General features: G+C 36.3%; 83 protein-coding genes (2 of these 83 running past the window's edge). 31 read left to right on the forward strand and 52 right to left on the reverse strand.

All coding sequences use genetic code 11. The features are described 5' to 3' along the window. Nucleotides 1–1665, reverse strand: partial view of a GMC oxidoreductase gene (locus A3EM_RS0104610; RefSeq protein ID WP_020527002.1) — the 5' portion only. Its footprint begins 12 nt before the window's first position; 1665 of the gene's 1677 nt are visible here — the first part of the coding sequence; it begins with the start codon at nt 1663–1665; its stop codon lies off the left edge, out of view. 321 nt (nt 1666–1986) lie between these two features. Here A3EM_RS0104610 and A3EM_RS0104615 point away from each other — a divergent pair, with 321 nt between their 5' ends. The 4 genes from A3EM_RS0104615 to A3EM_RS0104630 all read left to right on the forward strand — a co-directional run bounded on the left by A3EM_RS0104615 (nt 1987) and on the right by A3EM_RS0104630 (nt 6175). After that, the gene (locus tag A3EM_RS0104615) at nt 1987–3096 is read left to right on the forward strand and encodes a lactonase family protein (protein WP_020527003.1); all 1110 of its coding nucleotides are present in this window, start codon (nt 1987–1989) and stop codon (nt 3094–3096) included. Between the two features lie 56 nt (nt 3097–3152). Next, complete coding sequence (locus A3EM_RS0104620) at nt 3153–4040, forward strand: hypothetical protein (protein ID WP_026210097.1); 888 nt, start codon at nt 3153–3155, stop codon at nt 4038–4040. Between the two features lie 593 nt (nt 4041–4633). After that, the gene (locus A3EM_RS0104625) at nt 4634–5086 is read left to right on the forward strand and encodes a DM13 domain-containing protein (RefSeq protein WP_020527005.1); all 453 of its coding nucleotides are present in this window, start codon (nt 4634–4636) and stop codon (nt 5084–5086) included. Between the two features lie 231 nt (nt 5087–5317). After that, nucleotides 5318–6175: a hypothetical protein gene (locus A3EM_RS0104630; protein ID WP_020527006.1), complete on the forward strand. Its 858-nt coding sequence runs from the start codon at nt 5318–5320 to the stop codon at nt 6173–6175. Nucleotides 6176–6412: 237 nt separating this feature from the next. Here A3EM_RS0104630 and A3EM_RS41545 read toward each other — a convergent pair whose 3' ends face one another. The 7 genes from A3EM_RS41545 to A3EM_RS0104665 form a co-directional block, all read right to left on the reverse strand. Beyond that, a complete protein-coding gene (locus tag A3EM_RS41545; protein ID WP_020527007.1) occupies nt 6413–8221 on the reverse strand; it encodes a DUF3472 domain-containing protein in 1809 nt (602 codons plus the stop codon). 335 nt (nt 8222–8556) lie between these two features. Continuing rightward, nucleotides 8557–10209 (reverse strand): RagB/SusD family nutrient uptake outer membrane protein, encoded by a 1653-nt coding sequence (locus tag A3EM_RS0104640; protein ID WP_245576485.1) that lies wholly within the window; start codon nt 10207–10209, stop codon nt 8557–8559. Nucleotides 10210–10229: 20 nt separating this feature from the next. Next, on the reverse strand, nt 10230–13244 hold the full coding sequence (locus A3EM_RS0104645) for a SusC/RagA family TonB-linked outer membrane protein (protein ID WP_020527009.1): 3015 nt from the start codon (nt 13242–13244) through the stop codon (nt 10230–10232). A 446-nt stretch (nt 13245–13690) separates the two neighbouring features. Next, nucleotides 13691–15019 carry a DUF3472 domain-containing protein gene (locus A3EM_RS41550; protein WP_020527010.1) on the reverse strand — a complete coding sequence of 443 codons (1329 nt, stop codon included), beginning with the start codon at nt 15017–15019 and terminating at the stop codon, nt 13691–13693. Between the two features lie 65 nt (nt 15020–15084). Then, nucleotides 15085–16038, reverse strand: a complete 954-nt coding sequence (locus A3EM_RS0104655) for an NAD-dependent epimerase/dehydratase family protein (RefSeq protein ID WP_020527011.1) — start codon at nt 16036–16038, stop codon at nt 15085–15087. A 90-nt stretch (nt 16039–16128) separates the two neighbouring features. Then, entirely contained in the window at nt 16129–17487 is a 1359-nt protein-coding gene (locus A3EM_RS0104660; RefSeq protein ID WP_020527012.1) for a Gfo/Idh/MocA family oxidoreductase, read from the reverse strand. Between the two features lie 306 nt (nt 17488–17793). Further along, entirely contained in the window at nt 17794–21888 is a 4095-nt protein-coding gene (locus tag A3EM_RS0104665) for a hybrid sensor histidine kinase/response regulator transcription factor (RefSeq protein WP_020527013.1), read from the reverse strand. 318 nt (nt 21889–22206) lie between these two features. On the opposite strand from A3EM_RS0104665, the gene A3EM_RS0104670 reads away from it, so the two are divergent. Further along, nucleotides 22207–23532 (forward strand): sulfatase family protein, encoded by a 1326-nt coding sequence (locus tag A3EM_RS0104670; RefSeq protein WP_044237582.1) that lies wholly within the window; start codon nt 22207–22209, stop codon nt 23530–23532. A gap of 222 nt (nt 23533–23754) precedes the next feature. Here A3EM_RS0104670 and A3EM_RS0104675 read toward each other — a convergent pair whose 3' ends face one another. From A3EM_RS0104675 to arr, 4 genes are all read right to left on the reverse strand, one after another. Next, nucleotides 23755–24615, reverse strand: coding sequence for an HAEPLYID family protein (locus A3EM_RS0104675; protein WP_026210098.1), 861 nt, complete (start codon nt 24613–24615; stop codon nt 23755–23757). An 80-nt stretch (nt 24616–24695) separates the two neighbouring features. Next, on the reverse strand, nt 24696–25082 hold the full coding sequence (locus A3EM_RS0104680; RefSeq protein ID WP_026210099.1) for a hypothetical protein: 387 nt from the start codon (nt 25080–25082) through the stop codon (nt 24696–24698). Nucleotides 25083–25341: 259 nt separating this feature from the next. After that, the gene (locus A3EM_RS0104685; protein WP_020527017.1) at nt 25342–25707 is read right to left on the reverse strand and encodes a VOC family protein; all 366 of its coding nucleotides are present in this window, start codon (nt 25705–25707) and stop codon (nt 25342–25344) included. 196 nt (nt 25708–25903) lie between these two features. Next, a complete protein-coding gene (gene arr / locus A3EM_RS0104690) occupies nt 25904–26350 on the reverse strand; it encodes an NAD(+)--rifampin ADP-ribosyltransferase (protein WP_020527018.1) in 447 nt (148 codons plus the stop codon). A gap of 244 nt (nt 26351–26594) precedes the next feature. On the opposite strand from arr, the gene A3EM_RS0104695 reads away from it, so the two are divergent. Together A3EM_RS0104695 and A3EM_RS0104700 are read left to right on the forward strand one after the other, a co-directional pair. Then, complete coding sequence (locus tag A3EM_RS0104695) at nt 26595–27587, forward strand: aldo/keto reductase (protein ID WP_020527019.1); 993 nt, start codon at nt 26595–26597, stop codon at nt 27585–27587. Nucleotides 27588–27643: 56 nt separating this feature from the next. Beyond that, nucleotides 27644–28564, forward strand: coding sequence for a helix-turn-helix domain-containing protein (locus A3EM_RS0104700; protein WP_020527020.1), 921 nt, complete (start codon nt 27644–27646; stop codon nt 28562–28564). Between the two features lie 154 nt (nt 28565–28718). Here the strand turns inward: A3EM_RS0104700 and A3EM_RS0104710 are convergent, their stop codons facing one another. The 5 genes from A3EM_RS0104710 to A3EM_RS0104735 all read right to left on the reverse strand — a co-directional run bounded on the left by A3EM_RS0104710 (nt 28719) and on the right by A3EM_RS0104735 (nt 34904). Further along, the gene (locus A3EM_RS0104710; protein WP_020527022.1) at nt 28719–29102 is read right to left on the reverse strand and encodes a hypothetical protein; all 384 of its coding nucleotides are present in this window, start codon (nt 29100–29102) and stop codon (nt 28719–28721) included. A gap of 112 nt (nt 29103–29214) precedes the next feature. Next, a complete protein-coding gene (locus A3EM_RS41555; protein WP_063745006.1) occupies nt 29215–30828 on the reverse strand; it encodes a sulfatase family protein in 1614 nt (537 codons plus the stop codon). A gap of 110 nt (nt 30829–30938) precedes the next feature. Further along, complete coding sequence (locus A3EM_RS0104725) at nt 30939–31982, reverse strand: Gfo/Idh/MocA family protein (protein ID WP_020527025.1); 1044 nt, start codon at nt 31980–31982, stop codon at nt 30939–30941. Between the two features lie 17 nt (nt 31983–31999). Continuing rightward, on the reverse strand, nt 32000–33241 hold the full coding sequence (locus A3EM_RS0104730) for an enolase C-terminal domain-like protein (RefSeq protein ID WP_020527026.1): 1242 nt from the start codon (nt 33239–33241) through the stop codon (nt 32000–32002). A gap of 52 nt (nt 33242–33293) precedes the next feature. Next, nucleotides 33294–34904, reverse strand: a complete 1611-nt coding sequence (locus tag A3EM_RS0104735) for a sodium:solute symporter (RefSeq protein WP_020527027.1) — start codon at nt 34902–34904, stop codon at nt 33294–33296. A gap of 380 nt (nt 34905–35284) precedes the next feature. On the opposite strand from A3EM_RS0104735, the gene A3EM_RS0104740 reads away from it, so the two are divergent. From A3EM_RS0104740 to A3EM_RS41560, 6 genes are all read left to right on the forward strand, one after another. Further along, nucleotides 35285–38524, forward strand: a complete 3240-nt coding sequence (locus A3EM_RS0104740; RefSeq protein WP_020527028.1) for a SusC/RagA family TonB-linked outer membrane protein — start codon at nt 35285–35287, stop codon at nt 38522–38524. 25 nt (nt 38525–38549) lie between these two features. Further along, the gene (locus tag A3EM_RS0104745) at nt 38550–40199 is read left to right on the forward strand and encodes a RagB/SusD family nutrient uptake outer membrane protein (protein ID WP_020527029.1); all 1650 of its coding nucleotides are present in this window, start codon (nt 38550–38552) and stop codon (nt 40197–40199) included. Between the two features lie 94 nt (nt 40200–40293). Continuing rightward, nucleotides 40294–40932, forward strand: a complete 639-nt coding sequence (locus tag A3EM_RS0104750; protein ID WP_020527030.1) for a TetR/AcrR family transcriptional regulator — start codon at nt 40294–40296, stop codon at nt 40930–40932. Between the two features lie 32 nt (nt 40933–40964). Continuing rightward, complete coding sequence (locus tag A3EM_RS0104755; RefSeq protein WP_020527031.1) at nt 40965–42461, forward strand: sulfatase family protein; 1497 nt, start codon at nt 40965–40967, stop codon at nt 42459–42461. A 46-nt stretch (nt 42462–42507) separates the two neighbouring features. After that, a complete protein-coding gene (locus A3EM_RS0104760; RefSeq protein ID WP_020527032.1) occupies nt 42508–43734 on the forward strand; it encodes a glycoside hydrolase family protein in 1227 nt (408 codons plus the stop codon). 85 nt (nt 43735–43819) lie between these two features. Then, entirely contained in the window at nt 43820–45187 is a 1368-nt protein-coding gene (locus A3EM_RS41560) for a sulfatase family protein (RefSeq protein ID WP_211211941.1), read from the forward strand. A 171-nt stretch (nt 45188–45358) separates the two neighbouring features. Here the strand turns inward: A3EM_RS41560 and pafA are convergent, their stop codons facing one another. The 3 genes from pafA to A3EM_RS0104785 form a co-directional block, all read right to left on the reverse strand. Then, nucleotides 45359–46996 (reverse strand): alkaline phosphatase PafA, encoded by a 1638-nt coding sequence (pafA, locus tag A3EM_RS0104775; protein ID WP_020527035.1) that lies wholly within the window; start codon nt 46994–46996, stop codon nt 45359–45361. A 103-nt stretch (nt 46997–47099) separates the two neighbouring features. Next, nucleotides 47100–49256: a two-component regulator propeller domain-containing protein gene (locus A3EM_RS0104780; protein WP_020527036.1), complete on the reverse strand. Its 2157-nt coding sequence runs from the start codon at nt 49254–49256 to the stop codon at nt 47100–47102. A 123-nt stretch (nt 49257–49379) separates the two neighbouring features. Beyond that, entirely contained in the window at nt 49380–50918 is a 1539-nt protein-coding gene (locus A3EM_RS0104785) for a sulfatase (RefSeq protein WP_020527037.1), read from the reverse strand. Between the two features lie 475 nt (nt 50919–51393). Between A3EM_RS0104785 and A3EM_RS0104795 the strand changes: the two genes are divergently transcribed. Beyond that, the gene (locus A3EM_RS0104795) at nt 51394–51780 is read left to right on the forward strand and encodes a hypothetical protein (protein WP_020527039.1); all 387 of its coding nucleotides are present in this window, start codon (nt 51394–51396) and stop codon (nt 51778–51780) included. A 300-nt stretch (nt 51781–52080) separates the two neighbouring features. On the opposite strand, the gene A3EM_RS0104805 is transcribed toward A3EM_RS0104795, so the two are convergent. The 6 genes from A3EM_RS0104805 to A3EM_RS0104830 all read right to left on the reverse strand — a co-directional run bounded on the left by A3EM_RS0104805 (nt 52081) and on the right by A3EM_RS0104830 (nt 61000). Continuing rightward, a complete protein-coding gene (locus A3EM_RS0104805; protein ID WP_020527041.1) occupies nt 52081–54363 on the reverse strand; it encodes a cadherin repeat domain-containing protein in 2283 nt (760 codons plus the stop codon). A 331-nt stretch (nt 54364–54694) separates the two neighbouring features. Continuing rightward, nucleotides 54695–55285 carry a leucine-rich repeat domain-containing protein gene (locus A3EM_RS0104810; protein ID WP_020527042.1) on the reverse strand — a complete coding sequence of 197 codons (591 nt, stop codon included), beginning with the start codon at nt 55283–55285 and terminating at the stop codon, nt 54695–54697. Nucleotides 55286–55418: 133 nt separating this feature from the next. Beyond that, complete coding sequence (locus A3EM_RS0104815) at nt 55419–56171, reverse strand: LytR/AlgR family response regulator transcription factor (protein ID WP_020527043.1); 753 nt, start codon at nt 56169–56171, stop codon at nt 55419–55421. A 2-nt stretch (nt 56172–56173) separates the two neighbouring features. Continuing rightward, entirely contained in the window at nt 56174–59083 is a 2910-nt protein-coding gene (locus A3EM_RS0104820) for a sensor histidine kinase (RefSeq protein WP_020527044.1), read from the reverse strand. Nucleotides 59084–59239: 156 nt separating this feature from the next. Further along, nucleotides 59240–59602: a VOC family protein gene (locus A3EM_RS0104825; RefSeq protein WP_020527045.1), complete on the reverse strand. Its 363-nt coding sequence runs from the start codon at nt 59600–59602 to the stop codon at nt 59240–59242. Between the two features lie 129 nt (nt 59603–59731). After that, a complete protein-coding gene (locus A3EM_RS0104830) occupies nt 59732–61000 on the reverse strand; it encodes an alginate lyase family protein (RefSeq protein WP_020527046.1) in 1269 nt (422 codons plus the stop codon). A gap of 59 nt (nt 61001–61059) precedes the next feature. Here A3EM_RS0104830 and A3EM_RS0104835 point away from each other — a divergent pair, with 59 nt between their 5' ends. The 4 genes from A3EM_RS0104835 (at nt 61060) to A3EM_RS0104855 (ending at nt 67907) form a co-directional block, all read left to right on the forward strand. Further along, the gene (locus A3EM_RS0104835) at nt 61060–63000 is read left to right on the forward strand and encodes an alginate lyase family protein (protein WP_083925176.1); all 1941 of its coding nucleotides are present in this window, start codon (nt 61060–61062) and stop codon (nt 62998–63000) included. A gap of 153 nt (nt 63001–63153) precedes the next feature. Continuing rightward, nucleotides 63154–63663, forward strand: a complete 510-nt coding sequence (locus A3EM_RS0104845; protein ID WP_020527049.1) for an endonuclease V — start codon at nt 63154–63156, stop codon at nt 63661–63663. Between the two features lie 118 nt (nt 63664–63781). After that, nucleotides 63782–64663 carry a TraB/GumN family protein gene (locus tag A3EM_RS0104850; RefSeq protein WP_063745007.1) on the forward strand — a complete coding sequence of 294 codons (882 nt, stop codon included), beginning with the start codon at nt 63782–63784 and terminating at the stop codon, nt 64661–64663. Between the two features lie 445 nt (nt 64664–65108). Next, nucleotides 65109–67907 carry an NPCBM/NEW2 domain-containing protein gene (locus A3EM_RS0104855; protein ID WP_020527051.1) on the forward strand — a complete coding sequence of 933 codons (2799 nt, stop codon included), beginning with the start codon at nt 65109–65111 and terminating at the stop codon, nt 67905–67907. Between the two features lie 154 nt (nt 67908–68061). On the opposite strand, the gene A3EM_RS0104860 is transcribed toward A3EM_RS0104855, so the two are convergent. Both A3EM_RS0104860 and A3EM_RS0104865 read right to left on the reverse strand, forming a co-directional pair. Next, a complete protein-coding gene (locus A3EM_RS0104860) occupies nt 68062–68712 on the reverse strand; it encodes a DoxX family membrane protein (protein WP_020527052.1) in 651 nt (216 codons plus the stop codon). Between the two features lie 73 nt (nt 68713–68785). Then, nucleotides 68786–69028, reverse strand: a complete 243-nt coding sequence (locus A3EM_RS0104865; protein WP_020527053.1) for a hypothetical protein — start codon at nt 69026–69028, stop codon at nt 68786–68788. A 184-nt stretch (nt 69029–69212) separates the two neighbouring features. Here A3EM_RS0104865 and A3EM_RS0104870 point away from each other — a divergent pair, with 184 nt between their 5' ends. The 4 genes from A3EM_RS0104870 to A3EM_RS0104885 all read left to right on the forward strand — a co-directional run bounded on the left by A3EM_RS0104870 (nt 69213) and on the right by A3EM_RS0104885 (nt 74217). Continuing rightward, on the forward strand, nt 69213–71057 hold the full coding sequence (locus tag A3EM_RS0104870; protein ID WP_020527054.1) for a MutS-related protein: 1845 nt from the start codon (nt 69213–69215) through the stop codon (nt 71055–71057). Between the two features lie 377 nt (nt 71058–71434). Next, a complete protein-coding gene (locus tag A3EM_RS0104875; RefSeq protein WP_020527055.1) occupies nt 71435–72466 on the forward strand; it encodes an LLM class flavin-dependent oxidoreductase in 1032 nt (343 codons plus the stop codon). 20 nt (nt 72467–72486) lie between these two features. Further along, nucleotides 72487–73176, forward strand: a complete 690-nt coding sequence (locus tag A3EM_RS0104880) for a helix-turn-helix transcriptional regulator (protein WP_020527056.1) — start codon at nt 72487–72489, stop codon at nt 73174–73176. 78 nt (nt 73177–73254) lie between these two features. Next, nucleotides 73255–74217 carry an alpha/beta fold hydrolase gene (locus A3EM_RS0104885; protein ID WP_020527057.1) on the forward strand — a complete coding sequence of 321 codons (963 nt, stop codon included), beginning with the start codon at nt 73255–73257 and terminating at the stop codon, nt 74215–74217. A gap of 460 nt (nt 74218–74677) precedes the next feature. On the opposite strand, the gene A3EM_RS0104890 is transcribed toward A3EM_RS0104885, so the two are convergent. The 3 genes from A3EM_RS0104890 to A3EM_RS0104900 form a co-directional block, all read right to left on the reverse strand. Beyond that, nucleotides 74678–74899, reverse strand: a complete 222-nt coding sequence (locus A3EM_RS0104890; RefSeq protein WP_020527058.1) for a hypothetical protein — start codon at nt 74897–74899, stop codon at nt 74678–74680. 261 nt (nt 74900–75160) lie between these two features. Further along, on the reverse strand, nt 75161–75841 hold the full coding sequence (locus A3EM_RS0104895; protein ID WP_020527059.1) for a HupE/UreJ family protein: 681 nt from the start codon (nt 75839–75841) through the stop codon (nt 75161–75163). Continuing rightward, nucleotides 75841–76932: a DUF4198 domain-containing protein gene (locus A3EM_RS0104900; protein ID WP_211211942.1), complete on the reverse strand. Its 1092-nt coding sequence runs from the start codon at nt 76930–76932 to the stop codon at nt 75841–75843. Before A3EM_RS0104900 ends, A3EM_RS0104895 begins: the two co-directional genes overlap by 1 nt. Before the next feature lie 628 nt (nt 76933–77560). On the opposite strand from A3EM_RS0104900, the gene A3EM_RS45525 reads away from it, so the two are divergent. From A3EM_RS45525 to A3EM_RS0104940, 6 genes are all read left to right on the forward strand, one after another. Then, the gene (locus tag A3EM_RS45525) at nt 77561–80749 is read left to right on the forward strand and encodes a BspA family leucine-rich repeat surface protein (protein ID WP_020527062.1); all 3189 of its coding nucleotides are present in this window, start codon (nt 77561–77563) and stop codon (nt 80747–80749) included. Nucleotides 80750–80885: 136 nt separating this feature from the next. After that, entirely contained in the window at nt 80886–81830 is a 945-nt protein-coding gene (locus A3EM_RS0104915; protein WP_020527063.1) for a Kelch repeat-containing protein, read from the forward strand. Nucleotides 81831–81882: 52 nt separating this feature from the next. After that, on the forward strand, nt 81883–84279 hold the full coding sequence (locus tag A3EM_RS45530) for a BspA family leucine-rich repeat surface protein (protein ID WP_020527064.1): 2397 nt from the start codon (nt 81883–81885) through the stop codon (nt 84277–84279). 259 nt (nt 84280–84538) lie between these two features. Next, nucleotides 84539–85735, forward strand: a complete 1197-nt coding sequence (locus A3EM_RS0104925) for a redoxin domain-containing protein (protein ID WP_020527065.1) — start codon at nt 84539–84541, stop codon at nt 85733–85735. A 147-nt stretch (nt 85736–85882) separates the two neighbouring features. Continuing rightward, complete coding sequence (locus A3EM_RS0104935) at nt 85883–88285, forward strand: ABC transporter permease (RefSeq protein WP_020527067.1); 2403 nt, start codon at nt 85883–85885, stop codon at nt 88283–88285. 287 nt (nt 88286–88572) lie between these two features. Continuing rightward, the gene (locus A3EM_RS0104940) at nt 88573–89685 is read left to right on the forward strand and encodes a TlpA family protein disulfide reductase (RefSeq protein ID WP_044237472.1); all 1113 of its coding nucleotides are present in this window, start codon (nt 88573–88575) and stop codon (nt 89683–89685) included. Between the two features lie 1446 nt (nt 89686–91131). On the opposite strand, the gene A3EM_RS41575 is transcribed toward A3EM_RS0104940, so the two are convergent. The 5 genes from A3EM_RS41575 to A3EM_RS0104970 form a co-directional block, all read right to left on the reverse strand. After that, nucleotides 91132–92955 (reverse strand): erythromycin esterase family protein, encoded by a 1824-nt coding sequence (locus A3EM_RS41575; RefSeq protein ID WP_020527070.1) that lies wholly within the window; start codon nt 92953–92955, stop codon nt 91132–91134. A 193-nt stretch (nt 92956–93148) separates the two neighbouring features. Beyond that, complete coding sequence (locus A3EM_RS41580) at nt 93149–95074, reverse strand: M20/M25/M40 family metallo-hydrolase (protein ID WP_083925177.1); 1926 nt, start codon at nt 95072–95074, stop codon at nt 93149–93151. A 46-nt stretch (nt 95075–95120) separates the two neighbouring features. After that, nucleotides 95121–96596, reverse strand: a complete 1476-nt coding sequence (locus A3EM_RS0104960) for a TlpA family protein disulfide reductase (protein ID WP_020527072.1) — start codon at nt 96594–96596, stop codon at nt 95121–95123. Between the two features lie 77 nt (nt 96597–96673). After that, nucleotides 96674–97936, reverse strand: coding sequence for a peroxiredoxin family protein (locus A3EM_RS0104965; protein WP_020527073.1), 1263 nt, complete (start codon nt 97934–97936; stop codon nt 96674–96676). Between the two features lie 335 nt (nt 97937–98271). Further along, the gene (locus tag A3EM_RS0104970) at nt 98272–98508 is read right to left on the reverse strand and encodes a hypothetical protein (protein ID WP_026210103.1); all 237 of its coding nucleotides are present in this window, start codon (nt 98506–98508) and stop codon (nt 98272–98274) included. 70 nt (nt 98509–98578) lie between these two features. Between A3EM_RS0104970 and A3EM_RS0104975 the strand changes: the two genes are divergently transcribed. Together A3EM_RS0104975 and A3EM_RS41585 are read left to right on the forward strand one after the other, a co-directional pair. Next, nucleotides 98579–99457, forward strand: a complete 879-nt coding sequence (locus A3EM_RS0104975; protein ID WP_020527075.1) for an ArdC family protein — start codon at nt 98579–98581, stop codon at nt 99455–99457. Nucleotides 99458–99643: 186 nt separating this feature from the next. Further along, on the forward strand, nt 99644–100303 hold the full coding sequence (locus tag A3EM_RS41585; RefSeq protein ID WP_020527076.1) for a tetratricopeptide repeat protein: 660 nt from the start codon (nt 99644–99646) through the stop codon (nt 100301–100303). A 3-nt stretch (nt 100304–100306) separates the two neighbouring features. On the opposite strand, the gene A3EM_RS0104985 is transcribed toward A3EM_RS41585, so the two are convergent. The 11 genes from A3EM_RS0104985 to A3EM_RS0105055 all read right to left on the reverse strand — a co-directional run bounded on the left by A3EM_RS0104985 (nt 100307) and on the right by A3EM_RS0105055 (nt 110128). Then, on the reverse strand, nt 100307–101425 hold the full coding sequence (locus tag A3EM_RS0104985) for an ATP-binding protein (protein ID WP_020527077.1): 1119 nt from the start codon (nt 101423–101425) through the stop codon (nt 100307–100309). A 469-nt stretch (nt 101426–101894) separates the two neighbouring features. Further along, the gene (locus tag A3EM_RS0104995; RefSeq protein WP_020527079.1) at nt 101895–103463 is read right to left on the reverse strand and encodes a hypothetical protein; all 1569 of its coding nucleotides are present in this window, start codon (nt 103461–103463) and stop codon (nt 101895–101897) included. Next, nucleotides 103450–103992, reverse strand: coding sequence for a hypothetical protein (locus tag A3EM_RS0105000; protein WP_020527080.1), 543 nt, complete (start codon nt 103990–103992; stop codon nt 103450–103452). The genes A3EM_RS0104995 and A3EM_RS0105000 overlap by 14 nt, the downstream gene beginning before the upstream one ends. Before the next feature lie 27 nt (nt 103993–104019). Further along, nucleotides 104020–104649, reverse strand: coding sequence for a hypothetical protein (locus A3EM_RS0105005; RefSeq protein WP_020527081.1), 630 nt, complete (start codon nt 104647–104649; stop codon nt 104020–104022). Between the two features lie 123 nt (nt 104650–104772). Then, nucleotides 104773–105330: a hypothetical protein gene (locus tag A3EM_RS0105010; RefSeq protein WP_020527082.1), complete on the reverse strand. Its 558-nt coding sequence runs from the start codon at nt 105328–105330 to the stop codon at nt 104773–104775. A gap of 402 nt (nt 105331–105732) precedes the next feature. Then, the gene (locus tag A3EM_RS0105025) at nt 105733–106167 is read right to left on the reverse strand and encodes a hypothetical protein (RefSeq protein ID WP_020527084.1); all 435 of its coding nucleotides are present in this window, start codon (nt 106165–106167) and stop codon (nt 105733–105735) included. Between the two features lie 185 nt (nt 106168–106352). Continuing rightward, a complete protein-coding gene (locus A3EM_RS0105030) occupies nt 106353–106979 on the reverse strand; it encodes a hypothetical protein (protein WP_020527085.1) in 627 nt (208 codons plus the stop codon). A 213-nt stretch (nt 106980–107192) separates the two neighbouring features. Then, a complete protein-coding gene (locus A3EM_RS0105035; RefSeq protein ID WP_157637743.1) occupies nt 107193–107546 on the reverse strand; it encodes a hypothetical protein in 354 nt (117 codons plus the stop codon). An 11-nt stretch (nt 107547–107557) separates the two neighbouring features. Beyond that, nucleotides 107558–108043, reverse strand: coding sequence for a hypothetical protein (locus A3EM_RS0105040; protein WP_157637744.1), 486 nt, complete (start codon nt 108041–108043; stop codon nt 107558–107560). A 160-nt stretch (nt 108044–108203) separates the two neighbouring features. Then, on the reverse strand, nt 108204–109232 hold the full coding sequence (locus A3EM_RS0105050) for a formylglycine-generating enzyme family protein (protein ID WP_020527089.1): 1029 nt from the start codon (nt 109230–109232) through the stop codon (nt 108204–108206). A 242-nt stretch (nt 109233–109474) separates the two neighbouring features. Further along, the gene (locus tag A3EM_RS0105055; RefSeq protein ID WP_020527090.1) at nt 109475–110128 is read right to left on the reverse strand and encodes a hypothetical protein; all 654 of its coding nucleotides are present in this window, start codon (nt 110126–110128) and stop codon (nt 109475–109477) included. Nucleotides 110129–110494: 366 nt separating this feature from the next. On the opposite strand from A3EM_RS0105055, the gene A3EM_RS0105060 reads away from it, so the two are divergent. Next, nucleotides 110495–110959 carry a JAB domain-containing protein gene (locus A3EM_RS0105060; RefSeq protein WP_026210105.1) on the forward strand — a complete coding sequence of 155 codons (465 nt, stop codon included), beginning with the start codon at nt 110495–110497 and terminating at the stop codon, nt 110957–110959. Nucleotides 110960–111068: 109 nt separating this feature from the next. Here A3EM_RS0105060 and A3EM_RS0105065 read toward each other — a convergent pair whose 3' ends face one another. The 5 genes from A3EM_RS0105065 to A3EM_RS0105085 form a co-directional block, all read right to left on the reverse strand. Continuing rightward, nucleotides 111069–111968 (reverse strand): hypothetical protein, encoded by a 900-nt coding sequence (locus tag A3EM_RS0105065; RefSeq protein ID WP_020527092.1) that lies wholly within the window; start codon nt 111966–111968, stop codon nt 111069–111071. Nucleotides 111969–112059: 91 nt separating this feature from the next. Beyond that, a complete protein-coding gene (locus A3EM_RS0105070) occupies nt 112060–112869 on the reverse strand; it encodes a hypothetical protein (RefSeq protein WP_020527093.1) in 810 nt (269 codons plus the stop codon). Next, nucleotides 112866–113258 (reverse strand): hypothetical protein, encoded by a 393-nt coding sequence (locus A3EM_RS0105075; protein ID WP_020527094.1) that lies wholly within the window; start codon nt 113256–113258, stop codon nt 112866–112868. The genes A3EM_RS0105070 and A3EM_RS0105075 overlap by 4 nt, the downstream gene beginning before the upstream one ends. Nucleotides 113259–113266: 8 nt before the next feature. Then, nucleotides 113267–113980: a beta clamp domain-containing protein gene (locus tag A3EM_RS0105080; protein ID WP_020527095.1), complete on the reverse strand. Its 714-nt coding sequence runs from the start codon at nt 113978–113980 to the stop codon at nt 113267–113269. Continuing rightward, nucleotides 113980–115343, reverse strand: partial view of an Ig-like domain-containing protein gene (locus tag A3EM_RS0105085; protein ID WP_020527096.1) — the 3' portion only. It continues 2719 nt past the right edge of the window; the window shows 1364 of its 4083 coding nt (coding positions 2720–4083); its start codon lies beyond the right edge, outside the window — the gene reads right to left on this strand; the stop codon is at nt 113980–113982. Before A3EM_RS0105085 ends, A3EM_RS0105080 begins: the two co-directional genes overlap by 1 nt.

Raw genomic sequence — 115343 nt, forward strand, 5'->3', positions numbered from 1 at the left:
CTTTTTTAATTCACTTACAGCATGGTCTGCAGCTCTTGCAGTAAATGCCATATAAGTCAAAGATGGATTTTGACATCCACCTGAAGTCATGAATGAACCATCAGTAACATAAACATTTTTGGCATCCCATACCTGATTGTGTTTATTCAGGACTGAAGTTTTGGGATCTCTTCCCATTCTTGCAGTACCCATTTCGTGAATTCCTCTTCCGGGAGTGCCATCTCCATCATGACCTTTTACATCTTTTACTCCTGCTGCTTCAAGCATTTCCAAACCATCATTGAGCATATCTTTTCTCATTTTCAGCTCATTTTCCTTCAATTCACAGTCAATAGCCACCACGTTTAGTCCCCACTTATCTGTTTTGGTTTTATCCAAGGTGATTTTATTTTCATGATAGGGTAAAATTTCACCAAATCCTCCCATTCCAAATGTCCATCTTCCAGGCTCGGTAAGTGCTTCTTTAAATTCTGCTCCAATCGTATATTCAGGAACATCTCTTCGCCAGCTTTCCCTTCCTGATCCTCCCTGATAGCCAAATCCTCTTAAATAATCCCTTTTATCACCGAACAAATTTCTAAACCGTGGTAAATAAAAACCTCCAGGCCTTCTACCGTAATAGTATTTATCCTCATATCCTTCAACCCATCCTCCAACGCCAACACCCAGGTGGTGGTCCATTAAATTGTGGCCTAATTCTCCACTGCTACTTCCTAAGCCTCCTTCCCATACATCTGTAGCAGAGTTCATTAGAATCCAGGTTGAATTAATTGTAGAGGCATTTAGAAAAATTACCTTTGCTTTATATACATAAGTTTGGTTGGTTTCTGCATCCAAAACTTCTACGCCTGTTGCTTTTTTTGTATCCTTATCGTACAAAATTTGGGTAACAATAGAGTAGGGTCGGAGAGTAAGGTTTCCGGTTTTGGTAGCCGCTGGTAAGGTAGACGATTGTGTACTAAAATACCCTCCAAATGGACAACCCAGGCTACATTTATTTCTATATTGACATTGATTCCTACCCTCAAGTGGTCCGGTAACGTGTGCAACCCTTCCCATAACTATATGTCTGTTCGGGAATTTTTGATTGATTCTCGCAGCCACATCTTTTTCCACACAAGTCATTGGTAATGCGGGAAGGTATTGACCATCTGGGAGTTGGGGTAAACCATCCCTGTTTCCACTAATCCCTGCAAATTTTTCTACATGATCATACCAGGGCGCAATTTCCTTATATCTAACGGGCCAGTCTACGGCAATTCCATCTTCAGCATTGGCATTAAAATCAAAATCACTAAGCCTGTAACTATGTTTTCCCCACATCAGCGACCTTCCCCCTACATGGTATCCTCTAAACCAGTCAAATCTTTTTACTTCGGTATAAGGACAATCTTTTTCATTAACCCACCACTCCAGGTTTTTTTCACTTAAAGGATAATCTCTTTTAAGGACAGGATAATCTTTGATCATTTGTTGAGTTCGGGTACCTCTGTGAGGGAAATCCCATGGAGCTTTCATTGCATTTGGATAGTCTTTTACGTGCTCCACATTCATCCCTCTTTCTAACATAATCACCTTCAATCCTTTCTCGCACAGTTCTTTGGCTGCCCATCCGCCACTAATTCCTGAGCCAACCACAATCGCATCAAATTCATTTTCTTTCATATTCAGTACTAAAATTTGTTTATGTTAATCATTTCATCTTATAAAGATAGGTGGAAAAACCCTGAATATGGATATTAAAATGAATTTTAGAATGAATGTAAAGAGGCTATTCTTTGATGACTTTCCTGAGGAAACTATAAATTAATTTCTGCCGCTCAAAAAATTACAACAATGGTCAAATTTTAAAACTTATTTCATGCTTGTAAATCAGCCCCTTAATGCAATCAAAAAGAATATTTATTACTGGATGTAAAAATCAACATAAACTTCTATCTTGGAGGTGAATTTCAATTTAATAAAAGAAAAGCTAGACTAAATTAGATGAAAGTAATTTTAAGTATGATGGTATTCGCTTTCACATTTGGAGTGATCGTATTAACACAAAAGCAGGACAATATAACCCAAAAAGATTTCCCTTTTTTTGTGGGAACTTATACAAAAGGGGAAAGTGAAGGGATTTATAAATATATCCTGAAAAATGATGGTGTTTTGGAAAAAGTAGGCCTGGCTGCAAAAATTTCCAATCCCTCTTTTCTAACCATCACAGACGATCGTAAATTTCTTATTTCAGTAGATGAATCGAAGGAAGGAATGGTGGAAGCTTTTCGCATTGAAGGGGATGAGTTAAAATCGATAAATAAACAATCTTCGGGAGGGGAATATCCATGTTTTATTGGGGTCAATAAAAAGGGATTTGTGACTACAGCCAATTACGGAAATGGTACAATCGGTTTATTGAAAATTGATGCTGAAGGAAAACTGGAGGGCCCGTTAGATATATTGCAACATACAGGCTCGGGCACAACTTCCAGACAAAAAGGACCACATGCCCATTCTGTTTGGTTCCGGAATAACGGGAAAGAAATTGTATCGGTTGACTTGGGTACCAATGAAATTTGGTTTTCTAATTTAGATGCAAAAAATGGAAAGCTGGTATCTCAAAATCCTCAAAAGCTGGCAATGTCTGATGGGGCAGGACCAAGGCACATGACTTTCCATCCCACAAAAAAATGGGCTTATGTGCTTAATGAACTTTCATCTACCGTGACATTTATAGAAAACGAGTCTTCCAAAGCATATCAAATTGTAAGTTCCATTTCCACTTTACCAGATAATTTTGATCAGCCAAATTCCTGTGCTGATATCCATATTTCTGAGGATGGAAAGTTTTTGTATGCCTCCAATAGAGGGCATGACAGCATTGTGATTTTCCAAATAAACCAGAAGGATGGAACACTCTCATTAGTCGGGCATGAAAAAACAAGAGGGGAGACCCCAAGGAATTTTAATTTATCGCCTGATAACCGGTATTTACTGGTGGCCAATCAAAAAACAAATTCCATTGTGTCCTTTAAAAGAAATGGAGATACAGGAAAACTGGAATTTGTATCAGAAATTGAAGCACCCACTCCGGTTTGTATTATGTTTTGATATTTTTTAACAAGCTCTATTTTGATGAAGTTGTTAAAAAAGAATGTCCTTGTTTTATGGAAAATCAAAACCACAAATATTTTTTGCTAAATTATGTATTCATTTTAGGATTAATTATCCTTTTGCTGAATGACCATTTTTTTAAATTAGAATACTCCAATTGGATTACGGGGAAGTTATCTGATTTTGTTGGATTGCTAATTTTACCAATGGTTATCTCTTATTTGTTTCCAAAAAAGATTGGCAGAAATGTTTTTATTACAGCTTTATTTTTCATTTTTTGGAAATCAATCTATTCTCAATCCCTGATTGATTTTTATAATCAATTTGCGCTAATTAGAATTACAAGAGTAGTTGACTATACTGATTTAATTGCCTTAAGTATACTTCCATTTTCCTATTACTATTTATTAAATATTAGAAAAATTGACTGGTTACTGATTAACCACTTAAATGTGAAACCAGGATTAATTTTAATTCCAACTATAGTAATATTTATGGCAACTTCACCTCCCTATAATTATCGCTATACCTTTTCAGATGGGGAATTACAATGCTCTTCATGTTTTCAAACTCTAAAATTAAGTAAGAGTGAAATTTTAAATATTTTAATTGAAAATGATCTCAATATTTCTATTGATAGTCTTCCACGGGAAAATACATTTGGTGATTTTGATGATTACTGGAAAGATTCTACCCAAAATTTAGTTAGTAATTATCCATATTATAAAATTGATACCCTCATAGTAGAAAAGGACACTATAACCGACTTTCAATTTGCCTTAGTTGAATTATCAGAAGATAAAACAAAGGTTTGGCTTAATGGGATGAATATTTCTCAGGATATAACAGATAATAAGGTAGAAAGGAAATTGAGAAAATATTATAAAAAATTACTCAAAGACTATCTGAAATATATTTTAAAATCAAAACCATCTGAATAACCAGGTAAGTCTCCTATTTATAATTTGGCATTTCTAATTTAAATCCTCCTTCACCATTTTACCAAAAGCCATTAATTCTCCATTTTCATTAGATAAAATGGATGGATATTATTCATTGTTCCAAATCCAGGCAATTCTGCCTATTCCATATTTAAGCACCAGTGCTCACTATTATTTCCGAGAAAAAGTAATCCCTCTATCAGTCTTTTATGGCAAAATAATACACGGTTAACTTTGAATTATTACTTATTACAAAATTCAAGTAATGTTTTTCCATAGGAATTCTCATCTACATAATAACTTGATGCCCAACCTTAATACCTTAATTTGATTATCTATGATCGAATATAGTTTGCCTTTAAATGATAATAATGGTATATATAGATATAGCAAAAGATTTGTTTGGATTACTTCCGGTTTGTTTCGTTTTTTCTAATAGTAAATAAGGTGACTTTTTTTGCGAATAGAAAGAATAGCATTTTTTGAGTTTCAACAAATGTGCTTAAAAAGTTTACCATTCTGTGAGAGTTCTGTGATACTTAAGCTGAACCTTTGTTTAAAATTAATGTAATTCAAAACTGAAATTTTAAACAATGAAAAATTTGACTCTTATTTGGTTTGTTATGGCTGTTTTCACTTTTATTAGTTGTGAGGACGATACGGAAAAAATAATTGATAGTTCCCTGCCTAACGGAACATTCACGGCTCAAAAGGGAGGTACATTTGTAGCCCAAAATGGCACACCAACAGCTGGAACAGTTGATCTTGGTTTAGATGAAGCTGGTTCCACTTTTCTTAAATTTAATGAGGATTTTATGACTGAGCTGGGTACAGGAACGGTAACAGTTTATTTATCTACCTCAGATACTTTCACCCCAAATCCTGGTGAAGGAAATCCTGATTTAAAGTTAATTGGAGCTATAGGAAGTAATGGAGAATCTTACCATAAAATCATGGATACAGTGGAAAGTAAATTTACCCATGTGATTCTGTGGTGTGGTTCTGCTAGTATTCCTTTTGGAAATGCCGCACTGCAAAGTAAATAATAATTTATTTTTCCACTTAAAATCTCCTCCTAAGAGCAGGGCGTTTTTCTCCCTGCTTTTTCTTACAATTTCAAAATACGTATTCAAAACATGATATAAAATAGCTGTTTTTAACAGTTGTTTTCCCTTTCCTCATTTTCAAAATTTTGTTTAAAGATAATGCAAGCGAATACTTGTACAAAATACCAATTCACGATCTAAAAAAGATATTGTTTTTTTAACCATGCCCCTATGAAAAACATCATTCTTACCTCCATTTATTTGCTCATATTTTCAACTCAAAACTTTGCACAAAGTGGCTGGGTAAAAGAAAAAGGTACTTATTTTATCCAGGGAAGCTTTAATGTATTTTCTTCAGACCAATATTACAATACCTCAGGAGAGCTTCAGACTTCAGCATTAGGAACCGATTTTACTACTACGGCTTTTAAAGTTTATGGGGAATATGGAATTACCAATCGGCTTACCCTTACAGCCAATTTACCCTTGATTAAGTCCAACGGTTTTAGCACCACTGAAACAATATTTGGTGTGGGTGATTTGAGAATAGGAGCAAAATATCAGTTATTAAAGTCTTTTCCTTTATCATTGGCTATAGAACCCGAAATACCAACTGGAAACGGGGAGCAATTTGCCTTTGCAAAAACTGAAAATGACCTAGGTTTTAGAGAAAAAATAAATATTCCGACTTCTGATGGAGAGTTTAATGTTTGGTCTACACTTGCTGCTTCTCTTTCCAGTAACAATGGGAGGTATTATGGCAGCATTTATGGTGGTTTTAATTGGAGGACGAAGGGACTAAGTCACCAATTAAAAGTAGGGACGGAAGCAGGAACTTTATTTTTTGATAAGCTTTGGATTATTGGTAAACTTTGGATTCAGGAATCGTTAACCGAAAATCCCAAGAAAGTGCCATTTGTTTATGGAGAAGGGACTGAATTTACTGCTTTTGGAATTACAGCCTTATATAAAATAAATAAGAAAATTAGCATTACAGCAGAATACCTGGACTATTCAGGATTAATAACCGGTCGAAAAAACATTTATGACGGGCCTGCTTTTGGTTTGGGGGTAGCTTTTGAATACTAAGGTTATTTCTTGCCTTTTTTCAGCAACAGCCTTTGATAAATAGATCCCCATATTTTCTTATCCAGCAATTTAAATACAACTCATACTGGACATTTGTGTAATTGACCGGCTTGAAAATCATCAGGGAGAGGTATTCAGTGCTAATTACCAATAACAGGTAGCCAACTAAATATACTTTTCACCAAGGAAATAATGCAGAGTGTATTTAATTTGGTACTACCTGTTTTAAAAGATTATTTATTGATACAAACTGATTTCGGCAAGGGCCGCAAACCTGTTTCCATCATGGGAGGAAATAGGCTTAAATCGAAAATACTTTAATGAAACTTGAGTTGGAAAATTAAAATCCTGTGGATTTGCAGAATTATCAAGCGAGAAATTCCCAATACTTTCCCAATTTTCACCATCTGTACTTCCCAGTATTTCAAATTCTTTAATTTTTCTCGAACCATTCCTTTGAACAATGGTGAGCCCTTTAACACTTTTAGATTCTTTAAGGTCAATCTTAATAAGGTGAGGATAGCTAAATTCTTTTTCGCAGGTTGTCCAGCAAGAATGCCAATAGGTGCTGTAATCATTATCTATGATTAAGCTGGCAAGCCCGTTTGTACCTTCTCCACTGGTTTCCTCTGAGCTAAACGCCAGAATTTCCCAGTTGGATTTATCAAGGTATTCATGCTCTACAGGTTCAGGCACCTCAGGTACTTCCAATTGAGTAAAATCTATATTCGGAGCATTCCCTTTGGTTGCTCTTTCAAAATAAACATCAGGGGCTGTATGGTCTTTAATAAAACCACAGTTTTGAAGGTAAAATGCTTCATTTTCTACACCTCCTGTAAAATCCAATCTGACTTTTTTTCGTCCTGTGGCATCTGCAGTAAATTTTGCTTTGGTAAGCTCATTCCATTTTCCATCACTATCAAATGCCCATTGATTATCATAAAAGGCTTTTCTTGAAATATTTCCGGTTTTTGTATTGAAGTTTTCCAAAAAGGAATGAAAACGGGTAAGGTAGGTATTGGTATAAGGTCTTCTAAAACTGGCAATCAATTTCCATTCTCCGACTTCCGGTGCAAAAAAATAGGCCGTAAAATCTGTAGAATTATTGCCGGCTGGTTCTCCCTTTAATAAAAATTTGTAGGTGTTGCCCGCTACCCAGTTGTATTTCAGGTAACTTTGTCCTCCTGAGCCTTCTCCCCCAAAAGCATTGATGGTTACCCCATCGCCATACCCTAATAATTGAACCTGATAATCTTCTGGAATTTCCCCTGGGTTATCCGTTACATAAGGGCTCCAAACTGAAAATAGTACCCTTCTTTCAGATTCACTATTAACCTGAATTCCAAAGTAACCTTCTCCAAACCCGTTTGACATAAAATATGAACCAATTACATCTTCACCTTCCGGCACTGTAATTTCATTGTAATACCAAGTGAAATCCTTATTTTCTGGTAAGGCATAGGACAGGTGGATAGATGGCCCTCTTCTTCCAAAATAAAAATCTTCTTCATTTTCAATAAAATGGACTTCTCCGGAAACCGCAGAGCCCCCAATAAGCACTTCTTGTATTTCCCCAAAACTATCAGATGCTTTCTCTATACCCTGAATTTCAATGAAGTGATAACCTGCAGATTCCAGGTTAAAATTACCCACTTCAATATCCTGGAAATTGGTATTGGATACCTGAATTTCCTTTGATTCTCCTCCCACAGAAATCTTGATAAGGGAGTTATTATCAGGAACTTTTATGTTTAATCCTACCTGCAGATTCCCGGACTGATTAGTCCAAAAATAGGTACGTATAACATCATCAGCGCTTTGCCAGTTATGGATTCCATTGTTATTGATGAGCTGTTCATTTTGAGTAATATTATTCAATACCCAACTGTTACCACCGGCTGGAATTCTATAGGAAAAATCTGTGAATTCTGTTTGTTGGTTATCCTGATCTGGGGAAAATAAAACAGTATCAGGCGCACATCCAAAGATGAAAGGTAAAAAGAAAAAGGTAAAATTAAATAGCATCAGGGAACTGGTTTTTTTCATTTATAAAGTGATAAATATAGGTGAATTAAAGCGTTTCAATTTTTTATTTGGTGATAAATAAAACCTTACAAAACTGCTTTCCCACTAAGTAAAACTGGAGGTTTTTCAGGTAAAGAAAAATTTGGAAAAACTCCTATACTGAATTTCATGAATGACTATTCATTCATTATCAGTAAGTTATCTTTTATGTCGATGAAGAAGTTAAAAATATTTTCAGGTGCTGTTACCCTCAAGATTAGCTTTTGAGATTTTGGTGAGTAGGGTTAAAGAATAGGTACAATGTTGTGTAATCAAAAGTGAAAGTCCCAAAGTAAAAACTCTGGGACTTATCCTTTTTAATCATTCTGAATTAGTGTTGGTTGCGCATTGATCTGGCTTTCCGGAATGTATTCAATTACCCTATTATCAGTTGGTTCAACTTCAAAATAAGGATTGTTGCCATTCAGGTGAGTACCAGGATAATGTCTGTCCATCACTTTGTTATTTCTAAAAACATCAAATTTTCTGTGGCCTTCATAGGCAAGTTCTAATCTTCTTTCATCCAAAACCACATCCAGTAACTCTTTGCCTTCCGGGAATTCCGCAGCAGAATTGTATGCAGGAATACCTGCTCTTTCTCTAATAATATTAATATTTTCCAAAGCAGAGGCAGTATTGCCTAATTTAGCAAAAGCTTCAGCTTTATTGAGATACAATTCTGCTAATCTTGAAACTACTGGCGACCATAAATGAGGTACATCTTCCTGTTGAGAAGCTTTGAGGATATAAAATTTAGGATATCCATTTCTCTTATCCATGTCAAAGTCTTTCACAAGGGCGATTTTTTCATTGGAATCATTCAGGTAATAATACTTAGTCAAATCACCAACTTCTTCTGAAAGTACCTCATAATTGGTATCTCCATCTGTAAAATAGGTCTTACCGCTTTCTTCAAAAGTTAGTCTGAACTGGTATTTAAAAGTGTCATCAATCCAGTAAACTACAGGAATCTTATTTCCATCATTATCGGTTAAATATTGTGGGTCAATAAAGCTTCTTCTTACATCCTCAGGGTTTTGATCAATTAATGATAAATAGGAGTTTGAAGCATACATTTCACCCCAGCCAGCTCCCTGGATATTGGCGTATAAGCTTCCCACAGTATACCATCCATGGTTATAATCTGATTCTTCCAGATATTTAAAACAGAAAATAGTTTCAGAGTTATCATCTGGGTTCATATTGAAATAACCGGGCAGGAGATTAGTAGAAACCAGTGAATAATTGCCTGATGAAATTACCTTGTCAGCATATTCAATGGCTTTCTGGTTGTCTTCCATGTATAAATAAACCCTTGATAACAATGCCTGAGCAGCCTCCTTGGTAGCATATGAATTGCTTTTTGTAAGGGTCATTAAGGATTCTGCTTTTAATAAATCCTGTACCACCTGATCGTATACTTCACCTACGGTATTTCTATCGGGAAGATCATCAATTTCCGCAGAAGTTTTAAGGGGTACACCCAGGTTTGATGTTCCCTGAGAATAGGGCCGGCCAAAAACATTCACCAGCTGAAAATATATTAAAGCCCTTAAGTAGTAATTTTCACCAATTAAGTGGTCCATTTCAATAGTTTCCCCTTCGGTGGCCAGTTCAATTACTTTGTTGCATCCAACAACCGCCTTATAACCTGCTGACCAAAAATTATTAGCTCTTCCACTGGTGGTAATATTTTGGTAGTTATAGGAATAAAACAAAGGATCAGTTGTCGTTCCACTTAACGAAACATTGTCTCCAGGGTACTCTGAAAGACGATGCAATTGAGGGGCAAACCCGTTGCCATCAGCATCTCCTTTTAATAGGGCATAATTACCAAGAGTCGCTGATTCTAATCCACCTTCTCCACCGAATAATTCTTCGGAGGCAATGGAGTCATAAGGAAATCGCTCTATATCACAGGCAATTAATAAAGTTGCCAGTAGAATGGAAAAAATATATTTATTCATCATTTTTATTCTGATTTTTTAAATTAGAAAGTAAGGTTTAAACCAAGTGATAATCGCTTAGCAACAGGGTAAAGAGAACTGGAATAGCCTTGTCCGTAACTAGAGTTCACACCTACCTCAGGGTCCATTCCGGAATAACCCGTGAAAGTCAATAAATTATCTCCAGACACATATAGCTCAAGGTTTCTTATTCCGGCATTTCCTATCAGATTTTGTGGGAAAGCATAACCAAGCCTTACGTTCCTGAGTCTTAAATAGCTTCCATCTTCTAAATATCTGGAAGAAGTTTTATTGGATAAATTGTTACCTCCGAATAAAGCTCTTGGGTGTGTAGCCACATCACCAGGCTCCTGCCATCTGCTCCATCCATCAGCAAGCTCCTGTTGGTTGTAAGTTGGATAGGCTCCATCAGAGTCGTAAAGTTCTCTGCTTGAATTATAAATTTTCCCACCTTTTGTGAAGGCAAAATTTGCACTCAGTGATATCCCTTTATAAGACATACTTGAAGAAAATCCACCGTAGAAATCTGGGGATGCAGTTCCAACAATTTGTTTGGTAGCCGCATTGTAATCAGTGGTAACAGATGTTTCACCTGTTGTCTCATCAACTACTTCCCACAAAGGGTCTCCGGTTTCCGGATCAACACCTAACCATTTTCGCATAAACCAGGAATTGAAGTCTTCCCCAACTTGTGAAACTTTCACACCTCTGTCAATATCTTGTCCTTCAAAAAGTTCGGTCACTTCATTTTTGTTGACACCTATATTCCCACTTACGGTCCAGGAAAATGTATTTTGATCTCCGGTAAAAATATCATAAGATACTAAAGCTTCGAATCCTTTGTTTTGAACCCCACCTATGTTTTCCCAATAGCCTGAATATCCACTGGTAGATGGTAAACTCACATAGTAAAGCAGGTCTGAAGTGTTTTTATTATAGTATTCAAGTGTTAAACCTACTTTGTTGAAAATCCTGGTATCCAAACCAATGTTAGTCTGGTAGGATTTTTCCCAGGCCAAATCATCATTTCCTAATTGAGAAGGGGTAGTTGCTGGAAATCCATCATAAGTAGTGCTTAAACTATAAAGGTCGTATTGCGGATATAGTGAACTTGGCCTGTTACCTACTGCTCCATAACTTGCCCTCAGCTTCAACTGATCGATTTGATCTACATCGAAAAAGCTTTCATTATGGATATTCCATCCGGCACTTGCTGAGTAAAATGTTCCATATTGGTTGTTTTTTCCAAAATTTGATGCACCATCCCTTCGGATTGAAAACTGGGCTAAATAACGGTCATCAAAAGCATATTCAAAATTGAATAGCAGAGATTGTAGCGCATAATCGTTAGTAGTTCCCGATACATTTCCTGGAGTAGCAGTATTATCCAGGATTTCAGTACCTGAAACTATTCCGTAGCCAGTAGCACCGGTACTTTCATATTTGTAGTCATTATATTCATAGGCAACCAATGCATTCAGACTATGGCTTCCAAATACTTTGGAATATTTTACCATTTGGTTGGTAAAGGTGGTGATCCTTTTAGCAAATGATTTATATAATTGACCGTTGTTGGCTTCACCTGAAATAGATTTTGGATCAGTATAAGACATTCCATCACTATAATACAAGGTTACCCCATTTGTGGAAATGAACCTCAGGTTTGGCAATATCTCATATTCAAAATCAAAGTTTGAAAACATGTTATAGGATTGTCCCTTGCTGTAGTTCCATTGCAGATCATATAAATAATTGCTTTCATCTCTACCATACCAATCCACACCACTTGCTTTGGGGTTGATTACTTCTCCATCAGCGGTATAGGGATTGTCCCATGGCAAATAGGTATACATGGAATACAGTGAGTGTTGCTGGTTGTAATTCTTGGTGTAGTTTACATTCACTTTTGGTTTTAATACCAATTTGTCATTTACCTGATAATCATGGTTTAACCTAAAGCTTAACCTGTTATAATCATAACCTTTTACAGTACCTTTTTCATCATAATAACCTAGAGAAATATAGGTTTTTGATTTATCGGTGCCTGCGGTAAATGCCAGTGAATGATCCTGGGTAAGACCAGTTTGTGTTCCATTGGCGAACCAGTCAAAATCATTGGCCAATACATCTTCAGAAAACCAGTCTGGAATATTGTCCTGATTGCCAAATTGTAAATAATAATCATACAATTGCTGAGAATTCATCACTTTAAAATTCCCGTTATTAAAATTAGCAGATCCTATTCTCGAAGAAATGGTTAAAGAGCTTTTGCCTTCTTCTGCCTGTTTGCTTGTCACTACGATTACCCCATTTGCTCCTCTTGAACCATATAAGGCTGTGGCTGAAGCATCTTTCAATACAGAAATAGAGGCAATTTCATTAGGGTTGATATTGGGCACACCATGAACAATTACCCCATCTACTACCCAAAGCGGACTAACACTACCGTTCATTGAAGTGATACCCCTGATTCTTATGGAAGGGCTTGACCCGGGCTGACCGGAACCCTGAATAACCTGAACACCTGCTGCCTTTCCTTGTAATAGGTTTGACACATTGGGGGAAGTTACATCTGTAAGCTCATCTGCATCGATGGTGGCCACAGAAGCGGTTACTTCAGATTTTTTCTGAGAAGTATAACCTACTATAATTACTTCTTCCAGTTCTTCCAAATCAGGCACCATAGCCACATCAATAACGGATTGATTTAATACCTGAGCTTCATAAACTTCAAAACCAATGTAGCTAAATTGTAAAGTGGCATCCTCTGGTGCAGAGAGAGAATATTTCCCGTCAAGGTCTGTAGTGGTCCCCTGAACCGTACCTTTTATAACAATGCTAACCCCTGGTAAAGGGTCTCCATCTGCTTTGGAAGTGACTGTTCCTTTAATGAGGGATTGTACCGGTGTTACTTTGTTGGTGGTTGCTTCTGGTAGGCTAGACCTTTTGGCAATCATATCCTGCGACCAGGCTATTTGGCCCATCAGTAAAATTAGTCCGGTAAGAAGGAGGGTCTTACCTAGTAATAATTTAGTCATTTAGATTAGATTTAAATGTGAAAAAAAATAATTTTTTGCTACCCTTTTCTGAGGATGAATGTTTAAATTTTGATATTAATCGTAAAAGATAGGGTGAAAAATCAGTCAAGATAGGGGTAAAATTTCGGCTAAAAACCTGCCTATCTCGCAGATAGGCTATAAAAGCAGGTTTTTTCAAAAAAAATCCGTATTAATTTATTGTAAATAAAATATTAGAGTCCTATTAAGGTGAAATTTACTTTTTAAGGAGGAGGCTAAATTGCTGTGAATTCAGCTTTACCTTAACATGATTAGACTAATTTTCGGTTTTTTATGAACCTTAAAGGAAATAGGATAAGGGAGAATAATAAAATGAGCATTTGGAATATTTAAAGTGATCTACTTACTCAGTTTGGTAATATTAAGGCAAAGGTACCTTAATTTTTCCAATCTTGTCCGGGTAAACTTTAAAGGGATTGGGGAATTTTTGGCAATTCTGTCAGGTTGGGATGTTGACCTGTACCTCCCTGCCTGTTAAATTCATCTCCATAAATTGCGGTTTGTGTTTTGAAACCTCCATTAAATAAAAAGAACTCTCCATTTTTCACGCCACCTCCATAATCCTGTCTTTCCTTTTTTCCTGTTTCATCATGGGAAAAATAACTTTTAGTTAACTCTATCCAATCTCCTTTGGAAGTCCTTACCCACGGGTTACTAAAAGTAGCCTTTCTTTCCAGCTCCCCATTCTCCCCTTCAAAGTTTTCTACAAAGGCGTATAAATTATTGAGATATTTCCCATCCTTAGGGGTTTTAAATTTGGCTACAAGTTGCCACTGGCCAGTTTCCGGGCCCAGGAAATATGCAGTATGAATTGTGGAAGTGCCTTTTGGCTCAGCATGTATTAGGAACTTATATGTGATTTCAGTACTCCAGTCATATTCCATAAGGCAATGGTTACCAGTTCCTTCTATGGCAAATTTCTCCTCAAATACATTTTTGCCTTTGGCTAGAAGTTTTACTTTATCTTCATCTTTCACCTGGCTTGTATCAATGGTTTCATTTCCACTATCCCATACCGAAAAGATTATTTTTCTTTCTGTGGGGCTAATCACCTGCATACCAAAATACCCTCGATGAAATCCACAACTCATAAAATAGGAATTGACAGGGTCCATGCCTTTAGGAACACGAATTTCATTATAAAACCATTCTATTTCCTGCCCATTTTCAATTGGATATCTCAAGTGGACTGAAGCTGCATTTTTTCGGGGTTTGGAATTAAAGAGGGCCTCTCTGGCAATTTCACCGGAAAGTACGAAAGATTTAATGTCAGGAAATTGCCTGCCATTTTTATCAATTCCTTTCAGGGTAATTTCATAGTACCCAGGTTTAGGAATAGAAAACTCTCCAATCTTTTGCTGTTGATAATCAGCTGATTTGTTAAAGTTAATAACTTTACTTTCCCCGGCTAAAGTAATATGAAGCCTTGCAGATTCGGAATGAGGTAGTCTGGATAAGAGGTCCAGGTTTATAGTGCCTGTTTGATTGAATTTGACATATATTTTAATTTCGGGGGATTTTTCTTTCCAATTTATAATTCCGTCTGTTTCGCTTATTGAAACCGATGGAGATTCCATTGGAGAGATATAAGCGGTAAAGGCTGGTACAGATGTTTGGTATATTGTAGGCCTGGAGTTGGATGCTGGGACTTCTTCAAAAAAGAATAAGTTCCCTATTTTTCCACAGGAACTGGTTGTAAATAAAATTAGTAAAAAGAAGTAGATTTCTTTTTGCATTGGATATATAAATTTGTTCAATCACTTTTAGAATAATTGAATAGGTTGATTGGTTTTTACCAATCTCAAAAAATACTATTACTCAATTTTTCTTTTAAATTTTTCAACATATCACTGGAAAGTTTATCCAGATCGAAATTAGGCTGCCATCCCCAATCTTTTTTAGCGGCTGAGTCATCAATATTTGACGGCCAGGAATCGGCTATTTGCTGTCTAAAATCCGGGGAATAGGTTATGGTAAAATCCGGAATGGATTTTTGAATGACTTTTGCCAGGTCTTCTGGAGAAAAACTCACCGCACCAATATTATAGGAAGACCTGATTTTTATATTTTCCTTTGGCGCATCCATTAAATCAATAGTGGCTTTAATTGCATCTGGCATGTACATCATGGGCAAAAAAGTCTCCCTATTTAAAAAACAATTGTAAGTGCCTGTTTCAATAGCCTGATAAAAAATATCCACTGCGTAATCTGTAGTCCCACCGCCAGGCAAGGTTTTATTGCTGATAAGCCCGGGATATCTTAAGCTCCTCACATCAATTCCATATTTTTTGAAATAATATTCACATAACCTTTCCCCAGCCAGTTTAGTGATTCCGTACATGGTATCTGGCTCAGTTACTGTATGTTGAGGTGTATTTTCTTTTGGAGTGGTTCTGCCAAAAACTGCAATGGAGCTGGGCCAGAAGATTTTATTGATTTGGTATTTTCTAGCAGCTTCCAAAATGGTAATCAAACTGGACATGTTCAGGTCCCATGTGAATTGTGGATCGCTTTCACCTTTTGCAGAAAGCAGTGCGGCCAAATGGAAAACCTGTGTGATTTGGGCATTGGCAATCACCCTTTCCAAATCAGCTTTCTGTGCCACATCTAATTTGATGAACTGGCAGGGAAGTGTTGATTTTGGCAGATTGATATCAGAGGCTATTATATTTTCAACACCATATTTTTTACACAAAGAAATGGTCAGCTCAGTTCCAAGCTGACCATTAGCACCGGTAATAAGGATTTTTTCCATATTGTATGGGATAGTGATGAAGTTTGTTTATTGGTTAAGGTTTTACGTATTTATGCAAACAAATCATAGCTGGTAAACTATATCTCTTTGTTAATATTCACCATTCAGGGCAAAAATTGGTTTGTTCACCATCCATTGACCACGGGTGAAATCTGGAAAATCCACTGAATTACTGCCATCGGCAATTGACTTTTCTGATAATGGGGTGATCGCACTCCAGGCAGCAGCATCGTAAGTATCCATTGGAGTTGGAGCTTTTCTTTTGATAGATTCTACAAATGCATGTACCACAAACCAGTCCATACCGCCATGTCCGGCTCCTTCCGCTTTATGACCATGGTTTTTCCATAAATCATGCTTGTTTTCTTCAAAATATTTGTCCGTGCTTTCCCAATGATGCGCTGGGCTAACTCCCTCAATATGAAGGGATTTGTTGACATCCATCCAGATTCCTTTTGTTCCCTGTACCCTGAATCCTAAGGAATATGGCCGGGGTAGGTTTGTATCGTGAGAGACAATGATTGATTCCCCATTAGCCGTTTTGATCACTGTGGTAATGACATCCCCCAATTTGAATTTAACTTTAGCATTTGGGTGGTTTTCTCCTCCATTTTCCACAATGTAATTATGCAATCCTCTGGCTTTTGTTGCAGTGGAAGTTAAAGAAATAAATCGATTGCCTCTGTTGATATTTAAATATTCCGCCACAGGACCAATCCCATGAGTAGGGTAAATATCCCCATTTCTGTTTACTGAGTGTAAAGTTCTCCATTTAGCTTCTGAATATCCTTTCTCCCCAAATTCTACTCCTTTTCCATATGCCGATTTCCCATCATTAAATTTTACGCCTCTTAAATCGTGCTGGTACCCACATTCTGTATGAATCAACTCTCCAAACATGCCTTTTCGCACCATATTCAATACCGCCATCACATCTGGGCGATAACACACATTTTCCAGAATCATACAAGGCATACCAGTTTCCTCATAAGTATTGACCAAATCCCAGCATTCACTAAGCGTATTGGCAGCTGAAACTTCTACGCCAGCATATTTTCCAGCTTTCATGGTAGCTACAGCCATTTTGGTGTGCCATAACCAGGGAGTGGCGATAATTACGCCATCAATATCATCCCTGTTCAGCATGTTCTTAAAATCCCACTCGTCTTTACCATATACCGCAGGCTCTTTTTTACCAGCTTTTTTGATGATCTCCTTTGCTTTCTCAATACTTTCAGGATCGATATCGCAAATGGCGGTAATGGTCACATCATCTCTGATAGCAGCCAAAGAAACATGGTTTCTACCCCTCATACCTGTCCCAATAAAACCCAGTCTGACTTTTCTGTCATCTTTTCCAAATAAAATATTTGGGGCTCCAAGGGAGGCCACTAGTCCTGCTGCCGCAGTATTTTTTACAAAATTTCTTCTAGTAATGTTATTTTTCATTTCATTAATTATAATGGTTGAAGTAAATATTTTTAAGGTTTTATATTTCCAATTATCTTAAAGTATATCTTTTGTTCTATTGGTATAGCTTAAATTTTTATCTTAAAAGTACGGTTGTATTTTCACTAATTCCATTGCTTAAAAGGTAGAATCAGGTCATTATCATTTTTAAGCATAGAAATCATCTATCTGCCACGAAAATGAGGTTTATCTCTGAAAATTGAGGGTAAAAATCCGTCTAATTGGGGGTAAAATTTCGTCTATTCGGAGAGTGAAATTGAAAAAATTGGATAAAGGATTCCCAAATTAGTTGGTGTGGTTTTTTAATTCTTGTAAATAGGCCGATGGAGATTTGCCAAACTGCTTTTTGAAACACTTGCTAAAATACTTTGCATCGTTAAACCCTATCTGATAAGCGACCTCTGCAACGCTTAAGGAACCCTCTTTGAGCAATAATGTGGCTTTCTTTAGCCTCACAATTCTAATGAAGTCACTCACTGGTTTTCCTGTAAGGGCAAGACATTTTCTATATAAAACTGAGTGACTCATACTTAAATCTTTGGCTAATCTTTCAACCTTAAAATTGGGATCGTCCATATATTTCTCAATAGAAGCCACTAAATCCTTGATAAATTTTTCATCAGGGGCATTTTGTGGTACTGGCTGTGGGGTGGAGAGTACTTCTCTTCTGAAAAATTTCATGGCCCTTTTACTATTGCCTAAAAGATTTTTTACCTTAAGTTTTAATACTTCTTCTTCAAAAGGTTTGGTAATATAATCCTCAGCTCCTGTTTCCAATCCTTCAATTTTGAATACTGAAGAAGACCTTGCTGTGAGCAAAATCATGGGGATATGGCTTGTCCTGATGTCATTTTTTAAAATGGAAGTCATCTCAATGCCATCCATAATGGGCATCATTACATCGCTAATAATGAGGTCAGGTAATATTTTTCTGGCCAGTTTAAGTCCTGTTTCTCCATTTTCCGCAACTTCAATATCAAATTCTTCCTCAAAAATATGCTTTAAATAATCTCTTACTTCCGGATTATCTTCCACTATAAGTAAAGAGTTATGATCATTGACGGCTTGTTTTTTATGAATGATTTTTTTGCTATTGGAAGATTTATAGGGCCCAAGATTAGGCTCTTTAATGATAGGGTTGGGATTGCTAAATAATTTTTCTTCGTTGGATAAGTGTTTTTCACCCAGTGGTAATGAAATAATAAATTCTGTACCTTCCCTTTGTGCAGAAAATGCCCTGATCTGGCCGTGATGGAGATTGATTAATTCGTGGCTCAAAGAAAGCCCAATTCCAGATCCTCCTTTTATTATTCCCGATTCTGTCTGATAAAACATATCAAAAATATGTGGGAGGTCATTTTCAGGGATACCAATCCCATTATCTTTAATGGAAATTTCCACCCAATCTGTAGCCCCTTCTTTTTCCTTTACCCTTACTGATATTTTAATTGAACCTCCATCAGAAGTGAATTTAAATGCATTTGAGAGCAGGTTAAAAATCACATGTTCAATTTTCTCATCATCAAACCATAACCCTTCAGGTTTTTCACTTACCTGATAGACCAGTTGGATATCGCGTTGTCTGGCAAGTTCCTTAAATGAAAGAATGATTTCCTCAAGCAATGCCAAAAGGTCTCCTTTACGGGCTTTGAGCTGAAGCTTACCAGCCTCTTTTTTCCTTAAATCAAGCAATTGATTGGTAAGCCCAACAAGGCGTTGTGCATTACTTTTTATGGTTTGAAGATAATTATTCACCTTCGGGTTTTCATAGGTGGATTCAATGATTTGATCGATGGGGCCCATAATCAGGGTAAGAGGTGTCCTGATCTCATGAGACATTTTGGTGAAGAAATTGAGTTTCATCTGATTGATTTCATTCTCTTTTTCTCTTGAAAGTTTCTCTAAGGCCAGGTTACTTTTAAGTTTTGACCATAAAAACACATAGCGATAGGAGAGAAGCAAAGTGGTAATTCCAACTAAAAAGTATATCAAATAGGCCAGGTTTGTTGCCCAAAATGGTTTGGCTATAAAAATTGAAACAGAATGTGCTTGTGCGGTCCATTTTTTTATTCCATCGGAGGCCATAACCTGAAAGGAATATTTTCCCGGGGGAATGTTGGTAAAGTTGGCTGTTCTTTCTTTTCCTACATATTGCCATTCCTTTTGAAATGGAAAAAGCCTATAGGCAAAATCATAAGAAGGGCTTGGAAGATCATCAAGGCTTGTATACTCAAAAGTAAAAGATGACTGATCATATTCCAGATTAATATTTTCAGCAATTTCAATGGATTGTTCCAAAGGTTTCCCTTTGCCAATTTCAACGGTCTGGTTCAGTATTTTAAAGCTGGAAAAAATAAGTTTGGGAGCTTCTTTATCTAGTTTCAGGTTTTCCGGAGAAAAAATATTGTACCCATGTACCCCTCCAAAATAAAGCCTTCCCAAATCATCCTTGAAACTTGCCCTTTTGATAAAATTCACACCCTGCAAACCTGAAGACTTATTGATAATGTCCACTATTTTAGTTTCGGAATTATACCTGGCCAGCCCATTGTTGGTACTGATCCAGGCGTTTCCGGCCTCCTCAAACAAAATTGATTTGATATCATAACTTGGTAAGCCTTCTTCCATACCCAGATAAGAAAAAGATTGGGTTTTTGGATTTAGAATGCTGAGGCCATTGTTATAACTTCCAATCCACAAATCTCCATTTGGAGCCTGATTGATCGTACAAATTCGATTGCTGCAAATGCCTGATGGGTTATTTGTTTCTTTTCTGTAGTTTTTGAAATTCCCATTTCCCTCATAAAGAAAAAGTCCTCCACCAATGCTTCCTAACCAAATATTTTGATCTTTATCTTCAAAAATTTCTACAATAATCTCACAATCCAGTTGGGAATTGGAATAATTGAAACTTTCAATGAGGTGGAGGTTTTCATCTACCACAAACAGGCCGTGATCAGAGCCTATCCATATCTTTCCCTGGGAATCCAGCAAAATATTTCTGATATCACTGCCAATATCATAGCCCTGTTTCAGCATTTCTTCATGGGCTGAAATAAAAGTTTTTCTATCATTTTTGAGAATAGACAGGCCATTATTATAAGTAGCTATCCAGATATTTCCCCTGGTATCTTCCAACAAATGTTGGATATAATTACCGGAAATGCTATTAGGGTCTTTTTCATTTCTGGAGTAATGTTTAGATTCCTGTCCGGCATGGGAGAAAAAATTTAGTCCGCTGCCATCAGTACCAATCCAGGTATCTCCCTTCCGATCAACCAGGATCGATAACACACGGGTGGGAAACTGATCTGTAGAACCATAATGGTATACGATCTCAGGGTTTTTCTTTTGCAAAAAATTTATACCACCAAAGTTATTTCCAAACCAAAGGTTACCCTGTGCATCCTCCATTATACTAATCACAGAATTACTGCTAATGGAAGAAGGGAAATATTTGTGATGCAAAATAGTTTCAAATCCGGATTCGTCTTTTTTTAGTTTATTAAGCCCTCCACCGTCAGTTCCCACCCAAAGGTTTTGGGAACTATCTATAAATAGCTGAAGAATTACATTGGAACCGAGGCTATGTGTATTGCCGGTCTGATATGTGAAAAGCGTTGATTGTTTGGTTTGAGGGTAATATTTCACAAGTCCACCCCGGCCGGTACCCAGCCATAAATAATTCTCATCACTTTGTTCAATATCTACTATCCCTCCCAAAACATTTTCAGGATGGGTGATGTGATTAAATTCCTCATGAAAGGTTTCATTGGTAAGATCTAAATAATAAAGCGCATTTTCAGTTCCTACCCACAGTCGGTTAGGATCACCGGCCAACAGGGCAAGAATATCCTGAGAGAAAACACCTTTTTCTAAAATAACAGGATAAGCTACAAAGCTTTTTGATTCTTCATCAAACCGGAATAAGCCTCTTCTGGTTGTTCCTATCCAGATGTTCTGGTTTTGGTCTTCAGTAATGCAATTGATGGTATTGCTTAGAAGCCCTACCGAATCACTTTCCAAAAACCTGGAAAATATTCCGGTATTATAATCATACTGGTAAAGGCCACAGGATTTTCCACCCATCCAAATCCTTCCTTTACTGTCTTCAAAAATTGTTTTTATGCTTTTTACCGCATTATAAATTGGTTTTTGATTTGCGAAATCTATTTGTTTGAAGGAGTACCCATCGTAGCGGTTTATTCCAATATCTGTACCCACCCAGATAAAACCCTTACTATCTTGAATAAGCGCATTTATCCTTGTTTCTGGTAAGCCTTTATTTTGGGAAAAATGTATGAATTCATAGTTTTCCTGACAATCTCCATTATAAGAAATAATTAAAAACAGACAGATGAATAGGTAAAGTCTTTTCATAAACTACCAGCCCTAAATTGTTTAATGTTGAGTGGTTTGGTTGCTTTTATAAATAAGTTTGGTTGCCAACAAAAACGATCACTAATGAGTGAAAAAGGTAAGGTGGTTATTACACATTCATAGGAAATAATCTGCTAAGTTATGCTAAGGCTGGCGCTTCTCCAAAAATAGTCCTGAGGGATGGTTTTGTAAGAAAAAAATGGCCTTTTTCCAGATCAATTTAATAATCACAAAAAAATTAAGGTAAGATAATTTGATTACTTAGTGGAGAATAGCGATTTTTCCGCTTCCATCATTCTTGATAAAATTCAATTGAAAATGCTTTTTAATTTTAGAAAATTATCTATAATCCTCATATTCCTTAATTTATGCTTTGGGTTTTCTTTCTTTTCAAATGCTCAAAGGAATGAAACAGATAAACCGAATGTCATTCTGATAATGGCAGATGATCTTGGTTTTGAAACCCTGGGCTGTAATGGTGGTGAAAGTTACCAGACGCCCAGATTAGACAAATTGGCTAAAGAAGGGATGAGGTTTGAAAATTGTTTTTCCACCCCCCTTTGTACCCCCTCAAGAGTTCAGATTATGACTGGGAAATATAATTTCAGGAATTATATCGGATTTGGTTTACTGGATTCTAATGAGAAAACTTTTGGACATTATTTTCAGGAGGCTGGTTATAAAACCTGTATTGCCGGAAAATGGCAATTGTATGGAAATGCCCGGCAGCAGGAATTGGCTGGAGGAAGAACAGGGACACTTCCAAAAGATGCCGGATTTGATCAATATTGTTTGTGGCAGGTAAAAGACAGGGGAACACGTTACAAAAACCCAACGGTAGAAATCGAAGGTAAAGGCTTACAGACTTATGAGGATGGCTATGGTCCTGATGTTTTTGTGGATTATATTGAATCATTTATTGAAGAAAATAAAAACCAGCCCTTCTTTGTTTATTTTCCCATGTGCCTTACTCATGATCCTTTTGTCCCCACACCAAATTCAGCTGAATTTGATGGTTTTGACAGCCAAAGTAAAACCAATGATCCACAATATTTTGGGGAAATGGTGAACTACATGGATCAGTCCGTGGGAAGACTGGTGGACAAAATTAACGCTTTGGGCCTGGGGGAAAATACCCTGGTTTTATTCATTGGTGACAATGGTACCGATAGAGATGTCACCTCCCAGTGGAAGGGAAAGTCCATAAAAGGGAATAAGGGATTTACCACCGATGCAGGCACGCATGTCCCCTTTATTGCAAGCTGGCCTGGTACCATTGAAGCTGGAAGTATTAACCCTAATTTGATCGATTTTACCGATTTTTTGCCGAGTTTGCTTGATATCTCCGGACAAAAAGAGATAAAAAAAAAGATTCAAATAGACGGAAAAAGTTTTTATCCCCAACTGCTAGGAAGGAAAGGAAAAGGCAGAGAATGGGTTTTTTGCCATTACGATCCAAATTGGGGAAAATTTGAGCCTAGCAGATATGTTCAAAATACCAAATGGAAACTTTATGGCTCCGGGGAAATTTATAATTTAGAGGTTGATCCGGAGGAGAAGAATCCCCTTTCAAAAAGCGAACTTCCTCCAAAAGGAAAATCAGTTATTTCGGAATTTGCGCAGGTTTTGGAAAAGCTTCAATGATAGAATATCAAAATTAGAGAAAGCTTTACATTGCCTGTGGGGAAAACTATTTCATCTAAGAGTAATAGGTAAACTAATGTCCAGTTCTTCATCAGCCTTTTGAAGGGACAGCCTTCATGCCATAAACCATTGGTACAACTTGATAAAAAGATAACTGATGTGATTCAATTTACTCTCCGGAAGTATTTAACCTTCCGGAGAGCTGTATGATTGGTGGCTTTTTTACTTCTTATGATGCCCTGGTTCCCAAATCAGACGAACAAAAGAGCTTAATCTCTCATTTTCCCTGCTCACGGGAATTCCCGCCACAATTCCAATCAACAAGTTATCTGCAATACCTAATCGCATTTGAGGTCGCATGGTCATGTCAAAATCCCCATGATCAAAAGTTTTGTTGAATTCAATACCAATAAAGTTTCTTGTACCGGTAATCATGTAGTGAAAACTAGTATTGATGTCGTAAGTGGTGTGGATTTTATTCGTGCTGAAATTCTGCTCAATTATTGGTCCTGTGTAAATTAGGGAATGGAAATTATTCCCCCAGCGTTTGGCTATTACGAAAAAAGGATTGTATACATTTCCTTTAGTGAAAGGTTTCCCAAAGTTTCTAAATTCGGATAGTTCAAACTCGTTGATGTAACCCAGGGCCATGGAAGTGGCCATGGGCTCACTTACAAAAAATGACCATTGAACAGCGACTTTAATGCTATTCAATAGATTGGAAGGAACTGAATCTCTCTCAGTGCCATTTACCGGTGAATAAAAGGTAAAGGGTAATTCTACTTCTAAACCCAATCTGTCTATGGGTGCCCATTCGTATTCTATTAAGGCCTCATAAGAATCAAATTTTAATTTATCAGTGAGCCCCAAACCCAGGTTCCATTCTTTTTCCCCTTTCCTTGCCCCCAAGTCCCGAATCAGGTCAATATAGAGGGGTTCAGCATGTAAAACTTTATCAGGGTTTTTATGGTTTTCCACCTGTTGGATGTAAAGGCTGTCTTTTTCGGCATCAGTAATTTGCGCAAGGCTATAAGTGGAGAATGTCAATAGTAAAATTGACATCAATATATATTTTATATTCATTTTTAATTTGTTTTTAAGCATTAGAAATTGGTCCCGCTTCCATTTTAGAAAGGGGATTTAGTCAGGTCTAAAAAAACAAATCAAATCCTGGGAGGGGGAGTATCAAGCTTTTGAAAGCCGCTGGCCAGAAAAAATCTATAAGCAGGAAATTCCTGCTTTTTTTTCTCAGCTATTGAAGGTTTTATAGTTAAACAAAAGGTATTAAGGGCAAAGAGATCTATTTTAACATTAATTTCCCTGCTATGGTCCTGTGTATCCGGATCATCATATTCTTTAATGGCATTTTCATTTCCCAGAATTTTCTCCACCACAATTTCCACAATACTTTCCTGATCGTTAAATGATAAATCCTCGGGAATGTGTTCAGGATGCGGATCTGCGGTATCCACACTGATGTTGAGCAGGTAAAGTCCCATAAATCCCCAAAGGAATCTGGTAAAGATGCTATTTCTTATTTGATTGATCACGGCTCAAAATTACACCAGATCTATTTTTTTTCATATGGCTGATAATGGTTAAAACTAAAATAAATTAAATTTAGCTTATCACCAGAAAAAAATCTTCCCCTGATATTTTTTGCTCTGGAATTATCTCGTGTCGCTTTAATTGAGAATAATTGAAAATCTCTGTCCTGGAAATTTCAAATTTTGAGGAGGGGAAAACTAATTTTCCCCTCACTTCAGTGGGCTTAAAGGTTAACGCCCGGTCTGGTCCGGTTCGGTTATTTTATTTGTTGGAGTGCAGGCCAATTCGATTGCCTTCAGTATCCGTAAATTGGGCAAAGAAACCAAATTCACCAATATCTGTTTTGGGGATAAGCATTTTCCCACCAGATTCCTCAACCCGGGAAGCCTGAGTCGAAACATCTTCACAAGAAAAGTATATTACAGTACCATCAGCACTTGGGGTGGTCTCATTCGACTGAACCAAACACCCTGCAGATCCTATTTTGTCAGGCTCACCGAACATATACATTTTACTATCTGGCATTTCAATGAATTGAAATTCTAAATCAAAAACTTTAGCATAAAAGTTCTTGGCTCTTTCAAGATCTGTTGTGGCGATCTCAAACCATTGTACCGGGTTTTTCATTTTTTGGTTGTTTTAATTGATTGAAAAATTGCGATTCAAATTCTATGTAAGTTAGTTCAACTATGGTTTTTGTCAAAGACAATCAGGAGTTGTAATAAAGTGTTAATGTGCTTTTAATACTGACTATGATGAAAGCAAAAGTTTCAGAAATTAATCCCTCATGCTAAATGAAGTTAAGACAGTTTCTATATTTTTCCTAATCCTCTATGGCTTCAATGCCCTGATCAGCAAGTTTGGCAAGTCCGTCTTTCATTGTTTTGATTTGTTCCGGGGAATGGCCTTGCCACACCGTAATTTCCCCTACTACTTTAAATGGAAATTTTGAACGGTAAGACATGGTAGGATTTCCGGGAAATTTTTTGTCTGTTAAATTAGGGTCATCTTCTATTGCACCAGTGGGCTCTACTAAATAAATTCTTTCAGGCTTTTCGCCTAAAGCAAGCTCAGCTCCCCAAATCGCAGCATCCAGGGTAGCAGTCAGATAGATATATTTTGCCCTGTTTTTTTTGCCGTAATTGGAATGAATCCCTGGCTCAATAAATTCTCCAATTTTGAGCGCTGCTTTAGTGCCGTGAAAGTAGGTTTGGGCAAAAGGGGTTTGGGCAGTTGGATTGGTTTGCAGGTTTCTTTTGTGTTTTTCCATTATTGAAAAGTTTTAGCTTTGAGGTTTAGTTATGTGTTGGCTGTTTATAGTATACCGCAAGGTTACCAAAAAATCTACAATATAAATTTAAAGCATAGGAAAGGATTTATGCTTAAAAGATCTTTATAATTTAAGCCTGAGTAATTTGAAATTACTTCAATATGGATATTTATTTCCGAGATTTGGATACTTTATGGTCAATTGAAGGGAAGAACTTTGTTATGTAATCAAAAAATAAATTATTATGAAACAAAGAAAGCTGGGAACTCAAGGACTAATTACTCCACCAATAGGTTTGGGTTGTATGGGCATGACAACCTTTGCCGGAGGAGATATTTATGGTAAATCAGATGAAAAAGAGGCAATAGCCACCATTCATCGATCATGGGAGTTGGGAGGGAACTTTCTGGATACTGCTGATATGTATGGCCCCTTTTTAAATGAACAACTCATTGCCAAAGCTATTGGTGGAAATCGGGATCAATACAACATTGCCACCAAATTTGGAGTGGAAATAGATGACAGTGGCCAGATTACCTGGGCTATAAATGGCAAAAAGGACTATGTGAAAAAAGCGGTTGAACGTTCGCTCAAAAATCTGAAGACAGATTATATCGATTTGTATTATTTACATCGCTTGGATAAGAATACTCCAATAGAAGAGACAGTTGGAGCAATGGCTGATTTGGTGAAAGAAGGCAAGGTGAAATACATAGGACTTTCCGAAGTGTCTTCAGAAACTATCAGAAAAGCCCATGCGGTTCACCCATTATCTGCTGTTCAGACGGAATATTCTCTTTTTGAGCGTAGTGTGGAAGGAAGAGGAATAATGGATACTTTGGATCAATTGGGCATTACCCTGGTGGCTTATTCTCCATTGGGTCGTGGATTTTTGTCTGGTAAGTTTCAGTCGCCTGAGGATTTTCCTGAAAATGATTTCAGACGAACTGTACCTAAATTTCAAGGGGAACAATTCCAAAAAAACCTTGAATTATTAAATGAAATTCAGCGAATGGCTGGGGAAAAAGGGATTACAAACACTCAATTGGCCCTGGCCTGGACCATTGCCAAAGGCGCCTTACCCATTCCTGGAACAAAAAGAATTAGTTATTTGGAACAAAATATAGCGGCTACTTCCATTTCATTGTCTCAGAAGGATTTAGACCGGTTAGAAAGCATCATACCTATCTCCACAGAAACGGGAGACAGGTACAATGATATGAGTTCAATTGATTAACCAAACCATAGGAAAAACAGCTGTATTGTTTCAGCTGTTTTTCTTAAATTAGAAATATGAATAAGAAAGTTTCTCCACCCTTGGTCATAGAATCAATTCCTAAACTGCATAAACATTTTGGCATAAAAAGCCCGGAACATCCCCTGGTAAGTGTGGTTGATTTGAAGGATGTACCTCCTTGCTGTGGAATTTCAGACGAAGCTATTTCACATCATTTCTATACCATTTCCATAAAGAAGAACGTAAAGGGAAAATTCCGCTACGGACAACAATATTACGATTTCGATAAAGGGGTAATGACCTTTTTAGCACCAAAACAAATCCTTAAAATAGAATTGGAAAATGATTCAGTGGGAGAGGGTTTTATGTTATACGTGCATCCCGATTTCTTTCAAAAATATCCTTTGGCTGCAAAGATTAAGGAATATGGTTTTTTCTCCTATGCCGTAAATGAAGCTTTGCATTTATCCGAAACTGAGGATAAAATGATAAGCAAAATGTTTATGGATATCAGACATGAAATCCATACATCAATTGATAATTTTACCCAGGACCTCATTGTTTCCTATATCGATTTATTGCTTAATTATTCCAACCGTTTCTACAACCGTCAATTCATTACAAGAAAAGTGGTAAACAATGATATTCTGGTCAAATTGGAAAATCTGCTTCATGCTTATTTTAACCAGAATGAATTCCCGGAAAAGGGACTGCCCACGGTGCAATACATTTCCGAAAAACTGAATATTTCACCCAGTTACCTGAGTGATATGCTGCGTCACCAAACCGGAATGAGCACAAAGCATCATATTCAAAATGTACTCATAGAAAAAGCGAAGGAATTTTTGTCTATCACTGATTTATCCATAAGTGAAATTGCCTATATGTTGGGGTTTGAATATCCGCAATCTTTCAATAAACTTTTTAAAAACAAAACAAATCAAACGCCATTACAGTACAGACATTCCTTGAATTAAAATCTTCTATTGCCAAAGGAGAAAACCGGCTGGTTTGATGACTGCTGCCTTTTCATAATCAAAAGCATTAGTTTTTTCTCTTCTATTTCTGAGGGAATCCAAAACCTTTATTGATTTTTTTCCGTGGGAAATTCAACTGATTCCCTAAAAAGATTTATTCTATTTTCTCTAATTTGGCGGTTGCGGTAAATTTATATTCTTTACTTGAGGTTTTTGTGGTATGGAATTTTCCATTTATTTCCAAAATTTCGCAAAAAAGGGTATCGATTATCATATCTGGATATCTGTCTGTTCCTGCAGTTACTCTTCTTTTGAAAAGTTTATATTCGCATTCATTTGACCATTCAATATCGAATTCGGAAACTAACCCCGATTCCTCAATTGTTTCAGATTGATGAGTTTCAGTTCGCTTGATAATGTGGGTTGTCCCATCTTCGCCATGCAATCTGAATGTCCCGGTTTTCAGGTTCTCGCAGTCCATGGAATCACAATTGGATATCAGAAAAACTAAAATAACCAGAAGAAAATGAGATTTCATATATAGCTTGTTTTTAGGCACAAAGTGGATTTTTTTGGAAATTCCGACTAAAATACAAAGAATTTGATAATCATAATTGATTTTCAACTATGTCATTTTCGGAAGGAAGTGGTTACTCCTCAGCCCATCTGGTTTTCTGAATAATGTCAAATTTGACTTCCACATCATTTGCCTGTTTTGCCACTGTTCTGCTTGTTCCCCTGTCAACGATAGCTTCCAGTTCTTTCTTTAAGGATTCTGCCACCTCCGGATAATCTTCCAATACGTTTTGTGCTTCATGAATATCCTCCTTCAGGTTATAAAGTTCAACTTTTGCCGGTTTGCCTCTCGACAAATCTAGTTTCTCTTCTGGAAGCCGATAAACAATTTTCCAGCCTTCATTATTGCGAAACGCAAATTCCCCATCTACAGAATGGCTGACTAAATTCTCTCTTTTTGATTTTGATTCCTGACCTAAAAGCACTGGTAGTATACTAAAACTGTCTTCCCCTTCATTAGCCGGAGTTGGCTCGTTTTTAATTAAATCATGAACCGTAGCATAAACATCCGTTAGACACAAAAGCTGGTTGCTGGAAGAGGCAGGTTGAATTTTCTTGGGCCATTTCGCAATAAAAGGGACCCTGTGACCACCCTCCCAAATATCTCCTTTATGACCGCGATACGGTCCACTGGGCATATGTCCGGCATTCACAAGGTCATTCCAGCCTGTATAATGGGAATGGCCGTTATCGGCTGTGAAAATAATTAGAGTGTTCTCTGAAATTCCTGCTTTTTTAATCGCATTTAGCAACTCACCAACGGACCAGTCTGTTTCCATTACAAAATCGGCAATTGGAGCAATACCACTTTTTCCTTTAAAATTATCGGATGGTGATACGGGTTCGTGCGGAGAAGTCATGGAAAAATAAAGAAAAAATGGTTCTGTCTTCTTGCTTTGCTCATGAATATATTTTACTGCCCTGTTTGTAAGTTCCGGTAGTATATTTTCAAACTTCCAGCCAGGAGCCATAGGCATATTATCGAATACTTGTGGCATAAATTCGCCCTCAAAATCTTCCTTTTTATACAGGGAGGTAGGTTGAACAAGAATCCGGTCATTTTCTATAAATGTGAAAGGTGGAAAATTGGGGACGTGAGTGCCGAAATAATAATCAAAACCATGCTCGGTTGGTCCTCCTTTAATGGGTTTTGTGAAATCCCAGTTGTATTTTCTTAGCTCATTTTTCCTTTCAATCCTTTCGCTCTCATGTTCCCCTTCCCAATGCCAACCCAAATGCCATTTCCCAATACAAGCAGTGGCATATCCATTTTGTTTTAGTATTTCAGGTAAAGTAGTTCTTTCTTTTTTGATTAAAGGCGGTTCATAACAGGCCAGCACCCATTCCTGTAGAGGAGTTCTCCAATTGTACCTTCCGGTAAGTAATCCGTAGCGGGTGGGTGAACAAACTGCCGAGCTGCTATGGGCATCCAAAAAACTCATTCCTTCATTTGCCAGATTATCAAGATTTGGTGTGGGTATTTTATTTTCAGGATAATGGGCCTGGATATCACCTACCCCAAAGTCATCTGCCAATATTAAAATGATATTAGGTTTTTGGGTGACATTTTGGTCTTTTTCTGTTTTACAATTTGATAATAAAATCAATACAGACAGGCACATTAAATTTATTTTTAATGTGTTCCCTAGCGTCAATGCCTGTTTTTTGCTTCGATTAATAAAATTCATTGATTTTTTATTTTGCTGCTTCTGATAGGTGAGTAGTTTCAGAAATGCTATTGGGATAAATACTTAATGTTTTTTCATCATTTAAAAATATTTCCTTTACTTTTCCAGCATTATAAACCACTGGATAAATAACATTCCTCCACTAATTCCATAGTATGAAATGCATCCTCTACGGAATTAATAAATGTATATTCTCGGTTTTCTAATTTACACATAAGGCCAGCCATAGGACCAATAAAAGCATCAGGAAACCATGTGCCATTGATTTTAACTTTTTGCCAACAATTACCTTCCTTAACTGAAAAATACTCAAACTCATCGGGTAGTCCTTTGGGGTAATCCAGGTATACCCCAATCTTAATTTTGATGGCTCCTTCAGTCCCTTCAAATTTAAAATAGGATTCCTGGTGTTTTAAACCAAAATTATGGCCATGGTTCGTATTAATATTTGCCCTGATTTCCGCACCGTAATCCATAATAATAGAGGAGCGGGTAGAAGAAAGGTTTTTTATATGGGGTGGTTTTGTGGTTTTGGCCAGTACTCTTTGGGGATTTCCTAAAAAATACCTGATCATATCAATATAATGTATACTGTGATAGAGAATTTCCATTCGGGGTAATCCAAAAAGGAATTCCCATAGCTCCCATGGTGTAAATACATTCATTCTTACATCCACATCATGCAATTGTCCAATTAAACCTTGTGCTATGAGCTGTTTGGCTTTTACAATGTATGGGGCATGGCGAAGTTGGAAATTTACCCCAGCCAGCAAGTTTCTTTCTTGGCACAATGCCAAAATGGCTTTGGCCTGGGTAATGTCTTCCCCCATCGGTTTTTGTAACAACACAGGAGCACCCTTGGGTAAACTAGACAATACGGATAAAAATGCTGAAGCTGGTAAGGCAATATCGTAAATACATTGATGTTTTTCTGCCTGTTCTATCAGTTCTTCGATATTTGCACAAACTTTGGGGATATTAAACGCTTCAGCCAGTTCCTTTGCTTTTGATAAATCCCGGTCAAAAATGGCTTTTACCTCAAAACCAGCCTTTTTATAGGCCGGAAGATGAGCCTCTTTCACAATCCCACCTGCACCAATAATGGCTATTGGTCTCAGGATTTTAGGGAGCATATAGTGATTTTTCACTTTCATTTCAAAAGTATGTGAAGCTAATAACTTTTTAAGTCAGTACTCATCCCAGGAATTTGTGGAACTTCGTAGAATCCACCTGTAATTTTTGCGGGAAACTTAAAGTATGTTTTTAAATGAGGGATGTGTTCCAAAAATATGGCCTCATGTCCGATAGAAATGTGATTGAACAGGACCAGGTGTTGGTGAATCTGTCCCATATCTCCCACATGAGGAACTACCGGCACTCCAAATTTTTTCGACATCAAACTAATGGCAATAAACTCCGATACACCTCCAACCCTCACTGCATCCACCTGGTTAAAATGCATGGCACCTGATTGTAAAAAGTTCTTAAACATCACCTTGTTGGGTACATGCTCTCCAAGGGCCAGTTTTAAAGGTTGTATTTCATTTGCAAGGGTTACATGAGCCGCAATATCATCAGGATGGGTAGGCTCTTCTATCCAATAAGGATTTATTTGTTTTAATTCTCGACAAATTTTAATGGCTTGGGGTAAATTCCATTGCTGGTTGGCATCCAGCATTAAGGTGGCAGCTGGTCCAGCAGTTTCCCTAACAAGCATTGCCCTTCTGATATCCCGCTGAGAATTTTGGGAACCTACCTTTAACTTCATAGCTGTAAAGCCCTGATCCATTGCCTTATTGATGTTTTCTTTTATTTTTTCATCACTGTAATTGAACCACCCGATAGAAGTGTCATAACCCCGATAGCCCGTTTCTAAAATAGTTTCCCGGGTAGATTTCGTATTGGCTTGATTTTTTAAAATGGAAATGGCTTCCTCTGTGGTCATTATTTCTTCAAGATAGGAAAGATCTAAGGTGTTGACAAGCGTCTCAGGAGGTAATTCTATTAATAGTTTCCATAAAGGAACTTCATGAGCTTTTGCCCAAAGGTCAAAACAGGCATTAACCACACTTGCAAGGGCTAAGTGTACTACTCCTTTATGTGGACCCAACCATCGAAAATTAGGGTCTTCGGCCATATTTTTTGAAACCTGACCAAAATTTGCCATCAATTCATTAATCTCTCTGCCCTCAATGTGGCTTACCAGATAGTCTATGGCTTTACATACTAATTCATTTCCGGTTCCAAGGGTAAATGCCAGGCCTGTTCCATTAATGCCTTTGTCTGTTTCTAACCTGCACACTGCATAGGCATAAATTGGCGTTTTATGGATGGCATCTGAACCCGCACCGCCATTCAATTCATATTTTAAATTAGCTGATAATCCTTTTTTAATGACGATTGTTTTATTCATGGTAATTAGTTTCTAATAATTTGATAGATGATTGAAGCATTAATACTTTTTTCTAAAACTGGACATATAGCAAAATCATGATGAGCACTAAAATTCCAGAAAGTAATAAGGGCAGATTAAAATGTTCCCCGTCCTCCTTTTGCAAAAAGGCCAGTGGTGAACTCAAAGTACAGCTCTCAATTTTTTTATAATCAGGTTTTGGGGTTAATAAGCTGACAACCACATAAATGACCGAGCAAAATACAAAAAGCCACCAGGCCTGCATTAAGAAGGAAATTCCCCATACCTCAGTAATCACTTTGGTGTTTCCTACTACTGGAAAGTCTATCAAAAAAGCGATAAGTCCCAGCAAAAAACCTCCAATAAATGTGGCGACTGCCCCAATGTGATTTCCCCTTTTCCAAAATATGCCCCAAATAAATACAGTGGTAATTGGTGGGGAAATGACAGTCAATAAAATATTAATGGCTTCGAAAATACTATTAAACTTGGCCACTAAGGGTGACCAGGAAATTGCCACAAACATGACAATAACTGCGGTAATTCTGCCTATTAAAACCTGTTGTTTCCCGGTAATGCCTGGTTTAAACCTTTTAACAATATCAATGGAAACCAGGGTTCCTGCGCTATTTAAGGCTGATGCAATAGTACTCATCAGGGCCGCTAATAAGGCGGCAGCCATTAATCCTTTTAAGCCAGTAGGTAACAATTCGGTAATAAGTACCGGGAAGGTATCATTTGGCTCCGAAATGATATCTTTAAATAATACATAACCTAAAACTCCGGGGAAAACAAAGATAAAAACTGGTAGAATTTTAATGCCTCCGGCAAACAGAGGCCCTATTTTGGCATCTTTCAGGGTTTTGGCTCCAAGAACCCGTTGTACAATGGTCTGATCTGCACACCAATACCAAATCCCCAATATTGGATATCCTAATATTATTGCCTGCCAGGTCAACCCTGAGGAGTTTTGAGCAGTAGGGATGATACTTAACTGTTCTGGTTTTGCTGCAATTTTTAAAGCTTCCCAGCAATCAATTCCATTTTCCGGAAGGGCAAGGATACCATAAATAGTCAGGATTACCGATCCGGCTATTAAAATAACTGTCTGTATGGTTTCTGTCACCACCACGGATTGGAGGCCGCCTATCACCGTGTATAATGCAGTGATAAAGGAAATGGTGAAAATGGATACATATACATCTATGGAAAAGAAATGTTCAAAAACTATTGCTCCGGCATATAAGCTTACACCAATATGCATAAAAAGCGCACCTAATAATCCCATAAATGCCAAACAGCTTCTGACCACCGCATTATATCGCTTTTCCAAAAACTCTGGAAGCGTAGCAATTTTATTCTTATAATAAAAAGGAGCAAAAATTAACCCCAGGATAATCAATACAAATACCGCCATCCATTCAAAGTTGCCCCAGATTAAACCATCGCTAAAGCCTGATGCAGCCAATCCTACTAAATGTACGGTGGAAATATTGGAAGCAAAAAGTGCGGAGCCTATGGCAGGCCATTTAAGGGAATGCCCTGCCAAAAAATAACTGTCTGGATTGGCAGATTGGTTCCGACCTACCAAAATCCCAACAACCAAAATGCCCAGAATATAAAATATGATCACACTGAAATCAATTGCTGAGATGTTGCCCATGGAAATTGAGTTTTAAATAAGTAATCTATTTTCCTTTTCAAGGGACGAATCCATGCGGGCCCGAATCAGTTGAAAGAAAAATTATTTTGGTAAAAATAGGGCATATGCCCTAAAATACCAATGTTTTAACACTTTCAAATAAGAAATTCAGCCATTGGCTATATTCCATGGATTTAGTTTCTATCAATCTTTTTTTAAAAAACTGTTAAAAAAATTAGGGCATTTGCACTAGAGTGTGTATTTTAGTGCAAAAGCCCTAATTATCATACCTCATAATTCAACAATATCATGTCTGGAATGAAATTTTAGATTGGTTTAACATCCTGTACAATTTTTTTTAAACAACAAAAATTTATCTTATGATTCATAATTGCTACTCAATGCTTGAAAGTAATAAGGGATTAAGAGGAGGAAGATTTTCCTTCCGGCTGTGTCTGTATATTGGCATGCTTTCACTATTAGTCCTTTTAAACAGTAAAAATCTACTTGCACAACAAAGTGCAAACCCCATTAAAATATCAGGTCAGGTCACTTCTGAGGAAGATGGAGATCCCCTGCCAGGTGTTAGTATTTTAATAAAAGGAACCAATACTGGAACGACCACTAATTTGGATGGAAATTTTACATTAAGTGCTCCGGAAAATAGCACACTGCAATTCAGTTTTATTGGTTTCCAGACCCAGGAAGTTGAATTAGGGAGTAAAACCAACCTGAATATTGCGCTTGTACCAGATATGGAGCAATTAGATGAAGTTGTTGTTGTCGGTTACGGTACTCAAAAGAAAGGAAATTTAACTGGTGCTGTTGGTGTCACCAAGGGGGATGTATTAGAAAACAGACCCGTGGTGAATGTAACCGATGGATTACAGGGGGTTGTACCCGGTTTAAATATTACTCCTGCAAATGGAGCTCCTGGTAGCGGAGCCAGTATTAATATCAGGGGAGCCACCAGTATTAATGGAGGAAGTCCGTTAGTGTTGATAGATGGAGCTCAAATGGATATCAATTCTATAAACCCTCAGGATATAGAAAGTATAACGGTATTGAAAGATGCTGCTTCCGCCTCAATTTACGGAGCCAGAGCTGCTTTTGGGGTTATTTTGGTTACTACAAAAAAAGGGAGTAAAACAGCCAAACCAAAAATTTCCTATTCGGGTAATTATTTTGTGGCACAACCTACCATTTTACCGGAAAAATCCAACAGTTACCGATATGCTCAGTATGTAAACAGTATGGTAAGTAGCACAAATGCCAGTGCTATTTTCAATGCGGAACATTTAGGATTAATCCAGGATAGAGTAGAGGGGAGAATCACAAATGACTATACGCTAAAGCCAGCGGGAAATGCCTATTACGAACATGCCAATACCAACTGGGCAGATTTAGTATTTGCAGATGCAGCCCCTGGGCAAAACCATAATATCAGCATTTCAGGGGGTACTGAAAAGAGTGCTTACCGAGCTTCTTTTGCTTATACTAAAAATGATGGTGTGGTAAAAATTGGGAATGATTCCTATAAAAGATATAATTTTAATACCAATCTGAGTACAGATTTAAATAATTGGTTAACAGCCAGATTTCAGGTGAACTTTGCCCGGGCAGAGAATGATTTACACAACCTGCCTCCAGGGCATGGTCCATCCATTTTTCATACAGTTTGGAGAGCCAGACCTACTCTTACACCTACCTTTGACATAGAAGGAGTGCCATATCCTACCTTCATCAGGATGAATCCGGTAGCGACTTTGGAGCAGGGAGGCAGAAATAAAGTTTTGAATTACAACCTGAATACAAAGGCTGGATTGGAAATGAAGTTTGGAAACTTCAAGGTATTTTCCAATTTTACCTATAACCCTCGTGTTAGACAAACGGTTTCCAATAATGTTGAATTTGAGTCTGTTATTCCTTGGGGCAACCTGGATGTCCGTACGGATGGAGGACCTTCTTATATTCGAAAGATTAACGAAATTGACAACTATTATGCCTTTGATGTTTATGGCAAATATGAAAAAGACTGGCAAAATGGTCATTCTTTAAGCGCTACATTAGGTTTTAACCAGGAAAAGGCCACTTTTGGCACCGACAATATTTACAATACGGACCTGATCAGTTATGATGTCATTTCCATTTCCAATACGCTAGGAGACCCCATTATTTCCGATAATTATCAGGACTGGGCCTTAAGAAGTGGATTTGCCAGACTGAATTATAGCTTCATGGGTAAATATTTATTGGAAGTTAACGGGCGATATGATGGTTCTTCAAGATTCAGCAAAGAAGACCGGTTTGGTTTCTTCCCTTCAGTTTCTGCGGGATGGAGACTTTCTGATGAAAATTTCATGCAAAATGTGAAAATTATCAACTTGTTGAAGCTGAGAGGTTCTTATGGTTCTTTGGGTAATCAAAATTCAAGTGTACTATATCCAATGGTTGGATATAATACCATTAGTCAGGTAAACTGGGCATTTGATGGCACAAGACCATTGGGAATCACTCCCGGGAATCCACTTGGTGCCAATAGAACATGGGAAACGGTATCGACCACCAACTTTGGGGTGGATGTCATGATTCTGGAGGGTCGATTGGATGCTACTTTTGATATCTACAAAAGGGTAACAGAAAACATGCTGGTATCCGGGGATGCTTTGCCAGGTGTTTATGGTGCCACAGCTCCACAAAAAAATGCGGCCGACCTTGAGGTGAAAGGTTGGGAGTTTTCTATTGGCTGGAATGACCAAATTGGTACAGATTTTAAATATAACTTTAATGTAGTTTTATCTGATTCAAAAGGAGAGATTACCAGATTTGATAACCCTACTAAGTCTTTAGCAAGAAGTTATTATGAAGGACAAACTATTGGAGAATTATGGGGTTATGAAACAATGGGTTTATTTCAAAGCCAGGATGAAATTGATGCTGCAGCTGACCAAACTCCTTTGGGTGCCGGCAATCTGGTTGCCCCTGGGGATGTTCGTTATGCCGATCTAAATAATGATAATGCTATAAATATTGGGGAAAATACGGTAGAAAATCCTGGAGATAGAAAAATAATTGGTAATTCTTCCCCAAGATATTTATATGGAATTAGAAGTGGATTCGACTGGAAAGGTTTTGATCTGGGTATATTTTTCCAGGGTGTTGGAAAAAGAGATTACTGGCTTGATGGCCCACTCATGTTTGGTGGTGTAGGAAATTACGGAAACGTAGTAGTGACGGATTATCTGTATGAAAATACCTGGAGTGATGGTAGTGATGGTCTTCCTGCAAACACAGATGCCTATTATTTCAGACCAAGCCAGGCTGGGGTAGTTGGCAGAAATACCAATGTGCAAACCCGATATTTGCAAGATGCGAGTTACCTTCGGTTAAAAAACTTAACCATTGGGTATTCCATCCCAGCCAGTACACTTGAAAAAATTGGTGTAGGAAATCTTCGGGTTTATTTTTCTGGCGAAAACCTCCTGACATTTACCAAACTCAATGAGAACTTTGATCCGGAAACTTTATCTCCTGACCAGGGGGCATTGGGAAATACTTCATTTGGTAATGGCGGATCCCAGTCAGGAAAATTATATCCACTTTCCAAAAGAGTATCCTTTGGGTTAACAGTAGGATTTTAATTCATCATACTAAAAAAAGAATATCATGAACAATATAAAAATATACTTAATTTCCTGCATCTGCTTTGGATTATTGGCTGGATGCAATGATGAGTTTTTAGACTTAAATCCTAAAACTCAAATCAACGATGACATTTTTTGGAATAACGCTTCCGATTTAAAAACTTACAACAATCAACTATACGCCCAATACTTTAATAGCAAGGGCTTTGGTCGGGGTGGTTTTAATGCGGGAATCCTTACGGATGATAATTTAAGTGACAATGCTTTTGTTCAAAATCCGGGAGATGTAAGATTGGGTATTCATTCTGTGAATCAGCCTGGCCGAAGTAATTGGAACTGGGCTCTGATTAGGAATATCAATCAAATGCTGGAAAATAGTGAAGCCGCAGATATTGATGCCAGCATAAAAAACAAGTATATCGCTGAGGCCAGATTGCTGAGAGCACTAGATTATTATGACAAAGTTAAACTCTATGGAAGGCTCCCTCTGGTAGACCATGTGCTGTCTGAAGATGATGAACTATTGTATCAACCACAAGCCACCCGTGATGAAATTCTGGCTTTCATTAAAGCAGACCTGGAATTTGCAGTGGAATGGATGGAAACCGAAGCGGAAGTTAATCGTTTCGACAAATATGTAGCCATGGCCTATATGGCCCGAATCATGTTACACGAAGGGACATTTAGAAAATACCATGGTCTTGGAGACGAAACCAGCTATCTGGAAGAAGCTAAATTAGCTGCAGAGAATGTCATTAACAGTGGAAGATATTTGATCGATGATTCAAAAAGCTATAATGCGCTTTTTGCCAATATCAACCTTAAAGGAAATCAGGAAGTGGTGTTTTTCCGGGACTATGGTGATGAGTTTCAGCTTTACCACAATGTATCCAATATTCTTACCCATGTGGACGGTGCTCAATTTAGCGGTGCTAAAAGTCTGATTGAGGATTACTTATGTACGGATGGACTTTCTATTGAGGAAAGCGCATTGTATTTAGGTGATGATAATTTAAGTAATGAATTTGCTAACCGTGACCTCAGACTTAGCAATACTTTTGCCCTTCCAAATACTTATTTTATAGGAGAGAAATTGTACTTAAATTCAAGCCCCATCTCCATTGTAGAGACGGCTTCACCTTCTGGTTATCAGATTGTGAAGTTTTTCAATGAAGAACAGGATATCCAGGCATGGGACAGGGCATTTATTGATGCACCATTAATCAGGTATGCCGAAGTTTTGTTGATTTATGCAGAAGCAAAAGCCGAATTAGGTTCAATTAGTCAAACTGATGTGGACAATACTATTAATTTACTACGATCAAAAGCCGGTGTGGCGGAAATGACTTTGGATCAGGGTACAGTTATCCGGGAGATTCGCAGAGAGAGAAGGGTGGAATTAGCTTTTGAAGGTTTCCGGTATGATGACCTGATGCGATGGAAGGAGGGAAGTAAACTGGCGGAGCCTGTATTAGGCCTAAAGTTTAATGATGAGGATATTGCGGATGCTAATTCCTATGAAATTGGGCAGGATATTTACCTGAATGATGAAGGATATATTTTCTCTAACAATGTATATTCCTTCGATGAGGCTAAAAATTACTATTTTCCAATTCCAATTAATGAGATTTCCCTGAACCCTAATTTGGTTCAAACCCCTAATTGGGATTAAATTTAGATTTTAATTTCCATTGGATTTTGGTCGTCTTTATTGCTTTAAGTTAAATTTTATAGCAATAAAGGCGACCAGTTTTTTCACAAAAAAAATGCAGAAAACTAAGAAACTCAGTACCAAACAAAAAATTATTCAAACATCAATTGAACTATTCAATGAGCAGGGAGCCCAAAATATTACCAGCAGGCATATTGCTGCAAAGTTGGGTATCAGTCATGGGAACCTTGATTACCATTATAAAACCAAAGAGGCTTTAATGATTGCCATCTATGAACAGATGCGAACCGAAATGTCAGAATCCTACAATTCCAGGATTGATTTTACTTCCTCTTTCGAACATTTTCAACGCTTGCTAAAACACCTGGATGAATTCAATCTAAAATACAGATTCTTCAACCTGGATGTTTTGGAAATTTCCCGCTCTTTTCCTCAACTGAGTCGCCTTTTAGAAGAAACTATCCAACTGAGAAAAAAGCAGATGGAAGACCTTTTCAAAGAATTTATTCAGGAGGGTTTTATTCAGGAAAAATCACAAAAAGAATATTCCAGACTCCAGCATCACATTAGAATAATCATTACTTTTTGGTTACCACAAAAAGAAATTCTGAGTAGTTTCCAATCTACGGAAACCGGAGAAATGGTCAGACATATTTGGGCATTATTAACCCCATATTTTACCCCAGAAGGGCAAAAAGAATATGAAAGAGTGATGAAGGATTGGCCGGTTTAAGGTAATTTCTATTAGTGAAAATTAAAATAAAAATGAAGATTCAATTTCTGTTCACCTATTTATTCATTCATTTGATCTTTTTTGCATGCCAAAAGCCAAAAGATCACAAAAGGCCAAATATCATTGTAATTCTGGCAGATGATCTTGGATATGGGGATTTATCCTGTTATAATGAAAATCCAATTTTTAAAACAAATCATATAGATAAACTGGCTGCGCAGGGAATCCGTTTTACAGATGCTCATTCTTCCTCTGCGGTGTGCACTCCAACCCGTTATAGCATTCTTACGGGCAGATATTCCTGGCGAACAAAATTAAAAAAGTGGGTTTTAAAGCCCTGGGAAGCTCCACTTATTGAAACTGACCGACTAACCCTGCCAACATTGCTTAAAAAACAAGGATATTATACAACAGCGGTTGGCAAATGGCATTTAGGGTGGAATTGGCCTGGTCGGGATTCGCTTGCTGTGATGAAAAGTAATGGTGAAAATGTGGATTATTCAAGTGGAATTACAGGAGGACCGTTAAACTGTGGTTTTGATTATTATTTTGGAGATGATGTTCCCAATTATCCTCCATATACATTTATTGAAAATGAAAAAGTCTCTGCAGTACCGACTATCCAGAAACCAGATAGTTTATTTGGCCACAAAGGTAAGATGGCTTCGAACTGGAAGTTAGCACAGGTAATGCCGGCAATTACCGAAAAAGCAGTAAAAGAGATTGAAAAGGCCTCACAAAACAAAGACAATCCCTTCTTTCTTTATTTTGCCCTTACTGCTCCACATACCCCAATTGCCCCAACCGGGCAGTTTACAAACAAAAGTGGAGCAGGGCTTTATGGAGATTATGTAATGCAGGTCGATTGGACTGTAGGCCAAATTTTGGAGGCATTGGAAAGAAATCATTTATCAGAGAATACCCTGGTTATTTTCACAAGTGATAATGGCTCACCTGCAAGAGATGGGACGAATTACAGTGGTCCTACAGGTTCAGTTATTGAAAAGTACGGGCATAAAGCCAACGGGGACTTACGGGGTTTAAAGGCTGATATTTGGGAAGGAGGACACAGAGTTCCATTTATTGTTTCGTGGGGTAAGGAAATACCAAATGGGCTGACGAATAATAATACCATTTGCTCCATGGATTTGATGGCCACTATTGCTGATTTAACCGGTTACCATTTGCCAGAAAATGCAGGAGAAGATAGCGAGAATATCTTACCATTGTTGTATGGAAAAGATCATCCGGAGCTAAAAAAACGTGCACTTGTGCATCATTCAGGTGCTGGAGTTTTTGCCATAAGAAAAGGAGATTGGAAACTAATCCTTTCCAATAAATCGGGTGGTTTTAGTGATTCAAAATATCCTCAGGGATTTGGAATAGAAACTGCAGGCCAATTGTATAATTTAAAGGAGGATTTGAATGAAGAAGTTAATCTTTATCATCAATTTCCTGATAAGGTAAATGAACTTTCGGACATGCTGAAGGATATTCAGGAAAAAGAGTCTTCGGTGCTGATAGAATAAAAATATTTGCAATAAATAATTATCTGCGATCAACTCATAAAAATACATGAACACCAATACTATTATAATTGCTTTATTAATTTGGGGAAGTGTTTTATTCCCAGGTTGTCAAAATAAAACCATAAGCATTTCTCCCCAGGCTATAGATGCCCGTGTAGGAAGTATCAATGGTACACCTGTTTTGCAGGGATCTTCCATATTGGAAGTACCGGATTACTTTGTTTGGGGAGGAAGTGTGGTTGAAGGGGACGATGGCCGTTTCCATATGCTTTATGCTACCTGGGAAGCCGGAAATGACTGGCCTGCCTTTAGCAATAGCTGGGTGTTACATTCAAAAATTGCTTATGCAGTTTCTGATTACCCCGACAAAAATTTTATTCCCCAAAAAATAGTATTGAAAGGCAGAACGCATGAAGGAGATTCAACTGCCTGGGATGCACAAATGGTTCATAATCCCCATATAAAAAAATTTAATGACCGCTATTATTTGTATTATATTGGGGCCAGGGATCCTGGGGTACAACCCGCAGGGAGTCAGGGTGCCGGGCTGAATAAGCGGAATCGGGTGCAGCAATCCCAACACATTGGGGTAATTGAATTTGACTCTTTTAAAGATTTGCTTCAAGGGAAATTTAACCGTCCCAAACAACCCTTACTTAGTCCCCGGACGAGGGTAAAAAAAGACAATGTAGTGAATCCTTCTCCTCCCGGAACAATTGCCAAACCAGATAATCTCATTGTAGTAAATCCATCAGTAGTTTATAGACCAAATGATAAAAAATACCTGCTTTATTTCAAGGGAAATATTTATGATCCAAATTGGCGGGGTGTTCATGGAGTGGCAATCTCCGATTCTCCTACAGGTCCATTTCAACCACTTGATAACCATGTATTTGATATGCGGACAGAGGATGGAAAAATTGCCAGTGCAGAAGATCCTTATGTCTGGTATCACAAAGGAAATAAATGTTTCTATGCGGTATTCAAGGATTTTTCAGGCAAGATTACCGGCCAGGAACCTGGATTGGCCATGCTGCAATCAGTGGACGGAATTAAATGGGAAAAGCCGGGAAATGCTTTATTCATGAAAAAGGAACTTACTTTATCTAATGGAGAAAAAGTAAAAGTTGACAGGCTGGAAAGACCACAAATATTAGTGGATGAAAATGGAAATCCACAGGCAGTTTATTTAGCCAGTTCTATAGAACCAGCCAATAAAAAAACAGACGGGACTACTTTTAATGTTCAGGTGTCTCTCAGGATGAAAAAATAAGTTTTCCAAAAAATAGATAATTGGAAATTAAGGGTTTCCAGAAAGTTTTAATCAAATCGCAATTAGTTAATCAAAAAAAAATCAAGTGAAATACATACAAAGACCAACAAGATATAATTACTTTCTATTCATTTTTATATTTATTTTTTGCAACCAGCTATTTGGTCAAGACAAACATAAAAATGATCTGCCCAATTTCATCATTTTGTTTTGTGATGATTTGGGTTATGGAGATATTGGTTCATATGGTCATCCTACAATTAAAACCCCCAACATTGACAAAATGGCTGGAGAGGGTATGAAATTTACCAGTTTTTACACGGGTTCTCCTGCCTGTACAGCCAGCAGGTATTCTCTTCTGACCGGACGTTTCCCTGTAATGTCAGGGTTTGGCTGGGTATTATATCCTAAATCCGAAAAAGGAATTCATCCGAAAGAATTCACCATGGCTGAGGCATTAAAGGAAAAAGGATACACTACTGGAATGTTTGGGAAATGGCATTTGGGAAGCACTAAAAAGGAATACCTGCCCTTGCAAAATGGTTTTGATGAATATATTGGCTTCCCTTATAGCAATGATATGATTCCTCCTAAATGGCCTTCCATTCCTTTGCTTTCTGGAAATGATACCCTGGAGCTGGACCCTGATCAACGAAAATTGACTGGTCTGTATACCCAAAAAGCCATAGAATTTATACAACAGAATAAAAAGAAACCATTTTTTGTTTATATGCCTTATGCCATGCCACATGTTCCTTTGCACCCCGGGGAGCAATTTGCAGGCAAATCTCAAAGAGGGAAATATGGGGATGTTGTTGAAGAAATTGATTGGAGTGTGGGAGAAATCATTAAAGCAGTAAAAAAAGCCGGAGTGGCGGAAAATACCCTGATCTGGTTTACCAGTGATAATGGCCCCTGGTTAATCAAAAATGATGAAGGGGGTTCTGCCGGCTTGTTACGAGATGGAAAAGGCAGCACCTGGGAAGGCGGAATGCGTGTGCCCTCAGTAGCTTTTTGGCCTGGAAAAATTCAACCAAATTCAGTGAATAGTCAGTTGACAAGCACATTAGACTTATATGTTACTTTCCTTGGTTTGGCCGGGATAAATATGCCCACAGATAGAATTATTGATGGAAAGGATATTTCCGGTTACCTTTTCCCAAATAAAAAAATGGTTGTAGCACCAAAGTCATTTTTTTATTATGGATTCAATCAGGAGATATTTGCAGTTAGAAAAGGGTCCTGGAAATTGCATATCAAAACTTACAGCCAGTTAAAAATTGATTATTTTAATGGGGAGATTCCTCTTTTATTTAATGTGGATACCGATCCTTCTGAAAAATATAATGTAGCTGCAAAACACCCTGAAATTGTAAAAGAATTGCTGGAAGAGATTGAAAAGCAAAACAACAGGGTAGCAGCAAAACCTGATTATTTTACAGAAATGAAGTGAGCCAAAAGTAAAGTCCTCTATTGGAATGTAAAGCAGAAATTACCTTATTGGGAAGGGCTTTCTGGACTTTTTAATGGGTATACCGATGGAAAACAAATTGGGAAATATTACCCTGGAGCACCAGCGTAATATTTCCCATCCTGAGTGTTTTTCAGGAAAAACATGAAGTGATCATTTATCTTTTAACAATTCCGAAATGGGTTGAATATCAGCATCATCCGGCAATGGGATATTTAGTATCATGGACAGGGTAGGGACTATTTGGGTAATGGCATAGGGCTGGCTTGTTTCCCCATGAGGGATATTCCAGCCATACCATAATAGTGGCACGTGAGTATCTGCAATGTAACCTGTCCCGTGGGTGGTCCCATAACGTCTTTCACCCATCCAGCCTGAATAAAATTGCAAAATTATATCTCCTGAATTATTGTAATTGTAACCATTGCTCATTAGTGAGATCAACCGGTTATCCTCACTGTTAGACATCACGGAAGGTATGAAAACTTCTTTTACTCCTTCATAATTTTGCAGGAAAGCTCCAGCTTCCTCTACCAGTTCTCTGTTTTGCCCAACCAGCTTTTGATCAAAATAGACCTGGGTACCGTCCGAGAAAGAAACATACTTTTGTTCCTTAAATTTAGTGGATAAATGCTGGTCAATATCTTTTTTTAATTGATGGGTAGCATAAAAACCTCCGGGAAGATTATTTTCATTTAAGAATTCGGGATTGTCACTTCCGGCATGATCGGCTGTTAAAAATAAAAGGTAATTACCTTTCCCTATTTCCTTATCCAGGAAGGATAAAAGCGCTTCCATATCCCTGTCGAGTCTAATATAGGTGTCTTCCAGTTCTTTGGCACGAATTCCAAAATTATGACCTACATAATCAGTACTTGAAAAACTAATGGTCAGCATATCCGTTTCGGGACCTTTTCCCAGTTTTTCGCCTTTAATGGCGGAGTAGGCTAATTGTGTAAGTAGGTTATTTCCGTAAGGTACTTCCGAAATGAGCGAAAAATTTCCATTTTCTTTTCTCAGTTTTTTCAGGTTGTAGGGAAATACGGAATCTTTTCGGCCTTTATATATTTTTTCATATGGGCTGTTATCAGGATTACTATTTGTGTATTTTTCATCTGCTAATAAGGGCTCCCACTTCAGGTTAAGCAATGAATCAGCTACCTTTCTTTGATTAAATTCAATTAACCAATCAGGCAGTTTTTCACCGTAATAGGAGCTCGAAATGAAATCTCCGGTATGCGAATTATACCAAAAAGCATGATCGGCCATATGGCCGGCTGGAAAAATAGCACCTCTGTCTTTTAAAGAAATTCCGATTACTTTTGAGCGGGAATTGGTGAACAATTTCAGTTCATCGGCAAATGCAGTAGTGAGGAGATTTTTAGGCGAGCGGGAGAATGAATCAAATTTATCAGATGCGATTCCCTTGTTGTCAACCAGTCTCACTGAGGTGTCTTCAGCACAATACACAGTTCTTTTTAAGTCTCTGCTGTACCAGTCATTTGCCACTATTCCATGGTTTCTGGGAGTAGTTCCGGAATATATGGATGCATGTCCGGGACCGGTATAGGTAGGAACATAATTATAATGGGTGTTTTTACTGTTGAAACCTTCCCCCATTAACCTGTTAAATCCTCCAGCACCAAAGTTCCCCCTGAACCTGTACAAGTATTCAGCCCGCATTTGATCCACTACAATTCCCACTAACAGTTTTGGCTTTTCAGTGGTTTGGGCAAATAATGCAAATCCGGTGGATAAATAGCATAATATAGCAATTAATGATTTTTTCATTTTGTTAGTTTAATTAAAAAATTTCCTTAACTGAAACTACAGCTCATGGCCAAAGCTAATAAGGAATTAATAAATTATTTAAGGACTTTTGAGTGATTTGGAACTACTTAAATAAATGATGGTATCTCGCCATCCAGTAGGTTAAAAGAAAGTATGTTCCGGAAACCTCCCGGCTACCGTTTACTCCGCTATCGAACTGATAAGGATTGGTATTCCATCTGAATATTCTTGATTCAGGTGTTGGAATTGGATTGTTGGCTTGTCGTTGTCCTCCTCTTCCTACCAAGTCATTTTCTACCAGATCCCAACGATGGCTATTGGTCATATTCCAGTCAATCAAATCTAAGGGAAAAAGCTCCAATTCCTCTTTGGCAATTTCAAGGTCACAGTCTTTCTGAAGGAAAATACTGGCGATTACATTCCAGGTGGGCATTCTGTCGGGTTGGCAAACTCTCCAGGTGCGCTCAATACTTTTTTTGAAATATGGCCAATACTGATCGTCTCTGGCATAAGAGGATAAACTGTAATAAGGTAAATAAGTCAGTATGTCATCAGAAAAACCGTTTTCATAAGGGCCATAAATTTTGGCTTCAACTGTATTTTCTGCGTAATGATGGTTTTCAATTAAATATCGGTAAGTCTCTTCATATTTTTGATCGCCTGTGATGTAAACCGCTACTTTCAGAAAAGACAACAATTCCAGCGAATACAATCCTTTTTCATAAGCCCAGTTTTTAGAATGGTTTAGTGAATCAGGTTGCCAAATGCCCCATCTGGTAGGCTTTCCATCATAATCGATCAGTTGAAAATCGTTTTCAATGATATGATCCATGATCCGCTTTACCAGAGCTTTTACCCTTTTTTTCATCTCCTTGTCTGCCACCAGGTCATAAAATAAAGCTACGGAAAATATTTGACCCACCATTTCGTCTGAACTGCAATCGTCCAGCCATTGCCAGTCTTTGTTGGGTGAAGGTCGCCATTTTTTGGGATGAGGAGAACGGGATTGCTTAACTAAATCAGTTGACCGGGCAAATGACCTGGCCGGTAAGCCTGAAATTCCTGTTACCGTTTCCAGCCTTTCCACGGCTTCAAAAGTGCGGATGGCATTTTTTTTCGCCTCTTCCGATTGAGTGACCGCAAAGCGAAAACACGCTGCTGCCAGATAAGTGGATGTCCATAATCCATCATTATCCTGATTTTCGGTGCGGCTTGAAGAAAGGTCTCCCGGTACATCAAGATGGGAAAAATTGATTAATCCCAAACGATTATGTCTTTCTGCAATTATTTTTTCATAATGTGCAGCTTTTTCTTCCAGGTTCATTTCCACCTGTTGAATCTGGCTGATGCCTTCAGGGGTGGCAATCCAGGTGGTGTGTTCATCAATTGGGAGAATATCATTGATTTTGTCATGAGGTATCCATCTTTTTCCCTGGTAATAATGCCACTTATCATCTTTCTTGGCTACTCCCTTATTTGTGCCAAACCATAAAATATCATTATATGATTTTATAGTAGTCACCGGACCATAGGGAAGGCCATGCTTTCCACTCCACATCCAATGGTTGCCATCATTGGCAATACATCCAACAGAATAGGGGGCACTAAATATTAAATCATTGGTACCCTTTGGAATATGAAGATCGAAATACCTTTCTTCCGTCCCAATAGCCATTAATATTTTATCCAGATTTTGCCATTCTTTTGGAACTCTTTTTAAAAGACCTTTATTTGTGGCCACCCAAAGAATGCCTTCTCGATCCTGGGCAATGGCATTTACTCTTTTTCCATTTGTTTCCTTTACTTTTTCCCAGGTTTCATCTTTAAAGGAAAACATCCCATTTGGTGTGCCTGTATGCAGAATTTTTCCCTCCCAGAAAAAACTTAAAACAGAATCTCCCTGTACCTGATCGGGCAGGGGAATTTTAAGCGAACCGTCTTCATTTTGTAAAAAACTTTCTGTTAGTAACCAAAGGTTACCATTTGCATCAATTTCTGCGGACAAATATTTTGTGTTGCCCGTTTTTCCTTTCCATTTTCCTTGCTTGTGTTTGTAAAGTACTTGTGGTGTGACTGCTATAATTTCATCTTGAAGGCTGAATAATTTTAAAACATTTTGTGCGGCACCTTCAGGCAATTGAATTTCCGTTTTAACTTCCTGAAAAAATGGTTTTAATTTTACAGAAGGGAGTTGTTGTCCATAGCTCACCAAATAATTAAGTATAAGAAAAAAAGAGAAAAAGTAGCGTTTTATTTTCATGTTAAAAATGGTATACTCTTACAGGGATTTCTAATTACAATAAATACTCCCTTTCCGGTAATGTGTACCACTAACACGGTTCATATTTTCCAAAAAATACCCTGGAGTCTGTATTTCCGAATGTCAATTCAATGGAAAGGAGACTTTTTCTCCGCTTGACTTATGTATCGGAAATTGGGCGTCTACTTCCTTCAAAAAAGAAGTCAAAACTTCTGCCAGCGCTTTTACTTTTTCAGGATTGGAGTGTGCTTTGTTATTTAGTTCTCCGATATCATTTTTGAGGTTAAACAATTCGTAATCTTCATTCAGGTGATAATATATCAGTTTCCAATCCCCCAGACGCACTGCGCTAAATGCGCCAATTCCCGGTCCTTTAGGCCCCCATTCATTTGGATAATGCCAGAACAAAGGCCTGTCCTGGGTTTGCCCGGGAGTATTATTGGCGAGTAATGCTGAAAAGCTTTTTCCATCTATGGTTTGAATGGTATTGTATGATTCAACCCCGGCCATTTCCAGGATAGTAGGGTAGAAGTCTTCAATAATCAGGTAGTTATCGTTTGAGGTATTGGGCGCAACCACACCTGGCCATTTCACTATCATGGGCGTTCTGATTCCCCCTTCGTGAATGGACCCCTTTCCACTGGACAGAGGTTTATTGTGTGTATTAGGTTCACCTCCTCTTCCATGTACACTTAATCCACCATTATCCGACATGAACAGAATGATGGTATTATCTGCCAGTTTTCGCTCCTCCAAATAGTCTAAAATATCACCTAAACTTTTATCCATACCCTCTACAAGAGCAGCATATTTAGCCTCTGTTTCATCAAGTCCCATATCCAGGTATTTTTGAAAGAACCTTTTATCTGTTTCAATTGGTGTATGAACTGCATAATGAGACATATACATAAAAAATGGTTTTTTCTTACTGACTGCACTATCCATGGCACTTTTGGCTTCAATAGTTAATGCTTCACTTAGAAATATATCCTGCCCATGATATTTTTCAAGACCAGGAATGTCCCATACTTCTGAGCCTCCACGCCATTGAGCACTAAAATTATTTTTACCCAAATAACTCCCTGGTCCACCAGCGGCATGGCCCGCAATGTTTATATCAAACCCAATGGCTTTTGGGTCTTCTGCAGGTGTATCAATAGCCCCAAAATGTGCTTTACCGGAATGGATAGTGAAGTATCCAGCTTTCTGAAGCATGGCAGGCAATGCATCAGCATGTACTGCTAAATCCAAAGGTACGGGACTTACTCCATTAACATTCCATCTGGGAAAAGTTAATTCTTTATGGTTGGTTTCCATTGGTTGCAAGGCATCTTTATGAAGAGTCCAGTTCGTTACCCGGTGACGTGCTGCGTTCATGCCAGTCATTAAACTGATACGTGTGGGAGAACAAACCGGAGTAGCGTAGGCTTGTGTGAATTTCATTCCCTTTGCTGCGAGCCTTTCCATATTGGGTGTATGGTACCGGTCATTGAACGGGGTCCTTTTATTCCAAAAAGGCACTGATGTATCCTGCCAACCCATGTCGTCAACCAGAAATAAAACAATGTTGGGTTTTGATTGAATTTCAGTTTCTGACTGGTTCTCTTCAGAACAACTTTCCAGGAATAACAGAACCAGGATTAAAAAAAATAGGTTTTTCATAAGACAGGATTATATGAACAAAGGTTTAATAAAGGCGAACCTTTAGTGTTTGGCATAAATCTAATGAGTGATTTAATTAAAGAAAAAAGAAATCATCATTTAATCAAAATAGGGGGAAAGTGAAATTGATTATTACCAGAATCAGAGGTGTTGATAACAAACTACATATTGATAAAAAGGAAAAGAAAGAACTGCACTGGAATTGGGTAAAAAGCTGGTCAAATTTGGTTTTTATTTCTTGATAATTCAACAGTTTTCCGAGCCCAGTGATTTTTTGTTTTATCTAACTATTCTGGCCTATTCCTCTCCTTTGAATTTGGGGTTAAAAAATTAAGGAGAGTTTGTAGCCTGTTGGAAATGCATTTCGAATTAAATATCAATATTTAGAATTATTTACATGAAATGATGGGCAAAAACAGGTTTACTCAGTCTTTATCGATAGACCAAAGAATTTTTTGAACTAAATTTTTAGATTATGAAACTCCTGTATATTTTATCATCTATTTTAATATTTTCCATTTCTTCCAGTTTTGGGCAAACATCCCCGGATTTATCAAAGCTTTCCAAAAAACAGGTAGAAATTATGGATAGTCTTAATGCTTACATTGATATTATTATCAATAAAGAGGCGCCCTATGAGGTGGTCATGCCAGCCAGGAATAAGGCGGAATCCCTTTTTAACCCAGAAGCTCTAATTGAAGTTTCAATTCCGGGTCAATCAGAAATCCGAAAATTTAGGTCTGGAAAATATTTGGCCAGAATCCAATTATTAAAGTATGAGGAGGTAAATATTACTGCAATTGAATTTGATAAAAAGGACAAAATTATCAGTGCTAATGTGGTTCAGGTTACAAAACCTTAAGCTATTAAAATTGGGTTTTGTCTTTACCCAGGATAAACCAATACTGAAATTGCCTGGGTTGTGGCTGATACTCTACCGGAAGAAATAGCCAGGAAATTATATAAATCCTTTACCTCCAATAGTTGTTTCAATTTCATTTCAGGAGTCTCTTTTACAATACTGTTGGAAGGATCATTGTTAAAGGTTTGACTTTGTAGTTTGCTTTTGTTTAGCGCTTTAAAATTATAACTGGAAAGTTAAAAAAAGCCGTCAATCCAGATTGACGGCTTTTTAAGATTAGACTTGATTTATTTACAATGATCAATCATTTTGGTCTATTAAATTAACCGTAACACTTAACGTTTGTACCTCACCATTTCCCATTGTAATTAGTACCTGACCGGTAATAACTTGTCTTGTTTCGTAATCGAATGCCGCAGGATCGCTTACTAGAATAGCACCCCCGTTATTTGGGTTAAAGGTCATCGCTCCAGTTGGGTTTTGAGACAAAAATTCAAAACTTGGAAAACCTTGTATAGATGGATCGAAATTCTGGATATTAACATAATTTAGGACGGAATACTGACCTTGGTTTTCAGCTACACTAAAATTTATATCCGGAGCAAACCATGCATTTTCAGCTACATCATTTACATTAATGGTAAAATCTGAAGATTTAGATACTCCATTGCCATCTGTAACTGTAACAGTACCAGTTATAGTAGGGTTTGTTTCGTAATCAAATATAGAAGCATCATCTACAAGTAGATTAAACAAGCCGCCAAAAGGAGAAAGCGTTATAGCATTAGGATGTGATAAGTTGCTCAATTGGTAGTTCAATGCCCCATCAACACTTTCATCGTAATCCAATAGCATTACTTGAGTTATTAAATCACCTGATTCAGGGTTTTCATCTATTGCACCTGTGAAAGATTCACTTAATATCCAGTCTGCTTCGAGTACATCATTCAAAGTAATGGTGATAGTCCCTGAGTTTGAGAATCCGTTCGCATCAGTTGCTGTAACTGTTGCTGTAATCACAGGGTTTGTTTCGTAATCGAAATAAGACGCATCATTCACATATACATAAGTTACTCCAAATTCATTAACCAACTTTAATGCTGCTAAAGGAGATGCTTCTGAAAGTGCATAAGTAATCATGCCATCACTTACAGGATTATATCCTTGTAAAACTAATTTTCCCAATTCATTTTCGCTTGGGTTTTCATCTATAGTTATTTCAAAATCATCGAGGGTCCAACTTGCATTTGTTACTTCATTCAAAGTAATCGTGATATTACCAGTTTGTGTGTATCCATTATCATCAGAAATTTGAATTTTCGCAGTGATAGTAGGGTTGGTTTCGTAGTCGAATAAAGATGGATCTTTTATAGTCAAGAAAATTTTCTCTGAATGATGAAGTTCTATTGCACCCGCAGGCGATTCCTCTATCAATTGCACGGTAAGGTTCTTAGGGTCTTTCTCGTAGTCAAAACCTATTATTTCAATTCGGCCTAAATCGTCTCCATCTTCAGGGTTTTCATCAATAGTCAACTCAAAATCGGCAATAGTCCAGGTTGGTTCAATTACATCAGTCAGTGTAATGGTAATAGTTGCAGCGCTTGAGTATCCATTAGCATCAGTAGCTGTAACAGTTGCAGTGATTGTTGGATTGGTTTCAAAATCGAAAAGTGTAACGTCATTTACATATACATAGGTTACGCCATCTTGCTCAACTAATTTCAGTGCACCTTCTGGAGACTCATTTGAAAGAGCATAAGTAAGTGCACCATCCTTTTCAACATCATATCCTTCAAGCACGAGATATTCCATTTCATTTGAATTTGGATTTTCAACTAAGGTGTACTCAAAATCTTCAATAGTCCATGCAGCTTCGTGCTTGTCATTTAAGGCAATGCTTACCTCAGCAGTTTGGCTGTAACCATTACCATTGGAAACTTCAAGAGTTGCTGTAATGGTTGGATTGGTTTCGTAATCGAAAAGGGCAGCATCTTTTACCGCAATAATGCTGTCATCAACAATTTGCAGTGCACCATCGGGGCTTTGGTTGCTAAGAGTGTAAGTAAGGGCACCATCAATTGAAGCATCGTAATTTTCCAACCTAATCGTGTCGATATTTGTTTCAGTCGGATTTTCATCTATAGAAACTGAAATAGTGGTTACTGTCCATGCAGGCTCATATTCATCGGTTAGGTTAATGGTGATGGTAGCCGTTTCGGAAACCTCACCAGCAGTGGCTTTAATTTCGGCCGTAAGGACTGGATTGGTTTCGAAATCCAATTGAAAATTTGGATTAAATTTCAGATACTCACCAGAGATACTAATGGCATCAGGTACCGATTGAGAAACAATAGTATAAGTTACATTTGCCTCTGTGCTGTTAGATGTTTCAACACTTAAGTAATCAGAGATTTTTACCATTTGCTGATTGCTCACATCAAAACTTTCGGGAATGGTAATGCTAAAGTCATTGAAGGTCATGGTGACGGTTACCGGTTCTGGTGTTTCTTCATCATCCGAACAAGAGAAAAATGAGATTAAAAGAGATAGTAGGATTAAACGTGCAATACTGGTTTTTTTCATAGGTGTGGGTTATTTGTTTTGTGAATGCACCAAAAGTATTTAGGAAAGCCACCCCTTGTTGCTAAAATCTTCTGAGTAGTCGGTTTTAGTTTCTAAACAAACTGTTTTATTTCTAAAGCGATTTTTGGAGATGTTTACCAAAACACATCCTGAATGACTTTGATAAACTCTTGTTCAAGGAGGAAAGAGATAGTATTACTTTTGAGGTTTATATATTAAAAAAGCCCCCAAGAGCATACTGGGGGCTTTGTCTTCATTGTTGATTAAGTTGGGGTAGTTAAAATGCTTGTAAAAACTCCCTTTGTATGGGTTTTTATTTCGGTTTGTTATTTTATTCACAAGAAGTACTGTAGCTTGCATTATCGTCTTTCACCCAACCATCTGCCGGTGCAGACAAAGCATCTACTTTTATGCAATTTAAAGCTGGATTCCCTTGAAGTTGCATTCTTGTCATGTTCGAATTGTTGCCATTGGCTAAATTTACAGAGGTTAGATTATTTGAATGGGCTTTGAAATCCACTAATTGAGTTAAATTAGAAACATCAATACTGGTTAAGTTGTTTGATTCGAGTAGTAGTTGTGTGACTTTTGTATTTTTTGACAGATCTATTGATGTTATTTGGTTATTAAATAGGCTAATTCTGGTAACATTAGTAAAGTACTCTATTCCTGTAACATCTTGAATTGAACTGTTTTGTGCAGAAATTATTCCTGTAAAGGCTGAAGCTTCAGATTTAGAAATCTCATCATCTTTATTCGAGTTGATTGCTGGGTCAGCAACCAGGATTTTTTTAAAGTTGTCATCTGGAATACTAATCAGATCTTCAGCAGCCGGCTCTGGCGTTTCTTCGTCATCCGAACAGGAGAATAATGAGATTAAAAAAGAAAGTAGGATTAAACGTGCAATACTGGTTTTTTTCATGATGTGCATTTTTTATTTGGTGAATGCACCAAAAATACCCGGGGAACTAACAGCCTGTTTCTAGAATCTTCCGAGTGGCTGGGTTTAGTTTCTAAACAAGCTAATTTACTTCTAAAGTGATTTTTGGAAATGTTTACCAAAACACATCCTGAATAACTTTGATAAACTCTTGTTTCCGGGATTTAGAAATAGGAACTACTTTTTTATTTTCCATAACAATAAAGCCCGCATCATTATTCGTGAGTTCTTTAATATATTTGAGGTTTATCACAAAAGACCGGTGGCATTTAAAAAACAAGGATTTATTCTCCAGCTGATCGGCAAAGTATTTTAGAGGTTTACTTATTAATTTACTTTCTCCACTTTTCAAATACACTTTTGTATACATGCCATCAGCTTCTAAAAGTAGTATGTCATCATGGTTTACAAACAAAAATCCGCGAGGCACTTCCAGGGCTATTTTATTCACAGATAATTGCCTGAGGTTTTTTTGCAAACTTACCAGACGATTATCCAATTCTTGTTTTCTGAGTGCTTCTTCTGCTTTACGAACTGCTGTTGTAAGTTCTTTATTATCAATGGGTTTTAGTAAATAATCTATGGCCGATACCTTAAATGCTTCTATGGCGTATTCATTATAAGCTGTGGTGAAAATGATCTGGAAATCTACCGGAGTCTCAAAGAAATCGAGAATTTGTAATCCAAATTGTTCGGGCATTTCGATATCTAAAAATACAATGTCTGGTTTTTCCTGTTTAATTATTTCCACTCCCTGTTTTAAATCAGAAGCTTCCAGAATTGTATCTATTGAAGTACAATTCTCTTTAATCATTGTTTTTAAAAGACTTCTGGCCTTTTTTTCATCATCTATAATAATTGATCTCATGGCTAATGTTTTTGTATAGGAATACTAATGTGTACTAAAGTTCCCAGGGCTTTATCATTTTCTTTAATATCATGAATTTCCACACTGATTTTGTTGGAGCGATTTAAGTTATACAAATCAATTCTTTCCTGGTTGGCTTTGGTGGCAAAAGAAGGATGGAAATTGTTTTGGTTTTTAATTCTTTCAGCAGCTTCTCTGCCCACCCCATTATCTTCTATTTGACACAAAAGCCTGGTTTTGCTATCGCTTAACTCAAACTTTATTTCCAGGCGTCTGTTGTTTTTTTTGTGCAGCAAACCGTGCTTTATGGCATTTTCCACATAAGGTTGAATAAAGATAGAGGGAACTTTTATTTGCCTTGTATTTACTCCTTCGGCAATTTCTAGATGGTAAATAAGTTCTTCTTCAAATCGAATTTTTTCCAGTTCGAGGTACAAAGAAAGTGCTTCCAATTCTGCGGAAAGTGTGACCTCATTTACCTGGCTATGCTGCAAATAAATTCTAATTAATCTGGAAAACTTAACCAGATAAGAACTCGCCAGATTTTTTTGATTACTTATAATGTATTCTTGTATGGAATTGAGTGCATTAAAAATGAAATGCGGGTTCATTTGAGACCGCAGGTTTTCGAGTTTAAGGGTAGTAAACTTTTTCTCCTGTACCAGCTTGTCAAACATTCGGTTTTGCTCTTCTTCCTTCTTCTTCATTTTTTTCTGATAATAAAAATAGAGCGCACCAAAATACACCACAATACACAGTAATGTAAACCACAATTCTTTCCAAAATGGAAGCGGAATGAATAATTCTATTTTCTTCCCAGGACTCTCGAGCTCGCCATTTGCAGAAATTGTTTTAATTTCAAAAGTGAAATTACCCGCAGGTAAACTATTATACTCTACAGATGAAATGCCGTAATCTGTTGTTCTCCACTGGGTATCAAAACCATGTAATTTATATTTAAATTTAAGGTGTTTGGCTGTTTCAAAACTGTTTGCATGAAAGTGAAAAGCAATGGAATTTTTTTCGTGGGAAAGTTCATATTTATCCTTGAGTTTAGCCTCTGTATTTCCAATAACCAACTTCGTAAAATAAGCCTCAGGAACTTTTCTTCTTTTGAATAATAAATCGTTGTAAATCGGTAAAGCATATACTTCTTTTCGGGAGCTAAAGATCAATAAACTATCAGAAATAGCTAAACCAGTAATCAGATTTTCCAGGCCATCCTGCCTGTTAATGGTGGTGATTTTGTTGGTTTCTGTATTGATATATTGCAGGAAACCTTTATAGCTACACCAAAGGTTATTTCCAGCTACTTCAATATGACTTAAATTGTTGTCTATTAGTCCTCCTTTTGAATTATATTTAATTTCAATACTATCCCCCTGAATTGCGGCTAAACCCATGTGATTTACATTAGCCCAAATTACGCCATTTTCAGTTTGCTTTAATTTACTAACAAGTATGTTCTCTCCATTAACCGTGAGGGGAGTGGGTTTCCACAAACTATCATATTTGACCAATTCATCTATATAACCTAAATACACCTGATTATTTGCAGAATCGCTAAGGACTGAATAAGATCTTTTCTTTTCAAGGGGTTTAATTTCTTCCTTTTCAGTAAATGCATTTAGATAAACATGTGCCCGGTTGTAGGTGAGGTAAACGATATCGGATTTGGTAATGGCCAGACCCTTCGAAATTGCAAATTTGTTTCCTGCCTTTTTTAAGGTATTGGTGTTAAAATCGTAGCAAAAACTCAAACTGCCATTCAGACTAATGTATAGTTCATTTCTGGAGGGATTGAAAAATAAATTGTTTACGGTTTTGAGTTGAGAAAGGACAATTTCCTGAATTTCTTCTGTTTTTGTATTTAAAAAATAAACCTTGCCCTGGGTAGTACCAACTGCTACCAGATTGTTACCTATTGCTTCCAGGGAGGCAATATTACCTGTAAGTGGAATGTCTTTATACTTGCCAATTAAAATGTTAGGCATTACAAAAATACCATTATTCAGTGTGGTAAACCAGTAGTTTTCATCTACATCTTTATAAATATCACTGATAATTTCATTCGCAAGGTAATGGGCATTGCATTGCCAGCTATCCTCATTATTTTTCTTATAAACAAAAACACCTTTGTTGGTGGCAAACCAAAGTTGCTGATCTATTTCTTTTACCTGTATTATTTTTATGGCATCCAGCTCTTTGAATAAATGAGGCTTGAGTGGGGAACCTGAAGTTAAATTGATAAAATGTCTATGCTGGTTTTCCCAATAGGTCAGATAAACATTTTGTTGGTAGGTAAAAAATACGCCTAAATCATTAATATGCCTGCTGTTAAGTGAATACTGTTTTTTTAAGTTGTAATCCTTGTCTAAAGTATAAATTACCCCTTCCGGTGTCAAAACATATATTTTATCATTTGTCTTTTGAGTGGCAATTTTGTGTATCTTTTTATAGAATTTTTGGGCTGTGGTTTCTATGTCAAATATTAAAATTCCATCTTCCCAAACCACTGCCAAATCGTTTCCCTCAATAAAAATATTTGCCAGGTTACCTTTTAATACTTCATGTAAATCTTTGAAAATGTGGAGAGAATCATTTTGAGCATACATAATCTGCCCATAAAGGTTCACGCACCAAACACGGTTGGAGCTATCTGTTGTCAGGTTATATACAGATAAACCTTTTTGTTTTTTTGAATCAATCTTTTTAAAGTCAGTCCCATTATATTGAAACAAACCACTGTGGGCAGCCAGCCAGAATAAATCATTTTGATCCCTTAAAATATTGTAAAAGTCAACATCTGGCAGCCCATCTTTTTCATCCATGTTGATGGTTATGGGATGTTGAGCCAATACAACCTGATAGGAAAAGCAGAAAATTAAAAGTTGTTGCCATACAAATCTCATTGGCCAAAAATAATGATACCCGTTAATTACCGCTCTAAAATCTTCTAAAACCCCCAAGTTTACTTCTAAAGGACTTGTTTTTAATGTTTAAAGGGTTGGGTGGACCATGATTTTATCAAGGACAGTACTTTTGGGAATAAATCTTCCAATTTGTCTTTATAAGTCTTCCACAAAGAAAACCGCATTTTTATTCAAATCATAAAAGCCAAACTCATTGGTGCCCCAGGAAGTTTTTAGCCTTAACTTTTCCTTACTTACCGTGCCTCTTTGGACTAACTCTTCAAAAATGGGCATTAAGTTGTTGACAAAAATTTTGATCACAGAACCACCGAGAAGAGGGTCCTCATCTGTGTCTGCGTGCCATTGTAAATGAATATTAAGATTTTCCCTTTTTAAAACTGCATACATTTGATCTTTATAGACCAGTTTAAAACCAACATTGCTCTCGTACCAATCTACATCTCTATCGATGTTTTGGCTTGGCAAAACCGGTGTGATTTCAAGAAATTTGGTTTTCATAATTGTCTGTTTTTCAATATGGTACAGTGATTAATGTATTTAAGCCTAATTTATTAAAACTACTGTAAGGTTATTGGAATAAAGAAATCATTTTATAGTCATGGCTAATTTTCAGCTTTCTTTAAAAAGTTAGTAAGTGAAATGACTGTAAATTAAGCTTAACTCCTGAAGGACTTTGTTCTTCGATCCCGCTATTTTCTCCTTTTCAATCAGAATGGATATGGTCTGCTTTTTATAGTTTTCCAATTCATTCGATTCCATATTGGAAGACATTCGGGCAAGGACAGGCAATAAATAAGACAAGTCCGGTTCTTGTTTACTGGGGTGTGGCCATGCTTTTCCACTAATTACAGGGGTAAGATAATTGACGGCCAACAACAAGCTTTTTCCGTTCTCTGATTTATAATGCCACATATCCATTCCCACTTTATCTGCAATAAAGGCAATACTGGTTAGTGCATCCAGATTAAAACAACTGTAAAAAAAAGATCTGGTACGTTCAATTTCATGTATTTGCCCACCTTGATCATTCAACTGGAAATCAAGACTTTGTTGTGCTAATGTTACCATCTTTCTTACTAAAGGTTTATTGCCCAGATAAAGTGCAAGTGCGGCCACTTGAAACTTGTACCAGGAACCATGATTGTTGTCAAATTCACTACCCTCTCTTCCCAAATCGCTTTCGGTTAACCAGGTAAGATACTCTTTTAGCCATTTAGTCAATTCTGAATTATCATCGCTTGTCCAATGGGGAGAATTGGAAAGAAGGTTCATTGCATCAGGAATAACCAAAACTATTGACCTGCCATCCAAAATGCCAAATGGCCTGCCTTTGGGATGGCCAGGTATACTCTGGGCAAATTTCAGGTGCGGGTTCATCCGGGTTTTCTCATCAAGAAACCAGGTTTTTATCATACTGGTTGCTTTTTCGGCATATCGTTCATCCCCGGAAAAATAATAGGCAAGGCTTAGCGTCTTTACACCATTGCTCATGGCACTTAGTCTTTTTCTGTCTACAGCATCAGTTTGCGTTTCAGGATTAGTTTCCCCATCTTTTCTCATCCAGGGCAATCCATCAGAAGTTTTTGGGTTTGGCCACCAATAGCGGCTAATACTCAGATAATCATGTTTATTTTGTGTAGGTGGATAGATGGATTTATCAATCACTGTGGGATTTTTCATGGAAATAAGTTGGTCTGCATTCCATAAAAGTTTTTTATAGGCTAAAAGGGTATGCTCCGAAGCGGTTTCATCATGAATCATTTGCCTGACGTTGGCCAGATCTACTGAATCTAACCGAATAAATGGGGCGGAAAATGCCTCCATTCCTAAGAAAATGAGCATAAGGATGAAAGATCCTGTTATTCCGTTTTTTATCATTTCTCTTATTTTTCGCATTTTTAAATTTACCTGTATATTAAGGACGAATTACCAAAATGATTAAAAACTTTATTTAAATGAATTTTTTTCTGAAAATTAAGCTATTTCTCTCATTAGTTATGCTGGTTTCATGCACTGCTCAGGTTTGGTCCCAGCCCTCAAATACAGATTTAGAAATAAAAACGCTAATAAGCAGACTAGATACTAATTCATTAAAACCCATCATTTCAAATCAAAAAAATTTAGCCTCCTGGGCACAAGAACTTCTGGATTTTTACAAAAAACGAAATACAATAAAACATCCCATCAACATTCAAAAAGACGGAGAGGTTATTTCGGAAAAGGACCAGAAATATGCGAATGATGCCTTAAAGCACATTTTCGTAGGACAACCCGCTTATCCCTCTCATTTTTGTGGGGAAGATATCAATTGGAATTCAAGGCCTGTACCCGATAATGAATGGGTATGGCAGCTCAATCGTATGTATTTTTGGAATGCTATGGGGAAAGTGTACAAGGCAACAGGGGATGAACGCTATGCAAAAGAATGGTGCGCCCAGCTGGTAGACTGGACTAAAAAAAATCCTCGGGATCAGGCCCATGCCTATGCATGGAGATCGATTGAAGCTGGAATAAGGGGGCATAACTGGACCAGCTTGTTTTTTAGATTTATCCAATCTGAAAATTTCACCCAGGAGGTATTGATTGCCTTATTGAACAGTTGTTATGAACATGCGGAATATTTAATGACAACTTATAGCTCGGGAAGTAATTGGGCTCTAATGGAAGCAGAAGGACTTGCATTTATTGCCTTTACCTTTCCTGAATTTAAAAATTCGGAAAAGTGGAAAAAAGAAGCAATTCGCAGGTTAAGCATTGAAATAAACAACCAGGTAAATTCGGATGGTCACCAGAAAGAATTAGCAATGGGGTATCATTTAGGTAGTATCAATTGGTTCTATAGAACCTACGAACTGGCAAGCCTGAATGATGCGGAAAATGCTTTCCCTGAATCGTACCAAAATACTATAGCGCTCATGTGCGAAGTTCCTATGAAAATTTGTCTGCCTGATGGTACTAATGCCCAGTTTGGCGATTCCTGGGCAGGAATCCCTGGCCAACATTCGGATAGGTTTATGAAATGGTATGAACTTTTTAAACGGGATGATTTCCTTTTTATGGCTACGGATGGCGAAAAGGGAGAAAAGCCTGAAAAAACAGCATTTGCTTTAGAAGAGAGTGGAATTTATTCACTTAGAAGCGGGTGGGATAAAAATGCCACTTGTATGGTATTGAAATGTGGTCCGGATGGTGGTTTTCACTGTCAGCCCGATAATGGCACATTTACCCTTTATGCCGGAGGAAGAACCCTAATGCCTGATGCTGGCTGTTATATTTATCATGGAGACCCCAAAGAACGTAATTGGTTCCGGCAAACCAGCGTGCACCAGACCTTAACCCTTAATGGAGCAAATATCAAATATGCTCCCCGGCTTTTGAAATGGAAACCTGGGAATGACCTGGATATACTGGCGGTAGAGAACGCTTCATATGATAACCTGACCCACCATCGTATGGTGTTTTTTGTTGATAAAACTTATTTTGTAATTGTGGACGAAGCTATTGGAAAAGCTGTCGGAGATGTGGATATTCACTTTCAGCTTGCTCCGGGGGATGCAGTTTTTAATGCAAAGGATTTTTCGGTTCATTCTCAATATGCAGAAGGGTGGAATGTTTTGGTTCAGTCCATTAAACAAAAGGGGCTTGAATTAAGTGAAGAGGAAGGAAAAGTTTCCTTTGAATACACAAAACAGGAGGCCCGGCCAGCCTTTAGGTATAGGTTGAAAAAAACAAAGGAAAACCAAATTACACGGTTTGTAACCGTTGTGGCACCATATCAAAAAGAAATACCAGATATAAAATTTAAGGTTATAAGCGGTGGCAAAAAAGCTGAGGAGACCTTCCAGGTTCAAGTACAGGTAAATGGTGAAAAAAGAGTTTTGAATTGCAATTTTTAACTGCCTTACTTTTAGAATTAGTAGAAAAGTTGATAATAAATACTGAAGTTCCCTCAGTAAAAGGTTTTCGGGAAGTTAGGGTGATTGTATCTTTTTTAATTTCAATTATTTATGATTAAGGTTTCCCGATAAAACAATAAGAAGAATTGATTTATGATTTTAGCTTTTGATACTTATTACTTCGGCAACAAGGCAAAAACAGTTTGTATTGCCTTTAAGAACTGGGCAGATGCGGCCCCATTAAAAATTTTCGAAGAAACTATTGAAGGCATAGCGGAATATGAGCCCGGCTCATTTTACAAAAGAGAACTTCCTTGTATTTTAAGTCTATTAAAGCAAATAGATTTAAATGAAGTGGATTTTATTTTAGTAGATGGTTTTGTTTTGCTTGATGATAATGGGAAATTTGGTTTGGGGGGGCATTTATTTGAAGCACTAGATAGGAAGGTATCCATAATTGGGGTTGCTAAATCCGGCTTTCATTCCAATAAACAAAATACAAAAGAACTTTTAAGAGGTAAAAGTAAAAAACCATTGTTTATATCCGCATTAGGAATTGAATTGGATCAGGCATTTGAAAAGGTAAACTCCATGCATGGAAGTTTCAGAATGCCCACTCTGCTTCAAATATTGGATACTCAAACAAAAGAAAACCTAAATTGATATTACTTAAACGATATGCATAAAGCGGAAAGCAGGATTTAATAAAGGACGGAAATTGAAAAAGAACAAAACACCATCAAGCTGGCCGAAAGGTACTACTTGGTATGAGTAATAAAATATGAGAATAAGAATATCCATAATCCTACTTTTTTTGTGGTTAACCCCAACTTTTCTGTTTGGTCAAAAAAGTAGTGATACACTTTTTTATAAAACGATCCTCTTCAAAATTACCGACCCTCCATCTGGCAGGACCTCATATCTATTTGGAACCCACCACGCTTTTGGGAAAGACTTTTTTGATTCTTTAACCATCGCAAATCAAGCCTTGGAAGCTTGTGATTTGTTGATAAAGGAAAACTTAAATATTCCGGGGGAAATGGCCGGGGATATTATCAATGAAAGGGTAACTATTCATAAATGGGAAAAATATTTAAGCAAGGAGGACTTATTAATCATTAAGAAATTGTTCGCTGAAAGCCCAACAGATTATAAGAAAATGACACCAACTGAAATGTACGTGTTTTTAAACAGGTATTTCAAACAACAAGTTTGTTTAAACAAAAGCGCTAATGACACCTCGCTTTCCCTGGATGAGTATATAGGTGCTTTAGCTATTGCCAAAAATTTAGCCGAATTTGGCCTTGAAACTACAAGGGAACAAATTGCCCTAATCAATAAAGATGTGGAGGGGATGCCTCCAAAAGTCCATAAAAAAAGGCTCAAAAGCGTTATAGATATCATCAGAACTAAAAATACAAAGCACTGCGGAGAAACCGACTGGTATTCCCAAATGGAAATTGACTATAAGCTGAATGAAGCGTGTAGAAATACGCTGATGTTAACAGACAGGAATAATAAATGGATGGAAATTATCAGGGAAAAGCTTGAGACAAATAACTGCTTCATTGCCGTGGGGTTGAGTCATTTAATGTATGAATGCGGCTTGATAAACCAATTAAAAGACCTGGGCTATATCATTACCCCCTTAGATGTTAATTAAGCAACAGTGCTCCATACCGGGTACTCCATACCGGGTACTCCATACCGGGTATGCCATACCGGGTATGCCATACCGGGCACTATTATTTGCGAGAAACAGTAATCTCTCTATCAGTCTTTTATGGCAAAATAATACAAGATTAATTTTGAATTACTACTAAAACCCACTGCTAGTTTTGATTCTGAAAATAATTGATTTAGGTGATCAACACTATCCATCAATTGATCATAAATAACAAAAAAAATAGCATCTGATTATCAAAACTTTAGCTTACCTTCGCCAGCGTTGGGTTTAAAGTGAAAAAGATATTTGTGTCCAATTCTCCAATAATAGTAGGGACATTTTGAATTCTTAAAAGAGTGCTACTGCCTGGTTAAAAATTTAATCCAACAAATAGAAACTGAAGTAGCTTTCTTGAATTGGACAAGTAATTATAAAATTTTTTATGGATAACAGATTACCATTATTAGTAAGTATAATCCTGTTAATGTTGTTTTCAGCAGGGACTGTAAGTAAGGCACAAACCTCTACCCATTTGCAGGATCTTGAGATTTCTTTAAGTGACCAAACTTATGCCGCTCCAGTCAGGAATAAATCGGTAACGGGAGAGCCATTGTCCATTGCGGGGGAGCAGTTTTCCAATGGTATAGGCGTGCATTCCAACTCCATCATAAAAATTGCAATGAACGATGGAAAGCACTTTCGGGCTAAAATCGGAGTCAATGATTCCGGTATTAATTATAAAGCAAAGACTGTCCAATCCATTCCTTTGACAGATGGAAAAAGAATTTTTTATAATGTGAGTCCTTCATTGAAACAATTTATTGGGGTAGAAGGAGAAGGTGGGGAAGTAGACAAGGGAAGTGTTGTTTTCAGGATTGTTCATAACGGAAAGGAGGTGTATAATAGTGGTGTGATGAAACAGGGGGATTCGGCAAAGGAGATAGATCTGGAAATCAGTGGAGGCGTATTAGAGCTGGTAGTGGATGATGCAGGTGACGGACCTAGCGGAGATCATGCCGTTTGGATTGAACCTACCATTGAATATTTTGAAATAGCTCCGGTGATTAAGCCGGGCGATTTTACAGGAGAAAAGGTAGCGCAAGAGGGTAAAGTAAAGGAGCATTTAATCAAAAAGATGGCCGGGCTTCCGGTAATAGCCAGGCCTTTACCACAGGCAGATTTTGACTGGTTGATAGATCATTCCAAAGCAAGAGCCCGGGTTTACCGAAATGAAGATAATGATTTGGTGTTGAGCAATGGTTTAATTGCCAGAGTTTTTAAAGTGAGCCCCAATTTGGCTACCATAGATTATATCAACCAGATGACAGGGGAAACCATCCTCCGGGCTGTTTCTAATGAAGGTGTGCTTAATATTGATGGAAAAAGCTATGAAATTGGCGGGCTGAGTAAGCAGGAAGAGTACGGATATACTATGATGAAATGGGTGGATGAGATGAGTGCCACAAGTAATTCATTTCAGGTGCAGGACTTTGAGGTGAAGGATGTTACGGATCGTATGAAATGGAAGCGAGTACGATGGGCAATGAATGAAGAAATGCCAGGAGGGAAGGAGCTTATTTTTACCTTAACCAAAAATAATATTAAAGTAAAAGTGCACTTTGTGCTTTATGATGGTATTCCAACACTTTCCAAATGGATAGAGGTGATCAATGAAAGTAAAATGATGGTGCAACTGAATAGTTTTAAACTAGAGCAGTTGGCAATGGTGGAAGGAGAGAACCTGGTGGAAACGCCAGATTATTGGGTAAAACCAAATATCCATGTGCAAACTGATTATGCATTTGGGGGTATGCAGCAGAAAACCTCTCAGGAAACAGTTTTCTGGGAAAAGGATTCCCGATACTCTACCCAGACCAATTATCCCCTAAATTTACCTTGTCTATTGGAGGTGAGGCCTCCTTTGGGGCCTGAAACGGCCATTGCTGTAGGCGATACTTTAACCACCTTCCGGGTATGGGAAATGCCAATGGATAGCAAAGATGAAGAAAGAAGCGGGTTGTTTATTCGCAAAATGTATAGAACCATTTCTCCCTGGACTACCGAAAATCCTATCTTTTTGCATCTTACCTCTACAGACCCTGAAGTAGTTAAAGGTGCGATTGACCAATGTGCTGAGGTAGGCTATGAGATGATCATCCTGAGTTTTGGCAGTGGATTGAATATGGAAGATGAATCCGAAGAAAACTATGCTAAATTCAGAGCACTGAGGGAATACGCGAATGCAAAAGGAATTGAACTTGGCGGTTATTCCCTGCTTTCCAGCCGTTGGATTAGTGAGGAAGTAGATGTGATCAATCCGGAAACTGGGAAGCGGGGAGGAATGATCTTTGGCTCTTCACCATGTTTAAGTAGTGAATGGGGCTATGATTACTTCAGAAAAGTCAAAAAGTTCTATGATAAAACTGGCATGCAGGTTTTTGAGAACGATGGTTCTTATCCCGGTAATGTTTGTGCTTCAACATCTCACGCGCACCATAATGGTTTGGGGGATTCTCAATGGAAACAATATGCCCAAATTCAGGGGCTTTACAAGTGGATGCGCGGAGAGGGAATTTATATGAATGTTCCTGATTTTTATATTAATTCAGGAACGAATAAAACCGGGATTGGCTACCGGGAGGTGAACTGGTCTCTACCAAGAGCCAGACATTTGATGCACGGAAGATTAAACATTTATGATGGACTTTGGGACAGGATTCCAAGTATGTGCTGGACTTTTGTACCACTGACACAATACCATGGTGGAGGTGCAGCAGCCACTTTGGAGCCTCTAAAGGACCATCTTCAGGATTATGAAAACCATATGATGCAAAATTATGGTTCGGGAGTTCAAGCCTGCTACAGAGGGCCCAGGCTTTATGATTCCCCAGAAACGCAGAAATTGGTGCAAAATATAATTAGCTGGTACAAGCAGTACCGGGATATTCTGAACAGTGATATTATCCATTTGAGAAGGCCTTCCGGAAAGGACTGGGATGGATTTATGCATGCCAACCCAGCATTGAAAGAAAAAGGGTTAGCCATGTTTTTTAATCCTACAGATCAGGAAATGACCAGAACCATAAAATTGCCATTGTATTACACAGGTTTAAGTGATACTGCCCAAATCAGAGAAAAGGAAGGTCCAGCCAAAACCTATAAGTTGGCACGGGATTACTCCGTTAGGCTAGACGTGACCATTCCTGCAAATTCCTATACCTGGTATGTAGTTGAACCGTGAAATTTTCAGGTTTAGAGACTTTTATCTTCCTTTGAATTGAGTGGCTGCAAAAGGTTTTGAAATTTTGGGAAATAATTGAGGATTAATTGGTAAAACCTTGGAATATTTAGTTTACGCTAATGCGGGCAAATTAAATTTGTGTTAAACTGCCTCTTTAACTTCCCATCTTTTCAAGTGCTTCCCAAAACAGTTCGGGCACTCTACTTAAACTTTCTAAAGTGGCTTCCGGGCTGATAATCAAATTTGCAATAATTTTTGGGAATACCCCAAAAATTTCTAGTCCTATTGCGAGAACGGGTAATATTAAATAAGCCCAAAAGGGGAATTGGAACTTTGTCTTAGTATTGTTCCAAAGTGTATCCCAAAGGACTACCATTTTCTCCTTGTAATGCCAAAGAATCAGAAAATCCAATAGAATATAAAAAGATAATCTCCAGGCAAAACCCTGAGCCAACATTGGTGGCATAAAGGTTAAGTCTATTATTAAAATATTGATCACTATTGGAAGAAATAAGAATGCCCCTAGTAAGACTGATCTATTCCAGAGGAGCAAGGTTCCACAAATTAACTGAGAGACTCCAATAAAGGCTTTAAATGGTTGGTGATCAAATAAGTACCATGATAACCGAAAAAGAGAGAGGTCTTTCACTGGTGTTATTAATTCCTGATCGCTAATTCCAAATTGATGATTAACCAATTTTCCATATCCATAATGAATAAAGGTCATTCCAATTAGAAACCTGGCAACCAAAATAAAATAGTCCCAGTATTTTTCATTTTTTATATTCCTGATTTTAGTTGCCACTTAAATAATTTTAGTTTTTATGAAAAATATTATCTAAAATAAGGTGAAATTAACTTTGAGTCAAATTATATTTTTAGATATATGCTTCTTTTATCCAAAATGATCCCATTTCCAAAATCCAATAATGTATCATTCCTGGGTGAACAAGTAACATATATATTACCATAGGTGTCAGTGCTACTTCCCTACCATAATCATTGTTAGGGCCTCCTGGCATAGTTGCCCATTGCGCATCTGGTTGGGCCTTTAATTGAAATTGGATTAAGTGTACTAATACGAAAACAAATAATCTCCATTCTTCTTTGATGCGACCCATCCGGTTCAAAATTGAATCACCTAAAACAAAATCTATTCATGCTCCCCAGGAAATCCTTTACCTTAGACAACTTCTTATTTATTTTCTCCCTTTATTCAAAGAGTAAAAAAAGAAAAATTCGGCTAATTAAAATTAATATTCGAAAATAAGTTAGATTTCGAGATTTAATGGAATACAATCATCTATGAAGATATATCATGAAAACCTATTGAGGTATGAGGATTTGGCATCAAAGTTAAAGGAGAAATTAAAAATGCTCTCCATTTTTCGGCTGGCTGTTTTTGTGATTTCAACAGTAATAATTTTGGTTTTAGCCAATCAAAGGTTATTTGTTTGGTTTATAATAGCGACTCCAATCTGCATATTTTCTTTTTTAGTTCTGGTTAAAAAGTATAATAATTTAAAAAATAGTTATCGGCATACGCTTTTTTTGAAAAGTATTAATGAGCAGGAAATCCTGAGACTGGACAATAAGTTAAATTCTTTTCCGGAAGGTAAGGAATTTATTAAAAGAGAACATGCCTATAATTCTGATCTGGATATTTTTGGTACTCATTCAGTATTTCAACTTATAAACCGGGCTACCACTGGTTCTGGAAATAATCTGCTTGCTGAATGGTTATCCACCCCTGCCAATCGGGATGAAATAATTTCCAGACAGGAAGCAGTAAAAGAACTCAGCTCCAGACTGAATTGGAGACAAAATTTTCAAGCGTTGGGAACACCATACAAAGGTGAAGGAAATAATTATTTTGAACTGATTTCCTGGATAGACAAACCTGTTAAATTATTACCTAACAGGCATAAATACAAAGTGTTGTCTATTGTGATGGCCTTTTTGGCAATTGTTTCCTTAGGTAGTTTCTTTTATTATATTTCCAGCCCGGCATGGCCCGTTTTTTTTCTTTTTATGGGTGTAATTTCAATTATCAATCACCAAATTTTAAAAAGGGTAAAGGAAATTGCGGTAGAAATTGTAGATCATGTAGATCAAAACCTAAAGCTATTGAAAGGATATGAGGCTTTAATAAAAAGCATAGTATCAGAAGAATTTGAATCCAAAAAATTACGCAGTCTTCAGCTTGTTTTAAGAGCTAACGACTATTCGGCTGCAAGTGAAATTACTAAACTGAAGCAAATACTGCTGAAATTTCAACATAAAGCTACTCCCAAAAGTCCGCTGGGAAATCAGCTCTACCCTATGTTTAATAATTTGTTGCTACTTGATATCCATTTTATCATAGAGACTGAAAAATGGAAAGTCCGAAATCAGAAATTTATTAAGGGATGGGCAGAGGCTGTTAGTACATTTGAGGTCTTAAACAGTATCGCTGGATTTTCTTATTCCAATCCTGGTTATGGCTTTCCGGAAATTAGGGAAGAGGATTATCATATTAAATTCAAAGATATGGGGCATCCACTTCTTCCTTCTGAAAAAAGGGTTTGCAATGATTTTCAATTAGAAAAAAAAGGGGAAATCGCGATGGTTACCGGATCCAATATGGCTGGAAAAAGTACTTTTTTAAGAACAATAGGAGTTAATCTGGTTTTAGCTTTTATGGGTGCTCCCTGTTGTTCGAAAGCTGCTTCAATTTCAACCATTCATTTATTTACCAGTATGCGCACCCAGGATAATCTGGAGGAAGGGGTTTCATCCTTTTATGCTGAATTAAACAGGATCAAAAAATTATTGGCATTAATCCAAACAGGAAAGCCTACTTTTTTCCTTTTGGACGAAATGTTTAAAGGAACGAATTCAGAAGACCGGTACAAGGGCGGTATTTCATTGATTAAACAATTAAGCGAACTCAATGCTTCCGGAATAATTTCCACTCATGATTTAGAGCTTGCCAAGCTGGTTGGGAAACATTTGATGGTGGAAAATTATAGTTTTAATAGTGAGATAAAAGATGGAGAAATGCTTTTTAATTATACCCTTACTTCTGGAATTTGTAAGGATTTTAATGCAAGTGAATTGATGAGAAGAAGTGGAATAAATATTATTCCTCAAATTGAAGATTTAAAATAATTGTGATGTAGTCTGTGTTGAAAATAATTATACCTAACGATACTTAAACCACTTTAAATAAGCTGGGTGAAAATGGGAAACTTCGGTAGGAGAAACAAATCTGATTGAAAAAGAGGAATAAGGAATTTAGCTAATTGAAAGGTAGGTGTTGTTGAGGAATTTTTCTTGTTTATCCTTTATCTCCCGGAATAGCACGCCAGATTACATTGGGGGTTCCAGAGCATTTTTTTATTTTCCCCCAATTTAATCATTTCCTCTCCATAAGTTGAAATATTTTTGATATGGAATCGAAAAAGAATTTTAGGTGTTAAAGACTTTCAGTTGAGGGAAATAAACTGTAATAAACTATCAATTGGTATTAAAAACTAAATCATAAAATGTCCAACATACAAAAAAACACGCCCTTTTCAATATTAGAACTCGCTTCTGTAGGGGAAGGATCGACTCCGGCAGATGTATTTAAAAAAAGTCTCGATCTGGCACAAAAGGCAGAAGCATTTGGCTATCACCGGTTTTGGTTGGCTGAACATCATAACATGATTAGCATCGCCAGTTCTGCAACTGCTGTTTTAATTGGTTATATAGCTGAAGGTACTCAAAAAATAAAGGTCGGGTCCGGAGGGATCATGTTGCCTAATCACTCTCCATTAATTGTTTCAGAACAGTTTGGTACGCTGGGGTCTTTATATCCTAATCGTATAGATTTGGGGTTGGGAAGAGCTCCGGGAACCGATCAGGTAACAGCGCATGCCATTCGTTCAGACAGAATGACTTCAGTTTACCACTTTCCTGATGAAGTGAGTCAGATCCAACAATATTTCTCAAGAGAAAACCATAGCTCAAAAGTAAGGGCTACCGTGGCTGAAGGGATTCATGTTCCGATCTACATTTTAGGTTCAAGCACCGACAGTGCACATTTAGCTGCAAAAAAAGGATTACCTTATGCATTTGCCAGCCATTTTGCACCTGCCATGTTGTTTGAAGCTCTCAATATCTACTACAATGAGTTTCAGCCTTCCGAATACCTAAAAGAACCCTATACAATTGCCTGTGTCAATGTGATTGCCGCTGATACTGATTATGAAGCTGAGAAAATATCTACCTCACTGGTGAGAATGATGTACGGAGTGCTGACCAATAATATCGATTACATGAAACCGCCCATTGAACCTACACAAGAACTCAGGGAACTGGTGCAAAATCCGGCCTTTCAGCGTATGTTTAAATATGCTTTTGTAGGAAGTAAAGCCACGGTAAAGGAAAAAGTAAAGGATTTTCTGAATACAACTGGTGTAAATGAAATTATGGTAGCTGGGCATATTTATAACCATGATGACAGAATCCGGTCTTTTAAAATTTTCTCTGAGATTATGAATGAATTGAAAGCAGTTGAAAATGCAGTGGGGTAATTCAGCAAACCAATTGAAAAATGGAATATTCCGAAACAAATAGGTTATCCAGATTAACCGCTATTTTAACTAAATTTCAAACCAAGCGCATTGTTACAGCTTCTGAATTAGCTCAAAAATTTCAGGTAAGTAAAAGAACAATTTATCGGGATATTAAAGCGCTGGAAGAAGCTGGTGTCCCTATTTTAACCGTAGAAGGAAAAGGTTATGCACTAATGGAGGGATATAAAATTCCTCCAATAATGTTCACTGAAAAAGAAGCTAATGCCTTAATACTGGCAGAACAGTTGGTGTTGCAAAACAAGGATGAATCCTTTGTAAAGGATTATTCTGAAGCCATTGATAAAATAAAATCAATTCTAAGATATACCCTCAAAGACAAGGCTAATTTACTTGCTGATAGAACTCAATATGACCAAGCTTTTCATCAGGAAAGAAATAGTAACAATTTATCAGATCTGCAAAATGCGCTCACGAACTACAAACTTGTGAGGATACAGTATATTAATAAGGAAGGCAACATAACAGACAGAATGATAGAACCATTCGCCCTAATAAGTGCTGAAAACTGGTATTTGATTGCATGGTGTCGTTTGCGTAAGGAATTTCGGTTTTTTCGGCCGGATAGAATTCAAAGATTAGAGATTCAATCAGAAAATTTTAAACCTCACAATATGACATTACAAGAGTATTTTGATAAATACCAATAATTTTTTTGACCCTTGACACAGGGCTGTCACAGACCCGATTTAGGTTTGCATCAGATTGATTTATAAACAAAAAAAAGAATGGCAAATATGATTAACCCTAAATCTAATCCAGGCGAATTTCCAAAGCCTAATATGATTTCTGTCAATGGTGTAGAACTGGAAGTATTTGAAGCAGGTCAACAAAATGTAGGTAAACCCATTGTGCTCTGTCATGGCTTTCCAGAGCATGCGTTTTCCTGGCGTCATCAGATACCAGCATTTGCAGCTTCAGGCTACCATGTCATTGTTCCCAATCAGCGAGGTTATGGGAACTCCTCTCGTCCAACAGAAGTAAAAGATTATGACATTGAACATTTGACGGGAGATCTGGTGGCCCTTCTGGATCATTACGGATACAAAGATGCCATCTTTGTAGGTCATGATTGGGGGGCTAATGTGGTCTGGAGACTGGCACAATTGCATCCGGAACGTGTAAATAAAGTGATAAATTTGGCTTTGCCTTATCAGGAACGGGGAGAAAAACCCTGGATAGAGTTCATGGAAGATATATTTGGAGGGGACTTCTATTTTGTTCACTTCAACCGACAGCCAGGAGTCGCTGACGCTATATTGGATAAAAATACATTCCGGTTCCTTCGCAATTTGTTCCGCAAAAATGTGCCTCCTGTACCACCTGAACCAGGAATGTTGATGATTAATCTTGCAAAAGCAGCAAAACCACTTGGGGAACCCATCATGAGCGATAGTGAACTAGCTGTTTTCGTTTCTGCATTCGAGGCATCAGGCTTTAGAGGGGGTATTAATTGGTATAGAAACCTTGACCGTAACTGGCACTTATTGGCGGAAGTGAATCCAATTATTCAACAACCCGCACTTATGATTTATGGTGATCGTGACATGATTCCAAAGTTTGAAAGGTTAGCCGAGTTTGTGCCTAATGTGGAAGTAACCAGTCTGGATTGTGGTCATTGGATTCAGCAAGAACTTCCTGAAGAAACTAATCAGGCAATTTTAAAATGGTTGGGGCAACAGAATGTCTAAAAAGGAAATAGAAAGGATTTGTCCAAAAAGCCGAACAGAATGGTGAAAATGGTAAAAAAAAATCATTAGTCAGAACAATCTGTTCGGCTGGTTTATTTTAAGTCAACCACAAAAATTTCTTTAGTTGGATTGAAGCTGTGGATGAAGGCCTTTGCTTTGGTTGGATTTGATCATCCATTTATCCTGGAACTTATATGGTCCTATAAAAATTCATGATTTCGATAAAGTTTTTACAGATGTTAGTAAACGAAATAAGTGAAAAATCAGGAAATAAAATTCTATGTGTAAATACAACCAATATTGAGGCCATGAGAATTTAAGTTATGGGTGGACGAGGAGAAATTATAAAAAACTAGCTAGCCGGTAAATGCTGCGGAAGACAAGAACGTTAATGGCTTTCTGTACTTTTTGAATAATATTTTAAAGCTAGGAAACACCTGCATGCCATATTGCGGAAACATTATATAAAACTATTCTTAAATCCCTTTTCCTTAAGCACTTTTACCACATTCCTGTTGGGAATGATTTGGTGTAAGCGGTCATAATACCTAAAATCCAATTCCTTTTTAGTCTGGTAAAATTCCTGGAAAGAAATATCATCTTTTAGGTATTTAATGGCCAGATCAGAAGTTTCCTGATCCCAATCTTTTTTGATTTTGTCTAATAAATCTGAAGTATGCATAACCATTCATTTTTTGATTGAAAAATATTGTTGGTTATGTAGCCTAAAGGGAATGTATATCAAAAATAGTCATTCCAGCTAAAAAAGGCAATTTGCCTTATGGGATAAATCAAAAAAAATCGAGTCTGTGTAGCTTCTCCGGAATATTCAACAGATAGTTGAGACGAACTGGCTACCAGATACCAATTTGTAGCCAGCCGTTTCATTTTAGGTATTTTGATTCTTTTTAATTTTCAATGTAATATTCTATTTCCCACTTTACTAATGCCCGTGGAAGTAGCCGTATAATTGAAACATAAACAAACCTATCCCAGCTAATACCAGGTACCAGTTTACAGCCTTGTAAAAAGCAGGAAATTGATTGTGTTTTCTTGAAAGCGTAAGGATAAGTACAATTGGAATTAATGCCAGTACCTGACCTGCTTCTACGCCTAAGTTAAAGCACAGAATTTTTGCTAAAAATTGCTCTTGGCCGTTATCAAAAGACTGTAATCGGGTGGAGAGTCCAAAGCCGTGAATTAAACCAAAAATACCTACCATAAGCAGTAAATTAGGTGATTTTACATTCATCTTTTTAAAACCATCCAAATTCTCAATTCCCTTGTACAAAACGCTCAGGGCTATAACCGCATCTACCAGGTGTTCATTTGCCGTAATTGCAGTATAGGTTGCACCAATTAATGTAATGCAATGTCCTATCGTAAATACGGTGATGAACTTCAAAATATCCTTAAAACTGTTTAAATAAAAGACGGCACCAGCCAAAAAAAGCAAGTGATCGTAGCCAGTGAGCATGTGTGTAGCACCTACCTGAATGTAAGCCCACAAACCTCCGTTGCGTAAGAGCTCCTGATCGGCACTGGTGACATCATGTGCTACCCCTAAAAGCGGGACAAATAGTAATAGCAGGGAAAGTCCCTGCTTCAGGTTTATATACTTCATCAATTCTTTTTTCTAAAGACCAGGAATAACACCCCAATAATCAGCAAGCTACCCAAAATAAAACCCCAGGTAGGAATGCCATCCTCATGATGATGCTCTTCATGCGTATGCGTACTGCTATCATGTTTGTGGGTTATCTCAAATGTCAAAGTCGCCCATTTAGACTGATGAGTTAATTCATCGCTATCGGTAACATTAATCATGTGAATGGTTCGTAGGTAGTAGATTCCGTCTTCTGGCAAATCTACCATAACCATTCCCTGGGCATTGGTACGTAATTGTTGCCCGCTGGTATGTGTATGCGCTTCCTGTGGCTCGTGAGTATGGTCGTGTTCCTCGTCATCATGTGGATGTTCGTGAGAATGTGCTTCACCACCGTGTTCGTGTTTATGGCTGTGATCGTTGTGTGTATGCGCGTGCGCACTTTTGATGTAATCCGCAAATACGAGTTGGTTGGGAAGCGGCTTACCATCTGACAACAGCTGTACTTCTAACTTTTCGCCACTATATTTTTCGTAAGGATTTGTTTGAGGAACAAACTCAATTGGATAACTGAAGACGGTATTCCAGTCATTAGTTTTGGTATCTCCAACCTGATAAATGACCTTTACGTGTTTTTGATAACTCTCTACAGCATCTTGATCCAATAAGTTATGATTGGTGCGGTATTCGAGCATATCCAAAACACCATCGTGTTCGAGGTAGCTATTGAATTCCTCGGCAGCAAGTGCTATGTTTCTGGCTTTAGTAGAAACCCCTGCCACATAAGTTCCCGCTTCACCCGCATTGAAGGTCAATTGTGTAATCGTGCTGTCCTGGTCCTGCCATTGATTCGGATTGATGGCTTCTCTTTTTCCATGAGCGAGAATAGAAGCATCTAACATGCGATCGCGGGTGATAATATTTTCGCTATTCTCAAAAGTACCGTTGTACAGGCTTAAAGTTACTTCCTGATTAGGCTGTAAGAAATAGGTTTCCATCTTCAGGTACAGATCGTGACTGCATAGGAACATGAAGGCTAATAGCATGAAAAAGGGCTTGCAAAATTTGTTTTTAAATTCTTTGGAAATTACGCTTGTGTTTAATTTCATTTTTTGTTGTTGATAGTTTATTATATTTGTTTTCTTATTATACTTAACGATTATTATACACTATATGAAATTTATTTTCCATATATAACCTGGTTATTTTGCTTAAAGGTAAACAGAAAATTATTTTTTAGTGAAATAGTATTGAAATAAGTAACCTGGGGCAAAGTTACAGCAGAAATCATCAACAAACATGGTGGTTGACTTTATCCGGCCTGAAAAGTAGTAGTTACAAATCAATGGTGGGCTTTTGAGTTTGAAATCAAAGGGCTTGGTAGGGTGGGAGGTTGTTTTGGTTTTGGGGAATTAGGAATAGTAGAGTTTTGAATGGGAAAACCTTAGAATATTTATCTACAACTTACATGGGCTGATTAATCATGTGTTTAACAAGTTATACAATGCAGGTGGTTTGTAGTGAGTTAGGCTGATTTAAAATACTTAATTCTTACACTAGTAAGTAACCAGTTTTTTTTAATAACCTTCCAGAAATCACATTTTTATTTTTCTTGCTTTTTTGAAGATTTAGATTTGTAAATTATCTTTCCGCCCCAGTAAATTTAATGTAATTAATTAATCTGGCGAATATTATTACATATCCTAAATCGAAACCAGCTAAAGTTTAATACACATCATGAAACCATATGAAACCATTGCCAAGGTCATTGGCCTAAAAATATTTTTTCTATTATTAATTACTGCAGGGGCCAAAGGGCAGGATGCTTTTATTACCAAATGGGATACACAAAAAGGAGATAGCCTTTCTCAAATAACGATTCCTATAAATGGGAAATATTCTTATGACTATAATATTGATTGGGGAGATGGGAAAAATGACAATAATGTACAAGACAGTATCACCCATACTTATGATACTCCAGGAATTTATACGGTTCAAATATCAGGGACCTTTCCTCAAATTTATTTTACTGTTTCTTCAGCTTCAAATGCGAAGAAATTAATAGATATTGAACAGTGGGGGGATATTCAATGGCTTTCTATGTATGCAGCATTTTTTAATTGTGAAAACTTGAAAATGTCAGCTATAGATGTCCCGAATTTATCTAATGTAACAGAAATGGCTTCTATGTTTTATGGAGCAAGCGCTTTTAATGGAGATATTGGGCATTGGGATGTGAGTCAGGTACTTAATATGAGTTTAATGTTTTATAAGGCAAGTTCATTTAATCAAAATATTGGAAATTGGGATGTGAGTAAGGTGATAAGTATGTCGGCTATGTTTTCAGAAGCAACCTCTTTTAATCAGGAAATAGGGAGCTGGGATGTGAGTAATGTGGAAAATATGCATTATATGTTCTTTAATGCAGTAGTTTTCAACCAAGATATTGGCAATTGGAATGTTGGTAAAGTGACTAATATGGCATATATGTTTACTGGTACAAGCTTTAACCAATATATAGGAGAATGGGATGTCAGTAATGTTTCTAGTATGTCGAATATGTTTTCAGATGCAAGTTCCTTTAATCAGGATATAGGGGGTTGGGATGTTAGTAATGTAGAGTCAATGGAATCCATGTTCTATAATGCAGAAGCTTTTAACCAAGATATTGGTAACTGGAATGTGGGAAAAGTGAGTGATATGTCAAAAATGTTTGCAAGAACTAACTTTAATCAGGATATAGGGGATTGGGATGTGAGTAATGTTACAGGCATGTCAAATATGTTTGGAAATGCTATTAGCTTTAATCAGGATATAGGGGATTGGAATGTAAGTAAAGTTGAAGATATGTCCTTCATGTTTTATTATGCCTATGCTTTCAATCAGGACATAGGAAATTGGGATGTAAGTAAGGTTACAAATATGGAATACATGTTTTCTGGTATTGGAAAAAATTCATTTAATCAGGACATAGGAAATTGGGATGTGAGTAATGTTACAGATATGTCATCTATGTTCTTAGGAACGATCTTTAACCAGGACATAGGGAATTGGAATGTAGGCCAGGTTAAAGATATGTCTTCTATGTTTGCATGGTCTGTTTTCAATCAGGATATAGGGAATTGGGATGTTAGTAATGTTACAGACTTTTCTTATATGTTCTCGAAAGACACCGTATTTAGTCAGGACATTGGTAATTGGGTGGTAAGCAATGGCAAGGATATGTCATCCATGTTTTTTGATGCTAAAGTATTTAATCAGGATATTGGCAGCTGGGATGTAAGTAAGGTTACAAATATGAAATATATGTTTTATGGAACTAGTGAATTTAACCAAAATATAGGTAACTGGAATGTGAGTAAAGTCACCAATATGGAATATATGTTTTATGAAGCTATTGCCTTTAATCAGGAAATTAATAATTGGGATGTAAGCCAGGTTGAAAATATGAAATCTATGTTTCTTGGATCAAATTCATTTAATCAGGAAATTGGAAATTGGGATGTGGGAAATGTTACAAATATGTCTTTTATGTTTTATGAAGCAAGGGCTTTTAACCAAGATGTGGGAAATTGGGATGTGAGTAATGTTTCAAATATGGATTATATGTTTTATGAAGCAAGTGCTTTTAATCAGGATATAGGAAATTGGGATGTGAGAAATGTTTCAAATATGTCCCACCTATTTTATAAAGCAAGTGCATTTGACCAAAACATAGGAAATTGGAAGTTATTTAGCATTGAAGAAAAATTGTTTCAAATGCTTTCTTACGCAGGGTTTTCTTATGAAAACTATGACTCTACCCTTATTGGATGGGCTTCTGATCCTATGACTCCAAAAAATATTGCTTTAGATGCCTATGAGTGTGATTACCTAGATGTTATGCATGGAAGAGAAAAACTAATTAATGAATTTAATTGGACGATATCTGGAGATAGGCCTATTCATTTTGTAACGTTTATAGATTTTGATGAGGAAATTTTAAAATACGATACAGTTTCTTTTGGGGGAGCTGCCATTGCTCCAGAGGATCCTGAACGTGATGATTATACTTTTAATGGTTGGAATGCGGTATTTGACAGTGTAACAAGTGATCTAACTGTTAAAGCCAAGTATTTAAAAAATTTCATCACTTATACATTCCTTGATTATGATGGAACTATAATACAAACCCAAACATTAAAGAATGGGCAATATCCAATTGATATTCCTGAAGATCCTGAAAGGGAAGGATATACCTTCTATCGCTGGGATACTAAATTCGAGAATCAGGATGTATTTTATACTGCTAAATATTTTATCAATAATTATATAGTAAATTTTCTTGATTATGATGGTACAATTCTAAAAGTTGATACAGTTGCTTTTGAGAATGCCGCTATTGCCCCTATAGATCCGGAGAGGGAAGGATATACATTTGATGGTTGGGACACGGATTTCGATAGTGTAACAGAAGATTTAATTATTACTGCTCAGTATAGTATCAATAGGTATATTGTTAATTTCCTGGATTATGATGGTGCAATTTTAAAGCATGATACTGTATTTTTTGGAAGCGCAGTCAATGCCCCTACAGATCCGGAGAGGGAAGGATATACATTTGATGGTTGGGATACGGATTTTGATAGTGTAACTCAGGACTTAACCATTAGAGCCCAATATTCTCAGGTAACCGGTATTTTTGACTTGATCACTAAAGAATTAAAAATCTACCCAAATCCAACTGCCCAATATCTACATATTGATTCCCATGGTTCTGTAATAAAAGAATTGGATATCAAAATAATTGACAATTTTGGAAATTCAGTTTACCAGAAAACCTATACCTCATCTGAAAATATTAGGATAAATGTAGGGCATTTCCCTACCGGAGTTTATCTGATATATATAAATGGAAAGGTATTTAAAATAGTCAAACAATAATTGGACTCAGTTTGGAGGATAATAAGATTCGGATGCATCTAAAATCATTAAAGTCGCTATATCTTTTAAAAATTCTTGAGCCTTATTTATTAACACAAAGTTTAAATTTATTTTCTAAAATTTTAAAGATGGTTAAATGATAAATTATTCCTTAAAATTATTAATTATACTCTCCTTTGTTATCGGAGGTTGTACTAATGGGGAAGATATCCCTGAAATTTCCAAACCAACCTGGCAAAGAAAATCTAATTTTCCGGGAGGGGAAAGAATTCGTATGTTTTCCTTTTCTTTAAATGGAAAAGGATATGTGGGTAGTGGATTGACCTATGATGAAAATGGTGATGTTAATACCGATTTATACGATTTTTGGGAATACAATCCAGAAATTGAAGCATGGACTCAAAAGAATGATTTACCTGAAAGTATTTGGTCTGGTCAATTAGGAATCAGCGGGGCAAATAAAGCTTTTGTGATAAATTATGGGAAAATTTGGGAATATAATCAATCTGCCGATTCATGGACTTTTGTGACATCATTACCACTATCACGCTTTTCTTGTGTAGGTGCTGTTATTGGAGAAAAAATTTATGTGGGGACAGGGAATGGTAATAATAGTCATTTAAATGATTGGTGGGAATATGATATTGAATTGGATAAATGGACAGAAAAGGCTCCGGTTCCATCTGAAGGAAGAAACCAGGCAATTGCTCATGCAATAAACGGTAAAATTTATTTAGGCTTTGGAATCAATGAGAAAGCACAACTTTATGATGATTTTTATGAATACGATCCTATCTCGGACAGTTGGACGGAATTATCAAAACCAAAAGGAATATATAATGGTAGAACTTTATCTTTTGTTTTAGATCAGAAGGTTTACTTAGCTTTTCCAGAAGTTGGTAACTTACATCCTGGAAGTATGGCAGTTTATGATATTTCAAATAATTCCTGGACAACCACCAAGACTTTTCCATCAGGTGATATTTTTGATACATCGACATTCACAATAGAAGACATTGCCTATGTTATTGGAGGTACTTATAGTGAATTTAGTGCTCAAGTATGGTCATTTTCAGACTAGTATTTAATATCACAAATATGCAATCCAAACCAGCTAAAGTTTAATACACATCATGAAATCATATGAAACAATTGCCAAGGTCATTGGCCTAAAAATATTTTTTCTATTATTAATTACTGCAGGGGCCAAAGGGCAGGATGCTTTTATTACCAAATGGGATACACAAAAAGGTGATAGCATCTCCCAAATAACGATTCCTATAAATGGGAAATATTCCTATGACTTTAATATTGATTGGGGAGATGGGAAAAATGACAATAATGTAAAAGACAGTATCACCCATACTTATGATGCTCCAGGAATTTATACGGTTCAAATATCAGGGACCTTTCCTCAAATTTATTTTATGGTTTCTTCAGCTTCAAATGCGAAGAAATTAATAGATATAAAGCAGTGGGGGGATATTCAATGGAATTCGATGAATAATGCATTTTATAATTGTGAAAATTTGGACATGACAGCAACCGATATACCAGATTTTACTTATGTTTCAGACTTAAGTGGTATGTTTAATGGGGCTAGTTCCTTTAATGGAGAAATAGGAGATTGGGATGTGAGTAAGGTATTAAATATGAGATCAATGTTTTCACATGCAAGTTCATTTAATCAAAATATTGAGAATTGGGATGTGAGTCAGGTACTAAATATGGGATCAATGTTTTATAAGGCTAGTTCCTTTAATGGAGCTATTGGGAATTGGGATGTGAGTAAGGTGATAAGAATGTCGGCTATGTTTTCAGAAGCAACCTCTTTTAATCAGGAAATAGGGAGCTGGGATGTGAGCAATGTGGAAAGTATGTATTATATGTTCTTTAATGCAGCAGTTTTCAACCAAGATATTGGCAATTGGAATGTTGGTAAAGTGACTAATATGGCATATATGTTTTATAAGGCAAGTTCATTTAATCAAGATATCGGAAATTGGGATGTGAGTAATGTGACTGATATGTCTTCTATGTTTTCAGGAGCAAGTTCATTTAATGGAGATATTGAGAATTGGGATGTTAGCAATGTAGAGTTAATGGATTATATGTTCTTTAAGGCCGAAGCTTTTAACCAAGAAATAGGTAACTGGAATGTGAGTAAAGTACCTAATATGGAATATATGTTTTCAAGAGCAAGCTCATTTAATGGGGATATTAGGAATTGGGATGTGAGTCAGGTGATTAATATGGCAGGTATGTTTTATGTGGCCAGCTCTTTTAATCAAAATATAGGAAACTGGGATGTAAGCAACGTAACTGATATGTCGCTAATGTTTTCAGGTTCTGGTTTTAATCAAAATATTGGCAGTTGGAATGTGACCAAAGTAACTGATATGTCTGAAATGTTCCTAAATTCCTCTAGCTTTAATCAGGATATTGGAGGGTGGGATGTGAGTAATGTTGAAAATATGTCTGGGATGTTTTATGTCGCCAAATCATTTAATCAGGATATAAGTGAATGGGATGTGAGTAAGGTAACTGATATGTCATTTATGTTTGCTGGGTTAGAAAAAAGTCCATTTAATCAAGATATAGGCGATTGGGATGTTGGAAATGTTCGAAATATGTCTTCTATGTTTGCAGGGGCTGTTTTCAATCAGGATATAGGGAATTGGGATGTTGGAAATGTTGGTGATATGTCTTGGATGTTTTCAGGATCTATATTTAATCAGGAAATAGGCACCTGGAACGTCAGTAATGTTGTAGATTTTTCATTTATGTTTAAAGATGACACATTATTTAATCAAGATATCGGAAATTGGGATGTCAGTGGGGGCACAAATATGAAAAACATGTTTTTTGGAACTGATGAATTTAACCAAAATATAGGGAACTGGGATGTTGGTAATGTCACCAATATGGAATATATGTTTAATGAGGCTATTGCCTTTAATCAGGAAATTAATAAGTGGGATGTTAGTCAGGTTGAAAATATGAGATTTATGTTTTACGGTGCTACTGCTTTTAATCAGGATATAGGAAGTTGGGATATTAAAAATGTAACAAATATGGATGAAATGTTATCCCTTTGCGGTATGAACACCCAAAATTATGATGCTACGCTAATTGGATGGGCATCAAATTCTATTATACCCAATAACATAGCTTTAGATGCCGATGGACGTACCTATTATGAGGCAAAGGAAGAGCGAAATAGTCTTATAGAAAATTATGGATGGGTTATTAAAGGAGATGAAGAACTTGATCAGTTAACCGGTATTTTTGACCTGATTACCAAAGAGTTAAAAATCTACCCAAATCCAACTGCTCAATATCTACATATAGATTTCTATGGGTCTGCAATAAAAGGATTGGATATCAAAATAATGGACAATTTTGGGCAATCAGTTTACCAGAAAACCTATACCCCATCTGAAAATATTAGAATAAATGTAGGGCATTTCCCTACCGGAGTTTATCTGGTACATGTAAACGAAAAAGTATTTAAAATTGTAAAACAATAATTGGATTTCGTTTGGAGGATTTTGAGGTCATTAATTTATTTGGAGAAATCATTAAGAATTCTTTATGTTTGTTACAAGAAGAATTCAACTCATGGAATTTTTTTTCCTTTTAATTAATATTGTATAACCTAACCGTGAGGTAAAATAAGTTATAATATTGGTTTTATTGAAAAAATAAGTTTAAAATTTTGTTTTTACTATTGATGTTACTAAAAAAGGGAATAGAATATTCTTTAGATCCTTTTTTTTTAATCATCCCTTGAAAACCCTAACCTTAATATTCCTTATCGTTTTACCACTAAACCTTCTGGCACAAAGCAGCTCTCTTCTTGGAAAGAAAATTCAGGAGTTAGAATTCAAATCTGTGCTTAATTATGCTGATACTTCAGCCAAACTTTCTGATTTTAATTCGAAGGTAGTACTTCTTGATTTTTGGGCTACATGGTGTAGTCCGTGTATAACTTCAATGGCTCACCTGGAGGATTTGCAAACTCAATTCAAAGATGATTTGCTGGTGATGACTGTTACTGATGAGGATAAAGCCCGTATTCAGAAATTTCTATCGAAAAGAAAAACTCAGTTACCCATAACCATAGATACAGAAAGAAAACTGAATAATCTTTTTCCACACAGGACGATTCCACATACTGTAGTAATTGACAAGGATGGAATTGTAAAAGTGGTCAGTAGTCCTAAAGAAGTCAGTTCGGAAGTGATCGAAAAGATTATAAAAGGGGAGGAGGTAACTTTGCCTGAGAAAAAGGATATTCTGAAATTCGATTATTCCAAACCACTTGCCCTGGATGATGAATTTAGTATATACCATGCAATAACACCTTATAAACAAGGGGTAGCTGGTATGTCAAATGTAACAGGAGGGAATGGGGAGTTTAAAAACCGGAGAATTTTGGCAACTAATGTTCCACCTACCAAACTTTTTGAAATTGCTTACCAATGGCATTCCACTATCAGAATGGAATTTGAAGTGAAAAATGCAGAAAAGCTAGAATGGAATAAGCATAATGCAGTCTGTTTTGATTTGATAGTGCCTGAAAGTTTGAGCGAACAAAAATTTGAGATTATGCAGAAACAGCTGGATATTGCATTCCCATATAAAGCTTCAATAGAAAAAAGAGAAAAAGTGGTTAAGGTATTGAAGGTGATTGAAGGCAGAAGGTTCGATTTGCCAGATACTGAGTTAACCGAACAGTCAGGTAGCGAAGATGGTCAGGGACTTTTCATGAAAAATGCGCAGATAAAATTGGTAACGTCATTTTTGGAAAGACAACTGCGAATCCCGGTAGTTGATGAAACTGGATTATCCGGAAATTATAATTTTGAAATACCCTGGTACAATGAAGCCCCCGAACAAATCCATGAGGAATTAGAAAAGCTAGGATTAGAACTATTAGATGCCCAGCGGGAGATTAAGGTTTTTGTGATTTCGGATAAATAGTGGGGATATTTTTTGGGCTTTGGATAAATCCAAATGATTTCCCCACCTCTAAAGATCACTTTACTGCAATAATCATTGGTTTGGCTGCAAAAGGATAGGATAAATCCTGGGAAATGATTTGTTTGGAGGAAATTTAATTGAGATTCAATGTTAAAGAATTATTTTATAGTTTCCTGGAGAAATCTTTGGCGCAGTAAACTTTTTAGCTTCATCAATATTACCGGACTTTCTTTGGGGATAGCGGGAAGTTTATTAATCGCCCTGCATGTTTGGGATGAGCTCCATTTCGACCAGTTTCATGAAAAGAAGGAGGCCATTTTTCAGGTTGGAACAATGTACAAAGGGAAAAGTTACTCCAGAACTTCCCCTCCTTTGGCTGGTTTTATTAGGAGTAATTTTCCAGAAGTGAAAAATGTTGTTCGGTACTATAAAAAAGATTGTGTAGTCAAAATTCCGGGACTGATTAATGATCCCTTTAATGAATCGGTATATTTTGCTGATCCGGGATTTTTTGAACTTTTTAGTTTTCCATTCGTTTCAGGAAATGCTCAAAAGGCTTTAAACAATCCTTATGAAATCATCATTACCGAAAAGTATGCAAACAAATATTTTGGGGAGGAAGAAGCATTAGGAAAAGTGATTACTGTTAAGTCTGAAGGTTGGGATAAATCCCATGATTTCACCATAACGGGAATAGTTGCAGATATACCTGGGAATTCAAGTCTTCAATTTGAATTATTATTATCCTTGAGCTTTCTGGAAAAAATCGATAGGACATTTGAGCCAGGGGAAAAGTGGTTTACCCTCGGTCCAAATACATTTATGGAATCTGAAGATAATGTAAACCTGAAGGAGTTTGCCATTAAACTGGAAGCTTTAGTTAATGAAAACTTATCCCAAAACAGCAAAATTAAGAGATCCTATAAAATCGAACCATTCACTGACTTGCATTTTTCCGATACGCATCAAAAATATTTTAAGACCAGTAATATCCAATATTTGTTTATTTTGGGTGCTTTGGGGCTGATTATCCTGATTGTAGCCTGTATTAACTTTACTACTCTTTCCATTAGTAAATCATCAGTGAGAGCAAAAGAAGTTGGTGTGCGAAAGACAATGGGAGCTCAAAAAGTGCAATTAATTATTCAATTCCTGGGAGAATCATTTATAATGACATTTTTAGCTGCAATTATTGGTCTGATTTTCCTGAGTATGGCCCTTCCAGTTTTTAATGACCTCGTAGGAAAACAGTTGTACATTTCTGCAATTTTTCAGAAATCCTTATCTATTTGGTTAGGGTTGATTTTATTTGTGACAGCAATTTTGTCAGGCGGTTATCCGGCTTTGATTATATCCAATTATAAGCCAGATATAAATCTACGGGGCAGGTTTAAAGCGTTAGGCAAAAATCAATTAATCAGTATTTTAGCTACTCTTCAGTTTATAGTTTCGGCTATTCTGATCACCTCCACCCTGATAATGAATGCCCAATTACAACAGGTATTCCAAAAAAAATTAGGGTTTGATGAAAATCTGGTGATTAGGATAAGTGTGCCTTTTTCGGAAGGGGAAAAATTGCTTCAACTATACCAGAATCAACTTGCAAATGAACCGGAGGTAAAATCTGTATCAGGAACCTGGGAGCATTTTTCAGGTGAAACTGGAGTATCTTTCAACGATTTTGAATTTTTGATAGATGGACAATCCATAAGAGGAAAAACGATGACAGTGGCTCCAAACTTTATAGAAACCTTGCGAATCCCCATTGTCGCAGGAAGACATACCCTAATACCCCTTAATGGAGGTGAAAAACCTATGGGAATTATTGTAAATGAAAAGTTCATAAAAGAATTTGGTTTAACAGATGCTATCGGCAAAACGGTTGAATGTCCCCAGGGAAGTGTGCTTTTAGGACATTTTGAAAAGGCAACCATTGTTGGTGTTGTAAAAGATTTTAATTATCAATCACTTTATAAGGAAATAGAGCCGTTAGTCCTCCAAGCCGGACAGGTTTATTCCAATTTATATGTGCGAATCAATGCTGAGAAAATTCCGGAGGGATTGGAATTGCTTCAGGATAATTGGAAAGAAATAGCTCCTGACCTCCCTTTTGATTATAACTTTTTAGATGAGGATATTCAAAACCAATATCAAGCCGATTTAAAATGGCTTAAGATCGGTTTTTATGCATCAGTGGTGGCTATAATCATCGCCTGTCTTGGTTTATTTGGACTGGCTACCTATACCAGCAACCAGCGGGTGAAGGAAATAGGTATCAGGAAAATTCTGGGTGCCTCTATTTCCAGTATTTTAATACTTCTTTCAAAAACGTACTTAAAGTTAGTCTTGGTAGCTATTGTAATTGCGATTCCCATCTCCAATTATTTTATCATAGAGTGGCTAAATTCTTTTGCTTACAAAATAGAGGTGAAATGGTGGCATTTTGCTCTTTCTGGTGGAATAATCATTTGCATTGCCCTGTTCACCGTGAGCGGGCAGAGCCTAAAAGCTTCCTCGACTAATCCGGTGGATAATTTGCGAAATGAGTAGTTGAGTTGAAGAATTTGGAAACCATAAAAAAACGTGGGGTAATTTTATTAAAAATTAATTTTCATAAAAAATCAGCCAAAACATAAATAATTTAATAACAAATATAATTATTTAAATTCTACAAAAATGATGATTACTTTCCTTATTTTAAGTTATAATCAATTTCGTGGAATTATTTGGACATAGATGCATATTGGCCCATATTGCAAAAACACGGAAAAAGTCGTTTAGGGCGACTAAAATCACTTATTAAATAGTAATAACAGCTAAGACCAACTTCTAAAGAAATGAAAATTAATATTCTCATAATCCTCTTATTCTTTTCTCTAGTTATTTCTTGCAGTAAGAAAAAACCTTCTATGGATGAATCTAATGGTAACACTTTCACACTTGAAGCCAATATTGCTGGTGTATCAGATAGTACTTTATTCATCATTAAGGACTCAAGGACAAAAAATGTTTTAGACAGCTCCTATTCGATCAATGGACAAATCTATTTAAATAGTCATTTAGAACAGGGACACCCCAAAAAATTGCTTCTTATGGCCTCTGATGCTGTCAGTAAAGAATTTCTCTATACTATTTTATTTGCGGGAAATGAACTAATAAAGTTTAATTGTGATAAGAAAGACTTTCCATGGAATATAGACATGTCTGGATCATTACATCAGGATGCCGCAGAGAAGTTTAATCAAGTAGAATACCAAAGGCAGATAATAACTTCTGCTTTAAAGAGTAACCCAAATTCAGAAGAAGACTTATCTCAAAAAATTAACCATGCTTCGGATTCTTTAAATAACATCATTGTCAAATTAATTTTAGAACATCCCAATAGCTATGCAGCTATCGACTTTTTCAAATATCACAAGAAAAAATTTTCCACTGAGGAATTAGCAGCGCTATATAGCAGACTAGATTCAGAATTTAGAGAAACTGTAGAGGGAAAAGCAATAAAATTGCAAAGTGAATATCCAAATCCAAAAGTTGGTGATAAATATTATGATTACAGTGCCATTGACCAAAATGGTGATCGTTTAGCGTTATCGGATATTGAAGAAAAATACATTCTACTGCATTTTTCTTCTTCTGCCTGTTTTGGTAGCCAAATGTCCTTACCTGAATTAAAACGATTATATGCGTTGCATGAAAATAAACTAGAAGTTGTTTCTATTTCAGAAGATGTAGCCAAAGAACAATGGCAAAATACAGTTTTAAGAGACTCCATTCCCTGGAAATACTTATGGGATGGGAAAGGAGAGTTTGGGGATGCTGTTGTAAAATATTGGGCTGTTGGCACTCCAAACTATGTTTTAATATCTCCTGGTGAAGAAATACTTGAAAAATGGTTTGGCTATACGGAAGGGGTATTACAGGAAAAACTACAGATACACTTGAACTAATCAATACCGCAAAAAGCCATGTCAACTAGGAAATTGGGTTGGTAGTAACAAATGGGAGTATGTCGGGTAAGGAGACATCCTTACCGGAAATTTCAAAAAACGAGAAATAAATTATTGCTAAGCATAACAGACAATTTAAAATGATGAAAAAGTTTTTATTTGTTGCCTTCTTTTTAAAATCAATTTTAGCTTTTGGGCAAGTAGTTAATATTCCAATGGAACAATTTTATTGGGAACATGACTCAACAAAGGTTGAATTTATTACTCATCGGTCAACGACTGCCACGAGAGGAATTGATGGGGCCTACTATGAACTCTTTTTGAAGGACCATATATTCACTAATGGTTCCATAGAATTTGATGTAGAATTGACAGGCCAAGGATTTCCTGGTATTAACTTTAGAATGTCTGAGGATAGAAAAAAGGGTGAAAACTTCTACATACGTTCATTTGGGAAAGTTACACCAGAGATGAGAACAACCCTTCAATATTCGGCTATCATTGATGGCATGAGCCTTTGGGATATAACNGACGAATATCAGGCAGGAGCAAATATTAATCAGGAAGGCTGGAATCATATAAAATTAGTAATAAATGGCAAGCAACTAAGAGCATATGTAAATGATATGGAAAGGGCTGCTTTGATTGTTCCAGAATTAGAATCCTGGCGAGAATCAGGCGGGATATCCCTGGGTGGTAATGTGATTTTTGCCAATTTTGAGATTAATCCAGATGCAACCGAAGGATTACACCCGGAATCAGCTCTAACTCCCACTAAGAATGATACCCGATACCTTAGAAAATGGAACGTAACTGAAGCAAAAGACTTTCCTTTTGGACAAGATTTAAAAATCCCTTATCCGAGTATGTATGGGAATATTGTAGACTCTGATTTACCTGATAGCACCACAATTTGGAAACCAATCAAAGCTGAAAACAGAGAAATGGTAAACCTGAGCAGAGAGTTTGGTTTAGCTAAAGAAAACGATGGGNGGAGATTAGCATGGCTTAAATGCAANATTCACTCTGAGAAAGCCCAAGAAAGAATTTTAAGCTTAGGATTTAGCGATGAAGTATGGGTTTTTATNAATGGACAGTTGCTCTATACTGACAAAAACATCTTTGGAACTCCACAGCAAAAGGAACCAAAAGGAAGGTGTACTATTGAAAATACCAGTTTCAAGCTACCATTGACAGAGGGAAATAATGAAATCCTAATCGGTCTTGCCAATTACTTCTACGGTTGGGGGTTGATTGCAAGATTGGATAAAACCGATGGAATTATATTCAAATAAAAATATCCATAAGCACTATGAATGTTTGAATCATAAAAAAAGTATTGTCCAATCGAGCCTGATCTGAGTGAGTATGGAGTTTTTCATTATGATGGAAATTTCAGGATAAAAAATAAGGGAAAACATTACTTTAATATTTTATCTTACTCTACTACTCCTGAAATTTCACCAACAAACTTTTTTCTCCAGAATGTTTTTCTTCATTGGTAACTGCCACTTCATATCCGGTATCAAAAACAAACCAATACTCTGGTTTTGAATTCAAAGTATCATTTTCAAAGGAGGAATTTAATTCTTCACATTCTGAGTTTTCAAAATAAAGTTTCACATCATCTATATAGAATTTCCCACCTCCATTGGCTACAAATCCGATCTGTATTTTTTTTGTTCCTGGCTCAATCATTTGCTCAACTATATACTCCTGCCAAATATTTTGGCGGTCTTTTATTTCAAAAAATTTGTAGGAAGGCGCTTTGTTTTTGTTTTTAATATGCAACCACATTTTTCCTGAAGAAATACTATCACATTTAACCATAATGGAAAACTTCGCCAGTTTGCTCTGATTCTTATTGAGTGGAATCAGCTTTGTAAAACCACCAGCTTTTTTTAGAATAGGAATTGAACTTGTAGTTTCATTTATAAAGATAAGTCCATCATATTTAGTCATTAGCCTGTTTTTTACATATCCATTATGATTTTTGTGACTAAATACGGCTCCTATATCCCTGGATCGTTTCTTTTTATTTAAATACAATTTCATATCACGATTTGCAGAAACTTTCTTAAAATCAATAAAAAATTGATCTTCTTTACATTTTGCAAAAGTTTGGCTACTGGATCCTGGTTTTGCTTCTCCCAAATGGTGGACCTTTAATTTATTTCCAAGGTTATTGCTCATTCCCTTGGCGCGAAAGCTCCCCATGTTAAAGTCCAAACCTATAGCATAATATTGATTTCCATACTTTTTTGCCAGGTAATACCCCATAGCCTTTGGCCCATATTCATAAAAGCTTTTATTGACATGCCCATTATGAGCCCAAAGCATAACTTTTTGATTTTCTCCTTCGTGTTCTAATATCCAGTTTACATTTTGTGCCATACACTTATCTCGAAAAACAAAGACCTCGCTATTAGACTCAGAGGTGTTTTTTACAATTATTTTACTTGAAATATTTTGAACCAATATTTCCAAATGTTGTAATAAAAGATTGAGCTCTTCTTCCTGAGATTTTTGGGTTTCATCGTTTTTAATCTGATTGATATTGGAATGAAGGATTTGGATTTCGGTCTTGATGGTGGTTAATTCCTCTATGGATGAGTCAAGGTAATAATTGTTGTTTTTTAATATTTCCAAAACGTTTTTATATTGGTTATAAAGCTCAATATCGACCTTGGACAGGTTTCTCTGAACATACATGGCAGCCCCTTTTGAAAACTGCATATCAAATCCATAGAATTTGATTTTTTTATCAAATGGTTTATCAATATTAAAATCCCTCATCCATTCTATCATATCTAATACTTCCATGGTGTTCCAGGTCCAGAAATAAATGCCTTCCAAGGCTTCTTTTGGATTCCCTTCTCCATTCAATATATAGTTATTAATGGCTTCGCATTCCGAAAAATTTGCCTCAATTCCAAATAAAGTAAACCCCATCTCTTCAGCCAGGAATTTCATCATTCTATGCTTCATCTGAAAGAATTCCTTAGTTCCATGAGTAGCCTCTCCCAAAGCCACAATCCTTTTGTCTTTCAGAATCTCAATCAAGGGGAGAAGATCATTATTGTCACTTTCAGGATTAACTGTTTGGATGGCAATGGCATTTTGGTCAATCCAATCAACAACCTTATTCTGTGCGAAATTAGAAAGGGGATTGAATAGCAAAAGGAAGCTTATCAGGAAAGAGTGCTTTTTTAATATTGCCTTTGTGAAATTATCATAATTCCATAGAGGCAGGAGGAATGAAGTTCCCATTTTGGAAATTTGAAGTTAAATGAAAAAAAGGTGAGTTGGTATTATGTAAATTCTATTTCCTTATAATTCCTAAATGAAGGTTAGGGTGAATTGGTTGCTTATAAATTGGAAGAGTTTTGATGTTTTCTGAAATTATTTTATGAATGATTAGGTAGATTTGATATTTTATTTTGCATCGGTTTACCAAAAGTAATCATTCCACCAAAACCACCGTCAAACCACCATGTCCTTTACCATCTTTTACCAATTCATTCAATGGCGTTTTTGGATCAGCTGTCCAGCTTCCATCTACTATGAATTTGTAATAATATCGTCCTTTGGGCAGGTCAATTTTACATTCCCAGCCACTTTCTGTTTTGTATAAAGGAGTGCCAAACATATTCCATTGATTGAAATCTCCCACAAGGCAAACCGATTTTGCATCAGCATTTCCTTCCAGTTGAAATGTCACATTTCCTTTTTTGCCTGGAATAGGAGAATTAAATTGTTTTCGTGGAAGCCTATTTTCTTCCTGCGCAATTTTATAACTTAAATAAGCGATCAATTTTGCATTATATTCCTGGTCTTTTGGCGGTACGTACTCATAAACATCCATGTTAGTATGGTGTATTGCCGTCATGTAATCAAGCGGGTCTTGTATAAATTGAAAAGCGGGAACATTAAAGTAATCAAATAATTCATGGTCCGTCTGATTAGTATTTTGCAAGGTAAGTGTTTTGCTTTTTTCAAAAGGCTCTAAATATTCTGAAAAGTAGGCCGCTACGTTTGGATTACCATTTAAATAAACTCCCCGAATCATTCCTGCTCCATTATCTAAATTCAAGTATGCCGAAATTTTTTCGTTTTCTATTTTTATTTCCCCATTTTCAAAATTCCCCACAAAATCACTTACATATTTTTCAGAACCAGCGAATATTTGTTCTTCTCCGCCCCAAAGTATCAAACGAACGGTACGTTTGGGTTTCACCTCTAATTCATTGATAATCCTGAATGCCTCCATCATTACAGCACAATTGGAGGCATTATCAACAGCACCAGTCCCTGCATGCCAACTATCCAAATGGGCACCAATAATTACCAACTCCTCTTTTAACTTATTATCGGCCCCTTCAATTTCGGCTATTAGGTTGACATTGAATTTAGGGTTTTCGTAAAATTTTGTCTTTAAGTTTATTTTAAGCTTTGGCGTAATTCCTAATTCCATTAACCTGACTATCCTGCCAAAATGTTCATTGCTAAGGACAAAGGATGCAATGGGCTTCAAATCTTCTTTTTTAGAAAAAGAAGGAACAGTTCTATTTCCATCGGCATGTAATATGCCATAAGGAAAGTTGCTTGGTTCAATGACTGCAATAACTCCCTGATTTTTGCAGAATTCAAAAAATTCCGTTCTTTTCTTTTTGATTCGGGTACGTAATCCAAAAACATCAACAATTGATCTTCTACTATGAAAGCCAATAATTAAATGATTGGGGTCAGGATTAGCGGCTGCTTTTGTTAAGGTCATATCATCGAGCCGTCTGGACATCGTATGCGCTACATTTGATACAGGTTGATAATAACCACCCATTAAAATTATCTTGTTTTTTAATTTGCCTTCAAGCTTATAGACTTCTTCAAATGAATGAATTAATACCGGAATTCCTTCCTGAACACCATTTGTGGAAATTGAAAATGCTAAAGGATAGGCATTTAAAGGAGCATAATTTGGTTCAGAAAGTTGAATGCTGAAATCCTCAATAGCCCAGCCAATATGATTTTTATCAAAGGATTGTAATTGTATGTTTTTGATTCCCCAACCCTCCAGTTGTTCTTTTATCCATAAAACTGATTCATAATAATTAGGAGTGCCAATCAGCCTGGGGCCATACACATCAGCTAAGTAACTAATTGTGTGCATGATGTTTTCCTCCAGAGAATCTTGCTCTATTTGCTGCAATATACTTTCATTATTATGTTTTTTGAGAATTGGAATCAAAGCCATCTGGCAATGAGGACAATTTCCTTCCTGATCAAAAACCAACGTATCACAATCAAGATTACAAGGTGTACATCTGAACTGGCTTATGCCGTAAAATGGGAATAAGAAGAGAAGTAAAAGCAAGATTTGAACCGGCATTCTTTATGTTTTATTGGTTGACCTTTTAGTATTTTGGAGGAATTTTTTAATCCACTAATAATTCATCAATCTGAAATTTTATCTGCTCTTTTTCCCCGGGTCTTGGAGCATCCTTGGAAATAATGTCGCCATCCTTATCAATAATAGCATAATGTGGTATGCCTGAAATACCGAATGCTTTACTGAATACATTGTATTGAGCGTCTGTCAATAAAAAGTGTTCTCCAGTAAGGTTCTGATTGGCAATAGTGGCTTTCCAGGCATCTTTTTTACAACGGTTTGCCAGGAATAAAAATATTACATCCTTATTTTGATACAATTGCTGAAGAGATTTTGAGTTTGGGAACTCTGCGATACATGGTGTGCACCATGTTGCCCAAAAGTCTATGTAAATTACTTTGCCATTATATTTTGAAGTAATTGTATCGATAATTTCTGTAACTATTTTGCTATCTATGGAATCAATATTTGCACTGCCTGTGTTCTGGTTCGCCATATATTTTTGTAAATCCTGATGTTTTTTGGAAATTACCTCCCTGAAAAATGGATCAGAAATAAGGCTGGAATCATACATGGTTTCAAATCCTTTTAAATCTTTTCCACTTATTGCCTGAAGATAAAACTTGGTCAGACACAAATCTTTGGTAAATCCTGTTGTATTTTGGTTTATCATATTTAATAAAACCTCTACCCCTTTTAAAATGTCATTTTGCTGAAAAAACTTATTGGCTTTTTCAGCAGAATCTTTGGGGTGTTTTAAAATATGCCGGTTGAAATGATGTAAAAAGTCAGCGTGTTTGATGGAAAAAAGAAGATCATCTTCCATATTATATTCCTCCAAGAACTTGTAATAATCTTGTGGTAGTTCTAGAGAATCCTGTTTAATTTTATTTTGACTGGAATACCATTGTGGATAGGCAATTAAATCGCTCAGGGTTTCATATTTAAGTATATCTTCTATAAGTAGATTCAATAATTGACTTGTGTTATTTTCTTCTTTGTATTCCTGGAAGAAAGTCCTGAATTTGTTTTCCCGTGCTTCTATATAGGAAGAAAACTCCAGTGCAGTTTTGTCCTTTGCCACATCCGGACTGTACTGAGGATCGATTTTGGTTTTTCCGGCAATAAATTGATTGAAATCTTCATTGTCTTTTACCCTGTTACCTGCAATTACATTTGCGGATTTCTGCTCCTTGTCAATTTCTATTTCAAGTGTATCCCCGGGGGAACAGATAAATAAGGAAACGAATCCATAGTTTAAATAAAATTCCTGAGGGTAAAGGATAGGTACGGTCAATAAAAAATTCCCCTGATCATCTATTTCGGGAATATATTTGTTCAGAAGGCCATTTTTTATGATATCCCGAAAGTAAAATCTAAGGTTGTTCTGTTTTTTAGATTCATTAAAATTAAGAACGGTGCCAATTATAGTAACATCATCTTCCTGCCATTCCACTTGGGCTGAGAGTTCAGGTTGGAAATAAATGAAACTAATTAAAAAAATAGCCAGTTTCAGTTTCATAATTCTTACTTAAAGTTTGTTTTGTAGGATGTTGCAATTACCTATTAGTGATAAGGCATGTTTTTTAAAGAATTCTTCTAATCCAGATTCTTTGCCAAAACTTCTCTGATATGTTCCATAGATGGATTAATGGCCATTATCTTACCTTCCGAATCGGTGAAAACCATCACACCTCCTGCATTTAAAATATCATATTTGAAGTTGATTTCACTCTTCCAATCAGGTTCATCAATAAGAGTAACCCAGGGATGCTGCTCTTTTTCTAGTATTTTCTGAACATCATCAATTTTGTGATACTTTGAAGCAACTCCTATCACCTGAAATCCTTTATCCTTATATTCATCATAAGTAGTTTTTAAGGCTTTGCTTTTTTTCAGACATGGCCCACACCAGGGAGCCCAAATATCTATAATGGCATATTTACCCTTTAATTCATTACTTAATTGATATTGTTGCCCGGTTATATCCGGTAGATTAAAGTCCTGGTATTTTCCACCAATTTTTACAGCAGATTCAATTTGTAATAATTGATGTGTATAGGGGTGATCAGCGTAAATACTCATGAATTTTTTTTCAAGTCTTTCCAGATCATCATCATTATAATATTCACTATGTTTTTTATTTTGATATATGCATCTGGTAAGCAGAAAGTAGGTGGCTATGGAAGGTTTTTCTTCTAAAAAAGATAGCTTTTGTGCATTTATTTCTTTTATTCCTTCTTTTAATTCATCATTTATTGCTTTCGCTTCTTTTGACAGATGAAGTTCTTTTTGGTATAGCGAGCTTAATGCTAAATGATATTTTTTTTCCTCTTCATAATCGACAGCCTGGTTTAATAATTTCTTGATGGTTTTCGCTGTATCACTATAGTATTGGTCAATCCCTGCCAAACTGTCAAATTTTAATTCATAAAAATCATAAAACTGCTCTTCTTTAGGATGAAATTCCTCCTTGTATGCTTTGTGATTTTCATTCTCCTGACCTCCAATATATTCATTCTCTGTTTCTTTTTCTTGCCGATAGAGGGTTATATCTATCTTTCCATTTGTAGGGAAAAAATGATGTTCCTTCCAGGCTCCAGCAGTGTGCTCTTCATCGAATACAAGCATATAAACTTCAATATTCGAATAGTTTAATTCATAAGTGAACTTACCTTCAATAATAGGGATTTTAATAATCTCAGAGGATCGTAAATCATCAAAAGCTTTGGCAAGTAAAAGTACCTTGCTTTCAGGTCGATCAATGACAGAACCAGAGATTATACAAACCTGCTCTTTATTACTGCTGCCAATTATTATTAGGAAACATAAAAGGAAAGGGATTTTTATTAATAGTTTCATTTGAAAAAATGGTTTAGTAGCAGTTGGAATAAAAAATTGTTAACCTGTGATATGGTGCAGTTTTGTATTGGGTGTGTTGTGTTTATGTTTCGTAAAATAAGTATAATTTGTAGTAATTAAAAATAAATATTCATTTAATTATTGTTTTGTGTAATTGAATATTGCCAAAGGGGTTGAGAAATTCAAAAGAAGAAAGTTCTGTTTGTCTAATCTTTCAACTGAAGGATTATTTTGAATAGACTCTTACCCTTAGTTATTTTTTCTGGGGAAAAAATCTAAAATAACCCCAGAAGTAACTATTTCCCTCCGATCAACCAATCAATAACAAGGCGTTTTCAGTGATCAATTTCCCGGTTGTCACCGGGCCAATCGATCACTGAAAACATCATCATCAAATCTAGAGGTTTCGGATAAAGTTCCGTTTTTTTCCCGGAAAGGACCACTACAGCTGTACTGCATACCTGCCCAATTCCACCCTGCAATCCTGCAAAAGACTGCCTGATTTTATCCTGCACTGTCCCAGCTCCTCTAGTTACACTCCCCCAAGATAAAATCACGCTTCCTGTTTGCACGAATCCGGGATAAAAAACGAGGGGTGATCCTACACACTAAATTTTTTGTTTCATTTAAACCCTTCTAATCATGAAAAACGATGTGTATCAAATCGTGACCGCTCAATTAATCGAACAACTTGAAAAAGGTACTATCCCCTGGAAACAACCCTGGAATCAGTTTGGCCCTGCTGCCAATTATCTTACCAAGAAGCCTTACAGGGGAATCAATGCCCTTATCCTCAACTCTCTGCACTTCACTTACCCTTTCTTTCTCACTTTCAAACAAATCAAAAAACTCGGTGGCAAAGTGCAAAAAGGAGCCAAATCCATTCTGGTGGTTTACTGGAATTTTGTATTTAAAAATAAGGATACCGGAGAGATCATTCCCGAAAACAAGCTGGCTAAATATCCCGCTGACCAGATCGAGAAAAAAGCTTTCCTGAAATACTACAGGGTATTCAATATCTCCTGTGTAGAAGATGTGCAATTCGATATCCCGGAACTGACTATCAAAGCTGATAACCACCTGATCTGGGAAGGTGAACAGGTCCTGCGAAATATGCAGAATCCGCCTGCACTCAAACACGAAAAAGCTCAGGCCTTCTACAATCCCAAAGAGGATTTCATTAACATGCCAGCCATGGAATTATTCCCAGACTATACTTTGTACTTGTCAATTTTGTACCATGAAATTGTTCACGCATCGGGCCATGCTTCCCGGCTGGATAGAAAAGCAATTTCGGGAGGAAATACCACTTTTGCATCTGAAATTTATTCTAAAGAAGAGCTCCTTGCAGAAATGGGAGCATGTTTTCTCTGTGGGCATGTTGGAATTCAAAATCAACAAACTCTGGAAGATTCCGCAGCCTACATTCAGGGTTGGTTGGATGTGCTCAAAAGTGACAACAAGTTACTCATTGAGGCAGCTGCTCAGGCACAAAAGGCTGTGGATTACATCCTGGCTTAAGTTTTTGGAAGGGGAAACCCTTCCTTTTTTTATTTGATTTTTTAATTTCAATTTAGTGATCCCAAAATAAACAAAACCTATTTGTAGTAATATCAGTAAATACTATTCTCATTAAATATCAGGGTTTTGGGTTAATGCTCCACATTTAATGAAATTAGGTAATTGGTATTATGGTAAAGATTAAATATGAGACAAGTTTTTGTGATTTTTCTATTTATTTTTTCACAAAATCTATATGCACAGGAAGATACATTGTTTTTTCATAAAGGAAAAAGGTTATTTATAAAACATAAATATAAAAGGGCTATCTCTCAATTCAATAGATTTATTAAACTCCACCCTAATGATACTATGGCTTACTTTTACCGGGGTATTGCTAAATATTACATAGAGGATAATCAGGGGGCTTTCCAAGACATAGATAAAACAATTTCTTTAGATTCAAATTTTCATTATGCCTACAACGTCCATGGGAGTTTGAATGCAAGGTTAAAAAACTTTGAGGAGGCAATTGATGATTATAATAAGGCAATTGAGCTTGATCCTGATAATCCAAAATATTATTTTAACCGAGGTAATGCCAAATTCGGTAATATTCGCCATAATGTCATGTATTATGAGGAAAATTACAAAGAAGTCTTAATGGATTATACAAAAGCCATTGAACTTAATCCTGAATTTGCAAAAGCTTATTATAACCGAGGATTAGTTAAAGATGAATTTTCAGATTATAAGGGAGCTTATGATGATTTTAAAAAAGCACTAGAATTTGATCCAAATCATTATAAAGCTAAAATTGCCGTGGAAAATTTTGAGTATGAAAATTTCTCTTTAGAATCATACTGAACATTATATCACCACAAAGTCCCGAAAATTATCCCTATCGATTATTCTTTGCTCAGCTTTATATTTTTCTACAAATGTTTTAGGAAGAGTTGTTCCTTTTTTTGCCTTCCATTTAAATTCAAAGCCGGTGATTTTTCCATCCATTTCCTCTATGAAATCTACTTCCTGTTGTTGTTTGGTTCTCCAAAAATATGTTTTTGCAAAAGTTCTTTTATAGTGATTCTGTTTTATCCTTTCAGAAATGAGGAAATTCTCCCATAAAGCTCCTGTATCCTGCCTCAGGTTTAGAGTTGCAAAGTTTCCAAGAACCGTATTTCTAACCCCATTGTCATAAAAATAAATTTTTTTATTTTTCTTAATTTCATTCCTCAGGTTTCCGCTAAAACTCCCAAGTTTAAAAACTACATATCCTTTTTGTAAAATATCAATATAATTGCTAATCGTATTTCTGTCTACGCCTACGGTTTGTGCCAGCTCATTATAATTGACCTCATTTCCCATTTGTAAAGCTAAAGCCTGTACTAATCGATCAAGCACCTCTGGTTTTCCAATTTTTGAATAAGCAAGGATATCCCGGTATAAATAGCTGTCTACAAGTTGTTTTAGAACTTCTTTTTCTTCACCTGGATTATTCAATACATCTGGGTAAAATCCATAGATGAGCCGGTTTTCCAATTGTTGCTCCGAAACAAGATAGCCATGTTTATTTTCATATTCTTCCCAACTGATGGGAAACATTTCAAACTCCCATTTTCTTCCGGTTAATGGTTCACTAAGCTGATTGGTTAGATCAAAAGAAGAAGAGCCACTTACAAATAATTGAATACCATCAAATTGATCCACAAGTATTTTCAGGGTTAAGCCAATTCCTGGAATTCTTTGAGCTTCATCAATAAAAATGACCTTATGTTTTCCGATAATACTTTTCAATTGTTCTGTATTGGGCTGATCCAACAAGGACCTGACGGTAGGATCATCAGCATCTAAAAACAGATGTGAACCATGGATGAGTTTCGATTTAATCAGAGTGGTTTTTCCAACCTGCCGTGGACCAATTAGAATGATGGCTTTACCACTCCCTACCTTTTTTTGTAATACCTCAACTAAAGTTCTTTCGTACATTATGCTTTATGAGTTATGACTATTTATGAATTAATTCATGTAAAGTTATAACTAAAAGTGAATTTAACTTGTTTGTAAATTAAATATTTTTAGTGGAAGTGACCATTATTTATCAACCAAAAAGAATCCTTTTTTAAACAATTAGCCTCATAAATTGGCAGTTCAAGTAAAAAGAAAAGAGAGATGAAAATTACTGCAAGAAATTTAATTGGGGCATAGGAATCTTTAAGATATATTGCGCTGAAAAATAGATTAGTTGCATACAGAATAGAAATGCAAATTACAATTAAATAAAAAGGTAATTGATAGGTGGTTATATTCGAATAAACTAACTCATTCAATTCTTGATCATTTAACTCTTCTACGGTTTTGAATAAAAATAATTCTTCAGTTAGAACATCTTTAATACAAAACAAAAATAAAAATGGACCAAAGAATAGAAATATGGAAAATACAATTTTAATATATTTCATTTCAAATAAAAGTCAAAACCTTCCACCGGATTTTCTTGGAAATACTTTTTCTCCTGATGTGTTTCATTCACCAGTTTATAAACTTTTAGTGCTCTTAGCTTTTCTTCGTCTGTGGGTGCTTTATACAGGTGGACAGCTTCTTGTTTCCATTTATTCAGAAAAACAATGGCCTTTTTTCTTACGGTTTCATTCTGATCAATTGTTCCAATTAACAGATCTGGAAAGCCAGTAAAACCGCCAATTTGGCTAAAGAGATTAAGGATTGAAATTTTTAATTCTTCTGAGGATGATTCCTGATAGCCAGATCTTGCAATTTCCAATATTTCCAGAGTATAATGCCTGCCTAAAAACTCAAGGATGATTTTTCTCAGACCGATATTTCCAGTAAATAGATTTTCGCTGGCAAAACTTATGGCTAAAGAAGTATCTAGCCTGGTGGATACATAAAAAGCGGTTTTTACAATTCTTGGTTTTTTATTTTCCAAATATGGCTTGATGAATTCAGCACTGTTCTTTGCCCCGATATCCAACAATCCTAGTAAAGAGCCAATTACCTGTTTGCCCTCCTTTAAATTTCCTTCATAGATATCCTGGAAATCTATGAAGGAATCTTTGAGATAAAATCTGCAGAAGTGTCTGATTGTGCCTGAGTTATCAGCTAAAAAATTAGGAATTAAATCTTTAAAAGCCGGAGTTCCTTTAATGGACATTAGGGTCTTCATCCTAACTCTGGCAGATTTATCGTTTAGTAAAGCCTGTTGCTGAGCATGATTGAATTTATCAAAGTGTTTTAAGCTCAATAACCTGATCAGAAAACTTTTATCATCAATCAAAAGGTTCAGTTCTTCTGGTGATTCCAATTTTTCTGACAAATGGTTAGCAAGAATTTTTCTCTCTTTTTCTGGAACAGACCTGAATTTGGCAAGAGTTTCCTTTCGGTTATCTTCCAATATAAATTTTATTAACTCAAAATATATTCCTGATAAGTCGGCTCTTTCAACGGACAGTAGCCAATGAAGATGAGAGAGATTATCAAGAAGAGCTGGTAAATATTCCAGTTTTTTGAATTTCAATAATTCCTGCCGAACTACATTTCTGACAACTGGTACCCAATCTGCTAACCTGAATAGTAAGAATGGAAAAACCTCCGGTTTTTGTGAATTTCCCAGTCTTTTTACAGCCTCCTCCCTGACGTATCCATTGCCATTTAATGAAGCAATTTTTAAAATCAGGATAAAATCTGCTGTAGAAAAGTGCTTTTGGAAGAATATAAAATCTGAACGTAATATATCGCAACGGCTTAATGTAGGGTAAAAATTTTTCTTCCTGTTTATGGCATAAAATAAAACCCTGATGGAATGTATAGCCCCTGCTCTGATCTTTTCTGAATTGTCTTTAAGGAAGGGAAAAATATCTTGGATCAGATTTGGAGTACCTGTTTCGGAAAGTTTTTGTAGGGCAAATAATTTTTCTTTCATATGATTATTCCTGGAAAATAATCCTTTTCTGTTGGGTTGCCGCAAGATTTCGAGGTATTGCCAGACTTCCATTTTAAGATACTCCATTTACTCTCAAATTAATAAGTTCTTTTTTATCAAGGTTAATCTGAATATTCCAATGATAACTGCCCCCATCGAAAACTACCAAATATTCCGTCATCCAATTTTTATCTGGTTTAGAGATACCTCTTATTTTGTCTATTAAATTGTACCTATCCCAATTGCAACTTAAGTAAATATAGCGTTCTCCTTTTTCTGAAATGAAACCAATGTATTGCCTTTGATATTTCTTTAGCTTTTTATGGATGGTGGGACCAATATTCTTACCCTGATTAATTCCTTTATTAACTTCCTTAAGGTGATTGTTTAATAATCGCTCTACTAATTCTATGTCATTAATAGTGGGAGTAAAACGATATTCAGATGGAGGATTTTGCGAGAAAGGCATTTGATATTCTTTAGAGAATATTACTCCTTCAAAGTTTTTACCTTTTACATAAGTTGAAAATTTAGAAATTTTTTTACTGCTTATTACCTTCTGGGCAAACGTGGATAATCCAATAAGTAAAAATAAGATGGTGGAAATTATTTTCATGCTTAAAAAAAGTTATTCCTTCCTCTCTCACAAACCTTTTAATTTTTCTTTTATTGATTGAAGAAGAGCGGTATCTTCTTTATATTCTGCTGCAAAATTTTGTAAATCCTTTGTAGTAAATATGGGACTCCGGACAAAGTCATACATACCATATTCCTTGAGAAATTTGGTAAAAATATCCCGGCAACTCCCATACTCCTCATGAATTAATTCATCTCCAGTTTGCCCTGAATCCCAGGCTTCATATTTCCGTAAGAAAAGGGATTCATGACTTTTCGTGAACCAATTTCGGGTGTAACCATCCTCTGCAAATGCTGTTGTATAATCTTTCATTCTCCATAAAAATCCGTTTTTAAATTCATTGATCGTTACCAGATCTTCACGAAATTTCGGTAATCCCCAGCTTTCTCTGTGTTGCTCAAAAAATCCCTCACAATCTTCTCCTTCACAATGTCTTAAAATAAATTCTGCTCTGGTTTTAGCATGATGTATATTTGTTTTATACAAGTAGTCCGCAATAGTCTTGAAATCTAAAATAGGGTCATGAGTATTTGATCTTTTCCTTATTGCTTCATCAAGCACTGCTCTGGGAAGAAGTGAAAGTGGTGATTTTATTTCTAAAATTTTGTTTAGATGTAGAATTCTTGAATCTTTCATTTAGATCATTTTCAATTAATCCTTATGGTAATTTAATAAATAGCTATTTAAAAAAAATGATCAATAGAAATTGATATTACCCTAACACTAAGTTAGCGTTTATTTGAAAGGTTTCATATAATATCATAAGAAGTCTTCACCATATTTAAAATTGAGATAATATTTTTTGAAATTATTTAAATCACTAAATATAAGCCCTGAATCCAAACTATAAATGGCTAGTATTTTCCCGTCATCTAATTTGTAAACATCAAAACCAGTTCCTTTCCATATTTTATCTTTAATACTAGTAGGTTTAAAAATAATCTTCTTAATTTCGTTTGAGTCAATTGTTAGATAAAAGGGAGTGATTTTGTGATTATCAGATATTTCAGCCGCGATTGGTAATTCAAAAAGGCTAAAATTCATTTCTTTTTCATTTTCAAATAATAGCCCTCTATCTCCAAATATATTCATATAGAAAACTAAATATTTGCTATTGATTAAGTATATCCTTTTATCTAAAACCTTGGGTTTTTTTATTAGATTTTCATCGGTTAAATAATGCTTAATTTGGGTTAAAAGGTCAGTCGAAAAATAAAAAGCTGATACATTATTAGGTAGCCTGATTTTTAAAGGATAATTTTCAAATAAATATTTCTGTCCCTTATCAGTTTTGAAGCTTTCAAATAATTCTTCCATTCAGAAAATTTATTTTTATTAAAATTAAAAATCTTTACCTACTCCTTTTATCAAATAAGGTCTTCCGCCTTCTGGATTCCATCCGATCAAAATGATCATTAAAGTTAGCTTGTTGATGATTATTATTCCCGAAAATCATAAATATTAAGGTTTCTAAAAATCGTAAAAATTTAGATTTCTTAGGGGTTTTTCCAAATTCTCGCATGGTAACATTAAGTTTACTTAAAATAAGCTGTAAAGATGATAAACTCCAAAATTGGATAGCTGGATTGAAAAAACAATAGTCCAATCGATACCCTCCCAAAATTCTAACAAAGTTTCCATTTTGTGGAGGACACGTCCTCCTTGGAGCTATAGGTTGGGTAAGATGAACTGGTAGTCAGCCGTCTAGATTAGCAAGTGTTATTTTAGTTGAATTCCAGCTTTAGCAGCAGCTTTCTTAATTGCTTCCTTTTCTGCAAGAATTATATCTTTTGGACCAAGAGCATTTTTTATAATACTATAAATCTTAAGATAATCTACTTCAATTACTGGTGACTCTATTTCATTTGCAATCAAGAGAACATAATTGTACCCAAGTTCATGTAGTGCACCATTTAAAAGGCTAATGTCTTCTTCAATCAAGGTGAATATTAATTCATTGCTCCATTGTGAGAATTCAATATTTGTATTACACGATGAGTCGAATGTGCAAACAAATTGTTTTACTATTTCATGGTTCAGGTCTTCAAAATTCCTGCTTAATTTTTTTAAAGCATCAATATTGCATTTTTTACAGTCCTGGGCAATCCCGAATTGTACTACCAAAATTAATGGAATAATAAAAAGCTGCTTCATTTAATCAATATTTTTCAAACGTTAGTGGAAGTACAAAGGGTTTTATTTTCCTATTTGTAAATTTTTCCTTTTATCCCTGAGCAATCCTACTGGCATAAGATTAGGACAGTAATTAAACCATTATCCTTAATCTAGTCCCTCAAAACCTGAATAAGGAACTATTATTGGAATGTTATTCACCGAATTTAAATATTTTGAACTTTAATGTTATAAACATCTATACTTGTTCGAGGAGATGTGAAAATTCTAATACCATCTAACGCTTTAGACTTAAGCTCAAATTCACCTATTTCCCTTTTATTGTAAATTATATTTCCCTTATATCCACTAATAAATACTTTAATTTCTTGAGGCGAATTTGTTATGTCATTATCCGTAAATTTAGATAATAAAATGATTTCCTTTCTATCTGCATATAACTCTTCAGAAACAACTATCTCAGATTTGTTGGTTATATATATTCTATAGTCCATGGAGGCGCATGTCAGCATAATACCTGCTCGAGAATGGGAATCAATATCTCTTCCCAATAGATCTATTTTGAATGTGACAGAAAAATTTTCTTTCAAATTGTAAAGATATGTCCTATTATATGGAGCAGAACTTGTTTGGCGAATGGTGTCTTTTGCATGTATGTGGTATTTCCCATTTTTCAATTCTAAGGAATGATATTGAGTTTCTTCCTCAATCCACCGTAGTTCATTATTATCAAAATTTTCATCAATAAGGACGTTTTTGTCCTTTAAACTACAAGAATTTAGGAATGCAATTGAACATATAAGAATCGCTGGCTTAATTAATAATGACTTCATATTTTTAAATAAAAGAGTTAGGGAGGAAATCTTACTTAAGAATTCAAATTAACGAGGGATATTTTGCATAAAAACGGATAGTGCAAATGAAAAATTTTACTACTGAATAATTAAACAATATATCATTCTGTTAATTCTTTTCTGGGCCTTAAATAGGCATAATTAAAGCCAGATAAAGAACACAAATTAATTATCAACTTAAAATTTATAATATTAAAAATTAGGAAGTTCAATATTCGCAACCGGTTTCAATCTATTTACATCATCCAACCAAATTCTAAGGATATTCTCTAGTGCAATTTCATCCTTTATATTATAATATTTTTCTGTTCTAATAAGAAATAAATCCCAATCATTTCCATGAATTTCTTCATTATATTTTTCATCAAATTCAAGATATTCAACTTCATAATTTAGGAAGTAGAATTTTGTTATTTCCTCTCTACAATCTGCTCCTTTTATCATCAAAACCGTTATCCAAGCTTTATTATTGGGGTTTTGACCAGTGGCTGAAACTTTTGCTCCGACCATACCATTTGCAGTTCTTCCATTTTTGAGTTGATTCAAAATTTTGAATTCTATATTCGTTTTTGGCTGCATTTATTATTCTTTTTCTTTTTAAATGTTAGTATTCTCTTTATTGGTGTGGAAAGTTTTTCTGTTATAATCAGTAAATCATCTTTCATTTCATAATTATATCCAATAACGTAATCAGATTTAATCAGAATTAAGGTGTTTTCGTCAAATTGATAGTAATATTTGTTTTCATTTGAAAGACTTAAAATACTATCGTTTTCAAATCTGATTCGGGCTTCTAAGGATAAATCTTGACCCAGAAATTCTTTTTCGTTAAATTGATCAGCATAGTCTGATGGGAAATTCCAATTTACAGTGTCTTGAAATTGTTTAAGTAATTCGCTCTCAGTTTGGATAAGTATCCAATTACCTAACAAATTAGCCTTATCGGAGTCGTCATAAAGTAAGTCATTCCTGCTGTCGTTTTCTCCTACACATGTCATCAGAAGGCTAATTATGATGAATAAAAAAATCAGTATTTTTTTCATTTTTATCACTACCAATATATTTGCAAATACTTTTTTGAAAATAAGCAGAATATTATTTTTTCAGGGAAAATATTGAAATAAGTCTCCTAGACCAAAGTCACAGCGGAAATCATCACAAGACATACTGATTTTGGTACTGATTTTTTTTAAAAAGTTTGATTTACTTTTCTTCAAGAGTTACCTCAATTACATATCTAAACCCTAAATCGACTGAAGGTTTTTCGTAAGTTGTATTCTTCCCAATTGAAATATTTTGAAGCCTATTATTAAAACTTCCTCCTTTGGAAATATTTTTTGTATTTGTCATTTCAGCCATATTGCCAATTAAATTGTAAATACCAAAATTATTCGGGGTATTGGATTTGACACCAGAAGGCATTTTCCTTAGCCCCTTGCACTGATATGTTTTTTTAATATTATCATCCAAATAAAAATGGTCATGTACGTTAAATTCCACAAGGTTTACTATAATATTTGGATGATAAGTTAATCCAAGGCTATCAAACTGAGGTTTGTTGATTATTTTACAACTTAAATCATATTTTGCACTTTTTTCATCGTAAAATTTAAAGCATTTCCTGTTATAATCTTTTAATAAGCTACGGTTCTTTCTTTTACCAGTTAAGGTACCATACTTATGTACCGTAGTATCCATATTAGCTATAGCAGCCAATTCCCACTCAGAAATTGATGGTAGTCTATATGTTAATTTTAAATGATACTTTTTCAGGGACTTTAGTTTTTTACGAAACTCTGGAGAATTCACTTTTTCTGTCCAAATATCGGTTAACCACTTACAAAATCTATTAGCTTGATCAAATGATATTCCCACCACAGGTGAATAACCATATCCAGGATTTCTTAAGTAATGATCAATAAAAGGCTCGCTTTCACTGGAAAAAGCACTATTAATATTTAAATCATGACTTGTCCAGACCATTGTATCTGGTAATTGTAATGAAAAATATTCTTCAGTAGAATCCTTAATATAATGTAAATACTCCAAATACTCCAAGTTGCTAACCTCAGTTTTACTAATAAAAAGGTTGTTTTTTATCCTTACACTATTTGAAAATTCAATTGTTCCATTTTTTACTTTGTACTTCCCCAATTTAATAGGGTCGTAATTGTAATAATTGTTAGTGCAACTTGAGATTAAAAGAAAAATTAGGAATACATATTTTACCATTTAAGTTTACTTTTAATTACTGCTTAGGATTTTGTAAATACCGTTGGGTTTATTTCTCTAGGTCATTAAAAATTTAACTTTGAAATGAATAGAAATTTATTTTTTCAGTAAAAAGCATTGAAGTAAGTCACCTAGTCAAAAGTCACTGTAGAAATCATCACCATTCATTGTGGTTTTGTACTTGATTTTATATTTTAGGTTTGATTTTCCCTGTCAAGCACCTATTAGATGAGGTTATAATTTTATTTATTTTTTGACTTGGTCTCTCTCAACAAATTTTCTTTTTTATCAAAATACTTTGTTGAAATTAATTTGCTGTTTTGATCATAAATAAATTCTATAAATGCACAATAGCAAAATCCTATTTCTACAATATTTCCTTCCACGTTAAAGAAAGTTCTTCGTACTTTTTGCCCATTTTCAAAATAGTCAATTTTTATCGTTGAATAACCATATCCTACATGGTTTACTAATACCTCATTTTGGTCATAGGTGTTAATTGTAGTTAATTGTCCTTGATCATTATATACATTTTCAATTATTGCATATCCTTCTATTCCGTTAACCAAATTATTTTCTGAGTCTAAAAATTTTTTCTTAATCATATTTCCGTTTAAATCATATTCCATCTTCATTATAGCATTGCCTTCATATTTAGACTCTTTTAAGTTGCCTTCTTTATCCAACATCCTTGTCTCAAGATGTAGTCCATTTTTATCATATATTTCTTCTGCCTGAAAGTCAATTTGATTTGTTTCTGAATTAATATATTGTGTTCGAATTATTTTTAAATCACCTCTTTTTTCTTCTTTTATTTCTTTAGTTATTCCAGATTGTGCGAAGAGAGGTAAACTAAATATTATGAAGAAAAAGCTAAGCATTGTTTTGAATTTCATCTCTAATTGGGATTTAATTATCTTATTGCATCCAACGGTTATATTTACCTACGGATTATATTTTACATTTAGTATCTAGATAATCTTTTTAGAATAACCAGAAAATAATTTTTCCAATTAAAATTCACCAACCATTTAATCCTTACCCTTAAACCCCCACCCAAAATCCAACTAAAATTCCCAACAAAGTTACCCTTTCGTGGAGGACACATCCTCCTCAAGTCTCTGCAATTGATGCAAAAGTGTTCGGCATAAACCCGCTGTTCCTGGCGCCTGATCCATTTATTCCGCTGCCATTTGCATTTAGTCCTCCAGAAAGGGTGGGGCTGGTTCAAAATTTTTGTTGAACCTTTAACCCATCAAATCATGGCTAAAGAAAGAAATTCATTGTTCCAGGTGACTGAAGTTGAAATCTCTTACCACTCAAAAGTTCCTGCAAGTGAGCGTTACAAAATTACCTGCTCCAGTGATGCAGCCGAGTTGCTGAGAAAGCACTGGGAAGATGGACAACTCGGTTTTGTAGAATCCTTTAAAGTCCTACTGCTCAATAGAGCCAACAAAGTTTTGGGCATATTCACCGCTTCAAAAGGAGGAATTTCTGGTACAGTGGCCGATCCCAAAGTAATATTTGCAGCCGCACTGAAAAGTTGCTCCAGTGCTTTGATATTATGCCACAATCATCCCAGTGGCAACCTCAACCCCAGCCATGCAGATATCCAACTGACCAACAAATTAAAAGAAGCCGGTAAGTTTCTGGATCTGCCAGTGCTGGATCACATCATTCTTACAGAGGAAAGTCATTATTCTTTTAATGATGAAGGCATCCTCTAAGGATGCTTTTATAGTGAACCACCATAGGAGTTTAAGGAGATTCCAAAATTGGTGGTTTGATTTAAAGGAAGCAAATGTGCACGGTTGCCCTTATTCATTTTCTTAGGCATTATTTAGCAGCTTTTGCCAATTTCCCCAAACGAGCCACTTTGGAAAATGAACCGGTAACCTTGGTGGCCAAACCCACAGCAGCTGCCATAAAAATGGAAGAAGTGGTTTTTCCCACATAAATGGAGGTAAGGAATGGCACAAGTATATAGAGGAAACACAACACGATATTGATAATTAAAAATAGTGGTGCCAGTCCGGGATCAAAACCATCGGCAATGGATTGGTAATGCAGGGTGTAAAAATTATACACCAGTGCATCGAGTAAATTGAGCGTAAGCAACCAGCAAACAATGGAAAAGTAGAAATCAAACCATTTTTTAATGCCATGGGTAAAACCTGGCATTAGGGCAAACATAAAGGCTAATGGACCGACAATTTTTACAAATGAGAGCAAAAACATTCTCAGGTAAAGAATTACAAACCGGATGATTCCGGTAAGCCCTCCAAAAATCATATTCGTGAGATAAGAATCGAATTCTCCCACAGCTTGCCTGAAGGCTAACATTTGATCTTTGATGTTATTCCAGGCTGCTTCCCAGCCGGGTTCACCGGGTTTTACTTTGGGAGAACCACTGATCATGTTGAGGGTGTTTTCAATTTCCTGCTGATCCACCAGAAAATCACTGCCATATAAAATGACGGTAAAAAACTGATCGAGCATGGGATTCCAAACCATGTAGGTAAGCAGGGCAATGAAGATATAAAGGGTATCCCGATAAAGCTGGTAATTGAATTTCAAACCGGAAATGAAGCCCTGAATCACCTGAAGGGAAAGGCGAATGGTAAGAATGGTCGCCCCAATTTTAATGGCCAACTGGCTTACTTCTCCCATAATCACCTTCACTGAATCCAGAAAAGGCTGGTGAACTGCAATTCCGTATATTGAAAATTCCTCCATTGATGTAATTGATTAAAAATTATAGATTTTATTGTAGCCACAAGTGTTGGGAAGAGGAATAAATTACCTCAATAATAATTAGCACTAGTGCTTAATATAATTCTTTAAGGCTGTTTTTAAACTTGAGTTGCTCAATAATTTCCTGTTCTTCTTTGATAATGGGGTCCGGTTCGCTGAAAATGATTTTATCCAAATCTTCCTGAAGCATGAGGTTAGAGCGGATGAGTTTTACACTTTCATTCATCAGCATCAAAATTTCCCCATCTGTCAATTCAATTTGAGAAGTATCATTCAGGATGACATTAATTTCCATAATTCGTTCTTCATTTTTTTTCATGAGTTCGGAAATCATGGCAGCCCGATCAAATTTTTTAGATTCCTTCAATTCTGCCATTTCCCTTTTTTTCTGCATGCTTTCCACCGTAGATTTTAGGGAAGTGGCAGAGTAGGAAATGCGGTTGTAAGTGGTATTTAAAGCTTTTAAAGTGGTGGCATCATAATAACCCTGATTAATGCTTCTGGCCATTTCATTGGTCCACTCGGTTTTGGGGATGTAGTCTGCAGGATTCATATTGATTCCAGTAGTTCTGCCAATAGCCCAGGCGGCATCACCCCAAATTAAGCCTTTGACATTTTCCCTGTTTTTCAACCGCTCCCGAATCTCCTTTTGTTGCCTGTAAATTTTCTCCAGATTCCTTTTGGCTGCCAGCGCATCTTTGGAAAGTGTTTTCAGGGTTTGAAAAGTTTCCACATCCTGAGCAAAAGATTTGATGTCTATGCCAAGCATTTTGGATAGAATGGAAGTTGTGACCGGGTCAGGGGGAGGAGGTAAAACCTGAGCAGTACTTTCAGGGGAAGATATTTTTATAAGAATAATCAATATGAAAACAATTTTTCTCATTTCGGCAATGGTCTTTGGAAAGTATAAATTTGTAAGTATTCATTTGTATTGGCGAAACTGGAATTATCGCTACCTCTTCCTTTATAATCTAGGGTTGAGGTGGAGAATAAAATCCAACCATATTTATTCATATAGTTTAAAATTTCATTGGCAGTTTTAAACTTATCACCTTTAGGGTTTTTTGAGTAATCTTCTAGTTTGGTGGAAAAATTAGACATCTCAATAATAGGATTTGGATTCACCCCGGAAGGTTTCACCAAAGTTCCACCCTGATAATAAACCCGCACTCTGACAGTGGCATATTCCATGGTTCTGGGCACGGTATCATTTTGGGTAAAAGCTGGTAAAGACAGCCAAATCAGGCAAAGATTCAATACAATTGTTTTCATGGGTCAGGTTAATTTATTTGTTGTACCATAGTTGTTTGATCAGACCAAAGGTTTTCATTGTCTTTTACTTTTAATTTGATTTCATAGCGACCGGCTCCCTGGAAAATATAGTCCAAAACAGGAGTTTTGGAAGTATAAGTCACCCCATCCACTTCGAAAAGGAATTCGCTTATTCCGCCTCCCCATTTTTCATCCAGATCCAGACTTTCAGAAGCATCCAAAACATAATGAAAGGGATGTGCCACTCCTTTAAATGCCACTGAAATTTTGGGCATGGGTGGCAGGTTTTCAAAAGCTTTTAGCTCCAAAGTAACAGGCTTTGAAGTGAGTCCAAAACCATCAGTGGCGCTAAAAGTGATTTGGTGTATTCCAGTCTCAGTTGGTTTGTATCGCAATAAAAGCAGGGAGTCCGTAAGGGAAATACTGTTTGAGTGATTGAATTGAGTATTTTCAATCCACAACTCGCCATTTCCAATAAAATCAAAGATTAGTTCATGCAAATTGTCATCATTTAAAGATAAATGAAATTCGAAAAAATCAGAAGCTTTTCTAAGTTTAATCGAATCAGTGAGATGCGTGACCAATTCATTTGCTCCCGGTTTTTTTAGGGAAACTTGTGGTGCAAGATTAATTTCTTCCATCATGCCAATTCTGGAATCACAGCTGACTAAAAGACTTAATAAAGCTAGTAGTTTCAGTAATTTTATAGTAGTATTTTTCATCAGTTAGTCTTAGTCAGTTTGATTAAACCATATTTTTCATTAAGCCTGAATTTGAGGAAATACAGACCCCTGGGGAGGTTATTGGTATCAATTTTAACCCCACCAAAATCAGTGTTTCCTTCCCAAATCACTTGCCCAGTGGCATTAATCAGCCAAAGAGAAACTTCTCCTTTTACTTCATTTGGAAGGCTTAAATTAATTTCATTTTTAAAAGGGTTGGGAAAAACCGCAATGCCCAATTCATCCGGATCAGCCAGTCCTAAAACCTCGGAGGTGGAAATGGGTTTAACTTTGATTTGACTTGTCAGGGTATCTAAACAGCCCGCACTGTTTTCCACTGTCAATGTCACCTGATAATCCCCGGCAGCATGGTAAAAATATGCCGGGTCGGGCAGGGTAGAAGTGCCTCCATCCCCAAAGCTCCATTGGTAACTTAAGGTGGTATTGCCTGCCTTTTCCAATGCACTAAAGCGAACGGCTTCATGCTCATTCACCTCTTCTTGACCGGCCTGAATGCTGGTGGGTAAAGGCAATACCGGCACTTCAATGGAAATGGCTTCAGAAAGGCAACCTGTGAGATTTTCAGCTTTGCAAAAAACTGTAAGATCGGGGGTAGCTTCTATCTGAAGCACTTCTCCTGTGGTCAGTTCATTCCCTAATTCATCATACCAATGAAAATTTTTCACACTGTTTTTATCCAACACATAAGCTGTGATTTCCACCAACTCACCAGGGCAATAGGCTTCTTTTTTAAGTTGAATATTGGGTAAGGGAGCCGTGTTTTCCATCACCTCAATTTCCTTTATTCCTGAATAAATACAACCGTTAATTTCTACGGTATAATTAAGCAAAAACAATCCTGTTCCGGCAATTTGAGGATCGAAAGTGTGGCCAATTACCCCAGCCCCAGACCACTTTCCATTGGAGTAATTAGTGTAATTTGAAAGATCAAGAGTGGAGCTCCCCTCACATATTTGAATCCTTTCACCAAGTGAAGCGGATAAATCCATGTCCTTCCCCAACCCTGCCGTTACGGTAATTATTCTATGGCCTTTCAAATCACAGCCATCTTCAGTCTGGTATAAATAATCGATTTGGTAAGTGCCAAAACCTGCTTTCCCCGGATCAAAAGAATTGTTTTCAACTATACCTTTTCCAGTGAAAATACCGCCTTTAATTTCAGCCTCCTCCATCAAATCAATTGCCTCAGCAAATTGGCATATGCTTAAACTGTCCCCAATATCAATGGGATCATCCCCATAAACAATGGCACTTACCGGAACTTTATCACTTTCGCAACCATTCAGAGATTGGGCAGTCACAAAGAAAGTTTTGCTTTGGGAAAGTTCTTCTGTTACCAGTT

This window comes from Flexithrix dorotheae DSM 6795 (assembly GCF_000379765.1).
GTDB classification, from domain to species: Bacteria; Bacteroidota; Bacteroidia; order Cytophagales; family Flammeovirgaceae; genus Flexithrix; species Flexithrix dorotheae.

Coding starts and splice junctions, on each gene's coding strand:
- A3EM_RS41575 (WP_020527070.1), bottom strand. CDS start 92,955: ATGGGAACTTCATTCCTCCTGCCTCTATGGAATTATGATAATTTCACA.
- A3EM_RS0104805 (WP_020527041.1), bottom strand. CDS start 54,363: ATGAAAAAAACCAGTATTGCACGTTTAATCCTACTATCTCTTTTAATC.
- A3EM_RS41580 (WP_083925177.1), bottom strand. CDS start 95,074: ATGCCGGTTCAAATCTTGCTTTTACTTCTCTTCTTATTCCCATTTTAC.
- A3EM_RS0104995 (WP_020527079.1), bottom strand. CDS start 103,463: ATGGAGTATCTTAAAATGGAAGTCTGGCAATACCTCGAAATCTTGCGG.
- A3EM_RS0105040 (WP_157637744.1), bottom strand. CDS start 108,043: ATGAAAAAAATACTGATTTTTTTATTCATCATAATTAGCCTTCTGATG.
- arr (WP_020527018.1), bottom strand. CDS start 26,350: ATGGAAAAACACAAAAGAAACCTGCAAACCAATCCAACTGCCCAAACC.
- A3EM_RS0104700 (WP_020527020.1), top strand. CDS start 27,644: ATGAATAAGAAAGTTTCTCCACCCTTGGTCATAGAATCAATTCCTAAA.
- A3EM_RS0104940 (WP_044237472.1), top strand. CDS start 88,573: ATGAAAATTAATATTCTCATAATCCTCTTATTCTTTTCTCTAGTTATT.
- A3EM_RS0104850 (WP_063745007.1), top strand. CDS start 63,782: ATGAGAATAAGAATATCCATAATCCTACTTTTTTTGTGGTTAACCCCA.
- A3EM_RS0104785 (WP_020527037.1), bottom strand. CDS start 50,918: ATGAAAAACCTATTTTTTTTAATCCTGGTTCTGTTATTCCTGGAAAGT.
- A3EM_RS0104820 (WP_020527044.1), bottom strand. CDS start 59,083: ATGAGATTTGTATGGCAACAACTTTTAATTTTCTGCTTTTCCTATCAG.
- A3EM_RS0104870 (WP_020527054.1), top strand. CDS start 69,213: ATGAAGATATATCATGAAAACCTATTGAGGTATGAGGATTTGGCATCA.
- A3EM_RS0104780 (WP_020527036.1), bottom strand. CDS start 49,256: ATGAAAATAAAACGCTACTTTTTCTCTTTTTTTCTTATACTTAATTAT.
- A3EM_RS0104825 (WP_020527045.1), bottom strand. CDS start 59,602: ATGAAAACCAAATTTCTTGAAATCACACCGGTTTTGCCAAGCCAAAAC.
- A3EM_RS41545 (WP_020527007.1), bottom strand. CDS start 8,221: ATGAAAAAAACCAGTTCCCTGATGCTATTTAATTTTACCTTTTTCTTT.
- A3EM_RS0105070 (WP_020527093.1), bottom strand. CDS start 112,869: ATGAGAAAAATTGTTTTCATATTGATTATTCTTATAAAAATATCTTCC.
- A3EM_RS0105075 (WP_020527094.1), bottom strand. CDS start 113,258: ATGAAAACAATTGTATTGAATCTTTGCCTGATTTGGCTGTCTTTACCA.
- A3EM_RS0105055 (WP_020527090.1), bottom strand. CDS start 110,128: ATGAAATTCAAAACAATGCTTAGCTTTTTCTTCATAATATTTAGTTTA.
- A3EM_RS0104935 (WP_020527067.1), top strand. CDS start 85,883: ATGTTAAAGAATTATTTTATAGTTTCCTGGAGAAATCTTTGGCGCAGT.
- A3EM_RS0104710 (WP_020527022.1), bottom strand. CDS start 29,102: ATGAAATCTCATTTTCTTCTGGTTATTTTAGTTTTTCTGATATCCAAT.
- A3EM_RS0104965 (WP_020527073.1), bottom strand. CDS start 97,936: ATGAAACTATTAATAAAAATCCCTTTCCTTTTATGTTTCCTAATAATA.
- A3EM_RS0104735 (WP_020527027.1), bottom strand. CDS start 34,904: ATGGGCAACATCTCAGCAATTGATTTCAGTGTGATCATATTTTATATT.
- A3EM_RS0104755 (WP_020527031.1), top strand. CDS start 40,965: ATGAAGATTCAATTTCTGTTCACCTATTTATTCATTCATTTGATCTTT.
- A3EM_RS0104885 (WP_020527057.1), top strand. CDS start 73,255: ATGGCAAATATGATTAACCCTAAATCTAATCCAGGCGAATTTCCAAAG.
- A3EM_RS0104725 (WP_020527025.1), bottom strand. CDS start 31,982: ATGAAAGTGAAAAATCACTATATGCTCCCTAAAATCCTGAGACCAATA.
- A3EM_RS0104625 (WP_020527005.1), top strand. CDS start 4,634: ATGAAAAATTTGACTCTTATTTGGTTTGTTATGGCTGTTTTCACTTTT.
- A3EM_RS0104740 (WP_020527028.1), top strand. CDS start 35,285: ATGCTTGAAAGTAATAAGGGATTAAGAGGAGGAAGATTTTCCTTCCGG.
- pafA (WP_020527035.1), bottom strand. CDS start 46,996: ATGAAAAAATCATTAATTGCTATATTATGCTATTTATCCACCGGATTT.
- A3EM_RS45525 (WP_020527062.1), top strand. CDS start 77,561: ATGAAACCATATGAAACCATTGCCAAGGTCATTGGCCTAAAAATATTT.
- A3EM_RS0104655 (WP_020527011.1), bottom strand. CDS start 16,038: ATGGAAAAAATCCTTATTACCGGTGCTAATGGTCAGCTTGGAACTGAG.
- A3EM_RS0105050 (WP_020527089.1), bottom strand. CDS start 109,232: ATGGTAAAATATGTATTCCTAATTTTTCTTTTAATCTCAAGTTGCACT.
- A3EM_RS0104875 (WP_020527055.1), top strand. CDS start 71,435: ATGTCCAACATACAAAAAAACACGCCCTTTTCAATATTAGAACTCGCT.
- A3EM_RS0104880 (WP_020527056.1), top strand. CDS start 72,487: ATGGAATATTCCGAAACAAATAGGTTATCCAGATTAACCGCTATTTTA.
- A3EM_RS0104855 (WP_020527051.1), top strand. CDS start 65,109: ATGGATAACAGATTACCATTATTAGTAAGTATAATCCTGTTAATGTTG.
- A3EM_RS45530 (WP_020527064.1), top strand. CDS start 81,883: ATGAAATCATATGAAACAATTGCCAAGGTCATTGGCCTAAAAATATTT.
- A3EM_RS0104660 (WP_020527012.1), bottom strand. CDS start 17,487: ATGAAAAATAACATTACTAGAAGAAATTTTGTAAAAAATACTGCGGCA.
- A3EM_RS0104975 (WP_020527075.1), top strand. CDS start 98,579: ATGAAAAACGATGTGTATCAAATCGTGACCGCTCAATTAATCGAACAA.
- A3EM_RS0104670 (WP_044237582.1), top strand. CDS start 22,207: ATGCTTTTTAATTTTAGAAAATTATCTATAATCCTCATATTCCTTAAT.
- A3EM_RS0105060 (WP_026210105.1), top strand. CDS start 110,495: ATGGCTAAAGAAAGAAATTCATTGTTCCAGGTGACTGAAGTTGAAATC.
- A3EM_RS0104745 (WP_020527029.1), top strand. CDS start 38,550: ATGAACAATATAAAAATATACTTAATTTCCTGCATCTGCTTTGGATTA.
- A3EM_RS0105000 (WP_020527080.1), bottom strand. CDS start 103,992: ATGAAAATAATTTCCACCATCTTATTTTTACTTATTGGATTATCCACG.
- A3EM_RS0104645 (WP_020527009.1), bottom strand. CDS start 13,244: ATGACTAAATTATTACTAGGTAAGACCCTCCTTCTTACCGGACTAATT.
- A3EM_RS0104985 (WP_020527077.1), bottom strand. CDS start 101,425: ATGTACGAAAGAACTTTAGTTGAGGTATTACAAAAAAAGGTAGGGAGT.
- A3EM_RS0104760 (WP_020527032.1), top strand. CDS start 42,508: ATGAACACCAATACTATTATAATTGCTTTATTAATTTGGGGAAGTGTT.
- A3EM_RS41550 (WP_020527010.1), bottom strand. CDS start 15,019: ATGCAAAAAGAAATCTACTTCTTTTTACTAATTTTATTTACAACCAGT.
- A3EM_RS0104815 (WP_020527043.1), bottom strand. CDS start 56,171: ATGAGATCAATTATTATAGATGATGAAAAAAAGGCCAGAAGTCTTTTA.
- A3EM_RS0105080 (WP_020527095.1), bottom strand. CDS start 113,980: ATGAAAAATACTACTATAAAATTACTGAAACTACTAGCTTTATTAAGT.
- A3EM_RS0104900 (WP_211211942.1), bottom strand. CDS start 76,932: ATGAAATTAAACACAAGCGTAATTTCCAAAGAATTTAAAAACAAATTT.
- A3EM_RS0104685 (WP_020527017.1), bottom strand. CDS start 25,707: ATGAAAAACCCGGTACAATGGTTTGAGATCGCCACAACAGATCTTGAA.
- A3EM_RS0104865 (WP_020527053.1), bottom strand. CDS start 69,028: ATGGGTCGCATCAAAGAAGAATGGAGATTATTTGTTTTCGTATTAGTA.
- A3EM_RS0104895 (WP_020527059.1), bottom strand. CDS start 75,841: ATGAAGTATATAAACCTGAAGCAGGGACTTTCCCTGCTATTACTATTT.
- A3EM_RS0104915 (WP_020527063.1), top strand. CDS start 80,886: ATGATAAATTATTCCTTAAAATTATTAATTATACTCTCCTTTGTTATC.
- A3EM_RS0105030 (WP_020527085.1), bottom strand. CDS start 106,979: ATGAAGTCATTATTAATTAAGCCAGCGATTCTTATATGTTCAATTGCA.
- A3EM_RS0105010 (WP_020527082.1), bottom strand. CDS start 105,330: ATGGAAGAATTATTTGAAAGCTTCAAAACTGATAAGGGACAGAAATAT.
- A3EM_RS0104630 (WP_020527006.1), top strand. CDS start 5,318: ATGAAAAACATCATTCTTACCTCCATTTATTTGCTCATATTTTCAACT.
- A3EM_RS41585 (WP_020527076.1), top strand. CDS start 99,644: ATGAGACAAGTTTTTGTGATTTTTCTATTTATTTTTTCACAAAATCTA.
- A3EM_RS0104960 (WP_020527072.1), bottom strand. CDS start 96,596: ATGAAACTGAAACTGGCTATTTTTTTAATTAGTTTCATTTATTTCCAA.
- A3EM_RS0104695 (WP_020527019.1), top strand. CDS start 26,595: ATGAAACAAAGAAAGCTGGGAACTCAAGGACTAATTACTCCACCAATA.
- A3EM_RS0104845 (WP_020527049.1), top strand. CDS start 63,154: ATGATTTTAGCTTTTGATACTTATTACTTCGGCAACAAGGCAAAAACA.
- A3EM_RS0104730 (WP_020527026.1), bottom strand. CDS start 33,241: ATGAATAAAACAATCGTCATTAAAAAAGGATTATCAGCTAATTTAAAA.
- A3EM_RS0105005 (WP_020527081.1), bottom strand. CDS start 104,649: ATGAAAGATTCAAGAATTCTACATCTAAACAAAATTTTAGAAATAAAA.
- A3EM_RS0105025 (WP_020527084.1), bottom strand. CDS start 106,167: ATGAAGCAGCTTTTTATTATTCCATTAATTTTGGTAGTACAATTCGGG.
- A3EM_RS0104750 (WP_020527030.1), top strand. CDS start 40,294: ATGCAGAAAACTAAGAAACTCAGTACCAAACAAAAAATTATTCAAACA.
- A3EM_RS0104810 (WP_020527042.1), bottom strand. CDS start 55,285: ATGAAAAAAACCAGTATTGCACGTTTAATCCTACTTTCTTTTTTAATC.
- A3EM_RS0104640 (WP_245576485.1), bottom strand. CDS start 10,209: ATGATGAATAAATATATTTTTTCCATTCTACTGGCAACTTTATTAATT.
- A3EM_RS0104615 (WP_020527003.1), top strand. CDS start 1,987: ATGAAAGTAATTTTAAGTATGATGGTATTCGCTTTCACATTTGGAGTG.
- A3EM_RS0105065 (WP_020527092.1), bottom strand. CDS start 111,968: ATGGAGGAATTTTCAATATACGGAATTGCAGTTCACCAGCCTTTTCTG.
- A3EM_RS0104890 (WP_020527058.1), bottom strand. CDS start 74,899: ATGCATACTTCAGATTTATTAGACAAAATCAAAAAAGATTGGGATCAG.
- A3EM_RS0104665 (WP_020527013.1), bottom strand. CDS start 21,888: ATGAAAAGACTTTACCTATTCATCTGTCTGTTTTTAATTATTTCTTAT.
- A3EM_RS0104675 (WP_026210098.1), bottom strand. CDS start 24,615: ATGAATATAAAATATATATTGATGTCAATTTTACTATTGACATTCTCC.
- A3EM_RS0104830 (WP_020527046.1), bottom strand. CDS start 61,000: ATGCGAAAAATAAGAGAAATGATAAAAAACGGAATAACAGGATCTTTC.
- A3EM_RS0104835 (WP_083925176.1), top strand. CDS start 61,060: ATGAATTTTTTTCTGAAAATTAAGCTATTTCTCTCATTAGTTATGCTG.
- A3EM_RS0104795 (WP_020527039.1), top strand. CDS start 51,394: ATGAAACTCCTGTATATTTTATCATCTATTTTAATATTTTCCATTTCT.
- A3EM_RS0104620 (WP_026210097.1), top strand. CDS start 3,153: ATGGAAAATCAAAACCACAAATATTTTTTGCTAAATTATGTATTCATT.
- A3EM_RS41555 (WP_063745006.1), bottom strand. CDS start 30,828: ATGAATTTTATTAATCGAAGCAAAAAACAGGCATTGACGCTAGGGAAC.